Source organism: Mesorhizobium sp. CC13 (assembly GCF_039907765.1).
Lineage (GTDB): Bacteria > Pseudomonadota > Alphaproteobacteria > Rhizobiales > Rhizobiaceae > Aminobacter.
In genome coordinates this window covers 113,663-226,221 of record NZ_JARDJI010000006.1, presented here as the reverse complement: position 1 = coordinate 226,221, position 112,559 = coordinate 113,663, and the positions used below count along the sequence as shown (strand labels likewise).

The 112,559-nt window shown below is 66.1% G+C and carries 107 protein-coding genes and 1 riboswitch (2 of these 108 running past the window's edge); of the genes, 57 read left to right on the top strand and 50 right to left on the bottom strand.

Going from position 1 to position 112,559, the window contains the following annotated elements; translation table 11 throughout:
- The 4 genes from fabA to PV773_RS11640 form a co-directional block, all read left to right on the top strand.
- Positions 1 to 230, top strand: the final stretch of a protein-coding gene (fabA, locus tag PV773_RS11655; protein WP_347966492.1) for a 3-hydroxyacyl-[acyl-carrier-protein] dehydratase FabA. It extends 292 nt beyond the left edge of the window; 230 of the gene's 522 nt are visible here — the last part of the coding sequence; the start codon falls outside the window, past its left edge; it ends in the stop codon at positions 228 to 230.
- A gap of 30 nt (positions 231 to 260) precedes the next feature.
- Positions 261 to 1,484, top strand: coding sequence for a beta-ketoacyl-ACP synthase I (gene fabB, locus PV773_RS11650; RefSeq protein WP_347966491.1), 1,224 nt, complete (start codon positions 261 to 263; stop codon positions 1,482 to 1,484).
- A gap of 10 nt (positions 1,485 to 1,494) precedes the next feature.
- Positions 1,495 to 2,307 (top strand): enoyl-ACP reductase FabI, encoded by an 813-nt coding sequence (fabI, locus tag PV773_RS11645; protein WP_347966490.1) that lies wholly within the window; start codon positions 1,495 to 1,497, stop codon positions 2,305 to 2,307.
- Between the two features lie 95 nt (positions 2,308 to 2,402).
- A complete protein-coding gene (locus tag PV773_RS11640) occupies positions 2,403 to 3,929 on the top strand; it encodes a bifunctional diguanylate cyclase/phosphodiesterase (protein ID WP_347966489.1) in 1,527 nt (508 codons plus the stop codon).
- A gap of 6 nt (positions 3,930 to 3,935) precedes the next feature.
- Here the strand turns inward: PV773_RS11640 and PV773_RS11635 are convergent, their stop codons facing one another.
- The 10 genes from PV773_RS11635 to rimP form a co-directional block, all read right to left on the bottom strand.
- Positions 3,936 to 4,949 (bottom strand): class I SAM-dependent methyltransferase, encoded by a 1,014-nt coding sequence (locus tag PV773_RS11635; RefSeq protein ID WP_347966488.1) that lies wholly within the window; start codon positions 4,947 to 4,949, stop codon positions 3,936 to 3,938.
- Between the two features lie 171 nt (positions 4,950 to 5,120).
- A complete protein-coding gene (gene pnp, locus PV773_RS11630) occupies positions 5,121 to 7,268 on the bottom strand; it encodes a polyribonucleotide nucleotidyltransferase (RefSeq protein WP_347966487.1) in 2,148 nt (715 codons plus the stop codon).
- A gap of 367 nt (positions 7,269 to 7,635) precedes the next feature.
- Complete coding sequence (rpsO, locus tag PV773_RS11625) at positions 7,636 to 8,010, bottom strand: 30S ribosomal protein S15 (protein WP_340037890.1); 375 nt, start codon at positions 8,008 to 8,010, stop codon at positions 7,636 to 7,638.
- A 55-nt stretch (positions 8,011 to 8,065) separates the two neighbouring features.
- Positions 8,066 to 9,160 carry a magnesium/cobalt transporter CorA gene (gene corA / locus PV773_RS11620; RefSeq protein ID WP_347966486.1) on the bottom strand — a complete coding sequence of 365 codons (1,095 nt, stop codon included), beginning with the start codon at positions 9,158 to 9,160 and terminating at the stop codon, positions 8,066 to 8,068.
- 61 nt (positions 9,161 to 9,221) lie between these two features.
- Positions 9,222 to 10,169 (bottom strand): tRNA pseudouridine(55) synthase TruB, encoded by a 948-nt coding sequence (truB, locus tag PV773_RS11615; protein WP_347966485.1) that lies wholly within the window; start codon positions 10,167 to 10,169, stop codon positions 9,222 to 9,224.
- A gap of 1 nt (position 10,170) precedes the next feature.
- On the bottom strand, positions 10,171 to 10,578 hold the full coding sequence (gene rbfA / locus PV773_RS11610; RefSeq protein WP_340037893.1) for a 30S ribosome-binding factor RbfA: 408 nt from the start codon (positions 10,576 to 10,578) through the stop codon (positions 10,171 to 10,173).
- Between the two features lie 114 nt (positions 10,579 to 10,692).
- On the bottom strand, positions 10,693 to 13,320 hold the full coding sequence (gene infB, locus PV773_RS11605) for a translation initiation factor IF-2 (RefSeq protein ID WP_347966484.1): 2,628 nt from the start codon (positions 13,318 to 13,320) through the stop codon (positions 10,693 to 10,695).
- Positions 13,317 to 13,967 carry an RNA-binding protein gene (locus PV773_RS11600; protein ID WP_347966528.1) on the bottom strand — a complete coding sequence of 217 codons (651 nt, stop codon included), beginning with the start codon at positions 13,965 to 13,967 and terminating at the stop codon, positions 13,317 to 13,319. The genes infB and PV773_RS11600 overlap by 4 nt, the downstream gene beginning before the upstream one ends.
- A gap of 32 nt (positions 13,968 to 13,999) precedes the next feature.
- Positions 14,000 to 15,586: a transcription termination factor NusA gene (gene nusA / locus PV773_RS11595; protein WP_347966483.1), complete on the bottom strand. Its 1,587-nt coding sequence runs from the start codon at positions 15,584 to 15,586 to the stop codon at positions 14,000 to 14,002.
- Between the two features lie 51 nt (positions 15,587 to 15,637).
- Entirely contained in the window at positions 15,638 to 16,270 is a 633-nt protein-coding gene (rimP, locus tag PV773_RS11590; RefSeq protein WP_347966482.1) for a ribosome maturation factor RimP, read from the bottom strand.
- A gap of 273 nt (positions 16,271 to 16,543) precedes the next feature.
- Here rimP and PV773_RS11585 point away from each other — a divergent pair, with 273 nt between their 5' ends.
- Positions 16,544 to 16,708, top strand: a complete 165-nt coding sequence (locus PV773_RS11585; protein WP_347966481.1) for a hypothetical protein — start codon at positions 16,544 to 16,546, stop codon at positions 16,706 to 16,708.
- A gap of 242 nt (positions 16,709 to 16,950) precedes the next feature.
- Here the strand turns inward: PV773_RS11585 and PV773_RS11580 are convergent, their stop codons facing one another.
- The 4 genes from PV773_RS11580 to PV773_RS11565 form a co-directional block, all read right to left on the bottom strand.
- Positions 16,951 to 18,507: a tripartite tricarboxylate transporter permease gene (locus PV773_RS11580; RefSeq protein ID WP_347966480.1), complete on the bottom strand. Its 1,557-nt coding sequence runs from the start codon at positions 18,505 to 18,507 to the stop codon at positions 16,951 to 16,953.
- 25 nt (positions 18,508 to 18,532) lie between these two features.
- Entirely contained in the window at positions 18,533 to 19,018 is a 486-nt protein-coding gene (locus PV773_RS11575; protein WP_347966479.1) for a tripartite tricarboxylate transporter TctB family protein, read from the bottom strand.
- Positions 19,015 to 19,959, bottom strand: a complete 945-nt coding sequence (locus tag PV773_RS11570) for a tripartite tricarboxylate transporter substrate-binding protein (RefSeq protein ID WP_347966478.1) — start codon at positions 19,957 to 19,959, stop codon at positions 19,015 to 19,017. Before PV773_RS11570 ends, PV773_RS11575 begins: the two co-directional genes overlap by 4 nt.
- Positions 19,960 to 20,261: 302 nt before the next feature.
- Positions 20,262 to 21,326 (bottom strand): ABC transporter substrate-binding protein, encoded by a 1,065-nt coding sequence (locus PV773_RS11565; protein WP_347966527.1) that lies wholly within the window; start codon positions 21,324 to 21,326, stop codon positions 20,262 to 20,264.
- 117 nt (positions 21,327 to 21,443) lie between these two features.
- On the opposite strand from PV773_RS11565, the gene PV773_RS11560 reads away from it, so the two are divergent.
- The 6 genes from PV773_RS11560 to PV773_RS11535 all read left to right on the top strand — a co-directional run bounded on the left by PV773_RS11560 (position 21,444) and on the right by PV773_RS11535 (position 27,824).
- Positions 21,444 to 22,118, top strand: a complete 675-nt coding sequence (locus tag PV773_RS11560) for a response regulator transcription factor (protein WP_347966477.1) — start codon at positions 21,444 to 21,446, stop codon at positions 22,116 to 22,118.
- Entirely contained in the window at positions 22,118 to 23,506 is a 1,389-nt protein-coding gene (locus tag PV773_RS11555; protein WP_347966476.1) for a sensor histidine kinase N-terminal domain-containing protein, read from the top strand. Before PV773_RS11560 ends, PV773_RS11555 begins: the two co-directional genes overlap by 1 nt.
- A gap of 304 nt (positions 23,507 to 23,810) precedes the next feature.
- On the top strand, positions 23,811 to 25,286 hold the full coding sequence (locus PV773_RS11550; protein WP_347966475.1) for a diguanylate cyclase: 1,476 nt from the start codon (positions 23,811 to 23,813) through the stop codon (positions 25,284 to 25,286).
- A 144-nt stretch (positions 25,287 to 25,430) separates the two neighbouring features.
- On the top strand, positions 25,431 to 26,180 hold the full coding sequence (locus tag PV773_RS11545) for a YebC/PmpR family DNA-binding transcriptional regulator (protein ID WP_347966474.1): 750 nt from the start codon (positions 25,431 to 25,433) through the stop codon (positions 26,178 to 26,180).
- A gap of 159 nt (positions 26,181 to 26,339) precedes the next feature.
- A complete protein-coding gene (locus PV773_RS11540) occupies positions 26,340 to 26,645 on the top strand; it encodes a SelT/SelW/SelH family protein (RefSeq protein ID WP_347966473.1) in 306 nt (101 codons plus the stop codon).
- A gap of 102 nt (positions 26,646 to 26,747) precedes the next feature.
- A complete protein-coding gene (locus PV773_RS11535; protein WP_347966472.1) occupies positions 26,748 to 27,824 on the top strand; it encodes a D-alanine--D-alanine ligase family protein in 1,077 nt (358 codons plus the stop codon).
- A gap of 33 nt (positions 27,825 to 27,857) precedes the next feature.
- On the opposite strand, the gene PV773_RS11530 is transcribed toward PV773_RS11535, so the two are convergent.
- Complete coding sequence (locus PV773_RS11530) at positions 27,858 to 28,346, bottom strand: anthrone oxygenase family protein (RefSeq protein WP_347966471.1); 489 nt, start codon at positions 28,344 to 28,346, stop codon at positions 27,858 to 27,860.
- Positions 28,343 to 29,185: an NAD(P)H-binding protein gene (locus tag PV773_RS11525; protein ID WP_347966470.1), complete on the bottom strand. Its 843-nt coding sequence runs from the start codon at positions 29,183 to 29,185 to the stop codon at positions 28,343 to 28,345. Before PV773_RS11525 ends, PV773_RS11530 begins: the two co-directional genes overlap by 4 nt.
- A 92-nt stretch (positions 29,186 to 29,277) precedes the next feature.
- Between PV773_RS11525 and PV773_RS11520 the strand changes: the two genes are divergently transcribed.
- Positions 29,278 to 29,934 carry a TetR/AcrR family transcriptional regulator gene (locus tag PV773_RS11520; protein WP_347966469.1) on the top strand — a complete coding sequence of 219 codons (657 nt, stop codon included), beginning with the start codon at positions 29,278 to 29,280 and terminating at the stop codon, positions 29,932 to 29,934.
- A 287-nt stretch (positions 29,935 to 30,221) separates the two neighbouring features.
- On the opposite strand, the gene rpmE is transcribed toward PV773_RS11520, so the two are convergent.
- Entirely contained in the window at positions 30,222 to 30,443 is a 222-nt protein-coding gene (gene rpmE / locus PV773_RS11515; RefSeq protein WP_340037911.1) for a 50S ribosomal protein L31, read from the bottom strand.
- Between the two features lie 188 nt (positions 30,444 to 30,631).
- Here rpmE and PV773_RS11510 point away from each other — a divergent pair, with 188 nt between their 5' ends.
- Entirely contained in the window at positions 30,632 to 32,437 is a 1,806-nt protein-coding gene (locus tag PV773_RS11510) for an ABC transporter transmembrane domain-containing protein (RefSeq protein ID WP_347966468.1), read from the top strand.
- A 4-nt stretch (positions 32,438 to 32,441) separates the two neighbouring features.
- Here the strand turns inward: PV773_RS11510 and PV773_RS11505 are convergent, their stop codons facing one another.
- The 3 genes from PV773_RS11505 to PV773_RS11495 all read right to left on the bottom strand — a co-directional run bounded on the left by PV773_RS11505 (position 32,442) and on the right by PV773_RS11495 (position 36,515).
- Positions 32,442 to 33,131: a nitroreductase family protein gene (locus tag PV773_RS11505; protein ID WP_347966467.1), complete on the bottom strand. Its 690-nt coding sequence runs from the start codon at positions 33,129 to 33,131 to the stop codon at positions 32,442 to 32,444.
- 103 nt (positions 33,132 to 33,234) lie between these two features.
- Complete coding sequence (locus PV773_RS11500) at positions 33,235 to 34,890, bottom strand: FAD-binding dehydrogenase (protein WP_347966466.1); 1,656 nt, start codon at positions 34,888 to 34,890, stop codon at positions 33,235 to 33,237.
- A 140-nt stretch (positions 34,891 to 35,030) separates the two neighbouring features.
- Positions 35,031 to 36,515, bottom strand: coding sequence for a carboxypeptidase M32 (locus tag PV773_RS11495; protein WP_347966465.1), 1,485 nt, complete (start codon positions 36,513 to 36,515; stop codon positions 35,031 to 35,033).
- 137 nt (positions 36,516 to 36,652) lie between these two features.
- On the opposite strand from PV773_RS11495, the gene PV773_RS11490 reads away from it, so the two are divergent.
- A complete protein-coding gene (locus tag PV773_RS11490) occupies positions 36,653 to 37,000 on the top strand; it encodes a DUF1304 domain-containing protein (protein WP_347966464.1) in 348 nt (115 codons plus the stop codon).
- A gap of 45 nt (positions 37,001 to 37,045) precedes the next feature.
- Here PV773_RS11490 and PV773_RS11485 read toward each other — a convergent pair whose 3' ends face one another.
- From PV773_RS11485 to PV773_RS11450, 8 genes are all read right to left on the bottom strand, one after another.
- Positions 37,046 to 37,447, bottom strand: coding sequence for a hypothetical protein (locus PV773_RS11485; protein WP_347966463.1), 402 nt, complete (start codon positions 37,445 to 37,447; stop codon positions 37,046 to 37,048).
- 323 nt (positions 37,448 to 37,770) lie between these two features.
- Complete coding sequence (locus PV773_RS11480; protein ID WP_347966462.1) at positions 37,771 to 38,802, bottom strand: peptidoglycan -binding protein; 1,032 nt, start codon at positions 38,800 to 38,802, stop codon at positions 37,771 to 37,773.
- The gene (locus PV773_RS11475) at positions 38,803 to 39,825 is read right to left on the bottom strand and encodes a MotA/TolQ/ExbB proton channel family protein (RefSeq protein WP_340037922.1); all 1,023 of its coding nucleotides are present in this window, start codon (positions 39,823 to 39,825) and stop codon (positions 38,803 to 38,805) included.
- Positions 39,826 to 40,020: 195 nt separating this feature from the next.
- A complete protein-coding gene (locus PV773_RS11470) occupies positions 40,021 to 40,710 on the bottom strand; it encodes a hemolysin III family protein (protein WP_347966461.1) in 690 nt (229 codons plus the stop codon).
- A 76-nt stretch (positions 40,711 to 40,786) separates the two neighbouring features.
- Positions 40,787 to 41,587, bottom strand: coding sequence for an inositol monophosphatase family protein (locus PV773_RS11465; protein ID WP_347966460.1), 801 nt, complete (start codon positions 41,585 to 41,587; stop codon positions 40,787 to 40,789).
- Between the two features lie 33 nt (positions 41,588 to 41,620).
- Entirely contained in the window at positions 41,621 to 42,187 is a 567-nt protein-coding gene (gene efp, locus PV773_RS11460; protein WP_340037925.1) for an elongation factor P, read from the bottom strand.
- A gap of 106 nt (positions 42,188 to 42,293) precedes the next feature.
- On the bottom strand, positions 42,294 to 43,421 hold the full coding sequence (locus PV773_RS11455; protein WP_347966459.1) for a tetratricopeptide repeat protein: 1,128 nt from the start codon (positions 43,419 to 43,421) through the stop codon (positions 42,294 to 42,296).
- Positions 43,421 to 44,071: a thiamine phosphate synthase gene (locus PV773_RS11450; protein ID WP_347966458.1), complete on the bottom strand. Its 651-nt coding sequence runs from the start codon at positions 44,069 to 44,071 to the stop codon at positions 43,421 to 43,423. Before PV773_RS11450 ends, PV773_RS11455 begins: the two co-directional genes overlap by 1 nt.
- Positions 44,072 to 44,246: 175 nt before the next feature.
- On the opposite strand from PV773_RS11450, the gene PV773_RS11445 reads away from it, so the two are divergent.
- Complete coding sequence (locus PV773_RS11445) at positions 44,247 to 45,017, top strand: sulfite exporter TauE/SafE family protein (RefSeq protein ID WP_347966457.1); 771 nt, start codon at positions 44,247 to 44,249, stop codon at positions 45,015 to 45,017.
- 54 nt (positions 45,018 to 45,071) lie between these two features.
- The gene (locus PV773_RS11440; RefSeq protein WP_347966456.1) at positions 45,072 to 46,709 is read left to right on the top strand and encodes an acyl-CoA synthetase; all 1,638 of its coding nucleotides are present in this window, start codon (positions 45,072 to 45,074) and stop codon (positions 46,707 to 46,709) included.
- A 40-nt stretch (positions 46,710 to 46,749) separates the two neighbouring features.
- On the opposite strand, the gene PV773_RS11435 is transcribed toward PV773_RS11440, so the two are convergent.
- Positions 46,750 to 47,301, bottom strand: coding sequence for a DUF2269 family protein (locus tag PV773_RS11435; RefSeq protein ID WP_347966455.1), 552 nt, complete (start codon positions 47,299 to 47,301; stop codon positions 46,750 to 46,752).
- A 456-nt stretch (positions 47,302 to 47,757) separates the two neighbouring features.
- Between PV773_RS11435 and PV773_RS11430 the strand changes: the two genes are divergently transcribed.
- From PV773_RS11430 to PV773_RS11325, 22 genes are all read left to right on the top strand, one after another.
- Positions 47,758 to 48,147 (top strand): hypothetical protein, encoded by a 390-nt coding sequence (locus tag PV773_RS11430; RefSeq protein WP_340037931.1) that lies wholly within the window; start codon positions 47,758 to 47,760, stop codon positions 48,145 to 48,147.
- Between the two features lie 379 nt (positions 48,148 to 48,526).
- Positions 48,527 to 49,060, top strand: a complete 534-nt coding sequence (locus PV773_RS11425; RefSeq protein WP_347966454.1) for a DUF1465 family protein — start codon at positions 48,527 to 48,529, stop codon at positions 49,058 to 49,060.
- Between the two features lie 86 nt (positions 49,061 to 49,146).
- Complete coding sequence (gene ruvC, locus PV773_RS11420; protein ID WP_347966453.1) at positions 49,147 to 49,668, top strand: crossover junction endodeoxyribonuclease RuvC; 522 nt, start codon at positions 49,147 to 49,149, stop codon at positions 49,666 to 49,668.
- Between the two features lie 60 nt (positions 49,669 to 49,728).
- Complete coding sequence (locus PV773_RS11415; protein WP_347966452.1) at positions 49,729 to 49,980, top strand: AbrB/MazE/SpoVT family DNA-binding domain-containing protein; 252 nt, start codon at positions 49,729 to 49,731, stop codon at positions 49,978 to 49,980.
- A 116-nt stretch (positions 49,981 to 50,096) separates the two neighbouring features.
- The gene (locus PV773_RS11410) at positions 50,097 to 50,366 is read left to right on the top strand and encodes an AbrB/MazE/SpoVT family DNA-binding domain-containing protein (protein ID WP_347966451.1); all 270 of its coding nucleotides are present in this window, start codon (positions 50,097 to 50,099) and stop codon (positions 50,364 to 50,366) included.
- A complete protein-coding gene (locus PV773_RS11405) occupies positions 50,347 to 50,760 on the top strand; it encodes a type II toxin-antitoxin system VapC family toxin (protein WP_347966450.1) in 414 nt (137 codons plus the stop codon). Before PV773_RS11410 ends, PV773_RS11405 begins: the two co-directional genes overlap by 20 nt.
- Before the next feature lie 13 nt (positions 50,761 to 50,773).
- Positions 50,774 to 51,394 carry a Holliday junction branch migration protein RuvA gene (gene ruvA, locus PV773_RS11400; protein ID WP_347966449.1) on the top strand — a complete coding sequence of 207 codons (621 nt, stop codon included), beginning with the start codon at positions 50,774 to 50,776 and terminating at the stop codon, positions 51,392 to 51,394.
- A 67-nt stretch (positions 51,395 to 51,461) separates the two neighbouring features.
- Complete coding sequence (locus PV773_RS11395) at positions 51,462 to 51,743, top strand: AbrB/MazE/SpoVT family DNA-binding domain-containing protein (protein ID WP_347966448.1); 282 nt, start codon at positions 51,462 to 51,464, stop codon at positions 51,741 to 51,743.
- The gene (locus PV773_RS11390; RefSeq protein ID WP_347966447.1) at positions 51,740 to 52,144 is read left to right on the top strand and encodes a type II toxin-antitoxin system VapC family toxin; all 405 of its coding nucleotides are present in this window, start codon (positions 51,740 to 51,742) and stop codon (positions 52,142 to 52,144) included. The genes PV773_RS11395 and PV773_RS11390 overlap by 4 nt, the downstream gene beginning before the upstream one ends.
- Complete coding sequence (gene ruvB, locus PV773_RS11385) at positions 52,141 to 53,181, top strand: Holliday junction branch migration DNA helicase RuvB (protein ID WP_347966446.1); 1,041 nt, start codon at positions 52,141 to 52,143, stop codon at positions 53,179 to 53,181. Before PV773_RS11390 ends, ruvB begins: the two co-directional genes overlap by 4 nt.
- 109 nt (positions 53,182 to 53,290) lie before the next feature.
- Complete coding sequence (gene ybgC / locus PV773_RS11380; RefSeq protein WP_347966445.1) at positions 53,291 to 53,764, top strand: tol-pal system-associated acyl-CoA thioesterase; 474 nt, start codon at positions 53,291 to 53,293, stop codon at positions 53,762 to 53,764.
- Between the two features lie 359 nt (positions 53,765 to 54,123).
- Positions 54,124 to 54,837: a protein TolQ gene (gene tolQ, locus PV773_RS11375; RefSeq protein ID WP_347966444.1), complete on the top strand. Its 714-nt coding sequence runs from the start codon at positions 54,124 to 54,126 to the stop codon at positions 54,835 to 54,837.
- Between the two features lie 10 nt (positions 54,838 to 54,847).
- Complete coding sequence (tolR, locus tag PV773_RS11370; RefSeq protein ID WP_340037943.1) at positions 54,848 to 55,291, top strand: protein TolR; 444 nt, start codon at positions 54,848 to 54,850, stop codon at positions 55,289 to 55,291.
- Positions 55,292 to 55,299: 8 nt separating this feature from the next.
- Positions 55,300 to 56,367, top strand: a complete 1,068-nt coding sequence (locus PV773_RS11365) for a hypothetical protein (RefSeq protein ID WP_347966443.1) — start codon at positions 55,300 to 55,302, stop codon at positions 56,365 to 56,367.
- A 77-nt stretch (positions 56,368 to 56,444) separates the two neighbouring features.
- On the top strand, positions 56,445 to 57,722 hold the full coding sequence (tolB, locus tag PV773_RS11360) for a Tol-Pal system beta propeller repeat protein TolB (protein ID WP_347966526.1): 1,278 nt from the start codon (positions 56,445 to 56,447) through the stop codon (positions 57,720 to 57,722).
- A 242-nt stretch (positions 57,723 to 57,964) separates the two neighbouring features.
- A complete protein-coding gene (gene pal / locus PV773_RS11355) occupies positions 57,965 to 58,471 on the top strand; it encodes a peptidoglycan-associated lipoprotein Pal (RefSeq protein ID WP_340037945.1) in 507 nt (168 codons plus the stop codon).
- 161 nt (positions 58,472 to 58,632) lie between these two features.
- Positions 58,633 to 59,697 carry a tol-pal system protein YbgF gene (gene ybgF / locus PV773_RS11350; RefSeq protein WP_347966442.1) on the top strand — a complete coding sequence of 355 codons (1,065 nt, stop codon included), beginning with the start codon at positions 58,633 to 58,635 and terminating at the stop codon, positions 59,695 to 59,697.
- Positions 59,691 to 61,043 carry a tRNA lysidine(34) synthetase TilS gene (gene tilS, locus PV773_RS11345; protein WP_347966441.1) on the top strand — a complete coding sequence of 451 codons (1,353 nt, stop codon included), beginning with the start codon at positions 59,691 to 59,693 and terminating at the stop codon, positions 61,041 to 61,043. The genes ybgF and tilS overlap by 7 nt, the downstream gene beginning before the upstream one ends.
- A gap of 104 nt (positions 61,044 to 61,147) precedes the next feature.
- A complete protein-coding gene (ftsH, locus tag PV773_RS11340) occupies positions 61,148 to 63,082 on the top strand; it encodes an ATP-dependent zinc metalloprotease FtsH (RefSeq protein WP_347966440.1) in 1,935 nt (644 codons plus the stop codon).
- A 1,373-nt stretch (positions 63,083 to 64,455) separates the two neighbouring features.
- The gene (gene glmM, locus PV773_RS11335; protein WP_347966439.1) at positions 64,456 to 65,808 is read left to right on the top strand and encodes a phosphoglucosamine mutase; all 1,353 of its coding nucleotides are present in this window, start codon (positions 64,456 to 64,458) and stop codon (positions 65,806 to 65,808) included.
- A gap of 211 nt (positions 65,809 to 66,019) precedes the next feature.
- A complete protein-coding gene (locus PV773_RS11330) occupies positions 66,020 to 66,799 on the top strand; it encodes an outer membrane protein (RefSeq protein ID WP_347966438.1) in 780 nt (259 codons plus the stop codon).
- Between the two features lie 193 nt (positions 66,800 to 66,992).
- A complete protein-coding gene (locus PV773_RS11325; protein ID WP_347966437.1) occupies positions 66,993 to 67,829 on the top strand; it encodes an outer membrane protein in 837 nt (278 codons plus the stop codon).
- 85 nt (positions 67,830 to 67,914) lie between these two features.
- Here the strand turns inward: PV773_RS11325 and PV773_RS11320 are convergent, their stop codons facing one another.
- The gene (locus PV773_RS11320) at positions 67,915 to 68,571 is read right to left on the bottom strand and encodes an outer membrane protein (RefSeq protein ID WP_347966436.1); all 657 of its coding nucleotides are present in this window, start codon (positions 68,569 to 68,571) and stop codon (positions 67,915 to 67,917) included.
- A 580-nt stretch (positions 68,572 to 69,151) separates the two neighbouring features.
- Between PV773_RS11320 and PV773_RS11315 the strand changes: the two genes are divergently transcribed.
- Together PV773_RS11315 and serA are read left to right on the top strand one after the other, a co-directional pair.
- On the top strand, positions 69,152 to 70,327 hold the full coding sequence (locus tag PV773_RS11315) for a phosphoserine transaminase (protein ID WP_347966435.1): 1,176 nt from the start codon (positions 69,152 to 69,154) through the stop codon (positions 70,325 to 70,327).
- Between the two features lie 170 nt (positions 70,328 to 70,497).
- Positions 70,498 to 72,096: a phosphoglycerate dehydrogenase gene (serA, locus tag PV773_RS11310; protein WP_347966434.1), complete on the top strand. Its 1,599-nt coding sequence runs from the start codon at positions 70,498 to 70,500 to the stop codon at positions 72,094 to 72,096.
- A 79-nt stretch (positions 72,097 to 72,175) separates the two neighbouring features.
- Here the strand turns inward: serA and PV773_RS11305 are convergent, their stop codons facing one another.
- Positions 72,176 to 73,090, bottom strand: a complete 915-nt coding sequence (locus PV773_RS11305) for a DMT family transporter (RefSeq protein WP_347966433.1) — start codon at positions 73,088 to 73,090, stop codon at positions 72,176 to 72,178.
- 197 nt (positions 73,091 to 73,287) lie between these two features.
- Here PV773_RS11305 and PV773_RS11300 point away from each other — a divergent pair, with 197 nt between their 5' ends.
- Together PV773_RS11300 and PV773_RS11295 are read left to right on the top strand one after the other, a co-directional pair.
- Entirely contained in the window at positions 73,288 to 74,586 is a 1,299-nt protein-coding gene (locus PV773_RS11300; protein WP_340037958.1) for an adenylosuccinate synthase, read from the top strand.
- Between the two features lie 74 nt (positions 74,587 to 74,660).
- On the top strand, positions 74,661 to 76,166 hold the full coding sequence (locus PV773_RS11295; RefSeq protein WP_347966432.1) for a hypothetical protein: 1,506 nt from the start codon (positions 74,661 to 74,663) through the stop codon (positions 76,164 to 76,166).
- A gap of 28 nt (positions 76,167 to 76,194) precedes the next feature.
- Here the strand turns inward: PV773_RS11295 and PV773_RS11290 are convergent, their stop codons facing one another.
- The 4 genes from PV773_RS11290 to PV773_RS11275 all read right to left on the bottom strand — a co-directional run bounded on the left by PV773_RS11290 (position 76,195) and on the right by PV773_RS11275 (position 79,343).
- Positions 76,195 to 76,494, bottom strand: a complete 300-nt coding sequence (locus PV773_RS11290) for a CcdB family protein (RefSeq protein WP_347966431.1) — start codon at positions 76,492 to 76,494, stop codon at positions 76,195 to 76,197.
- Positions 76,494 to 76,748, bottom strand: coding sequence for a type II toxin-antitoxin system CcdA family antitoxin (locus PV773_RS11285; RefSeq protein WP_347966430.1), 255 nt, complete (start codon positions 76,746 to 76,748; stop codon positions 76,494 to 76,496). The genes PV773_RS11290 and PV773_RS11285 overlap by 1 nt, the downstream gene beginning before the upstream one ends.
- Before the next feature lie 132 nt (positions 76,749 to 76,880).
- On the bottom strand, positions 76,881 to 78,695 hold the full coding sequence (locus PV773_RS11280) for an ABC-F family ATP-binding cassette domain-containing protein (RefSeq protein WP_347966429.1): 1,815 nt from the start codon (positions 78,693 to 78,695) through the stop codon (positions 76,881 to 76,883).
- Positions 78,696 to 78,698: 3 nt separating this feature from the next.
- On the bottom strand, positions 78,699 to 79,343 hold the full coding sequence (locus tag PV773_RS11275) for a thiamine diphosphokinase (protein WP_347966428.1): 645 nt from the start codon (positions 79,341 to 79,343) through the stop codon (positions 78,699 to 78,701).
- A 97-nt stretch (positions 79,344 to 79,440) separates the two neighbouring features.
- Positions 79,441 to 79,561, top strand: a riboswitch (TPP riboswitch).
- Positions 79,562 to 79,606: 45 nt separating this feature from the next.
- Here PV773_RS11275 and thiB point away from each other — a divergent pair.
- From thiB to PV773_RS11255, 4 genes are all read left to right on the top strand, one after another.
- Positions 79,607 to 80,611 (top strand): thiamine ABC transporter substrate binding subunit, encoded by a 1,005-nt coding sequence (gene thiB, locus PV773_RS11270; protein ID WP_347966427.1) that lies wholly within the window; start codon positions 79,607 to 79,609, stop codon positions 80,609 to 80,611.
- 247 nt (positions 80,612 to 80,858) lie between these two features.
- Positions 80,859 to 82,475 (top strand): thiamine/thiamine pyrophosphate ABC transporter permease, encoded by a 1,617-nt coding sequence (gene thiP, locus PV773_RS11265; RefSeq protein ID WP_347966426.1) that lies wholly within the window; start codon positions 80,859 to 80,861, stop codon positions 82,473 to 82,475.
- A complete protein-coding gene (gene thiQ / locus PV773_RS11260; protein WP_347966425.1) occupies positions 82,472 to 83,197 on the top strand; it encodes a thiamine ABC transporter ATP-binding protein in 726 nt (241 codons plus the stop codon). Before thiP ends, thiQ begins: the two co-directional genes overlap by 4 nt.
- 197 nt (positions 83,198 to 83,394) lie before the next feature.
- On the top strand, positions 83,395 to 84,864 hold the full coding sequence (locus PV773_RS11255) for a M48 family metalloprotease (RefSeq protein WP_347966424.1): 1,470 nt from the start codon (positions 83,395 to 83,397) through the stop codon (positions 84,862 to 84,864).
- Between the two features lie 3 nt (positions 84,865 to 84,867).
- Here the strand turns inward: PV773_RS11255 and PV773_RS11250 are convergent, their stop codons facing one another.
- Complete coding sequence (locus tag PV773_RS11250) at positions 84,868 to 85,737, bottom strand: RNA polymerase factor sigma-32 (protein ID WP_347966423.1); 870 nt, start codon at positions 85,735 to 85,737, stop codon at positions 84,868 to 84,870.
- 251 nt (positions 85,738 to 85,988) lie between these two features.
- Here PV773_RS11250 and PV773_RS11245 point away from each other — a divergent pair, with 251 nt between their 5' ends.
- The 3 genes from PV773_RS11245 to PV773_RS11235 all read left to right on the top strand — a co-directional run bounded on the left by PV773_RS11245 (position 85,989) and on the right by PV773_RS11235 (position 88,324).
- Positions 85,989 to 86,762, top strand: coding sequence for an amino acid ABC transporter substrate-binding protein (locus PV773_RS11245; RefSeq protein WP_347966422.1), 774 nt, complete (start codon positions 85,989 to 85,991; stop codon positions 86,760 to 86,762).
- 117 nt (positions 86,763 to 86,879) lie between these two features.
- Positions 86,880 to 87,560, top strand: coding sequence for an amino acid ABC transporter permease (locus PV773_RS11240; RefSeq protein WP_347966421.1), 681 nt, complete (start codon positions 86,880 to 86,882; stop codon positions 87,558 to 87,560).
- Positions 87,557 to 88,324, top strand: a complete 768-nt coding sequence (locus PV773_RS11235) for an amino acid ABC transporter ATP-binding protein (protein WP_347966420.1) — start codon at positions 87,557 to 87,559, stop codon at positions 88,322 to 88,324. Before PV773_RS11240 ends, PV773_RS11235 begins: the two co-directional genes overlap by 4 nt.
- An 86-nt stretch (positions 88,325 to 88,410) precedes the next feature.
- On the opposite strand, the gene PV773_RS11230 is transcribed toward PV773_RS11235, so the two are convergent.
- The 4 genes from PV773_RS11230 to PV773_RS11215 form a co-directional block, all read right to left on the bottom strand.
- On the bottom strand, positions 88,411 to 88,995 hold the full coding sequence (locus PV773_RS11230; protein WP_347966419.1) for a CarD family transcriptional regulator: 585 nt from the start codon (positions 88,993 to 88,995) through the stop codon (positions 88,411 to 88,413).
- 354 nt (positions 88,996 to 89,349) lie between these two features.
- Entirely contained in the window at positions 89,350 to 89,688 is a 339-nt protein-coding gene (gene fdxA, locus PV773_RS11225) for a ferredoxin FdxA (RefSeq protein ID WP_347966418.1), read from the bottom strand.
- A gap of 137 nt (positions 89,689 to 89,825) precedes the next feature.
- Positions 89,826 to 90,209, bottom strand: coding sequence for an RNA-binding S4 domain-containing protein (locus PV773_RS11220; RefSeq protein ID WP_347966417.1), 384 nt, complete (start codon positions 90,207 to 90,209; stop codon positions 89,826 to 89,828).
- A 5-nt stretch (positions 90,210 to 90,214) separates the two neighbouring features.
- The gene (locus PV773_RS11215) at positions 90,215 to 93,436 is read right to left on the bottom strand and encodes a helicase-related protein (protein WP_347966416.1); all 3,222 of its coding nucleotides are present in this window, start codon (positions 93,434 to 93,436) and stop codon (positions 90,215 to 90,217) included.
- A gap of 744 nt (positions 93,437 to 94,180) precedes the next feature.
- Between PV773_RS11215 and aqpZ the strand changes: the two genes are divergently transcribed.
- Positions 94,181 to 94,870, top strand: a complete 690-nt coding sequence (gene aqpZ / locus PV773_RS11210) for an aquaporin Z (RefSeq protein WP_347966415.1) — start codon at positions 94,181 to 94,183, stop codon at positions 94,868 to 94,870.
- Between the two features lie 135 nt (positions 94,871 to 95,005).
- Here aqpZ and PV773_RS11205 read toward each other — a convergent pair whose 3' ends face one another.
- The 4 genes from PV773_RS11205 to PV773_RS11190 all read right to left on the bottom strand — a co-directional run bounded on the left by PV773_RS11205 (position 95,006) and on the right by PV773_RS11190 (position 99,885).
- A complete protein-coding gene (locus PV773_RS11205; RefSeq protein WP_347966414.1) occupies positions 95,006 to 96,088 on the bottom strand; it encodes a porin in 1,083 nt (360 codons plus the stop codon).
- Positions 96,089 to 96,786: 698 nt separating this feature from the next.
- Complete coding sequence (locus tag PV773_RS11200) at positions 96,787 to 97,521, bottom strand: GntR family transcriptional regulator (protein ID WP_347966413.1); 735 nt, start codon at positions 97,519 to 97,521, stop codon at positions 96,787 to 96,789.
- 360 nt (positions 97,522 to 97,881) lie between these two features.
- Complete coding sequence (locus PV773_RS11195) at positions 97,882 to 98,604, bottom strand: beta-ketoacyl-ACP reductase (protein WP_347966412.1); 723 nt, start codon at positions 98,602 to 98,604, stop codon at positions 97,882 to 97,884.
- Between the two features lie 96 nt (positions 98,605 to 98,700).
- Positions 98,701 to 99,885 carry an acetyl-CoA C-acetyltransferase gene (locus PV773_RS11190; protein WP_347966411.1) on the bottom strand — a complete coding sequence of 395 codons (1,185 nt, stop codon included), beginning with the start codon at positions 99,883 to 99,885 and terminating at the stop codon, positions 98,701 to 98,703.
- Between the two features lie 291 nt (positions 99,886 to 100,176).
- On the opposite strand from PV773_RS11190, the gene phaR reads away from it, so the two are divergent.
- Together phaR and PV773_RS11180 are read left to right on the top strand one after the other, a co-directional pair.
- Entirely contained in the window at positions 100,177 to 100,779 is a 603-nt protein-coding gene (gene phaR, locus PV773_RS11185) for a polyhydroxyalkanoate synthesis repressor PhaR (RefSeq protein WP_347966410.1), read from the top strand.
- A 230-nt stretch (positions 100,780 to 101,009) separates the two neighbouring features.
- Entirely contained in the window at positions 101,010 to 101,438 is a 429-nt protein-coding gene (locus PV773_RS11180; protein ID WP_347966409.1) for a heme-binding protein, read from the top strand.
- Positions 101,439 to 101,488: 50 nt separating this feature from the next.
- Here PV773_RS11180 and PV773_RS11175 read toward each other — a convergent pair whose 3' ends face one another.
- The 3 genes from PV773_RS11175 to mtgA all read right to left on the bottom strand — a co-directional run bounded on the left by PV773_RS11175 (position 101,489) and on the right by mtgA (position 103,108).
- The gene (locus PV773_RS11175; RefSeq protein ID WP_347966408.1) at positions 101,489 to 101,902 is read right to left on the bottom strand and encodes a hypothetical protein; all 414 of its coding nucleotides are present in this window, start codon (positions 101,900 to 101,902) and stop codon (positions 101,489 to 101,491) included.
- 160 nt (positions 101,903 to 102,062) lie between these two features.
- The gene (gene rpmF / locus PV773_RS11170) at positions 102,063 to 102,245 is read right to left on the bottom strand and encodes a 50S ribosomal protein L32 (RefSeq protein ID WP_008834724.1); all 183 of its coding nucleotides are present in this window, start codon (positions 102,243 to 102,245) and stop codon (positions 102,063 to 102,065) included.
- Positions 102,246 to 102,400: 155 nt separating this feature from the next.
- The gene (gene mtgA / locus PV773_RS11165; RefSeq protein ID WP_347966407.1) at positions 102,401 to 103,108 is read right to left on the bottom strand and encodes a monofunctional biosynthetic peptidoglycan transglycosylase; all 708 of its coding nucleotides are present in this window, start codon (positions 103,106 to 103,108) and stop codon (positions 102,401 to 102,403) included.
- Between the two features lie 129 nt (positions 103,109 to 103,237).
- Here mtgA and PV773_RS11160 point away from each other — a divergent pair, with 129 nt between their 5' ends.
- Positions 103,238 to 104,155 (top strand): polyprenyl synthetase family protein, encoded by a 918-nt coding sequence (locus PV773_RS11160; RefSeq protein WP_347966406.1) that lies wholly within the window; start codon positions 103,238 to 103,240, stop codon positions 104,153 to 104,155.
- Positions 104,156 to 104,273: 118 nt separating this feature from the next.
- Positions 104,274 to 106,601 (top strand): response regulator, encoded by a 2,328-nt coding sequence (locus PV773_RS11155; RefSeq protein ID WP_347966405.1) that lies wholly within the window; start codon positions 104,274 to 104,276, stop codon positions 106,599 to 106,601.
- A 42-nt stretch (positions 106,602 to 106,643) separates the two neighbouring features.
- Here the strand turns inward: PV773_RS11155 and PV773_RS11150 are convergent, their stop codons facing one another.
- From PV773_RS11150 to PV773_RS11140, 3 genes are all read right to left on the bottom strand, one after another.
- Positions 106,644 to 107,456 (bottom strand): transglycosylase SLT domain-containing protein, encoded by an 813-nt coding sequence (locus PV773_RS11150; RefSeq protein ID WP_347966525.1) that lies wholly within the window; start codon positions 107,454 to 107,456, stop codon positions 106,644 to 106,646.
- Positions 107,457 to 107,497: 41 nt separating this feature from the next.
- A complete protein-coding gene (gene ispG, locus PV773_RS11145) occupies positions 107,498 to 108,751 on the bottom strand; it encodes a flavodoxin-dependent (E)-4-hydroxy-3-methylbut-2-enyl-diphosphate synthase (RefSeq protein ID WP_347966404.1) in 1,254 nt (417 codons plus the stop codon).
- A 99-nt stretch (positions 108,752 to 108,850) separates the two neighbouring features.
- Positions 108,851 to 109,582 carry a methyltransferase domain-containing protein gene (locus tag PV773_RS11140; protein WP_347966403.1) on the bottom strand — a complete coding sequence of 244 codons (732 nt, stop codon included), beginning with the start codon at positions 109,580 to 109,582 and terminating at the stop codon, positions 108,851 to 108,853.
- A 163-nt stretch (positions 109,583 to 109,745) separates the two neighbouring features.
- Here PV773_RS11140 and PV773_RS11135 point away from each other — a divergent pair, with 163 nt between their 5' ends.
- The 3 genes from PV773_RS11135 to PV773_RS11125 form a co-directional block, all read left to right on the top strand.
- A complete protein-coding gene (locus tag PV773_RS11135) occupies positions 109,746 to 110,528 on the top strand; it encodes a 3-hydroxybutyrate dehydrogenase (protein ID WP_347966402.1) in 783 nt (260 codons plus the stop codon).
- Between the two features lie 28 nt (positions 110,529 to 110,556).
- Positions 110,557 to 111,675 carry a patatin-like phospholipase family protein gene (locus PV773_RS11130; protein WP_347966401.1) on the top strand — a complete coding sequence of 373 codons (1,119 nt, stop codon included), beginning with the start codon at positions 110,557 to 110,559 and terminating at the stop codon, positions 111,673 to 111,675.
- Positions 111,676 to 111,931: 256 nt separating this feature from the next.
- Positions 111,932 to 112,559 carry the 5' portion of an efflux RND transporter periplasmic adaptor subunit gene (locus PV773_RS11125; RefSeq protein ID WP_347966400.1) on the top strand. 503 nt of this gene lie beyond the right edge of the window, so the window shows 628 of its 1,131 coding nt (coding positions 1-628); it begins with the start codon at positions 111,932 to 111,934; its stop codon lies beyond the right edge, outside the window.

The window sequence follows — 112,559 nt, the reverse complement described above, 5'->3', positions numbered from 1 at the left end:
TCGGCGAGCAGGGCAAGGGCATGGCGCTCTCCACCGGCGAGGTGAAGTTCAAGGGCATGGTCACGCCCTCGGTCAAGAAGGTCGAATACGGCATCGACTTCAAGCGCGTCATGCGCGGCCGCCTCGTGCTGGGCATCGCCGATGGCTGGTTGAAGGCCGACGGCGAACCTATCTACAAGGCCATAGACCTCAAGGTCGGGCTCTCGAAGCAGGAAACTGCGGCCGCCTGATTGGCCCCATACACTGGACCGGAGATTTTCATGAGACGTGTCGTCGTAACGGGCCTTGGCATCGTATCGTCCATCGGCAACAACGCCGACGAGGTGACAGCCTCGCTGCGTGACGCCAAGTCCGGCATCAGCTTCTCCGAATCCTTCGCCGAGCACGGCTTCAAGTGCCAGGTCTGGGGTGCGCCCAACCTCGACACGACCGACCTGGTCGACCGTCGTGCCGCGCGCTTCCTGTCGCAGGGCGGCATGTGGAACCATGTCGCGATGAAGCAGGCGATCGCCGACAGCGGCCTCGAGGAGAGCGTCGTTTCCGGCAACCCGCGCACCGGCATCATCATGGGCTCGGGCGGCCCCTCGACCCGCACGATCGTCGAGGCAGCCGAGATCACGCAGAAGAACAACAGCCCCAAGCGCATCGGACCGTTCGCCGTGCCGAAGGCGATGTCCTCGACGGCCTCGGCGACGCTCGCCACCTGGTTCAAGATCCACGGCGTCAACTATTCGATCTCGTCGGCCTGCTCGACCTCGGCGCATTGCATCGGCAACGCCGCCGAGATGATCCAGTGGGGCAAGCAGGACGTCATGTTCGCCGGCGGCCACGAAGACCTCGACTGGACCATGTCGAACCTGTTCGACGCCATGGGCGCGATGTCGTCCAAGTACAACGACCGCGCCTCGGTCGCCTCGCGCGCCTATGACGTCAACCGCGACGGCTTCGTCATCGCCGGCGGCGCCGGCGTGCTGGTGCTCGAAGAGCTCGAACACGCCAAGGCGCGCGGCGCCAAGATCTACTGCGAGCTGGTCGGCTACGGCGCGACCTCCGACGGCTACGACATGGTCGCCCCCTCGGGCGAAGGCGCCATGCGCTGCATGCGCCAGGCGCTGTCGACGGTGAAGGGCCCTGTCGACTACATCAACACCCACGGGACCTCGACGCCGGTGGGCGATTCGAAGGAAATGGGCGCGATCCGCGAGGTGTTCGGCGACAAGATGCCGAACATCACCTCCACCAAGTCGCTGACCGGCCACTCGCTGGGTGCCGCCGGCGTGCAGGAATCGATCTACTCGATCCTGATGATGCAGGGCGGCTTCATCGGCGAAAGCGCCCATATCGACGAGCTGGATCCGGAATTCGAGGGCATGCCGATCGTGCGCAAGCGCATCGACAACGCCAAGATCGACACCGTGCTGTCCAATTCCTTCGGCTTCGGCGGCACCAACGCCACGCTCGTTTTCCAGCGCCTCTCCGCATAGGGACACCAATATGGACGGACTGATGAAGGGCAAGCGCGGGCTCATCATGGGCGTCGCGAATGACCACTCCATTGCCTGGGGCATTGCCCAGAAGCTCGCCGAGCACGGCGCCGAGCTGGCCTTCACCTATCAGGGCGAGGCCTTCGGCCGCCGCGTCAAGCCGCTGGCCGAGAAGGTCGGCGCCGAGATCCTGGTGCCCTGCGACGTCGAGGACAGCGCATCGGTGGCGGCTGCCTTCGAGACGCTGAAGGAAAAGTGGGGCGGCATCGACTTCCTGGTGCACGCCATCGGCTTCTCCGACAAGAACGAGCTCAAGGGCCTCTACGCCGACACCACGCGCGAGAACTTCGTGCGCACCATGGTGATCTCCTGCTTCTCGTTCACCGAGGTCGCCAAGCATGCGGCAGCGCTGATGAACGAGGGCGGCTCGATGATCACGCTGACCTATGCCGGCTCGGTGCGCGTCATGCCCAACTACAACGTCATGGGCGTGGCCAAGGCCGGTCTCGAGGCCAGCGTGCGCTATCTCGCCAACGACTACGGCCCGCGCGGCATCCGCATCAACGGCATCTCCGCCGGCCCGGTGCGCACGCTTGCCGGCGCCGGCATCTCGGATGCGCGCCACATGTTCTCCTACCAGCAGCGCAATTCGCCGCTGCGCCGCACCGTCACCCTCGACGAGGTCGGCGGGTCGGCGCTCTACCTGCTGTCGGACCTGTCTTCGGGCGTGACCGGCGAGATCCACTATGTCGATTCGGGCTACCACATCGTCTCGATGCCGACGCTGGACGAACTCAAGCAGATGGACGGCGGCCGCGACTGAGAAATCGGCCGTTCGCTAAAATTGTAGACATTCGCAGCAAGCGACCTTAACTCGCGAATCGGTAGAAAAACCGCGCAAGTTGGGAAACACTACGCATGCCTGCCGCCAGGAACCCCAGCCGGAGCAAGTTGTTTCGGCTCGTGACGATCGCCAGTTCGGGGCTGGGCGCCTTCGTATTATCGGTATGGGGCATGCGTTACGTGTTCGGCGGCCAGGTTGCCGGCCTGCAGGGCGAGACGGTCGCCGCCATCATCGCCGCGCTATGCGCACTGGCTGCCTCGCTCGCTGCGATGTCGTTCTTCGCCGGCGTCGACGAATCCGCCGACTACGTCTTCAACGAAACCAACTTCGACAAGCTGACCGGGCTGTTCGCCCGCACCGCCATGGTCGGCAAGATCGCCGAGGCCGCCTCGGCCACCGCGCGCACCGGCAGGCCGGTGTTCCTGATCGACGTCGACATCGACCGCTTCAAGCAGATCAACGATGCCATCGGCTATTGCAACGGCGACGCGCTGATTCGCGCCTTCACGGAACGGCTGGCGGCCGCCTTGCCACGCGACGTGGTGGTGGGACGCATCGGCGCCGGCGAGTTCGCCATCCTCTGCCCCGACAGCCAGGTCGACGGATCGCTGGAAGCCACCATCGAGCGGGTCATCGAAGACCTGATGCGGCCCTATCCGCTGCCCTCCCACGTCCAGTCGGTGAACGTCTCGATCGGCGTGGTGGCGATGCCCAAGGATGGCTACGACCCCGTCCAGCTGCTGCGCCGCTCGAACCTCGCGCTGCAGAACGCCCGTGCCAGCGGTATCGGCAGCTGGGCCGTGTTCCAGCCGGACATGGGCAAGGTCGCCGAACAGCGTCAGTGGGTGGAATCGGAGCTGCACGTCGCGCTGGAGCGCGGCGACTTCGACCTGCACTACCAGCCGCAGCTCGACCTCGCGGCGGGCCGCATCGTCGGCTACGAGGCGCTGATCCGCTGGCACCACCCCGAGCGCGGCATGATCCCCCCGTCCGATTTCATCTCCGTCGCCGAGGAGACAGGCATGATCGCGCCGATCGGCGAATGGGTGCTGCGCAAGGCCTGCATCGACTCCCGGCTGTTGCCGGACGACTGCTTCGTGGCCGTCAACATCTCGCCGGTGCAGTTCATGACCCGCGACTTCGTCGGCCTCGTCGCCAAGATCATCACCGACACGGGCATCGAGCCCAGGCGCCTGGAACTCGAGCTGACCGAATCGGCGATGATGCAGGATCGCGACCGGGCGGCGGAAATCCTCAAGCAGCTGACCGCCATGGGCATTTCGGTGGCCGTCGACGATTTCGGCACCGGCTATTCGAACCTCGCCTATCTGATCGACTTCAACTTCCACAAGCTCAAGATCGACCGCGCCTTCGTCAGCCGCATGGAGACGGACACGAATTCGGGCGCCGTGGTGTCGACCATCGTTGGGCTTTCGCGCGCGCTTGGCGTGCGCACCATCGCCGAAGGCGTGGAAACCGAGACCCAGGCGACGCTGCTGCGCGCGGCAGGCTGCCAGGTCGTGCAGGGCTATCTGTTCGGCCGCCCCGCCCCGCTGGTGCTCAACCAGGCGCCGGCTGCCCAGCCGGCGAGCCTGCACTGATCGACGTCAGCGACGCGCCGTCCAGACCCTGAAGCCGTTTTCCACCGCCAGCTCCTGATGCGAGGCAAAAGCCGCCGCCAGCACAGGCTGGTAGGGCAGATGCCGGTTGGCGACCATGAACAGCCGCCCGCCCGGCTTGAGCGCGGCTGATGCCGCGCGGATCATGCGCTGGCCGATCTCGGGATCGGCGTCGCGATCCTGGTGGAAAGGCGGGTTCATCACCACCACGTCATAGCGGCGCTCGACCGGCTCCCTGGCGAGGTCGCGCCAGAAGAAGCCCGGCTCGACCGAGCCGGCGGGAACGTTAGCCCTGGCCGCTTCCAGCGCCTCGTAGTCGGCCTCGAAGAGGTCGAGCGCCTTGAGTTCCTTCGCGCGCGCGAAAACCTCGGCCGCGACATAACCCCAGCCGGCGCAGAAGTCGGCGACGGCACCCTTGATGTCGGCCGGCAGATGCTCGACCAGGAGCCTGGAACCGGTGTCGACGCGGTCGAACGAGAACATGCCGGGCGCGGTGCGGAACCGGCCATCGACCAGGGTTTCGGGATTGTCCGCACGGAGTGCTGCCGCAGCGGCGACTGCTGCCTCGTCACGGCGGAACCAGAACGCCGCGCCGTGATATTTGGGCAGGTGGTCGACGATGTCGACGAGGCCGCCGATCCGCTTGCGCAGGCTGGCGATGCCGTCGTCCTTGCCGCCGGCGACGACGATCAGCCCGCCCTCGCCCGTGCGCTCGATGGCCTCGGCGATGCGCAGCTCGTTGAGGCCGCGATGACGGCCGGCCAGCACCAGAGCCAGTTCGTAGCCCTCGCCCTCGGCACGCTGGGTCACATGATGCCCGGCCGACTGCAGCGACAGGAAGTGGGGGCGGAATCCCTGGACAAGCTCGAGCCCGGCGTCAAAACCGTCCGGCAGCCTGAACCCCGGCTCGGCGCCGAGGAACAGCGCCCGCGACCCCTTTGCCGGCAATGCTACCGCCTCGGCCTCGAAGGGATGGAACAGGGTTTTCAGTGCGTCACGCATTTGAGTTCCTAGGCTTCCTCCTCGATGCGTTGGCTCTCGCCCCTCCCCCAACGGGAGAGGGTGGCCGAGCGAAGCGGAGGTGGGTGACGGCCATATATTGCAGACCTACCCGCAAAGCAAAACGGGCGCGACCTTACGGCCGCGCCCGCCTCATGTCGGCTGTCGAGGCAATCAGGCGGCGGTTTCTTCGCCTTCGGCCTTCTTTTCCTTGGCGATTTCCTTGCCGGTGGCCTGGTCGACGACCTTCATGGACAGGCGGACCTTGCCGCGCTCGTCGAAGCCCATCAGCTTGACCCAGACCTTGTCGCCTTCCTTGACCACATCCGAGGTCTTGGCAACGCGGTCGTTGGCAAGCTGCGAGATGTGGACCAGGCCGTCGCGCGGGCCGAAGAAGTTGACGAAGGCGCCGAAGTCGGCGGTCTTGACGACCGTGCCCTCGTAGATCTCACCGACTTCCGGCTCGGCCACGATGGTGTGGATCCACTTCTTGGCCGCCTCGATCTCCTTGGCGTTCGACGAAGCGATCTTGACCGTGCCGTCGTCCTCGATGTTGATCTTGGCGCCGGTCTTCTCGACGATCTCGCGGATGACCTTGCCGCCCGAGCCGATCACTTCGCGGATCTTGTCGGTCGGGATCTGCATGACCTCGATGCGCGGCGCGAACTCGCCCAGTTCCTTGCGGCCCTCGGAGATGGCATGGGCCATTTCGCCGAGGATGTGGATGCGGCCGTCCTTGGCCTGGTCGAGGGCGATCTTCATGATCTCCTCGGTGATGCCGCTGATCTTGATGTCCATCTGCAGCGAGGTGATGCCGCCGGCGGTGCCGGCCACCTTGAAGTCCATGTCGCCGAGGTGATCCTCGTCGCCCAGGATGTCGGAGAGGACCGCGAAGCGCTCGCCTTCCTTGATCAGGCCCATGGCGATGCCGGCAACCGGCTTCTGCAGCGGAACGCCCGCGTCCATCAGCGCCAGCGAGGTGCCGCAGACGGTGGCCATCGACGACGAGCCGTTCGACTCGGTGATCTCCGAGACGACGCGCAGCGTGTAGGGGAACTGCTCGGCGGCCGGCAGCATCGGGCGGACGGCGCGCCAGGCGAGCTTGCCGTGGCCGATCTCGCGGCGGCCGGGCGAACCCATGCGGCCGGTCTCGCCGACCGAGTAGGGCGGGAAGTTGTAGTGAAGGAGGAACTTCTCCTTGTACATGCCGGTGAGCGCGTCGACGTACTGCTCGTCCTCGCCGGTGCCCAGCGTGGCGACGACCAGCGCCTGGGTCTCGCCGCGGGTGAACAGCGCCGAACCGTGGGTGCGCGGCAGGACGCCGACTTCGGACACGATCGCGCGGACCGTCTTGAGGTCGCGGCCATCGATGCGCGAGCCGGTGTCGAGGATGTTCCAGCGCACGATCTTGGCCTGGAGTTCCTTGAACACGGTGGCGACCTGCTCGGCCGACCACTTCGGAGCCTCTTCGCCCTCGGCGGCGAAGGCAGCCTTCACCTTGGCCTTGGCGGCGTCGACGGCGGCGTAGCGGGCCTGCTTGTCGATGATCTTGTAGGCGGCGCGGAGATCGGCCTCGGCGATGGCCAGCATCTCGGTCTCGAGCTCGGAGTAGCTCGGCGCGGTGAAGTCGCGCGGGTCCTTGGCGGCCACTTCGGCCAGCCTGATGATGGCGTCGATGACCGGCTGGAAGCCGCTGTGGCCGAACATGACGGCGCCGAGCATGATGTCTTCCGGCAGCTCCTGGGCTTCCGACTCGACCATCAGAACGGCTTCGCCGGTGCCGGCGACGACGAGGTCGAGCTTCGATTCCTGCATCTCGTCGATGTGCGGGTTGAGCACGAACTCGCCGTTGATGTAACCGACGCGGGCGCCGCCGATCGGGCCCATGAAGGGCACGCCCGAAAGCGTCAGCGCGGCCGAGGTGGCGACGATCGACAGGATGTCCGGATCGTTCTCGAGGTCGTGCTGGACGACGGTGACGACGATCTGGGTGTCGTTCTTGTAGCCATCGGCGAAGAGCGGGCGGATCGGACGGTCGATGAGGCGGGAGACCAGGGTCTCCTTCTCGCTCGGACGGCCTTCACGCTTGAAGTAGCCACCCGGGATCTTGCCGGCGGCGTAGGTCTTTTCCTGGTAGTTGACGGTCAGCGGGAAGAAATCGAAGCCCGGCTTCGGCTCCTTGGCCGAAACGACCGTGGCAAGCACGATGGTCTCGCCATAGGTGGCGAGAACGGCGGCGTCGGCCTGACGCGCGATCTTGCCGGTCTCGAGGATGAGCGGACGGCCGCCCCATTCGATTTCGACTTTGTGTTGGTTGAACATGTCCTGTCCTTCGTAGCGGGAACGGCGGAAGCCGCCATGCGGCGCGCCTGGTCCCTGTTTGGCGCCAGCCCGGAAGCCTCATGGCTTCGACTGGGGGCTGTGCGCCTGGCTTCGGTTTGGCCAGCCACGGGCAAGACAACAAGAGGCTCGGCGAAGATGCTGGCCGCTCAGAAGCGGCCGACCGAACGTCCTGCAATCCTGCCCCATGACCGTCCATGGGCGGTTCGGGCGCGTCAGCGTGGCGCTCCGGAACCGTTTTCGGTGCGACCCTGCCCCTGTGGCGGGATCGGACCGATGGACCGCCGGATCGGCAGCCCGAATGCACGACCGGCGGGTTCCCTTCGCGGAGAACCCGCCGGTCAATTCATCAGCGGCGGAGACCGAGCTTGTCGATCAGCGTCTGATAACGGGCGTCGTCCTTGCGCTTGAGGTAGTCAAGCAGGCTGCGACGCTGGGAGACGAGCGCCAGAAGACCACGACGGGAGTGGTTGTCCTTCTTGTGGTCCTTGAAGTGCTCGGTCAGGTTCTTGATGCGCTCGGAGAGGATGGCAACCTGGACTTCCGGCGAACCGGTGTCGCCCTTGACGGTCGCGAATTCTGCCATCAGTTCCGACTTGCGCTCGGCAGTGATCGACATCGTGTTTTTCCTTTCGATCTTGAGGAAACGGGTCGCCCACGGCCGGGATGTCGTCCAGCTGGGGCCGGTGAACAAAGCACCCGAAAGCGCAATGTTGCGGCGCATATAGTGGAATTCGGCGGCAAAAGCCAGCTATTTTGCGAGCCGGCTTGCCAGGTGGTCAAATCCACTTGCGCAGGCGGAATATCACCAAGAGCACGATCGCCACCAAGGCCATGAAGCCGAGGGCGGCCGGATAGCCGTAGTAGGACAGCAGCTCCGGCATGTTCCAGGGCGAGGATGCCGGGTCGAAGTTCATCCCCCAGATACCGGCGAGGAAGGTCAGCGGGATGAAGATCGCCGAGACGATGGTCAGCACGCCGATGATCTCGTTGGTGCGCGCCTGCGCCAGCGACAGGTGCATCTCGATGAGGCCGATCATGGTCTCGCGCTGGGATTCGACCGTTTCGGTCAACCGGATCGAATGGTCGAGCGTGTCGTTGAAATAGACCTTGGTCTCCGGCGAGATGAAGGCGGCATCCGAGCGGATCAGCGCGGTCAGCGCGTCGCGCAGCGGCCAGATCGTGCGCTTGAGCAGGTTTGTCGCCCGGCGCAGGCCGTGCAGCTGGCTGATGTGGTGCTTCTGCGGTGCGGCCAGCAATTCGTCCTCGATGGCGTCGAGCTTGTCGCCGGTGGCGTCGACGATCGGGAAGTAGCTGTCGACGACCGCGTCGATCAGCGCGTAGGCGAGGTAGTCGGCCTTGCCGTTGCGCAGCCGGCTCGGGTTGGACGTGCGGATGCGCTGGCGCACGGGCCCGAACGGATCGCCCTCGCGCTCCTGGAAGGTGACGACGAAGTTTTCGCCGAAGAAGAAGGAGATCTGCTCGTAGCGACCAGTCTTCACGTCATCGATCATGCTGAGGATGAAGAAGGCGTAGTCGTCGAAGAAGTCGGCCTTGGGCCGCTGTCCGGTGTTGACCACGTCCTCCAGCGCCAGCGTGTGCAGGCCGAAGATCCGGCCGATCTCCTCGATGAGCCCGATATTGGCGAGGCCGACGCAATCGAGCCAGATCAGCGGCCACTGCTCGCACGCGGCCTCGACGTCGCCGAGGCTGGCCTTGTCGATGAATTCGCAGGCGCCGGGGGAAATGAGCGTGAGATTGAGAGCCGACTGGCGCGCCGACGGATCGGCAATCAGCGTCCCCGGCGAGGCACCGATCGGTACCCGCCTTGCATGTCGGGGTTCGCGCTTCAGGGTCGTATTCGCCTCGGTCATCGCGCTTCGCTCAGGGAATCACCGCCATGATCCAAGCGGAAACCGCGGCCGCAAACAAGCATCAGGCGGTGAACACGCGCTTCGGCTTGAACATGCCCTGCTCGATGGCGCCGATGGCGACCAGCCGGCCGCGCGCGGTGGCACAGGCTTCCTCGGCCTCGACGGGCGCGTCGCGGCCGCGCACGATGACCGGATTGCCGAGCCTGATCTTGTTGGCGGCCTCGTCGGTGACGGCGACCTGCGGCAGGCAGTCGAGCGCGGCCGAGGTGTCGACCACGAACTCGTCGATCGCCTGGAAGTCCCAGCGGCCCTCCTCGCCCTCCGGCTGGCCGGCGGCGCGCGCCGCTTCCAGCTCGGCGATGGTGACGAAGTCTTCGGCCGTGAAGGGCTCGACCTCGGTGCGGCGCAGCTCCGCGATGTGGCCGAAGCAGCCGAGGTCGCGGCCCATGTCGCGCGCCAGCGAGCGCACGTAGGTGCCCTTGCCGCACTCGACCTCGAAGACCGTTCGGTCGGCGCTGTTCTCGACGATGTCGAGGCGGCCGATCTCGATCTCGCGCGCCGGGATGTCGACGGTCTCGCCCTCGCGGGCGAGGTCGTAGGCGCGTTCGCCGGCGATCTTGATGGCGGAGAACTGCGGCGGCGTCTGCATGATGACGCCGGTATATTTCGGCAGCAGCGCGCGGATCTCGGCCTCGCCCGGACGATTGTCGGAGCTCCTGGTCACCGGGCCCTCGAGATCGTCTGTCGAGCGCTCCTCGCCCCAGGCGACGGTGAAGCGATAGATCTTGGCGCCGTCCATGACGTAGGGCACGGTCTTGGTGGCTTCGCCGAGCGCGATCGGCAGCATGCCCGAGGCAAGCGGGTCGAGCGTGCCGGCATGGCCGGCCTTCTCGGCGTTGAACAGCCACTTCACCTTGGACACGGCCTCGGTCGAGCCCATGCCCACCGGTTTGTCCAGCACCAGCCAGCCGGAGACGGGCCGGCCTTTCTTCTTGCCGCGACGCGACATGTCAGTCTTCCTTGTCTTCCTCGCCGTCCAGGTCGCGCGCCACTTCGGGCGAGCGCAGCAGATCGTTGATCTTGGCGAAATTGTCGTAACTGGTGTCCAGCCGGAAACGGAATTCCGGCATGTATTTCATCTGCCGGAGGGCGAATGAAACGCGGCCACGGATGAATTTGGCATGCTTGTTGAGCGCCTCGATGACAGCCGCCGGCTCCTTGGCGCCGAGCGGCGACACGAAGGCGGTGGCGATCTTGAGGTCGGGCGACATGCGCACCTCGGAGATCGAGATGACGGTCGTCTCGATCAGCGGATCGAGAATTTCGCCGCGCTGCAGCATCTCGGACAGCGCATGGCGCACCTGCTCGCCGACGCGAAGCTGGCGCTGGGAGGGGCCTGAGTTCGTAAAACGGGACATGGTCCTGCAAATCCATATGTCGCAGGAGGCGGAATGGGACCGCGCGTCCTGCTGCACGAAAACGGACGGCGGCCGAACGGCCACCGTCCAAACGGTTAGACTAATGCCAGAGGCTTACAGCCTCCGGGTCACCATCTCGACGCGGAAGCACTCGATGATGTCGCCCTGGCGGATGTCTTCGTAGTTCTGGAAGGCCATGCCGCACTCCTGGCCGACCGGCACTTCGGAGACTTCGTCCTTGAAGCGCTTGAGCGTCTTGAGCGTGCCTTCGTGGATGACCACGTTGTCGCGGATGAGGCGGACGCCCGCACCGCGTTCGACCTTGCCTTCGGTGACGCGGCAACCCGCGACCTTGCCGACCTTGGTGATGTGGAACACCTCGAGGATCTCGGCATTGCCGATGAAGGTCTCGCGGCGCTCCGGCGACAGCAGGCCGGACATCGCATCCTTGATGTCATCCACGAGGCTGTAGATGATGTTGTAGTAGCGGATCTCGACACCTGCCTGCTCGGCAGCGTGGCGCGCCTGCGCATTGGCGCGGACGTTGAAGCCGATGATCGCAGCACCCGAGGTCTCGGCGAGCGTGACGTCGCTTTCGGTGACCGCACCAGCGCCGGCATGGACGATGCGGGCACGCACCTCGTCGGTGCCGAGCTTGTCGAGCGCGGTGACGATCGCTTCGACCGAACCCTGCACATCGCCCTTGATGATCAGCGGGAACTCCTTGAGGCCCGAGGACTGCAGCTGCGACATCATCTGCTCGAGCGAGCCGCGCTGGGTGGCGTGCTTGGCGACGGCCTTGTCGCGCGCCAGGCGCTGGCGGTACTCGGTGATCTCGCGGGCGCGCGCCTCGTTGTTGACCACCGCGAAGCGGTCGCCGGCCTGCGGCGTGCCCTGCAGGCCGAGGATCTCGACCGGCATGGACGGCGGGGACTCTTCGACATGCTCGCCGCGGTCGTTGACCAGGGCGCGGACGCGGCCCCACTGATTGCCGGCGACGAGGATGTCGCCCGGCAGGAGCGTACCGGTCTGGACCAGCACGGTCGCGACAGGACCGCGGCCCTTGTCGAGCTTGGCCTCGATGACCACGCCTTCGGCCGTACGGTCGGGGTTGGACTTGAGGTCGAGCACTTCGGCCTGCAGCAGGATGGCCTCGAGCAGCTTGTCGAGACCCTTGCCGGTCTTGGCCGACACCTCGACGTCGAGCGTTTCACCGCCCATCGATTCCACGAAGACCTCGTGGCGCAGCAGGTCGGTGCGGACCTTCTGGGCATCGGCCGACGGCTTGTCCATCTTGTTGATGGCCACGATGATCGGCACACCGGCCGCCTTGGCATGGCTGATCGACTCGATGGTCTGCGGCATGACGGCGTCGTCGGCCGCGACCACCAGGATGGCGATGTCGGTCGACTGGGCGCCGCGGGCGCGCATCGCGGTGAACGCGGCGTGGCCGGGCGTGTCGATGAAGGTGATCTTCTGACCGTTCTTCTCGACCTGGTAGGCGCCGATGTGCTGGGTGATGCCGCCGGCTTCGCCGGACACGACATTGGCGTTGCGGATGGCGTCGAGCAGCGAGGTCTTGCCGTGGTCGACATGGCCCATGATGGTGACCACGGGCGGACGCGACACCAGGTCCTCGGTGCGGTCGGCGATGTCGAACAGGCCTTCCTCGATGTCGGACTCGGCGACGCGGCGGACCGTGTGGCCGAATTCGCCGGCAACCAGCTCGGCCGTATCGGCGTCGATGACGTCGCCCGGCTTCATCATCTGGCCCTGCTTCATGAAGAACTTCACGACATCCACGGCGCGCTCGGACATACGCTGAGCCAGTTCCTGGATGGTGATGGTCTCGGGAAGGATGACCTCGCGCACGATCTTCTCGCGCGGCTCCTGATGCATCGCCCGCTTGAACTTCTCCTGGCGGCGGCGCATCGCAGCCAGCGAACGCGCGCGCGCATCGCCGTCTTCCGACGAAAGCGCGGTGTTCAGCGTCAGCTTGCCGCGACGACGGTCGTCGTCGGTCTTGGTCTTGGCCGGACGGGCAACCTCGGGGGTCGCGATGCGACGGACGGGCGTTGCAGCGCCGGCACCGGCGCCTGCCCCTGCCCCACCGCCATTTCCACCGCCGGTGCGGCCGCGCGGCCGGGCAACCTCTTCCTCTTCGTCGGCGACCTTGGCCTGGACGGCCGCGGGCGCACGACGGCGAGCCTCTTCCTCGGCGCGCCGGCGGGATTCGGCTTCGGTCTTCAGACGGGCCTCTTCCTCGGCCTGGCGACGGGCCGACTCATCGCGCTCCTTGCGGCGACGCTCGTCCTCCTCGGCGCGGCGGCGCGCATCTTCCGCGGCGCGGGCGCGTTCTTCCTGTTCGCGGACGACCGAACCTTCAAGCGCGCGACGGCGAGCTTCCATCTCGCCACGCGACAGCTCGTTCAGCACCATGCCGGAGCGTTCCGGCTGGGGACGCGGCGTCTCGCGCACCACCGGCGCGACATTGACGGGCACCGCCGGCTGGGGCTTCGGCGCGACGATCGTCGGCGCGGGAGCCGGTGCCGGCACAGGCTCGTGCCTGTCGCCAGGCATGGAGAATTTGCGCTTCTTGGTCTCGACGACGACCGCCTTGGTGCGGCCGTGGGAGAAATTCTGGCGCACGGTTCCCTGCTCCGCGCCCGGGCGCTTCAGCGTCAAGGTCTTCTTCGGAGTGACGCTCAACGTCTTGTCATCGCCCGATTTGGTGTCGCTCATTCCATATCCTCTGCGGCATCATCTTCGTCGGCAATCGCCGCAATCATTGCCAGATCATCCGGGGATCCGCCCCGATATCGGTCAAGCGCAACCATGCGCTTTGCGACCGTCTTGCCCGCGTCTCCCGCGAGAACGGCAGCATGTATCACATTTGTTGCCCCCAATGCCAAACCCAATTCCGCTTCGGAAAAAAGTTTGTAGGCGGGCGTGGCAGGGCCGCCGAGATGGACGGTCGCCTTGCGGGCCTGGGTGATCTTGCGGACGCCATCCTCGGCGCCCTCGTAGGCGTGGAGCACCAGAAGCGCCTTTCCGGCGCGTACGACAGTGTCGACCTTGGCGGCGCCGAGCGCAACGAGCCCCGCCTTGCGGGCGAGCCCGAGCGCGCCGAGCGCCGATTTTGCAAGCAGTGCGTCCACCATGGCGCCCAGGTCGGCCGGAACGACGACCGGCTTCTTGAAGGCGCGGGCGAACATGCCCTTGGCCGCCGCCTTGTCGACATGTAGGCGGTCGGCCGTCACCCAGCAACCGCGGCCGGGCAACTTTCTCTTCAGGTCGGGAAAAACAGTCGAATCGGGACCGACGACGAAACGGATCAGATCATCCGTTTCGCCGCTCTGGCGCGTGACGATGCAGGTGCGATCGTTCATCTCGTCCAAAGCTATCTCCGGCCCGACCCACGTCACTCACCGGCGACGTCGGTGGCTTCCTCAGCCACTTCGTCTTCGGAAATCCAGCCAACCATGCGGCGGGCGGCGACGACCATCTGCTCGGCGTCCGCACGCGACACGCCGTAGTCGGCCAGAACGCCCGGATAGAACTTGGTCTCGCCGTCCTTGCGCTCCTTCCAGCCGACGAGATCGTCGGCGGCGTAGCCGGCGAAGTCCTCGATGCTCTTGACGCCGTCCTCGCCGAGCGCCACCAGCATCGCGGTGGTGATGCCGGGGATCTGGCGCAGCTCGTCTTCGACGCCGAGCTTCTTGCGCTTCTCGTCGTGCTCGGCCTCGATCTTCTCGAGATATTCGCGGGCGCGCTGCTGGATCTCGCTGGCGGTGTCCTCGTCGAAGCCGTCGATCGAGGAGATCTCGTCGGCGTCGACATAGGCCACTTCCTCGACGCTGGTGAAGCCTTCCGAGGCGAGCACCTGGCCGACCATCTCGTCGACGTCGAGGGCTTCCATGAACAGCGTCGAACGCTCGACGAATTCCTTCTGGCGGCGCTCGGACTCTTCCTGCTCGGTGAGGATGTCGATGTCCCAGCCGGTCAGCTGCGAGGCGAGGCGCACGTTCTGGCCGCGGCGGCCGATGGCGAGCGACAGCTGGTCGTCCGGCACCACGACCTCGATGCGCTCGGCGTCCTCGTCGAGAACGACCTTGGCGACCTCGGCCGGCTGCAGGGCGTTGACGATGAAGGAGGCGGCCGAAGGCGACCACGGGATGATGTCGATCTTTTCGCCCTGGAGCTCGCCGACGACGGCCTGGACGCGCGAGCCGCGCATACCGACGCAGGCGCCGACCGGATCGATCGAGCTGTCACGCGAAATGACGGCGATCTTGGCGCGCGACCCCGGATCGCGGGCCACCGACTTGATCTCGATGATGCCGTCATAGATTTCCGGCACTTCCATGGTGAACAGCTTCGCCATGAACTGCGGATGGGTACGCGACAGGAAGATCTGCGGGCCGCGCTGCTCGCGGCGCACGTCGTAGACGTAGGCGCGGACGCGGTCGCCGTACTTGTAGTTCTCGCGGGGGATCAGCTCGTCGCGGCGGATGATCGCCTCGCCGCGGCCGAGATCGACGATGACGTTGCCGTATTCGACGCGCTTGACCGTGCCGTTGACGATCTCGCCGATGCGGTCCTTGTATTCGTCGTACTGGCGGTCACGCTCGGCCTCGCGCACCTTCTGGACGATGACCTGCTTGGCCGACTGCGCGGCGATGCGGCCGAAATCCATCGGCGGCAGCTGCTCCGCGATGAAGTCGCCGAGCTGCGCGTCGGGATTGCGTTCGCGCGCCGAGGTCAGCGCGATCTGGGTCGCGTAGTCCTCGACCTTCTCGACCACTTCCATCAGGCGCTGCAGCTTCATCTCGCCCGTATTCGGGTTGATGTCGGCGCGGATGTTGGTTTCCTGGCCATAGCGCGAGCGTGCCGCCTTCTGGATCGCGTCGGCCATGGCGGCGATGACGATCGACTTGTCGATCGACTTCTCGCGGGCGACCGCATCGGCGATCTGCAGCAGTTCGAGCCTGTTGGCGCTTACAACCATTGTCTTTCTCCCCGAGCTTCAGGCCGGACCCGGTCCGGCTGCACGGCTCTGTCAGTCTTCCGTTTCGGTTTCTTCGTCTTCACCGGCGTCGTCGGCCTCGCCGTGGCGCTTCTTCGCTTCCTTGCGGGCCCTGTTGTCCTTGCTCAGGGCATCGCGGATCAGGTCGTCGGTCAGGATCAACCGCGCTTCGGCGATCGCCTCGAAAGGCACGCGCACGGTCGGCTCCTCGCCATAGGCGGCCTGGTCGCGCTGGATCAGGATGCCCTCTTCGTCGGCCTCGGCGATCTTGCCGCGGAAGCGCTTGCGGTCGGTGACCAGGACCGAGGTCTCCATCTTCACGAGATGGCCGATCCAGTTGGCGAAATCCGACTTGCGCACCAGCGGCCTGTCGATGCCCGGCGACGACACTTCGAGATGATACGCCTTTTCGATCGGATCATCGACATCGAGGGCGGGCGAGACGGCACGGCTCACCTCCTCGCAATCCTCGACCGTCATGGTCCCGTCTTCGCGCTCGGCCATGATCTGCAGCGTCAGGCCGTTCTGGCCCGACAGCCGCACGCGGACGAGGCGGAAGCCGATCGCCCGAAGGACGGGCTGAACGATCAGCGCGATGCGGGCGTCGATGCCGGTCTCGCGGATGATGCGGTCGTCGCCTGCCTGTTCGACTGCGTTTTCGGTCATTGGTTCTCCAAGCGGCCGGCAGGTAACAAAAAAGAGCGGGACCGGGTGGACCCACTCTTCGTCATACCGACCAAGAATTTGACGCTGATATAACCGAAGGCGCCTCGCCTTTCAAGTGCTGCGGTCCCGCAGCGTCCACCGGCGCCTGTTTAGCCGACCATTGCAGCAAACGCATGGCAAACATGCGACGCCACCTCTACCGCTTCCCTTTGCGTCACCTATATTTGTTGCGTTGCACAAGAGATGATGATGCAGCGCGAAAGGAAGACGAAGATGAACGCTCGCAAGCCCCTTGGACGCATTGGCAATCTGGTTCGCACCCTCGGCAGCGCCGTCGCCGCGGCTGCCGCCGTCGAGCGCGGCCACCGTCCGGCCAACCAGGATCTGGTCATGCTGGGCATCGACCCCCGGCATTTCGACCGCATCCGCCACTACTGATTTTTTTGGCTTCAGGGTAGAGAGCGCCCACGGGATCGGGCCCGTCCCCGCGGACGGGCTGCGGATCAGCCGTGCTGCGATGTCCTTGCACCGCAAGGGTGCGGCGTTGCAGGAGGCGCTCCGGAGCGGTGGTCCTGGCGGATTCACCGCTCTGTCGCCCTGGACATCAGCCCGCAAGGCAAGGAAAAAGCCGAAGCTCGGTCACCCGGGCGTCGGCTTTTTTCGTTTCCGGACCTTGCTTCTCAGTCCTCGCTGGCGCCGAGCTGGGCGAGCACCTTGCCCTTGCCGCGTGCCCGCAGGTAGAGCGGCAGAAGCACTGCTGTGGCCGCGAGCAGCAACAGCACGACCGCGATCGGCGAGCCGACGAGGATCGTCGGGTCGCCCTGGCTGATGGCCAGCGCGCGGCGCAGCTGCTGCTCGGCCATCGGCCCGAGGATCAGGCCCACCACCACGGGCGCGATCGGATAGTGGAAGCGGCGCAGGCCGTAGCCGAGCAGACCGAAGGCCAGAAGCATGCCGAGCTCGAACGACATGGGCCAGGTGAACAGGCCGGCGACGTTGAGCTGGTAGACGGCCGAGTTGGCGCCGATGGTGCCGAGCGTCGCAAACAGCAGGATGCCGGCATAGAGCCACGGCGTCGGGATGGTCAGAAGTCGGACCCACAGGCCGATCAGCGGCAGGTTCAGCACCAAGAGCATCAGGTTGGCGACCAGCAGCGAGGCGATCAGGCCCCAGACGAGCTGCGGGTTGGTGGCAAACAGCAGCGGACCGGGCTGCAGGCCGAACTGCTGGAAGCCGGCGAGCATGATCGCCGCCGTCGCCGTGGTCGGCAGGCCGAGCGTCAGTAGCGGCACCAGCGTGCCGGCGGCCGACGCATTGTTGGCGGCTTCCGGACCGGCGACGCCCTCGATGGCGCCGTTGCCGAACTCTTCCGGCTTCTCGGCCAGCTGCTTTTCCATCGAGTAGGACAGGAACGTGCCGATCTCGGCGCCGCCCGCCGGCATCGCGCCGATGGGGAAGCCGACGGCGGTGCCGCGCAGCCAGGGCTTCCACGAGCGCCGCCAATCCTCGCGGGTCATCCACACCGAGCCCTTGATCGCCTGGATGGTGGAATCGCCGCCCTTGCTGGCCGCGACGCTGAGCGCCTCGCCGACCGCGAACAGCGCGACCGCCAGCGTCGTCACCTCGATGCCGTCGAGCAGGTCGGGGATGCCGAAGGAAAGCCGCGCCTGGCCGGTCTGCAGGTCGATGCCGACCAGGCCGAGGGCAAGGCCGATGAACAGCGCGGTGAGGCCGCGCAGGCTCGAATCGCCGAAGGCGGCCGACACGGTCATGAAGGCCAGGATCATCAGCGCGAAATATTCGGCCGGGCCGAAGGACAGCGCCATCTTGACCACGGTGGGCGCGATGAAGGCGAGGCCTATGGTGGCGATGAGGCCGGCGACGAAGGAGCCGATGGCAGCCGTAGCCAACGCCGGGCCGCCGCGTCCGGCGCGCGCCATCTTGTTGCCTTCGAGCGCCGTGACGATCGAGGCGCTTTCGCCCGGCGTGTTGAGCAGGATCGACGTGGTCGAGCCGCCATACATGCCGCCGTAATAGATGCCGGCGAACATGATCAGCGATCCGGCCGGATCGAGCTTGTAGGTGACAGGCAGCAGCAGGGCCACGGTCAGCGCCGGGCCGATGCCGGGCAGGACGCCGACGGCGGTGCCGAGGGTCACGCCGATGAGTGCGTAAAGCAGGTTGATGGGTTCAAGCGCCGTCAAAAGACCCTGCGCCAGCAGACCGAACGTATCCATATCTAGCCGCTCCTAAAGATGCCGCTCAGAACAGGCGTTCGAGCGGGCCGGCTGGCAGCGAGAGCTGCAGTCCCTTGGCGAAAATGACCCAGACGACGAAGGCGAGGACGATGCCGAGGGGAATGGTCTTCCACAGCGGACCGCGCCCGAATGCCCGCGCGGTGGCGGCGAAGAGCAGGCCCGTGGCAATGGAGAAGCCGGCCACCTTGAGCAGCAGCATCTGCGCGGCGAGGCCGCCGACGATCCACAGGATCGGGCTGATCTCCTGATGCTCGCGCTCGGGAAAGTCGCCGCGGAACGCTTCGATCGCCGTCCAGATCGACAGGCCGAAGAATGCGACGGCGATCACGTAGGGAAAGGTCGCCGGGCCGACGCGCGCATAGGCGCCACCGGCACTGTGGCTGGCCGTGTTCCAGGCGATGACGACGGAAGCCGCCATCAGCAGGGCGGCGATGACAAGCGCCGCCCGGTCCGGGCGGCGCTTTTCTTGTTGCTGGGTGTCCCGGCTCATTTCACCAGGCCGATGTCTTTCAGGATCGCGGCGGTCGCCTCGGTGTCCTTCTTCAGCTGAGCTGAGAAGTCGTCACCGGCGAGGTAGGTGTTGGCCCAGCCCTTGTCGGCGAGGATCTTCTTCCACGAGGCCGAAGTGACCATCTTCTCGACGTCGGCGAGCACGGCTGCCTTCTGGTCGGCAGAGATGCCGGGAGCGGCGGCGACCATGCGCCAGTTCTGGATCGAGACGTCGACGCCGCCGTCCTTGAACGTCGGGGCATCGACGCCTTCGACCTTCTTGTCGGCCGAGATGCCGAGGATGCGCAGCTGGCCCGCCTTGATCTGCTCGGCGAATTCGCCGTAGCCGGAGATGCCGACGGTCACCTGGCCGCCGAGGATGGCGGCGAGCGCCTCGCCACCGCCGGAATAGGCGATGTAGTTGACCTTGGTCGGATCGACGCCGACGGCCTTGGCGACGAGGCCGGCCGTGATGTGGTCGGTGCCGCCGGCCGAACCGCCGCCCCAGGACACCGAGCCCGGATCGGCCTTCAGCTTGGCGACGAGGCCAGCCATGTCCTTGATGTCGGAGCTGGCGGGCACGACGATCGCTTCATATTCGCCGGTCAGGCGGGCGATCGGGGTGACCTGCTCGAGGGTGACCGGCGAGGCGTTGGTCAGGATCGCGCCGACCATGACGTAGCCGCCGACGATGAGCTGGTTGGGGTCGCCGTTGGCCTGGTTGACGAACTGGGCCAGGCCGATGGTGCCGCCAGCGCCGGGAACGTTGCTGACCTGGACGCTGCTGGAGATCTTCTCGTCCTGGAGCGCGGTCTGCATCGAGCGCGCGGTCTGGTCCCAGCCGCCGCCCGGGGCTGCCGGAGCCATGATCTTGTACTCGGCCGCGGCGGCCGGCAGGGCGAATGCGCCTGCGATGATGGATGCCAATACGAACTGCTTCACTGCCGTTCCTCCCTTGCTGCCCGCATGCGCGAGGCAAATGCCTTTTCAGTTTCGCGGCCCGTTCGCGAAGCGGCGACCCGGATCTGACGGCAGGAACTGGCGGGCTGGTTGGCCGGCCGTGGTGCAGCGTTTCCGGCCCCTCTTTCGGCGCATTCGACGCCGCCGGGTAGCCTTTGCGGAAACCTGTTCGAAGTCCTCCCGAACTTTCCGGGCCTCGCCGCCTCCCAACGGACGGGCCAAAACTTCCCTAGCGCAGCAACCTGACATCAGACTGACACCGATGCAACAGGTTGGGTACATCGTCAGGGGCTGCGCAGCGCCTCGTTCCAGCGCTGGATGACGCGCGAGCGCTTGACCTGGTCCAGATAGACCATGAGGCCGGGACTGACCGGCACCGGCCGCAACTGCCCGCCGAGAACCTGCTGCATGCGGTTGGCGGTGTTGTCGCCGGACACGTCGGGGTTGACGGCGGCGATGTGCAATTGCGCCGCCATCACCGTCTGGCCCTCGGCCGACATGAAATATTCGAGATAGCGGCGGCCGAGGTCGGGCGAGCGCGCCGCCTTGGGCACCAGGCCGATGCGCGACATCACCACCGTATAATCCTTGGGCAGCACGATGCCGACATTGGGATCGCGCGCCGCCCAGTCGGCGGCGTAGGAGCCGAGGATGTTGTAGCCGAGCACGAAGCGGCCGTCGGCGATGCGCTCGAGGATCGCGCCGCTGGTCGAATAGAGCTTCACGCCGGCCGCACCCATGGTGCGGATGACCGACCAGATGTCGGGATACTGCTCCTGGTCGCGGGCCATGAACATGAAGCCGACGCCCGAGCGCTCGATGTCGTAGGTGGCGATGCGGCCGTAGACCTTGTCGCCCTGGGCCTTGAGGAAATCGACGAACTGGCCGCGCGTCGCCGGCGGCGGCGCGTCGGCGAAGCTCGGCTTGTGATAGACGAACACCGCCGGCTCGAAGGTCAGCGCATAGGCGGTGTCGCGCCAGTTGGCCCAGCGCGGCCAGCGGCCCGAGAGCGGCAGCCGGCTTTCCTGGGCATAGCCGTCATTGGCGAGCTTGACCTGCAGGTCCATGGCCGACGAGAAGGCGATGTCGGCAGAGCCCTCGCCGGCATCGGTCTCGGCGACCACGCGATCGTAGATCTCGGTGGTGAGCAGGTCCTCGTAGCGCACGGCGACGTCGGGATTGGCCTTCTGGAAGCCGTCGATCATCGGCTTGGCGAGCGGCGCGTCCAGCGACGAATAGACCACCAGCGTGCGGGCGTCCGCCACGGCGTTGAGCGCCGGAAACACGGTGACCTCCGCGCGTGCGGGGGCTGCAAGGCTGATGAAAGCGAAGAGAAGGGCCAGGCGCATGACGGCGAGACCATGCAACAGCCCGGCCTTGGACACAACGGCGAAGCGCGCTACGCAGCTCTGGACCTTTGCCCAGCGAATAGGCATCGTTCGGGCGGCAACGGCAGGGAGATTTCGGTGCGCATTCTGGTGGTCGAGGACAACGCCACGCTGGCCGGCGGGCTTGCCGCCGTGCTCAAAGGCAGCGGTTACGCCGTCGACGTCGTCGGCGACGGCACTTCGGCGGTCGCGGTGCTCGCCGCCGAGCGCTTCGATCTCGTCATCCTCGACCTCAATCTGCCCGAGATGGACGGGCTCGAAGTGCTGCGCACCATGCGCGGGCGCCAGCACGATGCGGCGGTGCTGATCCTGTCGGCGCGCCACTCGCTCGACGAGCGGGTGAAAGGCCTCGACCTCGGCGCCGACGATTACATGGTCAAGCCCTTCGACGTCGGCGAGCTCGAGGCCAGGGTGCGCACGCTGCTGCGCCGCCGCGCCGGGCTCAAGGCCTCCACCGTCACCTTCGGCGAGGTGCTGCTCGACCTCAACACCCGCAGCTTCTCCTCGCACGGGGCGGCGATCGACATTCCGGCGCGCGAACTCGCACTGCTCGAGACGCTGTTCATGCGCGCCGGCAAGGTGGTGGCCAAGCAGGCGATCATCGAATCGCTCGCCGGTTTCGACGAGGACCTCAGCGCCAACGCCATCGAGCAATATGTCAGCCGCCTGCGCAAACGGCTCGCGCCCTATGGGCTGACCGTGCGCACGGCGCGCGGCATCGGCTACTATCTCGAAAAGCTGCCCAGTCCCTGATGCCACGGACGAAAACCTATTCGCTGCGACGCCGGCTGCTCTTGTGGCTGCTCGTGCCGCTGGTCGCCATCGGCCTGATCGCGCTGGCCGACACCTACAACGAGGCCGTCGACACGGCGAACGCCGTCTCCGACCGGGTGCTGGCCGGCTCGGCGCTGGCGATTGCCGAGCGGGTGGTGGTGGCGGAGAACGGCGCGCTCGAAGTCGACATCCCCTATGTCGCGCTCGAAATGCTGACTTCCGCCGCGCAGGACCGGGTGTTCTACCGCGTCGACGGCCCCGACGGCTTCATCACCGGCTACCAGAACTTGCCGGTGATCGAGGGCCTCGGCCAGGAGGAAAGCGGCTATTCGGACGCGACCTTCCGCGGCGAGCCGATCAGGCTGACCTCGCTCTACCGCGCCGCCTCCACGGGCGCCACCTCGATCCCCTTCGTCGTCACCGTCGCCGAAACGACCATCGCCAGGACCCAGCTGGCGCAGACCATCCTCCTACGCTCGGCGCTCAGGCTGGCGATCCTGATCGGCAGTGCGGCGGCCATCGTCTGGTTTGCCGTCACCTTCTCGCTGCGCCCGCTCTACCGGCTGCGCGACGCGATTGCCGAGCGCAATCCCGACGACCTGCACCCGATCGAGCAGTCGGTGCCCAAGGAGGTGCGGGGGCTGGTGGACACGGTCAACTCCTTCATGGGCAGGCTGGGTTCCGCGCTCGGGGCCATGCGCCACTTCACCGGTAATGCCAGCCACCAGCTGCGCACGCCGCTGACCATCATCCGCACCCAGCTTGCGCTGTCGTCGCGCGCGCATTCGCTGGAGGAGGCCCGCCGCGCCGCCCGCATCGGCGACGAGGCGGTGGCGCATGCCGAACGCGTCATCGCCCAGCTGCTTCTGCTCGCCAAGGTCGACCAGGCGGCATCCGAGCAGCTGAAGAGCCTGGGCGCGGTGGACCTGACCGAACTCGCCCGGACGCTCACCGCCGACCGCATCACCCATGCCCATGCCGCGGGCATCGACCTCGGCTTCGAGGGCGAGGAAGCTCTCTTCATGCGCGGCGAGCCGATGCTGCTCGGCGAGATGATCCGCAACCTTGTCGAGAACGCCCTCGCCTATGCCGGCTCGGGCGCCGAGGCGACGGTGAAGGTGCTGCGCGAGGGCGACAACGTCATGCTCGAAGTCGAGGACACCGGGCCGGGCATCCCGGCATCGGAACTCGAGACCGTGCGCCAGCGCTTCGCCCGCGGCCGCGCCGGCGACAAGCCAGGCGCCGGCCTCGGCCTGCCGATCGTCGAGGAGATCGCGGCGCTGTTCGGCGGCAGGCTGGAGCTGTCTGCGGGTGCGGAAGGCCGGGGCCTGCGGGTGCGGATAAGGTTCCCCGAAGCTTCCGCCTAGACGCGCCGCGGGTGGATCGAGGCTGGCAGGCGGCTCGGCGGCTCGGCGCGATTGCAACCATGTCCTGGAAGCTCTTCGCCCCGGATCTCTGCCCGAGACCGCCCTCGCAGCCGAGGCAATTGGCGCTACGGCATCCCTAGCGTCATTCCGCCGCAATCGCGAGACAACCACAGGGCGAATTCGATGTTGCTTATTAAGCCTAAGTGAACTGTTTGCGACGATGGTCGGGATGAAGGGGCGTTTTGATGCGAACGGAAGGAATATGCTCGCTGCCAGTAAACGCCACCACCCAGCAGATATCAGCATGGCGCAAAGGTCACTGGTCGCCCTGACCGTCGGGACGGCGGTCCTCGCCGCATCGCTTTTCGGGATATTTACCCGCCCGGTCGGTTTCCTGGCCGCCATATGGCCGGCGAACGCCATTCTCCTGGGCCTGATGGTGCGCAACCCCGCCTGTGCCACGGCTTCCGGATGGCTGGCGGCCTTCGCCGGCTACATCGCCGCCGACTTCCTCACCGGCAGCGACCTGCGCACAAACCTCTGGCTGTCCTCCGCCAACATGGCGGGCGCCATGGCCGGCTATGGACTGTTCAGCCTGATGTCCGAAGACATCCGCAGGCTGCGGCGCTCGATCTCGGTGCTCTATCTGTTCGCCGTGTGTTGCGCGGCGGCGATGGCGGCGGCGCTCGCCAGCGCCGCCGGCGCAGCGCTGCTGTTCGGCCGCGACATCACCGACGGGATGGCGTTCTGGTTCGTCAGCGAACTGGTCAACAACCTTGTCGTCCTGCCCGTCATCCTGACCTTTCCGGGCGCTGGCACGCTGATGCGCCAATGGCGGAAGCCGCTGGCGGCCAACCTGGCCACCCTGCTGCACGCCGCCCCCGCTGCGGCTCTTGCCGCCTCGGTCGGCGTGGGCCTTGTCGTGGGCGGTCCGGGCGCACTCGCCTTCCCCATCCCGGCCCTGCTGTGGTGCGCCCTGACCTACAGCCTGTTCACCACGACCACGCTGACCATGTTGATGTCGGCCTGGCTGCTGATCTCGCTCCCGGCGCAGCTGATCCCCTTGTCCAAGCTGCCGAACCCGCTTCGACTGCTCGACTCGATCCGGCTGGGCGTGGCGCTCATGGCGCTCGGCCCGCTGACCGTGGCGAGCACGAACGCGGCGCGCAAGGAACTGATAGACCGGCTGTTCAAGGCCGCGAATTTCGATTCCCTCACCGGGGCGCTGTCGCGCGGTGCGTTCATGGAACGGGCGAAATCCCGCCTCGCGGAGCTGTCGCGCAGCTCCCAGGGCGTCGCCTTGCTGACGATCGATCTCGACTATTTCAAGCGCATCAACGACCGCTTCGGGCATGCCGCGGGCGACAGCGTGCTGACCGAGTTCGTCCGCCTGGTTTCCCCCGAGCTCCGGAGGGCCGATCTGTTCGGCCGGACCGGCGGCGAGGAATTCGCGGTTCTGTTGCCCAAGGCCGACCTGATCGAGGCGACCGGCATGGCCGAGCGCATTCGCCTCACGGTGGAGCGGGCGGAACTGATGCTGCCGTCGGGCCAGCAACTGCGCATGACCGTCAGCATCGGGGTGGCGGCCTGCGCCGCCGTCGAGGTCAGGGGGCTCGACGAGCTTCTGCTGATCGCCGACAGGGCGCTCTATGAGGCCAAGGCGGCCGGCCGCAACATGGTGCGCGTCGGCGGGTGCGGCCCGGACGGAGGCAGGGAAGGCCCGGCCTCGGATGCCGCCGAGGACCATGACGACCGGCCTGTCCGGAAGCGCGCGCAATGACGCCTTGGGCGACGCACGGTCATCGGCGCGGCGTGGCCCCGTTTTCGCAAGGCCTCGAAAGCCCGGAAGTCTGGACGTATTGAGCCGATTTATCTATAACGCCGGCCATTCCAACACTCGCCGAAGCGACAGAACAGGGGTCCCATGGCCGGCCATTCACAATTCAAGAACATCATGCACCGCAAGGGCCGCCAGGACGCGGTGCGCTCGAAGATGTTCTCCAAGCTCGCGCGCGAAATCACCGTGGCAGCCAAGCAGGGTCTGCCCGACCCGGCGATGAACCCGCGCCTGCGGCTGGCGGTGCAGAACGCCAAGGCTGAATCGATGCCCAAGGACAACATCCAGCGGGCGATCAACAAGGCCACGGGCGGCGATGCCGAGAACTACGAGGAAGTGCGCTACGAGGGCTACGGCCCGGGCGGCGTCGCCGTCATCGTCGAGGTGCTGACCGACAACCGCAACCGCTCGGCCTCGAACGTGCGCGCCGCCTTCACCAAGGCCGGCGGGGCGCTGGGCGAAACCGGCTCGGTGTCGTTCATGTGGGACCGCGTCGGCGAGATCGTCTTCCCGGCGACCGCAGGCAGCGCCGACAAGGTGATGGACGCGGCCATCGAGGCCGGCGCCGACGACGTGCAGTCGGACGAGGACGGCCACACCATCATCTGCGCCTTCGAAAGCCTCGGCGACGTGTCCAAGGCGCTCGAAGGCTCGCTCGGCGAGGCCCAGTCGCAGAAAGTGATCTGGAAGCCGCAGAACAACATTCCGGTCGACGAGGACCGCGCCCAGTCGCTGATGAAGCTGGTCGCCACGCTGGAAGACGACGACGACGTGCAGAACGTCTACGCCAACTTCGAAGTCGACGACGAGACGCTGGCCAAGCTCAGCGCGGCGTAACGTCGAATGCCTCTTCGCGGCGGATCTACGGTCCGCCGCGAATTCGCCCGTCTTTTCGGCCGGGCCAGATATCAGCAAGCCACCGCAGCTCCGCGGCGATCAAGGTTCGCAGGAGCGCGCAGCAAGCCAGAGAACAACCCTTCGGTCTCGGAGCTGCTCATGACCAACGACACCCGTCCCCAGATCCGCATCACCTACTGCACCCAGTGCATGTGGCTGCTTCGTGCCGGCTGGATGGCGCAGGAGCTTTTGTCGACCTTCGGGCAGGAGCTCGGCGAGGTGACGCTGGTGCCGGGCACCGGCGGGGTGTTCACGATCACCTGCAACGAGACCCTGATCTGGGACCGCAAGCGCGACAGCGGCTTTCCCGACGCGGCCCAGCTCAAGCAGCTGGTACGCGACGTGATCGATCCCGCGCGGGACCTCGGCCATTCCGACCGCAAGGGCCACAAGGGCGAGGCGTGACCGCCGCCGCACGCTCGAAGCGTCGCGCCACAGATAAGCTGGAATCGCCGGCCACTCGGTAGGCTCCTCATTGAAGGCGGTTCGGCGTTGGCGGGAGAAAGCATGACCACGAGACCACGCATCGCAGTGCTGTTCGGCGGGCGCTCCGCCGAGCACGACGTTTCCATCATGTCGGCCGGCAACGTGGTCAAGGCGATCGACCAGGCCCGGTACGAGGTGGTGCCGATCGGCATTTCCCGCGACGGGCGTTGGCTCATCGCGGAACTCGACCAGGAGGGCGCCCTGCCGCCTGCCGTGCCGGAAAGCGGCACGGAGGTGGCGCTGGTGCCGGGCGGCAAGGGGCGGCTGGTCGCCCTGCCCGAGGGCCAGGCGCCGTTCGAGCTGGCGAAGATCGACGTGCTGTTTCCGGTGCTGCATGGTCCGTTCGGCGAGGACGGCGCGGTGCAGGGTCTCGCCGAGGTGGCCGACATTGCCTATGTCGGCTGCGGCGTACTGGGATCGGCCAATGCAATGGACAAGGACACGGCCAAGCGGCTGATGAGGGAGGCCGGACTGCCGGTGGCTCGCGGGATCACGGTGCACGCCGGCGACAAGCCGAGCTTCGCTGCGGTCAAGGCCGCGCTCGGCCTGCCCGTTTTCGTCAAGCCGGCGCGGCAGGGCTCGTCGGTCGGGGTCAGCAAGGCCGAGACTCCGGAGCAGCTGGAGAAGGCGCTGGCCGAGGCCTTCAGGCACGACCGCAAGGTGCTGATCGAGGAGTTCGTCGCCGGCCGCGAGGTCGAGTTCGCCGTGCTCGAGGCACCCGACGGCGCGATCTCCGTCTCCGTGCCGGGCGAGATCGTGCCGGCCGCGAGCCACGGCTTCTACACCTACGAAGCCAAGTACATCGACGCCGACGGCGCCGCGCTGCGCATTCCCGCCGAGCTGCCCGACGGCGCCACCGCCAAGCTGCAGCAGATTGCCCGCGGCGCCTTCCTGGCGCTGGGCTGCGAAAGCATGGCGCGTGTCGACTTCTTCGTGAAACCAGACGGCTCGGCGCTGGTCAACGAGGTCAACACCATCCCCGGCTTCACCAACATCAGCATGTATCCGAAGACGATGGCGGCCTCGGGCGTTTCCTATCCCGACCTCGTCGGCCGGCTGATCGAACATGCGGTGGCGCGCTGGCAGCGCCAGAACTGAGACGAAAAGGCCGGGGCGACCCGGCCTTTTTCTTTAGAGCGCGCGGGCGAAGGCCATGACGAAGGCGCCGAGCGAGACGACGCAGGCGACAGTGCGCACATGGTTCCACGGCAGCCAGTCGCGCAGGTAGGCGGCCCAGAGCGCTGCCCCCTCGGTGCTCGCCGGATCGACCGCTGCAAGCTGGTCGTTGAGCGGCACGTTGAAGACGACCGTCACCAGGAAAGCGCCGACCAGATAGGCCACGGCACCCGCAAGCAGCCAGGTCGCGCCCGCCTCCGACCATCCGAGCAGCGCCCTGGCGCCCAGCACCAGCGAGAGCAACACCATGCCCATGAACACCGCCATGAAGGCGGGATTGATGATGGTCAGGTTGATCTGCTGCATGGCGGCGATGCCCTGCGCCGCGGGCAGCCTGGCGAAGGACGCCATGATCGTGTTCGAGAAAATGAAGAACAGCCCTGCGGCGAGGCCGCTGCCGATGACGGCGACGAAGGTGAGCGCGGAAAACAGCGTAGCGATCATTCTGCGCCTCCCCAGGCGCCCGACGCGGCGACCGCTGCGGCATAGTCACGAAAATCCCGCGCCGGACGCCCGAGCGCTCGCTCGACACCATCGGCGACATGGGCGTTGCGGCCGTCGAGCACCTCGGTGAACAGCATCATCAGCAACCCGACGAGATCCGCCGGCAGACCCGCGGCGCCCAGCCCCGCCTCGAATTCGGCAGCGGTGATCTCTGTGAAGCGGACGTCCCGGCCGCTGGCCTTGGCGATCTCGGCCACGGCGTCGCGGAAGCTGAGCAGGCGCGGGCCCGTCATCTCGTAGAGCTGGCCTATGTGGCGGTCGTCGGTGAAGGCGGCAACGGCGGCATCGGCGATGTCGTCGGCATCGACGAAAGGCTCGCCGACATCTCCGACCGGCAAGGCAACTTCCCCTGAAAGTACCGCATCCACAATGAAGGCCTCGCTGAAATTCTGCATGAACCAGCTGCAGCGCAGGACCGTCCAGTCGGCGCCGGAGGCGATGACGGCCTGCTCGGCGCGCTGGGCCTCGGGCTCGCCGCGCCCGGAGAGCAGCACAAGCCGCCTGGCGCCCATGCCGACAGCAAGGCGGGCGAAGTCGCCGACGATGTCGGCAGCGCCGGGAGCGGCGAGATCGGGATGAAAAGCGATGTAGACGGCGCGTGCGCCCTGGAAGGCTGCCGCCCAGCTCGAGCGGTCGGTCCAGTCGAAGGCGGGCGACGCGGAGCGCGAGCCGATGCGGACCGGCAGGCCCCGGGCGGCGAGGCGTTCGGCGATGCGGCCGCCGGTCTTTCCGGTACCGCCGAGGATGAGGAAAGGAGCATTGGCAAGTTCAGACTGCATCTTGGCCTCCATAACGTGAGCAATCCTCACATTTGCAAATGTGATAAACCCTCATATTATATCCGTCAAGCGGAATCGCGGCGGGCTGGACCATGGACAAGACCGAAGAGAGCAGTGCCTTGCGCCGGGCGCCGAGCCAGAAGCGCAGCCAGGAGCGGGTCGAGCGCATGCTGCAGGCCGCCACCGCCCTGATCGAGGAGGCCGGCAGCGACGCCATGCGCATGGGCGAGGTGGCCGAGCGCGCCGGCGTTTCGATCGGCTCGCTGTACCAGTATTTTCCGGACAAGGGCGCCATCGTGCGCACGCTGGCCGAGCGCTACAACGCCGAGGGTCGCGCCTGCATCGCCGACGGGCTTTCGGGCGTGCCCGACATGGATGGCCTGCTTGAGGCCTTCGGCGGTTTGATCGACACCTATTACGGCATCTTCCTCGCCGAGCCGGTGATGCGCGACATCTGGTCGGGCACGCAGGCCGACAAGGCGCTGCGCGACATCGACCTGCGCGACAGCCGCGCCAACGGGACGCTGCTGGCGGAGGCCTGGCAGCGGGTGGCACCAGGCGCGAGCAACGACGACATTGCGCGCAAGGCTTTCCTGATCATGTCGCTGGGCGAAGCCACCATGCGGCTGGCGATCTCGGTCGAACGGGCCGAGGGCGATGCGCTGGTGGCCGACTACAAGGCGATGGCGCTGAGGGAGATCGAGGCGCTGGGCGGCGACATCCCCCTCCCCCTTGTGGGGAGGGGCTAGGGGTGGGGGTATTCTCCCCTTCCCGGCCCGAGACTACCCCCACCCTTTATCCCTCCCCACAAGGGGGAGGGAGGACGTCCGCGCCGCGTGTTCCCAATTCGCCGTCGTCGCAGCTGCACTTTCAAAGGCAGAGCTGGCGCAACGCCGACGCCCCCCTCTCCCCGCCCGCGGGGAGAGGGTAAGGGTGAGGGGCAGCGCGCCACTCGCCGAAGACACGCATCCAACCGCCAGCAACAAAAAACCCGCCACGTGGGCGGGTTCCTTGTATTCGGCGAAGCAGGGTCGGCTTAGATGCCGAGGCCTTCGTAGCGCTTCTTGAACTTCGACAGACGGCCGCCGCGGTCGAGCAGCGTCTGCTGGCCGCCGGTCCAGGCCGGGTGCGTGGTCGGGTCGATATCGAGGTTCATCGTATCGCCTTCCTTGCCCCAGGTGGAGCGGGTAAAATACTCGGTGCCATTGGTCATGACGACCTTGATGGTGTGGTAGTCGGGATGGATATCGGCCTTCATCGCTCTGTTCCTGCTGTCGCGGCGCGGCTTGCGCAGGTGTCCTGCGGCGATGCGCCTCTTCCTAAACTTCGAAGCCGCAGCTAGATAGGCCACGGCTTCAGAAACGGTCGGCGTGCCTATACATCAGCCGATTTCGAATCACAAGGCCGCGCAGCCGGCAAATGGGCCGCGGCCCGAAGGGAAAATTCATGGCGGATACGACCGAGGGCGCGAACCAGGAGCGCAGGCGTTCGCTGCGTCCGCTGAGCCGGCTGTCCCCCTATCTCGGCCGCTACCCCAAGCTGGTCGTCGGCGCGACCATCTCGCTGATCCTTGCCGCCGTGACCACGCTGACCCTGCCGATCGCTGTCCGCCGCATGATCGACCACGGCTTCTCGTCGTCCGATTCCAGCTTCATCGCCAGGTATTTCGGCATGCTGGTGGCGATCGCCGCCCTGCTCGCGCTCGCCTCGGCCTGCCGCTACTATTTCGTCATCACGCTCGGCGAACGGGTCGTCTCCGACCTGCGCCGTGATGTCTTCGCCCATGTGACCAGACTGTCCCCGGCCTTCTTCGACACGGCCATGTCGGGCGAGATCGTCTCGCGCCTGACCGCGGACACGACGCAGATCAAGTCGGCGGTCGGCGCCACAGCCTCCGTCGCCCTGCGCAACGTCATCCTCGGGCTGGGCGCGCTTGCCATGATGGTGGTGACCAGCCCGAAGCTATCGGGCCTGGTGATCGCCGCCATTCCGCTGATCGTCCTGCCGCTCGTCGCCTTCGGCCGTTCGGTCAGGCGCAAGTCGCGCACCGCGCAGGACACGCTTGCCAATGCCACAGCCTTTGCCAGCGAGCAGATCGGCGCCATCCGCACGCTGCAGGCCTTCACCAACGAGAAGCTGGTGACCGGCCGCTTCGCCGCCGCGGTGGAGACCGCCTTCCAGGCTGCCCGCGCCTCGGTGCTGGCACGCGCGATCCTGACCTTCTTCGCCATCTTCACCATCTTCGCCTCGGTGGTGGCGGTGCTGTGGTTCGGCTCGCGCGACGTGCTCGAAGGCACGCTGTCGCCCGGCACGCTCGGCCAGTTCCTGCTCTACTCGGTGTTCGCCGCCGGTGCGCTCGGCGCGCTGTCGGAAGTGTGGGGCGAACTAAGTGCTGCCGCGGGCGCCGCCGAACGCATCACCGAAATCCTGGCGGAGAAGTCGACGGTCGCCGCACCTGCCTCGCCGGCGAGGCTGCCTGCCACGAGCACCGGCGCCATCGAATTCCGCGACGTGACCTTCTCCTATCCGGTGCGTCCGGACCGCGCCGCGGTGCACGGCCTGAGCTTTACGATCAGGCCGGGCGAGACGGTCGCCATCGTCGGCCCGTCAGGCGCCGGCAAGAGCACGGTGTTTTCGCTACTTTTGCGCTTCTACGATCCGGAAAGCGGTGCGGTGCTGATCGACGGCGTCGATCTCCAGAACGCCGATCCCGAGGCAGTGCGTGCACGCATGGCCATCGTGCCACAGGACGTTACGATCTTCGCATGCTCGGCCGCCGACAATATCGGCTTCGGCCGCCCCGGCGCGACGCAGAAGGAGATCGAGGCGGCGGCGAGCGCGGCACTCGCCGACGAGTTCATCGAGAAGCTGCAGGACGGTTATGACACGCAGGTCGGCGAGCGCGGCGTCACCCTGTCCGGCGGCCAGCGCCAGCGCATCGCGATCGCCCGCGCCATCCTGCGCGACGCGCCGATCCTTTTGCTCGACGAGGCGACCTCGGCGCTCGACGCGCAGAGCGAGCAACAGGTGCAGATCGCGCTCGAACACCTGATGCAGGGCCGCACGACCATCGTCATCGCCCATCGGCTGGCGACCGTGCTCAAGGCCGACCGCATCCTGGTGATGGATGGCGGCCGGGTGGTCGAGGAAGGCACGCACCAGAGCCTCGTCGCCAAGGGCGGCGTCTATGCGCGCCTCGCCAAACTGCAGTTCGACGCCGGCGCCAGCGCCCTGCAGGGCGCGGCGGAGTAGCCCGTCAGAGGAACGTCGCGATCTCCGACAGCGGCCGCTTTTCCATGGCGTGCGCCGGGATGGTGGCGCCGTCCTTGGGGTAGCCGACGACCATCAGGATATAGGGCTTGTCGTGCGGGTCGCGGCCGCAGATCTCGTTGAGGAAGCTCATCGGGTTGGGCGTATGCGTGAGCGTGGCAAGTCCCGCCCGGTGGAGTGCTGCGATCAGGAAGCCGGTGGCGATGCTGACCGATTCCGGCACGTAGTAGTTCTTGCGGGAAACGCCGTCGGCCGAGCGGCTCTTGCGCTCGCCGAAGATGCAGATGAGCCACGGCGCTTCCTCGAGGAAAGGCTTCGAGGCATCGGTACCGAGCGGCGCCAGCGCCTTCAGCCACTCCTCGCCCGCCCGGCCCTCGTAGAAGGCGCGCTCCTCGACCTCGGCTGCCTCGCGGATCTGCCGCTTGATATCGGCATCGCCGATGACGGCGAAATGCCAGGGCTGGTGGTTGGCGCCGTTGGGCGCGGTGCCGGCGGCCAGGATGCAGGTCTCGATGATGTCGCGCGGCACCGGCCGGGTGGAGAATTCGCGCACCGTGTGGCGGGTGCGGATCTCGTCATAGAATGCCTGGGCCCCGGCCCGCATGTCCTCGACCGGCTTTTCCACGTAGTCGGGCAAGGGCACGGCGCGGTAGGCGTGGGCGGACTGTATGGTCATCGAAATCGCTCGTATGTGAAAGTCAGAGAGGTCAGAAAATCCCAAAGCGGCGGACGCGGTCAATGGGCAAGTCCGCACCGGGAATTCGGCCAGCGTCCGGATGTCAGTCCCGCGCCACCCGCCTCCCGGCATTCCTGCCCGAGAAGATGCAGCCGCCGAGGAACGTACCCTCGAGCGCGTTATAGCCGTGGTAGCCGCCGCCGCCGAAGCCGGCGACCTCGCCCGCCGCATAGAGGCCGGGGACCGGCTCGCCGGCCGCGTCCAGTACCTGGCCGTCGAGATTGGTGTGCAGGCCGCCCAGCGTCTTGCGCGTCAGCACGTTGAGGCGGACGGCGATCAGCGGGCCGTTGGCGGGGTCGAGTATCTTGTGCGGCCTGGCCGTGCGCACCAGCCGGTCGCCGAGATACTTCCGTGCCCCATGGATGGCGGTGACCTGGGCGTCCTTCGAGAAGGGATTGTCGATCTCGCGGTCGCGGGCGGCGATCTGGGCGTACAGGCGGTCATGGTCGATGAGGTCGCTGCCGACAAGGGCGTTCATGCCGGCGACCAGTTCCGGCAGGCTGTCGCGGACGACGAAATCCTCGCCGTATTGCTTGAAGGTCTCGACCGAAGGCGGCGCGCCCTTGGCGCGGCGGCTCTTCAGCACCTCGATCCAGCGCTTCGAGGTCAGGTCCGGGTTCTGTTCGGAGCCGGACAGCGCGAACTCCTTCTTGATGATCTTCTGGGTCAGCACGAACCAGGAGTAGTCGTGGCCGGTCGAAAGGATGCGCCGGAGCGTGCCGAGGGTATCGAAACCGGGCAGGAAGGGTGCCTCGAGCCGCTCGCCGAGCGCGTCGAACCACATCGACGACGGACCTGGCAGGATGCGGATACCGTGGTTCGGCCAGATCGGGCTCCAGTTGGTCAGCCCCTCCGTATAGTGCCACATGCGGTCGCGGTTGATGACGGTGCCGCCCGCAGCTTCCGTGATCGCGATCATGCGGCCGTCGACGTGATGCGGCACGCCGGCGACCATCTTCCCAGGCGGCGGGCCGAGACGATCGACCGGCCAGGCCTTGCGGACGAGGTCGTGGTTGCCGCCGATGCCGCCGGAGGTGACGATGACGGCGCCCGCTTGAACCTCGAAATCGCCGGTCACGGCGCGGCTCGACCGCTGGCCGCGCTCGACGGTCGATGGCTCCAGGATCTCGCCGGCGACGCCCGTCACGGCGCCGTTTATCTTGACGAGCCGGCTCGCCTGGTGGCGGAACCTGAGCGCGATGCGGCCTGCCGCCTCGTGATCCCGCACCCGGCGCAGGAAGGGCTCGATCACGCCGGAGCCGGTGCCCCAGGTGACATGGAAGCGCGGCACGGAATTGCCGTGGCCATGAGCGAGCGCGCCGCCGCGCTCGGCCCAGCCGACGACCGGGAACCAGCGCATGCCCTGCGCATGGAGCCAGGGCCGCATCTCGCCGGCGGCGAAATCGATGAAGGCTTCCGCGACCTTGCGCGGCCAGAAATCCTCGGGCCGGTCGAACTGCGCCGAGCCCAGCCAGTCCTGCAGGGCAAGTTCGCGGCTGTCCCGGATTCGCATGCGCCTCTGCTCGGGGCTATCGATGAAGAACAGGCCGCCGAGCGACCAGAAGGCCTGGCCGCCGAGCGAATTCGCGCCCTCCTGTTCGAGGATGACGACACGCCTGCCCCTGTCGGCGAGTTCGGCCGCGGCGACGAGCCCGGCGATCCCGCCGCCCACGACGATCGCATCCGCCTGTTCCGCCACCTGCCCCTCCCAAGGTCTCGTGGTTTGGACGCGAGTTTCGGGGAATGGGCCACAAGTTCAAGCGGAAAGTAGGAGCATCGAGGTGCCGCAGCGGAAAGACGCCGTGCTTGCGGCGCCTTTCCGAAATCTTGTCGGATTGCTCAACGTCCGTAGCGCTTCTTGAGATGTGCGGTGAAGTAAGCCGCGTTCAGCTTTTCGCCGGTGGCGCGTTCGAGCAATTCCGGCGTCGACCAGCGCGAACCTTGCGACCAGATGTTCTTCCCGCGCCATTCGTTGATCGTCTCGAAATGGCCCCTGGCGATCTCGTCGTTGACGGCCGGATGTTGCCTGACGATCGTGGCCCACTGCTGCGCCGCCATCATCGCGCCCAGCGTATAGGAAGGGAAATAGCCGAAGGCGCCTCCCGGCCAGTGCACGTCCTGCATCGGACCATCGGCCGGGTTGTCGATGGTGGACAGGCCGAGATAGTCGCGCATCTTGGCGTCCCACGCCTCGGGCAGGTGCGGGACCGCCAGGCGGCCGGCGACCAGCTCCTGCTCCAGCTCGTAGCGCAGGATGACGTGCAGCGGATAGGTCACCTCGTCGGCGTCGACGCGGATCAGTCCGCGTTCGACCTGGTGCACATGCGGCAGGATCTCCTCGAGCGACCAGCATTCGCCGAGGTGTCGTTCGACCAGCGGCAGTGCCCAGCGCCAGAAGGCCGGGTTGCGGCCGAGCTGCTTTTCGACGAACAGGCTCTGGCTCTCGTGCACCGCCATGCCGCGCGCCTTGCCAAGCGGCCAGTGCGACCAGGCCTGGGGCAGGTTCTGTTCATAGAGCGCGTGCCCGGTCTCGTGCAGCACGCCCATCAGGGCGGACAGGAAATCGCCGGTCTTGTAGCGCGTGGTGATGCGCACGTCTGTCGGCACGCCGCCGCAGAAGGGGTGGTGCGACACCGACAGGCTGCCACGGGTGAGGTCGAAGCCGATGGCCGCCATCAGCGCCAGCCCGAGTTCTCGCTGGCGCTCGACGGCATAGACGCCGGACAGCGGACGCACCGGGTTGCAGGCGCGCCGCTCTTCCTGCACCGAAAGCGCCTCGGGAACGAAGTCCTTGAGGAACGCCTTCAGGTCGGCGAAGACCGGCGTGATGTCGGCCGTCCGGTTGCCCGGGTCATATTGTTCCATCAGCGCGTCGTAGGGATCGAGCCCCAGCGCGTCCGAGCGCAACGCAGCCTCCTCGCGCACCAGCGTAACCACGCCCTCCAGCGCCGGTTCGAAGCCGGCCCAGTCGTTCTTTGCCCTGAGGTCGCGCCACAGTTGCTCCGAGCGCAGCCGCGCCGCGGTGAAGCGCTCGACGAATTCGGACGGAAGGCAGGTCATGTTGGTGTACTGGCGGCGGAACTCGGCGAGCGCTGCCGCCTGCTCCGCGTTCAGGACCTCCTTCTCCGCCGCGACGATCCAGTCGGCGATCTCGGGCGCGGTGGCCTGGCGGTGGTGCATGCCGGCCAGCGCCGACATCGCCTCCGCACGCTTGGCGCCGCCGCCGACCGCCATATGGGTCGCCTCGTCGGCCCCGAGGATGGCGAGCGCGTGTTCCAAGGCTTCTAGCTTGCGGCCGAGTTCGTCGAGCTTGGCAAAGGACATGGCGACTCCTGTGTTGGGGAAAGGGCCGAAAGGATACCAAACGCGGCCGCGCCGCAAGCCCGTTCGGCTGGTCCAGGCTTGTCCGGCATGCGCCCGGTGTGGTGAGGTGGGAGAACGGCGCAAGAAGGCGGGGAAGAATGCTGGCTAAGGCACTGGTCGGGCTTGTGGCCCTCATCCATCTCTACATCGTCTATCTGGAAATGGTGCTGTGGGACACGCCGCGCGGCCACAAGGCCTTCGGCCTCCAGCCCGACTTCGCCAAGGCGTCGCGCGTGCTGGCCGCCAACCAGGGCCTCTATAACGGCTTTCTCGTGGCCGGACTGCTGTGGGGGCTGGGAGAAGCGGGCCGGGCAGTCCAGGTCTTCTTCCTCGTCTGCGTCGCCATCGCCGGGCTGTTCGGCGCGGCGACCGTGAGCCGCAAGATCCTGCTCATCCAGACGCTGCCGGCGGCAGCAGCGCTGCTGGCGCTCTGGCTGGGCTGGTAGGCGCCCCCGGATCGCTCCGGGGAGCGCCGTTGCACCAGGTAGGCGTCAGCCCCGCATGGCGTCGCGGCCGACCTGATCGTCCAGGCCGGTGATCCGGGCCATGAGCTGACGGTATTCGCCGCCGGGGATCATACCGCTAGCGGCATCGGCGACCGCCGCCTTGCGGACCGCCGCGACCTGCGCTTCGAGCGAGCGCGCCTCGGCCGGCGTGATCAGCTTCGCCTTGCGGTCGGAGACGATGCGGGCGTTGGCATCGCGCAGGTCGTTGAGCACCGCGCTCAGCTGGCCGCCCGGCACATAGGTGGAGATCGATGCGGCGTCGGTACCGTGGTCGTCACGCTCGACGGAGCGGAAATGCCCTTCGTGCGGAGAGGCCGCATAGGCCGCAGCCAGCGGCGTCGAGATGAGCAGAGCGGCGAGGGCAGTCCTGAAGGTCAAAGAGCGCATGGTAGCGTCTCCCGAAGATTGTCGGGGAGCCGATGCTCCCCGGACCGAGCAGCCCGTCCGGTTCCGTCGCGTCGCGGTGGGAGGCCATCGCCGGCGGTTCCCGGACTGCCGGAGGAGTCTAGGTCCGCGCCCCAAGCCAGGCCTAATTAAGAAAAGATAATGTTTGCGCGCCCGCAGCAGCCGCAATCGGCTCCCGGCTGCCGCAACTCCGCCCCAATTGGGGCATCCCGGCAGCGCACGAAATCTTGATCCGGAGCGGCGGGCACCGTGACGAATGACCGCCGCTCACGCTGCTTCTTGGCCGCATTCGTGCGACGCCAGACCTAGCGCTCGGTGAGCTTGAGCTCGATGCGGCGGTTCTTGGAGCGCGCCTCGGGCGTGTCGGCGGCGTCGAGCGGCTGGAATTCGCCGAAGCCGGCTGCCACCAGACGATTGGCGGGCACCCCGTTCTCGATCAGGAACTTGACCACCGAAGTCGAGCGCGCCGACGAAAGCTCCCAGTTGTCGCGGTATCGCCCGGTGCCCGAGAGCGGGATGTTGTCGGTGTGGCCATCGACGCGCAGCACCCAGCTGATCTCCGGCGGGATTTCCTTCTGCAGCTCGATGATCGCCTCGGCGAGCTTCTTCATCTCGACCTTGCCGGCGTCGTTGATCTGCTCCGAGCCGGTCGGGAACAAGACCTCCGACTGGAAGACGAAACGGTCGCCGACGATGCGGATGTTCTCGCGGTCGGAGAGGATCTCGCGCAGCCGGCCGAAGAAGTCGGAGCGATAGCGGTTCAGCTCCTGCACGCGCTGGGCCAGCGCCACGTTGAGACGGCGGCCGAGGTCGGCGATCTTGGTGTTGGATTCCTTGTCGCGCGCCTCGGAGGCGTCCAGCGCCTCCTCGAGCGCCGCGATCTGCTTGCGCAGCGCCGAAATCTGCTGGTTGAGCAGTTCGACCTGGCTGAGCGCCCGCTGGCTGATCTGGCGCTCGCTGTCGAGCTGGCCGGAAAGCTCGCCGATGCGCACGTTGGCCGCGTCGCCGGCACCCGCGCCTTGCGCCAGGAGCTGCTCGAGCCGGCTCTTTTCGGCTTCGGCGGAGGACAGGGACGCCTGCAGGTTGGCCAGCGCATCCTCGGTGTCCTGCGAATTCGATTTCTCCAGCGCCAGGAGCTGGGTCAGTTCGTTGATCTGGGAATTCAGCCGGTTGAGCACCTCGTCCTTGCCGGAAATCTCGCGGCTGAGCAGGAATTGCGCCAGCACGAAGACCGAAAGCAGGAACATGATGGCGAGCAGCAGCGTCGACAGCGCGTCGACGAAGCCCGGCCAATAGTCGATACGGCGGTCGCCACGCCGCCCGCGCGCCAGCGCCACTTAGTGGACTCCCTCTTTCTTGAGGGCGTCGGCGATCTTTTCGAGCGTGGTGCGCATCGCCTTCTGTTCGTCGGACTGGGCTTCGACCCAGTCGCGCATGATCTGCTGCTCGCTGCGCATGTTCTTGACCAGGCCGGAGATGCCGTCGGCGAGGTTGGCCATGGCGGCGGCGACGCGCGGATTGGAACCGCCCTGCTCCTGCAGGTGGCGCAGACGCTCCGAGAGCACGCGGATCTCGTCGGAGGACGAGCCGTTCTTGGCATCGGCGACGACGATGTCGGAGGAGAGGTCGGTGACGGTCGACAGCCAGTTCTCGAGCTCGGTGTAGAAGCGCGTCTGGGCGCGGCCGGCCTGGAGATCGAGGAAGCCCAGCACGAGCGAGCCGGACAGGCCGAAGAGCGACGACGAGAACGCCGTGCCCATGCCCTGCAGCGGTGCGGCGAGGCCCGCCTTGAGCGCCTCGAGCACCGCGGCGGCGTCGCCGGAGCCCGGATCGAGCGCCTGGATGGTGTCGCCGATCGAACCGATGGTCTGCAACAGGCCCCAGAAGGTACCGAGCAGGCCGAGGAAGACGAGCAGGCCGACGAGGTAGCGCGAGACGTCGCGCGTCTCGTCGAGGCGGGTGGCGATCGAATCGAGCATCGTCCGCATCGAACTGGCCGAAAACGCCATCGACGAGGAGCGGCTGAGCATCGCCTTCATCGGTGCCAGCAGCACCGGCTCGGTGACCTCGGAGCCTGCGCGGAAGGAATTGACCCAGCGCACTTCGCGGAACAGTCGCCCGACCTGCACGAAGGCCAGTCCGATGCCGACGACGAGCACGCCGATGATCAGGCCGTTGAGGCCGGGGTTGGTGACGAAGGCGTTCGAGATCTGGCGCGTCAGGATCGCCGCGATGAAGGCGACGATCGCCAGGAAGATGATCATCGTCAGCAGGAACACCTGCGGACTGGACAGGCGGTGCGGATCGTAGCTGAGGACGTCCGAGCCTCTGCCCGACCCGAGTGATTTCAACAATGCCATCGGCGCCCCGGTTTCCAATTCCCCGCGGTCAGGGCGCCACGCCTCGATCGGAGGCGGCAGGGGCGCTCTGGAACCAAGTGTTTGCGCATCGCGCGCCCAAGCCGACCCCGGCATCGGACCGATGCATCAATGGACCAAGACTGTAAGCGGAAATGTGACGAAAATGAAAGACGCTTGCGCGCAGCCGACGCGCGATCAGAGCCGCGCCACCACCATAAGGTCGATCATCGCCGCGACATGCAGACCTGCCCCGGTGATGACGAAGCCGTGCCACACCGCGCTCTGGAAGCGCAAGCCGTGGCGGGCATAGAACATCACCCCGCAGGAATAGACGACGCCCCCGGCCAGCAGCAGCCAGAGCGTGGCCGGCGGCAGGGCGGCGCCGAGCGGCCGGGCCACGACGATGCCGCTCCAGCCGAGCGCGAGATAGAAGACGAGCGCGAGCCGGTCGAACCGCCCGGGCAGGAAAAGCTTGACCCATATGCCGACGACGGCCGCGACCCAGACGACGCCGGCCATCCATGCGGCGGTGACGCGATCGGGCAACTGCGCCAGGAACGGCGTGTAAGTGGCCGCGATCAGAAGGAAGATGCCGGCGTGATCGAAGCGGCGCAAAACCCATTTCGCCGGCGAGACCGGCCAGAGATTGTAGGCGAGCGACACCGACAGGGACGTGAGCAGCGCGACGACGAAGAACACGGCCGCGATGTATTCGCCGAAAGCCGCGTGGAAGGCCGATACGGAAAGCAGCATCGAACCGGCGGCGATGGCCAGCACGATGCCGACCACATGCACCACGCCGTCGGCGATGAGTTCGGCGCGCGATAGGGCGAAGCGCCCGGTGACGGGCACGGAAGCCTCGGCCGTGCGGAAATTGTCCGTCATCGCTCGCCCCTGCACCTGAGCCCACTATGGCGGGGCGCAGGCGGGGTAGGCAAGGTAGCCAAAAGGGCAAAGACGGTCAGCGCGGGGTGACCGGCTTCCTCAGCGTCTTGAGCAGGGCCTTTTGGATCAGCTCGTTGCCGACGACGATCGAACCGCCCTCGAGCATGTCCTGGCCGCCCTTTCCGTCGGAGACGAAACCGCCGGCCTCGCGCACCAGCAGGATGCCGGCAGCCACGTCCCAGGGCGACAGCGCCGTCTCCCAGAAGCCGTCCATGCGGCCGGCGGCGACATAGGCGAGGTCGAGCGCGGCCGAGCCGAGGCGGCGGACACCCGCAACCTCGGCCATGACGTTGCGCAGTTCGAGCAGGAAGTTGCCGTGGTGACCGCGGCCGAGATGCGGCACGCCGCAGCCGATGACCGCGTCCGTGAGCTTGGTGCGCCCCGATACGCGCAGGCGACGGTCGTTGAGGAACGCACCACCGCCGCGCTCGGCGGTGTAGAGCTCGTCCATCGCCGGATTGTAGACCACCGCGGCGACGATCTGGCCCTGCCGTTCCAGCGCGATCGAGATCGAGAACACCGGGATGCCGTGCAGGAAGTTGGTGGTGCCGTCGAGCGGATCGACGATCCAGCGGTGCTGGCTGTCCTCGCCTTCGACGGCGCCGCGCTCTTCCATCAGGAAGCCGTAGCCGGGACGGGCCTTGGCGAGCTCGGTGAAGATGATGTCCTCGGCCTTGCGGTCGGCCTGGGAGACGTAGTCGCCCGGACCCTTCAGCGAGACCTGCAGGTTCTGCACCTCGCCGAAGTCGCGCGCCAGCGACCGGCCGGCCTTCATTGCGGCCTGCACCATGACATTGATGATCGCCGAACGCGCCATTCTCTAGACCCTCGGGACTTCAGGTTGACGAGATCAGTCCGCGCGGCGGACGTAGGTGATCTCATTGGTGTCGACGATGATGCGCTCGCCCGACGAGATGAAGGGCGGCACCAGGACGCGGACACCGTTTTCGAGCACGGCCGGCTTGTAGGACGAGGCGGCCGTCTGGCCCTTCACGACCGGGTCGGCTTCGGTGATGGTCAGCGTCACCTGGTCGGGCAGCGCGATGCCGATCGGACGCTCTTCGTAGAGTTCGACGGTCACCATCATGCCATCCTGCAGGAAGGCGGCGCGGTCACCGACGAAATCCTTGAGCAGCTCGAGCTGCTCGTAGCTCTCGGTATCCATGAACACAAGCGCATCGCCCTGCTCGTAGAGGAAGGAGAAGTCCTTCTGTTCGAGGCGGACGCGCTCGACGGTCTCGGCCGAACGGAAGCGTTCGTTGAGCTTGGTGCCGTTGATGAGATTCTTGAGTTCGACCTGGTTGTAGGCGCCGCCCTTGCCGGGCTTCACCGCGTTGGTCTTGACCGCCACCCACAGGCCGCCGTCATGCTCGATGACGTTGCCGGGACGGATTTCGTTGCCGTTGATCTTGGCCATGATTTGATTCCGGAAGAGAGCATTGCGCCGCCGAAGGGGCGCCATCGGCGCTCCCAAGACCACAAAATGCCCTTCTAGGCAAGAGAAGTCGCGCTTTTGGCGACAATCAGCGGATGCGGTTGGCCCGTTCCAGCGCCTGCTTCATCTCATCGTCGGTGAGGCCGCGCAGAAAATCGTCCATTTCGGGATCGGTCAGGCCGGCGCGCCGAGCCACTATGTACCAGGCGCCCGCCAGGATCGGATCCGGCTCGACGCCGATGCCGCCCATGTAGAACTTGGCGAGGCGGTTGCGGGCGGCAACGTTGCCGCTGTCGGCCGCGAGCTTCATCCAGCCGAAGGCCGATTTCAGGTCGCGGTCGCCGCCGCGCCCGTCGACCATCCAGAGCGACAGGTCGAATTGCGCGGTGTCGTAGTTCTGACGTGCGGCCTGGACGAGCAGCAGCCGCGCCCGGCGGTCGTCGCGCAGCTTGCCGCCGACGCCGTTGGCGTAGACCTGCGCCATCGCATATTGCGCATCGGCAAGTCCGGTCTCGGCGGACCGCTCGTAGTAGGGAACGGCCTTGACGAGGCCCTTCTCGCCGGCCTCGCGCTGCACCAGCATCTGGGCATAGTTGAACTGCGCGAAACGGTTTCCGGCCTCGGCCGCCGCCTGCATCAGCGCGGTCGCCGCCTTCTCGTCGCGGGTGACGTACTTCCCGTCGAGCAGCAATAGCGCATATTGGAACTGCGCCTCGGGCACGCCCTGCTCGGCGGCGCGCTGGTACCATCTGGCAGCCTCGGTATCGTTGCGCGGCATGCCCAGGCCACGGGAGAGTATCTCGGCGATCAGCGTCTGCGCCGCCGCGTCGCCTGCCTCGGCCCGCGGCAGGCCCAGATTGTAGGCGGTCTTGTAGAGGCCGCGCTGGAACGCGCCATACGGTTCGTCGGTGGCCTTGCCGCCGAAGCGGTTGGGATCGATGCCGTCGGGCGTCTTTGCCGCCGGATTGGCTCCGAGATCGGATGGAGACGCGGGAGCTGCCCCAGGCTGCCCGGCCGGGGTCGTCTTTGTCGCGGGTGCCGCTCCCTCCGCCGGGGCGGGCCCGAAACGGCTCGGGTCGATCGTCTCGGCAGGCTTGCCGAGCGCCGGCACGGCGCCGGCATCCGCAGGGTCGAGCAGCCCGCCCTCCACCGCGGCCGCGGGCTGGAGCCCGAAGCCCAGACACAGCATTGCAACGAGAAGGCCCGGACGCCGCATCACCGTTCCTCGAAGCTCGGGGCCGTCTCGTCGAGCATCGCATTGGCGCGGGCCACCGCGTCGCGCGGATCGACGCCATCGCCGAACACCGCCGCCGACAGGGCGACGAACTCGGCACCGGTCGCGGCGACGGCCTCAACGGAGGCGATGTCGGAACCGCCCATGACGATGCACGGGATCTCGATCATCTCGGCCCACCACTCGCCCAGCGACAGGTTGCGCGGATGCGGTTCGGGCTTGTTGTCGTAGCCGAAGCGGCCGAAGAACATGTAGTCGGGGCGCTCTTCGCCGAGCTCGAGCGCGTCGTCGCGCGTCTTGGCACCGCCGGTGCCGACCATGAGGCGGTCCTGGTGGCGCTCGATGGCATCGGCCAGCTCTTCCCTGCGGCCCTCGACGTGAATGCCGTCGGCGTGGATCCGTCCGGCGATGCGGGTATCCCCGGCAACAACGACTGCAACGCCGGCGTCGCGCGCCGTGGCAGCGACCTTCTCGGCGAAGCCCTGGAACGAAGCCTCGTCGACACCTTCGGCCGTCAGGATCAGCGAGGCGACGTCGCCGCCGCCGAGAGCCGCCTCAACCGCGAGCGGCGGCACGGACGGCGGCACAATCAGCACGATACGGCAGCGACTGGGCGGCGTGTCTGTGTTCATCTTCCTCGATCCGAATGGCTATCGCCTATGCAGGGCGAACATGTTTGCATTGGGGCATAGAACAAAGTGCCGCCGTTGAACAGGACGCACGGCCCGGCCCAAGCATATGAAAAGACAGGCGCGGCCCTCGCCAACCGGCGGCAATGCCGCTATGGGGCGATGACAGGGGCTCTCCATGACCGCGCTTCTCCTCGATCCATGGTTCTACGCGGCCGCCGTACCGGCGGTGATTCTCGTCGGCCTGTCGAAGGGCGGCTTCGGCGGCGCGGTCGGCTTCGTCGGCGTGCCGCTAATGGCGCTGGCGATGTCGCCGGTGCAGGCGGCGGCGATCCTGTTGCCCATCCTCATCCTCATGGACATCGTCTCGCTGTGGACATGGCGCGGCGTCTTCGACCGCACGATCCTGCGGCAGATGCTGCCCGGCTCGGTTCTCGGCATCGGCATCGGCTGGCTGACCGCCTCGATGGTGACGGTGGACATGGTCCGCTTCATCGTCGGCGCCATCGCCATCGCCTTCGTGGCGCGCTGGGCCTATGCGAGCCTTCGGCACGGCGCCGACCACAAGTCCCAGCCGAACGGGACGGCCGGCGCCTTCTGGGGCTCGGTCGCCGGCTTCACCAGCTTCGTCGCCCATGTCGGCGGCCCGCCCTTCCAGGTCTACACCCTGCCGCTCAAGCTCGACCCGAAGCTCCTCACGGGCACCAGCGTGATCTTCTTCGCGGTGACCAACGCCATCAAGCTGATCCCCTATTTCGCGCTCGGCCAGTTCGACGCCGCCAACCTCACCGCCTCGCTTGCGCTGATGCCCCTGGCGCCGCTCGCCACACTGGCCGGCGCCTGGCTGGTGCGCCGCATGAAGCCGGAGATATTCTACCCCTTCACCTACGCCACGGTCGCTCTCGTCGCGGTGAAGCTGCTTTACGACGGGGTACGCGACTTTATGTGAGGATGACCCCGCCGGGGCGGTGAAATAGGCTCGGGACGACAAGGGAGGAACGCCATGGGCAAGTACGAGGACAACCTCGACAAGAACCCCGCCAATCACCAGCCGCTGACGCCGCTGAGTTTCCTGGAGCGGGCGGCCAAGACCTTTCCCGACCATGTCGCGGTGATCCACGGCAGCCTGCGCCTTACCTATCGCGAACTGTGGCAGCGGTCGCTGAAGCTGGCCTCGGCGCTTGCCGCCAAGGGCATCGGCAAGGGCGACACGGTGACGGTGATGCTCTCCAACACCCCGCCGATGCTCGAAGCGCATTTCGGCGTGCCGATGACCAGGGCGGTGCTGCACTCGCTCAACACGCGGCTTGATGCGGCGATCATCGCCTTCCAGCTCGACCACGCCGAGACCAAGCTCCTGATCGTCGACCGCGAGTTCTCGGGCGTGATGCAGGAGGCACTGGCGCTCGCCAAGGTGAAACCGCTGGTGATCGACTACGACGACCCCGAGTATCCCGAGGACGCCCCCTACCCCAAGGGCGGGCGCATCGGCAGCCTCGACTACGAGGCCTTCGTCGCCTCGGGCAGCGAAACCTTCGCCTGGTCGATGCCCGACGACGAGTGGGACGCGATCTCGCTCAACTATACCTCGGGCACCACCGGCAATCCCAAGGGCGTGGTCTACCATCACCGGGGTGCTGCCCTGATGGCCTACACCAACACCATCCACGCCGGCATGGGCAAGCACTGCGTCTATCTCTGGACGCTGCCGATGTTCCACTGCAACGGCTGGTGCTTCCCGTGGACGCTTGCCGTGCAGGCGGGCACCCATGTCTGCCTGCGCTGGGTGCGCGCCAGGCAGATGTACGACGCCATCGCCGACCACGGCGTCACCCATCTCTGCGGCGCACCCATCGTCATGTCGCTGCTGATCAACGCCAGGGACGAGGACAAGCGCGAGTTCCCGCAGACGGTGACCTTCAACACGGCGGCCGCCCCGCCGCCCGAGGCGGTGCTTTCGGGCATGGCCGACGCGGGCTTCGCCGTCACCCACCTCTATGGTCTCACAGAAACCTATGGTCCCGCCGTGGTCAACGAATGGCATGGGGAATGGGACGGCCTCGACAAGGGTGCGCGCACCGCCAGGAAGGCGCGGCAGGGCGTGCGCTATGCCGCGCTCGAGGACCTGACGGTGATGAACCCGGAGACGATGGAAAAGACGGCCGCCGACGGCGAGACCATCGGCGAGGTCATGTTCCGCGGCAACATCGTTATGAAGGGTTACCTCAAGAACGGACAGGCCACCGACGAGGCCTTCGCCGGCGGCTGGTTCCATTCGGGCGACCTCGGCGTGATGCATCCGGACGGCTACATCCAGCTCAAGGATCGCTCCAAGGACATCATCATCTCGGGCGGCGAGAACATCTCGTCCATCGAGGTCGAGGACGCGCTCTACAAGCACCCGGCGGTCGCATCCTGCGGCGTGGTCGCCCGATCAGACGACAAATGGGGCGAGGTGCCGGTGGCTTATGTCGAACTGAAGCCCGGCAAGGCGGCGACCGAGGCCGAGATCATCGAGCATTGCCGCTCGCTGCTCGCCCGCTTCAAGGTGCCGAAGGCTGTGATCTTCGCCGAGATCCCGAAAACCTCGACCGGCAAGATCCAGAAATTCCGCCTGCGCGACATGGCCAGGCAGCAATGACGACGGATGCGGCGCCCCCCGGAGGCCGCCGCATCTCGTCTCAGGCGGCCGCCGCGGCAGCCGGGCGCAAGCCGTCGAAGGCCGCCCACAGGCCGAGGCCGAACACCGCGGCCATGGCCATCAGGACAGGCACGTCGGATGCCGTCGGCTTGAGCACCATGTCGGCGACGATGACCAGCATCACCGCGTAGTCGAAACGCGCCACCTTGAGGATGCGGCGGCCGTTGTCCAGCACGGCTGGCGTGACGCCGTCGCGGGCGATGAGCGCGGCCATGCGGTCGGCCGTCGGCTTGAACACCAGCGTGCCGATCAGGAAGGTGGCCGCATAGCCGGCGAGGCCGATGATGATCCAGAGGTCGGCGAAACCGACCCAGAACCAGCACATGACGAGCCCGAGCAACAGCGTGACCAGCGAGGCCGGCATGAACAGCCTGTTGCCGAGTTCGCCGACCGAACGCATGACCTGCAGCATGCCGTGGGTGTCGCCGGCACGGTCGGCGCGCACCGCAAGCAGCATGAGCACAAAGCCGCCGCCGACCCAGACGGTGGCCGCCATGACATGCAGGAACTTCACCACTGAATAGAAATCCATCGTTCCGAACCTTTCCATCCGGTTGGCCGAAGAGGCGGGCCGCCACTTCAGGCACCGCTGATTTTCGGCGGCGGCAAATAGCACCGGGGCTGTTTCGGCAGTGTGTCGGCGGAAGGCCGTCCTTGTTTCCGGGCCGTATTCGGGCCGCGCGCGGGCGCGGAAATCCGTGGAATTCCACTCTTGCAGCCCCATTCCCGGTGCAGAGCTGGGGCAAAGGCCGGCCGGGTCATGCTATGCTTGGCCGCGCCGCCCAATCCGCGGTGCGGCTTCAGCGGGCCGTGGGGGAGGAAACGGCCACCTCGCCAACCAGTGTAACCATCGGAAGCAAGCCGCAGGATCGCGCGGCATGCGGCGGAAACATCGCCGGTGCAAATGCGCCGGTACCGACCGCTTGCCGCGGTCTGCCCATTCAACAACCCATTCCCTGCGGGGGGAAAAGGCAATCGGAGCAAAGGTATGCAAGGGGTCGCACGGAATTTCTTCACGCTAGCCGTCATCTACGCGTTGGCCGGCATGGCGCTGGGGCTGTACATGTCGATCAGCCAGGATCACACCCAGATGCCGGTGCACGCCCACACCATGGTGGCGGGCTGGCTGATGTCGTCGGTCTTCGCCTTCTTCTACCACCTGTTTCCGGCAGCCCGCGACAAGGCGCTGGCGACGGTGCATTTCTGGCTGACGGCCGTGAGCGGCATCGGCCTGCTCGTCGGCCTGTTCTTCCTGCTCGGCGGCAACCCGGCGATCGAACCGGTCGTCGCGGCTTCGTCGATGGGCTTCTACGCGGCGATGTTCCTGTTCGTGTTCATCGCGCTGCCGACCGTCTGGAAATCGCAGCCGGCAAACTAGGGTATCGTGCCGGACATTGTGCCGTGCCGGGACAGTTGGGGACAATCGGGCGTCAGCCTTAAGGCTCCATTAAGCATTCCAGTGTTTTACTGTGGGCATCCAGTCATCTGGATTCTTACCGAGTGGTTGGAGCCACTTTGTTTGACGCCTCCCTGTTAAACTCCTGAGAGCCGCGCATTTCCGCGGCTCTTTTTTTTCGCGCCGCGAGGCGCGGAGGAGTTGCCAGCCAACCGCGGCGTTAACCCTTTGTTAAACATGCGCTTGCGTTCAGCCGAGCGGAAGCGCATTTTCAACGGGCTTGGCGTATTAGGAGCAGGCGCGCGCAGAATCCGTCGCAGGAGACGGGCGGGTCGCGAGCCAGGGATGCAGGGTACCAGTAATGAACGAGCCTTCGAGGGAAAGCGCGAACACCATCAAGCTCGCCGAGCGGCGGGTTTTTTCGCCCTCCTTCAAGCCCCTCTACAACGAGGGCATGGGGCTCGTGGAGCGGGCTGCCGAGTACCTCGACGGCGCCGGCCGGGTCGAGGCGAAGAAACTGTCGCGACTTGCCGCGACCCTCTATGCCGCCGAATCGATGCGGCTGACGACACGGCTGATGCAGATCGCCTCCTGGCTGCTGCTGCAGCGGGCGGCCAATTCCGGCGAGATGACCCGCGACCAGGTCGCCTCGGAAAAATCCAAGGTCAGGCTGGACACCGCCTCCGCTCACGACGATGCAGCCGGCTGGAACGAACTGCCCGCCGATTTCGTCGACCTCGTGCGCCGTTCGCTGCGGCTGCAGGCTCTGGTCCGGCGCATGGACGAGGAGATCTACGGGACCGGCGCCACCGTGGTGCCGGTTCAGGCGATGCGCCGCAGCAATCCGGTCTCCGACCAGATCAACCTGCTCAACACTGCCTTCGCCCGCAACTGACGCGGTTCCCCGGCGCTTGACGGGGATTGTTTCCGGTTTGTTCACATTTGTCTGGCGTCTTGCCTCCGTGGCGATAGAGTTCGCGGATGAGAGAGACGATTCGCATCATTGGTATCGACCCGGGGCTTCGGCGCACCGGTTGGGGCATCATCGAAGCGCTCGGCAATTCGCTGCGCTTCGTTGCCGCCGGCACGGTGCGCTCCGACGACAAGGCGGCGCTCGCCAGCCGGCTGTGCCAGTTGCATGACGGCCTCGCCGACGTGATCCATCGCGAGATGCCGCATGAGGCCGCGGTCGAGGCGACCTTCGTCAACAAGGACGCGACCGCCACGCTGAAGCTCGGCCAGGCTCGCGGCATCGCCATGCTGGTTCCGGCCCGCGCCGGGCTGGCGGTCGCCGAATATTCGCCCAATGCCGTCAAGAAGGCGGTGATCGGCGTCGGCCACGGCGACAAGAAGCAGATCGCCATGATGGTCAAGGTGCTGCTGCCCAAGGCCGGCTTCGACACCGCCGACGCCGCCGACGCGCTGGCGATCGCCATCTGCCACGCGCATCATCGCCAGAGCCCGGCCTACAGGCTGGCCGAACTGGCAGCTGCCCAGGCTTGATGTTCTTGACTTGTTCTCATCGCTGAATCATTTCTTGCCGGCAAGAAGAGGAATGATTCCATGCGCGTGACCAGCAAGGGCCAGGTGACGATTCCGCGCGACCTGCGCGAGACCTTCGGCATCGTGGCGAATACCGAAGTGATCTTCGGCATCGAGGGCGGCAAGATCACCATCGTTCCCAAGGATGAGATCGGCCGGCTTGCCGAGCGCGACCGGTTCGACCGCTTCCTGGCGATACTGGACCGGCTGGAAGGAACCGTCGAACCGGGGATCGGCGCGGACGAACCGTCTGCATTGGCCCGGGAGAGGTAGCGCCGTACCATGGGACGGGTCCGCTGCCGGCGCCAGCTGGCAGGCCGTCCCGTCGCGGCGCCATGTTCTTGACTTGTTCTCATGCGGCCGGTAAGTAATACCTACGAGGTATTACTATGCGCGTGACCACAAAAGGCCAGGTGACCATCCCCAAGGAGATCCGCGACCGGCTCGGCATCGAGCCCGGCTCGGAGGTGGATTTTGTCGTGTCCGACGGTGTGGTCACGCTGGTAGCGATCGAGGACGACGAGGCGCGGCAGCGCCGGGCAAAGGCCATCAGTGCCTGGGCGGACAAGGTGGCCGGGACGATCGATCTCGGCGGCGTGACGACCGACGAATATATGGAGTGGCTGAGGGGGCCGCGCGATGACCTCGGTCCTCGTTGATTCCAACATCTTCCTGGACATGTTCCAAGGCGGCCCGGCAAGCGGCTGGTCGCGCAGCAACCTCGTGAGGGAGGGAAGCGTCGCCGCCCTTGTCGTCAATCCGGTCATCTGGTCGGAAATCTCGGTACGATTTCCGACGGAAGCGGATCTGGCGGAATCGCTGGCAGGCCTCGCGATCCACAAGGCGCAGATTCCCTATGAGGCCGCTTTCGCTGCAGGCAAGGCCCATCTCGCATATCGCCAGAATTGCGGAAGCCGCGACCGCACCCTGCCCGATTTCCTGATCGGGGCGCATGCGCAGGTGGCCGGGCACCGGCTGTTGACCCGCGACGCCACGCGCTATCGCGGCTATTTCCCCGACCTCGACATCATCGCACCTGACACCCATCCATGACGGGACGCACCAAATGATCGGCAAGTTGAAGGGCACGGTCGACGAGATCGGCGAGGACTACTGCGTGCTCGACGTGCATGGCGTGGGCTACGTCGCCTATTGCTCGGCGCGCACGTTGGCCTCGCTGTCGGGGCCCGGCGAGGCTGCCGTACTCCACATCGAGACCTATGTGCGCGAGGACATGATCCGGCTCTACGGCTTCCAGTCGGAGCTGGAGCGGGAGTGGTTCCGCCTGCTGCAGAACAACGTCCAGGGCGTCGGAGCCAAGGTGGCGCTCGCCGTGCTGTCGACGCTGGCCCCGGCCGACCTCGCCAACGCGATCGCGCTGCGCGACATCGCCATGGTGAGCCGTGCCCCGGGCGTCGGCAAGAAGGTCGCCGAGCGCATCGTCACAGAGCTCAAGAACAAGGCGCCGGCCTATGCCGGCGCCGCCTCGGGCACCATCGGCCTCAAGCAGGAACTCGGCGAAGGCGTGGCCCCCGCCCCAGTCGCCGACGCCGTGTCGGCGCTGGTCAACCTCGGCTATTCGCGCGACATCGCCGCCAATGCGGTCGCCGCCGCGATGAAGACCGCCGGCGAAGGCGCCGATTCGTCCAAGCTGATCCGCTTCGGCCTGAAGGAGCTGGCGCGGTGATTGGTTGTCGATTTCCTCCGTCCTTACTATATTTGAAATGTAAGTATTCTCGCGAGGAGTAAGACCAATGGGCGGCGTAGCCACCTTGACCTCGAAGGGCCAGTTGACGATCCCGAAGGAGGTTCGCGACGCCCTGACGCTGAAGCCGGGCGACACCATCGCCTGGACGGTCATCGACAATCATCTGGTCGGCACGCCGCGCAACCTGACCTTCGCAGATCTGGCCGGCTTCCTCGGCGAGCCGCCCGGCGGGCCGGCAACGCTGGAGGAGATCGACGCCGCGGTGCGTGAAGCCGTCGGCAGGCACGCGCTCGGCAAGCAGGCGATCACCGACGAGGACGCCGCGTGACCCAGGTCGGCCTCGACACCAACATCCTGCTGCGCATGGTGCTGAACGACGACCCGCACCAGCGGGCGAAGGCGCTCGCCTTCGGCAACGGCTTGAGCGAAGACGATCCCGGTTTCGTCAGCTTGATCGTGCTGGTCGAGTTCAGTTGGGCCCTGATGTCACGCTACAGGCAGTCGAAGGAGCAGACACTTGCGGCGATACACCGGCTGCTCAAGATCAAGACCCTGGCCTTCGAGGATTTCGATGCGATCGTCCGTGCACTGGAGCGTGCCAACGCGCCGCAGGTGGACTTTACCGATGCGCTCATCGCCGAACACAATCTGCAGCTCGGCTGCTCCCGAACCGTCACCTTCGACCATATAGCGGCCAAATCGATTCCCGCCATGGAACTGCTTACGTGAACACGCCCACCCGCCTCATCTCTCCCGACAAGCGCGGCGAGGACGCCGATGCCAGCCTGCGTCCGCAGACTTTGGACGACTTTGTCGGCCAGGCTGCGGCGCGCGCCAACCTCAAGATCTTCATCGAGGCGGCCAAGCAGCGCGGCGAGGCGCTCGACCACGTGCTGTTCGTCGGCCCGCCCGGCCTGGGCAAGACGACGCTCGCCCAGATCATGGCGCGCGAGCTCGGCGTCAACTTCCGCTCCACCTCGGGCCCGGTCATCGCCAAGGCCGGCGATCTCGCAGCACTGCTGACCAATCTCGAGGAACGCGACGTGCTGTTCATCGACGAGATCCACCGGCTGAACCCCGCCGTCGAGGAAATCCTCTACCCGGCGATGGAGGACTACCAGCTCGACCTGATCATCGGCGAAGGCCCGGCGGCGCGGTCGGTGAAGATCGACCTCGCCAAGTTCACGCTGGTCGCCGCCACCACGCGGCTCGGCCTGCTCACCAATCCGCTGCGCGACCGCTTCGGCATCCCGACGCGGCTCAATTTCTATACGGTCGAGGAACTCGAGCTGATCGTGCGCCGCGGCGCCCGCATCCTCGGCATGCCGCTCGCCGACGACGGCGCCATCGAGATCGCCCGCCGCGCCCGCGGCACGCCGCGCATCGCCGGCCGCCTCTTGCGCCGCGTCCGCGACTTTGCCGCCGTGGCCGGTTCCGGTCCGGTCGACCGCCGCATCGCCGACGAGGCGCTGTCGCGGCTCGAGGTCGATTCGCTCGGCCTCGACCAGCTCGACCGGCGCTACCTGACGATGATCGCGATGAATTTCGGCGGCGGCCCGGTCGGCATCGAGACCATCGCCGCGGGCCTCTCCGAGCCGCGCGACGCCATTGAGGACATCATCGAGCCCTACCTGATCCAGCAAGGCTTCATCCAGCGCACGCCGCGCGGGCGCATGCTGACCGCCAATGCCTGGAAGCATCTCGGGCTCGACATGCCGCGCGACCTGGCCGTCCAGCAGATCAACCTGTTCCAGGAAGAGGACTGACGGAAGAAGGCGGTGCCGCGGCGATGGCGGCGGAGCCCTTGATCGGCGCGCCCATGCCTGTCATCGGTCGCAAGCGGACGGCGTCCGCGAACCGGAAGAAGGACCACCGATGCCCAATCATGCTGAACAGGACGTGCTTGCCGCCGGGATTTCCGGGGCGCTGACGCCCTTCGGTCATCGGCTGATGGCTCGGGTCTATTATGCCGACACCGACTTTTCCGGCGTCGTCTACCATGCGCGCTATCTCGAATTCTTCGAACGCGGCCGCTCGGATTTCCTGCGACTCGCCGGCGTGCACCACACCGAACTGCATGACGGCAAGCACGGCGAGAAGATCGTCTGGGTGGTGCGCCGCATGGAGATCGACTTCCGCAGCCCGGCCAGGATCGACGACATCCTCACCGTGGACACCAGCACCGAGGACATCTCGGGCGCGCGCATCACCATGGCCCAAAAGCTCAAGCGCGGCGACGAAGTGCTGGTCGAGGCGCGCGTCGAGGCCGCGATCGTCGGCGAGAATGGCCGCCCGAGGCGCTTTCCGAAGGAATGGGTTGCCGCCTTCATGCCGCAGGGCGAACGCTGAAGACGTTCCCAAGCAATTCCGGCCGCCAACCCGCAAGTTGCCGCAGAGTCATGCCGCAGCGCGGCATATACTAACCCATCCTTAACCATAACGGTCCATTAAGGGCCAAGTGAAAGTCGTAAGGATTTCGATGCGGCCTTCCTTTCACCAAATTTCGCTCCGAAAAGGCCGCGAAAGGCGCATTTGGGGCACTTCCGGAAGCTTCGCGCGAACGGACCAAATGGGATGATGCGCATGGGCTAGCCATGAGCCTGTTTTGAACCTGGGACCGCGATGTCGACGCCACCTCGGCGTAGCCGCGTCCAGAGCTCAAGGCAGGTCGAGTAGCCAGGCCCGGAAATCTTAAGGACTGTTTCAAGATGGAAAATCTACCTCTCGCCCAGACCGGCGCAGAATTGTCGATTTGGGCGTTGTTCTGGCAGGCCGGCTGGGTCGTCAAGCTGGTGATGCTTGGCCTGCTCGGCGCGTCGGTCTGGACCTGGGCCATCGTCATCGACAAGGTGGTCTCCTACAACCGCATGCGCGCGGCGCTGAACCGCTTCGAGCAGATCTTCTGGTCGGGCCAGTCGCTCGAGGAGCTTTACCGCAACCTGTCGGACCGCAAGACCACGGGCATGAGCGCGATCTTCGTCGCCGCCATGCGCGAGTGGAAGAAGAGCTTCGAGAAGGGCGCGAAGTCGCCGCTCGGCCTGCAGACCCGCATCGACAAGGCGATGGACCTGGCGCTGACGCGCGAGATGGAGCGGCTCGAAGGCCGCCTCGGCTTCCTCGCCACCATCGGTTCGGCCGCGCCCTTCATCGGCCTGTTCGGCACCGTCGTCGGCATCATGACCTCGTTCCAGGCGATCGCCGGCTCGAAATCCACCAACCTGGCCGTCGTCGCCCCCGGCATCGCCGAGGCGCTCCTGGCAACGGCCATCGGCCTGCTCGCCGCCATTCCCGCGGTCATCGCCTACAACAAGCTGTCATCCGATGCCGGCAAGATCGCCGCGCGCATGGAGGGCTTCGCCGACGAGTTCTCCGCCATACTGTCGCGCCAAATCGATGAAAAAGTCGCGCAGCGGGCGGCCTGAGGAGTAGATCATGGGAATGTCAGTTGGCGCAGGTGGCGGCGGACGCGGGCGGCGGGGACGCCGCCACACGCTGGTGTCCGAGATCAACGTCACCCCACTGGTCGACGTCATGCTGGTGCTGCTCATCATCTTCATGGTGGCCGCGCCCATGATGACCGTGGGCGTGCCGATCGACCTGCCGGAAACGCAGGCCAAGGCACTCAATTCCGATACCCAGCCGATCACCGTCTCGGTCAACCAGGGCGGCCAGATCTACCTGCAGGAAACCGAGCTCGCGATCGAGGAGGTCGTGCCGAAACTCGAGGCCATCGCCAAGACCGGCTATGAGGAGCGCATCTATGTGCGCGGCGACAAGACCGCCGACTACGGCACCGTGATGCAGGTGATGGCGCGCATTTCCGCCGCCGGCTTCCGCAACATCGGCCTCGTCACGCTGCAGGAACAGGACCAGTAGTCCGAAAAATGAAGACCGGCCTCGCGACATCTGTGGTCCTGCATGCAGCGGTGCTGGGCTTCGGCCTGTTCTCGCTGTCGGCGCCCTCGGCTCTGGAGGTCGCCGACGTCGAGGCGCTGCCGGTCGACATCGTGCCGGTGGAATCGATCACCCAGATCCAGAAGGGCGACAAGAAGGCGCCGGCAAACGAGAAGCCGGCCCCGACCCCGACCAAGCGGCCCGACATCGTGGCCGATGCGCAGAACGTCGGCGACAACCAGATCGACAGCGACAAGCCGCCGACGCCCGAACCGACCAAGAAGCAGGTGGAGACGACCGGCGCGCCGCCGCCCTCGCCCAAGCCGGAGCCCAAGCCTGCTCCCGTGGAGAAGCCGAAGCCCGAGCCGGTGAAGCAGGCCGAGCAGAAGCCGGCGCCCGTGCCGGCGACCGAAGTGACGCCCGAGCCGCAGCCCAAGCAGGAAGTGAAGCCGGACCCGGTGGCCGAGACGATCGTCTCCGACCAGGCCGAGGCGGAAGCCGTGAAGCTGCCTGAAAATGCGCCGGCGCCGGAGGCGAAGCCCAAGCCGCCCCAGGCGCAGACGGCCAAGACGCCCGACCGCAAGCAGGAAGACAAGCAGACCCAGCAGGCCGCGGCCAAGCCGAAGTCCGAGGAAAAGCAGTTCGACGCCGACGAGGTCGCAGCACTGCTCAACAAAGAGAAGCCGTCGGGTGGCGGCGCCAAGCGTTCGACCGAGCAGGCGTCGCTGGGCGGCAAGAAGGATACCGGCGGCTCGAAGCTGAGCCAGAGCGAGATGGACGCATTGCGCGGAGCGATCCAGCGCTGCTGGAACGTGCCGGCGGGCGCAGCCGACGCCCAGAACCTGCGCGTGTCGATCCAGTTCAAGCTGAGCCAGAGCGGCGAGATCGAAGGCCGTCCGGAAATCATCTCCGGCGGCGGCTCTGCCGGCATCGAACGCGCCGCCGCAGAATCCGCGCGCCGCGCGGTGCTGCAATGCGCGCCCTACAACCTGCCCGCCGACAAATACGAAGCCTGGGCGGATGTCATCGTCAATTTCGATCCAAGCGAAATGTTCTGAGCGCCGCCCGCTCATCCGGAACTGAAGAGGCCTGTCCAATGAAGCAATTCATCAAAGCGATCCTTCTGATCGGCGCCATGGCGAGCGGCATGACCGCATTCACAACCCTGCCCGCACGCGCGCTGGTCGAGATCGACGTCAACAAGGGCAATATCGAGCCGCTGCCGATCGCGATCACCGACTTCCTGTCGGCCGATGCGCTCGGCGCCGAGATTGCCAGCATCGTCGCTGCCGACCTGCAGCGCTCGGGCCTGTTCGCGCCGATCGACAAGGGTGCTTTCATCGAGAAGATCTCCAATCCGGACGTCGCGCCGCGCTTCGAGGACTGGAAGGTGATCAACGCCCAGGCGCTGGTGACGGGCCGCGTCAGCCAGGAGGCCGACGGCAGGCTGCGGGCCGAGTTCCGGCTGTGGGACACCTTTGCCGGACAGCAGCTGGCCGGCGAGCAGTTCTTCGCCAACAAGGCCAATTCGCGCCGCATCGCCCACATCATCGCCGACGCGATCTATGAGCGGCTGACCGGCGAGAAGGGCTACTTCGACACCCGCGTCGTGTTCATCGACGAATCCGGCTCCAAGCAGCAGCGCAAGAAGCGCCTGGCGATCATGGACCAGGACGGCGCCAATGTGCGCTACCTGTCCGACGGCCGCGCGATTGCGATGACGCCGCGCTTCTCGCCGACGCGCCAGGAAATCACCTACATGTCCTACGAGAGCGGCCAGCCGCAGGTCTACCTGCTGCAGATCGAGACCGGCCAGCGCGAACTCGTCGGCAACTTCCCCGGCATGACGTTTGCCCCGCGCTTCTCGCCCGACGGCCAGCGCGTGATCATGAGCTTGATGCGTGAAGACGGCAACTCGAACATCTTCTCGATGGACCTGCGCAGCCGCACCACCACGCGCCTCACCAACTCCAGCGCCATCGACACCTCGCCGTCCTATGCGCCCGACGGGTCCAAGGTCGTCTTCACCTCCGACCGCGGCGGCCAGCCGCAGATCTACGTCATGGGTGCCGACGGTTCGGGCCAGACGCGAATCTCCTTCGGCGGCGGCAGCTACTCGACGCCGGTGTGGTCGCCGCGCGGCGACCTGATCGCCTTCACCAAGCAGTCCGGCGGCCAGTTCCAGATCGGCGTGATGAAGACCGACGGTTCGGGCGAGCGCATCCTGTCGACCGGCTTCCAGCAGGAAGGCCCGACCTGGGCACCAAACGGCCGCGTGCTGATGTTCTTCCGCGACGCTCCCGGCGGCGGCGGTCCGAGGCTCTTCTCGATCGACCTGACCGGCCGCAACGAGCAGGCGATCCCAACCCAGGGCTTCGCGTCCGACCCGGCCTGGTCGCCCCTGCTCGACTGAGACCGTTAACCCTAGCGCTGGAGCGCGACCAATCGAAACAGGGGCATCATTTGAGCAATGATGCCGCCTTTCTGCCGTATTTCGGCCTAGGCTGCGCGGCGAAATTGCTACGACGATGTCGCGGCGCGGGGACGCATAAGCTGGCGGCAACGAATTATTAACCATGCTTCTTGAATGGCCATTAACTGCAACGTGGTTACTGGACGTTCAACGAAATCACTCGAATGCGAAGGAGAGGCGGCATGCGCCGTATCGCGAAGTTTGCAACTAACCCCGTCGTCGTGGCCCTCGTCGCCACCATGGCAATCGCCGGCTGCGCCTCGAAGAAGAGCCCCAACAGTGCCGCCGACCTCGGCCTCGGCGGCGCCGGTGCGGCCACGCCCGGCTCGAGCCAGGACTTCACCGTCAACGTCGGCGACCGCATCTTCTTCGACACCGACTCCTCGTCGATCCGCGCCGACGCGCAGGGCATCCTCGCCCGCCAGGCACAGTGGCTGAATCAGTACCGCCAGTACGCGATCGTCGTGGAAGGCCATGCCGACGAACGCGGCACCCGCGAGTACAACCTCGCACTCGGCGCCCGCCGCGCCGCCGCGACCCGCGACTACCTCGCCTCGCAGGGCGTCGCCGCCAACCGCATCAAGACCATCTCCTACGGCAAGGAACGTCCGGTCGCCGTCTGCGACGACATCTCCTGCTGGTCGCAGAACCGCCGCGCCGTCACCACGCTTTCGGGCGCCGGCAGCTGATAGCGGCAAGACTGCAACACCTGAAGCTTGAAGGGCGGCCTGCGGGCCGCCTTTTGTTTTGCCCGGCTGCCGAAACAAAATTTGGCCGAAGTCTCGCGTCCTGATAAATGATGCGGGCGCTTCGGCGCGAAGCAATCATTCGGTTCCACGGCGAGAGGCTAATGCATTTTCGATCGATCCTGAGCGGCACACTTGCCCTCCTTCTCTTAACCGGGGCCGCGGCGCATGCGCGCGACGGCATCGGCATCGACCTTCCCAAGATCGGCCTGCCGGGCGTGTTCGGCAGCAAGAGCCAGAGCGACGAAGGCACGGTGCAGCTCGCCCAGGCGGGCGATCCGCGCGTCACCGCCCTCGAGGAGCAGATCCGCAAGCTCAACGGCTCGCTCGAGGAACTGAACTTCCAGATCCTGCAGATGCAGGAACAGATGCGGAAGATGCAGGAAGACAACGAGTTCCGCTTCCAGGAGCTCGAGGGCAGCGGCGGGCAGCAGAAGAAGTCCGACGCCTCCGGCAATTCCAACACCTCCATCGTCGAGGCGCCCGCGGCGCCTCGACCCAGCCAGTCGCAGCAAGCGGCCGGCACGGCGTCGCCCGCGGCGGGCGACGACCAGGGCGGCGGGGAGGTGATCGTGGAACAGGGCACGGGCGAGCCCGGCCAGGCCGCCCCAGGTACCGGCGCGCCGCCGCGGACCTTCGGCACAATCACCGTCGACGCCGACGGCAACGTCGTTTCCGGCTCCGCCAACGAGCACGTCGAGACCGCGCCCGCGCCAGCGGTGCAGCCCGCAGCACCGGCCCCCGAAAGCTCCACCGGCACGGATGTCGCCGCCCTGCCCGCGACCGACGATCCGGACGAGCTCTACCGCAATTCCTACCAGTTCGTGCTGTCGGGCGACTACAGCACGGCCGAGCAGGGATTCCGCGACCACATCTCCCGCTTCCCGGCCGACCCCAAGACCGCTGACGCGCGCTTCTGGCTCGGCGAGGCCCAGCTCGGCCAGAAGAAGTACCGCGACGCGGCCGAGACCTTCCTCAGCGCCAGCAAGGAATATCCGAAGTCCAAGAAGGCGCCCGAGATGATGCTCAAGCTCGGCATCTCGCTGGTCGGGCTCAAGCAGCGCGACGTCGCCTGCGCCACCTTCAACGAGATCGGCAAGCGCTACCCGAACGCCTCCGGCGCCATCAAGGAACGTGTCAAGCAGGAACGGGCTCTCGCCGCGTGCTGACGCCGGTGATCGACGCCGACCTTCTCCGAAACTTCTCCGAGTTCGACTTCGCCGCGCAGCGCACGGTCGTCGCAGCGGTCTCCGGCGGCAGCGATTCCACTGCCCTTCTCATCCTTCTCAAATCGCATCTGGACCTGCACGCGCCGTCGGCTCGGCTGCTTGCCGTCACCGTGGACCATGGGCTGCGCCCCGGCTCGGGCGCCGAAGCCGATCAGGTCGCCCAATTCTGCGCCGCCCGCTGCATCGACCACCGCAACATGCGCTGGACCGGCGACAAGCCCGCGACCGGGGTGCCGGCCGCGGCGCGCGATGCGCGCTACGATCTCCTGGCGCAGGCGGCACGCGAAGCCGGCGCGAGCGTCGTCGTCACTGGCCACACCGCCGACGACCAGGCCGAGACGGTGCTGATGCGCGCGGCGCGCGGCGCCGGCCGCGGCAGCGCCGGCATGGCGGCCGCGACCTTGTTCGACGACGAGGTCTGGATCCTGCGCCCGCTTCTCGGCGTTCGGCGCGAGCGGCTGCGCGAGGCGCTGCGGGCGCAAGGCGTCGGCTGGCTGGACGACCCGACCAATGTCAACGAAAGCTACGAGCGCCCGCGCCTGCGCAGCGCCCTCAGGGACGGCGACGGCCGCATCGAAGCGGCGCTTGCCGAAGCGCGACAGGCCGGGGCGGCGCGCGCCGATCTCGGCCGGCGGGCGGCGCAGTTGATCGACTGCCATGCGAGCCGGGCCGCGCCCGGGCTGATCCGCCTCGATCCCGCCTTCCCGACCGCCGCCGACAAGGAGGCTGCCGTCTACGCCCTGCGCATCCTGGCCGCCGTCGCCGGCGGCACGCCGCAGCTGCCGGACGAGCGGCGGGCCGTCGGCCTGCTTGAGCGGCTGACGGAGGCCGGCCGGCCGCAAGAGCCCCGCCGCGCCACATTGTCGCGCGCGCTGATCGACGCCCGCCGAACGGGCATCTTCCTGCTGCGCGAGGCGCGCGGCCTGCCCGCCCCGGCACCGCAGCGCGGTGGCACGTGGGACGGCCGCTACCGCATCGCCGCCCGGCCCGATCTCGACCAACATACGCTGGCGCCGCTCGGCAGCGCGGCTGCAAAACGCGCCGGCGAAGCGGGCGACGCACCCGAAAGCCTTGCAAGGTCTGCACTCGCGGCCGAGCCTGCCCTGTGGCGCGGCGAAGAGCTGTTGGGCAGGGTCGCCGCACCCGACGCCTTGCCGCTGGCTGCACCCTGGTCGCGCTTCTTGCCGGGCTTCGATCTCGAGGCCGCCGGCGCGGTCGCAAAATTGCTCGGCGCGGCCGCGATCCCGGCCCCGCCATGCCGCGGCCATAATGGCGTTGGAGCTTAACCGAGACTTAGGGACGCGCTTGGCAATGTGGCAGCCCGTCCCTATGTTAGGGGCAAGCTTACTCTCACCAAGTGCGTTCACCCTGGACGCCGACGGGACATTCGATGAATCCGAATTATCGCAACTTCGCGCTGTGGGCGATCATAGCCGTTCTGCTGATCGCCCTGTTCAATCTGTTCCAGACCCCGCAGACCCGCGGCGCGTCGAGCGAAGTGGCCTATTCGCAGTTCCTGCAGGAGCTTTCGTCGGGCCGGATCAAGACGGTGACGATCGCCGGCGACCGCATCAGCGGCACCTATGTCGACAATTCGACCGGCTTCCAGACCTACTCGCCGGGCGACCCCACGCTGGTGTCGCGGCTCGAGGAGAAGAACGTCACCATCAACGCCCGTCCCGAGAACGACGGCTCCGGTTCGATCTTCAGCGTGCTGCTCTCGTGGCTGCCGATGATCCTCATCCTCGGCGTGTGGATCTTCTTCATGCGCCAGATGCAGTCGGGCTCCGGCCGCGCCATGGGCTTCGGCAAGTCCAAGGCGAAGCTGCTGACCGAGGCGCATGGCCGCGTCACCTTCCAGGACGTCGCCGGCGTCGACGAGGCCAAGGAAGACCTTGAAGAGATCGTCGAGTTCCTGCGCGACCCGCAGAAGTTCCAGCGCCTCGGCGGCAAGATCCCGCGCGGCGTGCTGCTCGTCGGCCCTCCCGGCACCGGCAAGACGCTGCTCGCCCGCGCCATCGCCGGCGAAGCCAACGTGCCGTTCTTCACCATCTCCGGCTCGGACTTCGTCGAGATGTTCGTCGGCGTCGGCGCCAGCCGCGTCCGCGACATGTTCGACCAGGCCAAGAAGAACGCGCCCTGCATCATCTTCATCGACGAAATCGACGCGGTCGGCCGCCATCGCGGCGCCGGCCTGGGCGGCGGCAACGACGAGCGCGAGCAGACGCTGAACCAGCTGCTGGTCGAGATGGACGGCTTCGAGGCCAACGAGTCGATCATCCTGATCGCGGCGACCAACCGCCCCGACGTGCTCGACCCCGCGCTCTTGCGTCCGGGCCGCTTCGACCGCCAGGTCGTGGTGCCGAACCCCGACATCGTCGGCCGCGAGAAGATCCTCAAGGTGCACGTCCGCAACGTGCCGCTGGCGCCCAACGTCGACCTCAAGACGGTGGCGCGCGGCACTCCGGGCTTCTCGGGCGCCGACCTGATGAACCTCGTCAACGAGGCAGCGCTGATGGCCGCCCGCCGCAACAAGCGGCTGGTCACCATGGCCGAGTTCGAGGACGCCAAGGACAAGATCATGATGGGCGCCGAGCGCCGCTCCTCGGCCATGACCCAGGCCGAGAAGGAGCTGACCGCCTATCACGAGGCCGGCCACGCCATCCTGGCCCTCAACGTGCCGGCGGCCGACCCGCTGCACAAGGCGACCATCATCCCACGCGGCCGCGCGCTCGGCATGGTCATGCAGCTGCCCGAGGGCGACCGCTATTCGATGAGCTACAAGTACATGGTCTCGCGCCTCGCCATCATGATGGGCGGCCGCGTCGCCGAGGAAATCAAGTTCGGCAAGGAGAACATCACCTCGGGCGCCTCCTCCGACATCGAGCAGGCGACCAAGCTGGCGCGCGCCATGGTCACGCGCTGGGGCTTCTCCGACAAGCTCGGCCAGGTCGCCTATGGCGAGAACCAGGAAGAGGTGTTCCTCGGCCACTCGGTGGCGCGCACCCAGAACGTCTCCGAGGAGACCGCGCAGATCATCGACGCCGAAGTGCGCCGCCTGATCGACGACGCCTATACGAGCGCCCGTTCCATCCTGACCAAGAAGAAGAAGGACTGGATCGCGCTCGCCGAGGGCCTGCTCGAATACGAGACGCTGTCGGGCGAGGAGATCAAGCAGCTTATCGCCGGCAACAAGCCCTCGCGCGATCTCGGCGACGACACGCCGACCTCGCGCGGCTCGGCCGTGCCGAAGGCCGGCTCGACCCGCGGCAAGAAGAAGGGCGAAGAGCCCGAAGGCGGCATGGAACCCCAGCCGTCGAACTGACCGGGGTCAGGACTATTGGTGGAATGCAAAACGCCGCGGGGGAACTCCGCGGCGTTTTTCATTGGACAGTACGCCCAGTCAGCGGACGATTGCATGGATGATCGAAGTGTCACGATAACCGTCGGTCCAGATTTCCAGCGTAGTCGATTTCGAAGGCACTTCGAGTTCGGCGATCCTCCGGCGAGGCACAAGTTCGATCGCAATTCGCTTGCTCGGAGTTACTAGCCGTACAGCGACAAGAAACTTGAGGCCCTCTGGCGCTGCGTTATCTGTTGTCAGGACTATTTCGGTCTCGCCATCGCTATCAGGCAGGCATCCGACCGCAATGCAACTGTCAGTTTTCCAATAGGCTCCGATACCGTCTACGTGCGGGGATACGGAGTGCTTCGCATCCAGGATGAAAACGAGCGAGTTGAGTACAGGTACGCAGCGGCGAACTTCCTCCATAGCTTCCTCGTGAGATTGTTGGTTATCCAAGCCCCTTGTCTAAGACTACACGTGAGGCAATGCGGAAAAAGGCTCTGGCGCGCTGGCGTCATAGCACTAGGCAACTGATGATCCGGAACAAAATGACCCGATCGAGTTCCAGGCTGCTTCGTACCGCAAGTGTGGCATCCCGTTGCACGGCCGATCCTGTTTATTTCGGCCCTTTCCTCTCGAGTGAAGCTTCGGGCGCTATTGCGCGCCGTGATGGAACCACCAGCAAATGGCCCTACCCCAATTCCATATCCTCGCAACTGGTCGAGCCGAGCTTGCGCTTCGCGCATCGTCGCCAAGTTTGAAGAAATGTTCCCTTCGATGGTCTCATAGGCCTGAGGGCTCGGCCGCCATCTGGGATCGATACGACCTACTTGCTGAAGCGCGGTCTGCATTTGGGCATGGCTGATCTCGAGCCTCGTCAATTGCCCGGGAGAGGCGTTAGACCAACGTGCACCAACACGAGCCCTACCTGCACTACTGGCCCGACTGGAGACTCTGGCTACAGCGCCGCCTCCATCAGTCCACTGCCCGCCATCTGGGTTGCCCCGGGGAACACGCGGTTGATCAGGCCGGTATCCCGCCTTCAGCCGCAGATGCAGTGCAAGAAGCGTTGTCTCAGCCCGAAGAATTGTGATGCCGCGCGCCAATTTGCCTACGTCTTTGTCGGATATCTCAAGCACTAGCATCCAATCTCCCCAAGCCCGCCAACACACCCATACATTGCAGGAAATAATTCCTACAGTCAATCCGCAGTCTCGCTCTACGGAATACCCAGCCCCAAAAACCCCAACGCTTTTCTAAGGTTTTATGACATAAAATCACCAAAAGTGATGTTTTTCCGGGTGGCAACTGTGGCAAAGCAAAAACGGGTGGACACCACGGGGACAGGCAAGATGGCAGGACGCTATTTCGGCACCGACGGCATTCGCGGGCGGGCCAACAAATTTCCAATGACGGCGGAAGTCGCCATGAAGGTCGGCATGGCCGCCGGGCTTTCGTTCCAGCGCGGCAGCCATCGCCACCGCGTCGTCGTCGGCAAGGACACGCGCCTTTCCGGCTACATGATCGAGAACGCGCTGGTCTCCGGCCTCTGCGCCGCCGGCATGGACGTGTTCCTGCTCGGCCCGATCCCGACGCCCGCGGTCGCCATGCTGGTGCGCTCGCTGCGCGCCGACATCGGGGTGATGATCTCGGCGTCGCACAACCCCTACCACGACAACGGCATAAAACTGTTCGGCCCCGACAGCTACAAGCTCTCCGACGAGATCGAGCAGCGCATCGAGGCGATGCTCGACGATGACGTGACGGCGCTGCTCGCCGATTCCGACGGGCTCGGCCGCGCCAAGCGGGTCGACGGCGTGCATGACCGCTACATCGAATTCGCCAAGCGCACCCTGCCCCGCTCCATGTCGCTCGCCGGACTGCGCATCGTCGTCGACTGCGCCAACGGCGCCGCCTACAAGGTGGCGCCCGCCGTGCTGTGGGAACTCGGCGCCGAGGTGATCGCCATCAATGTCGAGCCCAACGGCTTCAACATCAACCATGAGTGCGGCTCGACCCATCCGGCCGGGCTGCAGAAGAAGGTGCACGAGGTGCGCGCCGACATCGGCATCGCGCTCGACGGCGACGCCGACCGCGTGGTCATCGTCGACGAGAACGGCACCATCGTCGACGGCGACCAGATCATGGCGCTGATCGCCCAGTCGTGGCAGCAGAGCGGCCGCCTCGCCGGCGGCGGCCTGGTGGCGACCGTCATGTCCAACCTCGGGCTCGAACGCTTCCTCGGCGGCATGAACCTCGAACTGCACCGCACCAAGGTGGGCGACCGCTACGTGGTCGAGCACATGCGCGCGCACGGCCTGAACATCGGCGGCGAGCAGTCCGGCCATATCGTGCTGTCCGACTTCTCCACCACCGGCGACGGCCTGGTGGCGGCACTCCAGGTGCTGGCCTGCATCAAGCGCTCGGGCAAGCCGATGAGCGAGCTCAGCCGCACCTTCGAGCCGGTGCCGCAACTGCTCAAGAACGTGCGCTTCTCGGGCGGCAAGCCGCTGGAGGAAGCCCCGGTGATGGCTGCCATCGAGGAGGCGCGCAACCGGCTCGGCACGTCGGGCCGGCTCGTCATCCGCCCCTCGGGCACCGAGCCGCTGATCCGCGTCATGGCCGAAGGCGACGACCCGCAGCTGGTCGAAACCGTCGTCAACGACATCGTCGGCGTCATTGCCGAGAGCCGTTCGGCCGCCTGACCGAACCAATTCTTGCCGCATCAAGAAAGCCCGCCGCGAGCGGGCTTTTTTGTGCGCGCCGGGCTGCGCTCGACTTGCGCCGGCAAAGTTGCCGCCAAGCATTCGTGGTTAACCGACAGGGTTAAGCCGGCCTTAACCTATACCAAGCATTATCCACGCCGGTTAGTCATGGTCGGGCACGTAGCGGGTCCGTAAGTATAGGGTATTCATCATGCACAACTTTGGAACAAAGGCATTTGTCGCCGCGCTGCTGCTCGGCGTCGCGGCCCCGGCATTCGCGGCAGACCCGGTCGAGCCCGTCATCGAGGTCGAGCAGCCGTCCTATGGCGGCTGGTACCTGCGCGGCAACATCGGCATGAGCAACCAGTTCCTCGACAGGCTGGAATCGGAGGCTTTTCAGAATCCCGGCATCATCGACCACACCTGGCTGGACAAGGGAGACTTCTCGTCCGCCCCGATCATGGGCGTGGGCATCGGCTACAAGTTCAACGACTACCTGCGCGGCGACATCGGCGTCGAATATCGCGGCGCGGCTGACTTCAATGCGCTCGACCGGGTGACGTGGACCGGCGCGCCACCCACCACCTACACCAACGACTACAGCGGCAAGAAGTCGGAATGGCTGTTCCTGGCCAACGCCTACGCGGACCTGGGTACCTTCAGCGGCATCACGCCCTATGTCGGCGCCGGCATCGGCGCCTCGCGCAACACCATCTCGAACTTCCGCGACGTCAATGAAATCAACGGCGGCGGCGGCTACGCCAACACGACGTCGAAGTGGAACTTCGCCTGGGCCCTGCACGCCGGCATCGGCATCCAGGCCACCGAACGCATGACCATCGACCTGGGCTACAGCTACGTCAACCTCGGCGACGCGCGTACCGGCACCCTCTACAACTTCGATCCGGCGGAGCCCCCGCTTCCCGGCATCACGTTCAAGGACATCGCCTCGCACGATCTCAAGCTCGGCGTCCGTTACTCGCTGAACTAGGCTGGCAAGACATCCACCGAAGCCCTTCCAACCGCCCGGCCCACGCGCCGGGCGGTTTCGTTTTTAAGTCGGAGCGATGGGGCTGCTAACCAATCGTTATCCTTAACTGCGACTTAACCACTATGGTTAACAATGCTCCCGACGGCGGCTGGATTCTCGGGCAAAACCGGCGCCATTTCGGGAGAATGCACCCATGACGCTCAAATATCGCGCGGCACTGGCGCTTGCGGCGATGACGCTCTGGCCGTTGGCTGCGACCGCCGCCGACTACGATCCGCCGATCGTCGTCGAAGAGGCGCCCGAATACGTCCCGGTCGAAGTCGGCTCCGGCTGGTACCTGCGCGGTGACATCGGCTATGCCCTTTCGACCAGCGCCGGCTCGGCCAGCTACCGCACCTTCACCGCGCCGTCGACCTATGGCAGCGCATCCTTCGACAGCGAAGACCTGGACGGCGAGTTCACCTTTGGCGGCGGCGTCGGCTATCGCTTCACCGACTACTTCCGCGGCGACGTGACGGTCGACGGCTTCCGCGCCGACTTCTCCGGCACGACGTCGAGCACCACGCCCTGCGGCGGCCCGGTGGGCACCACCTGCCGCAGCGAGGACAGCGCCGAAATGTCGGCCATCAGCATCATGGCCAATGCCTATGCCGATCTCGGCACCTATGTCGGCTTCACGCCCTATGTCGGCGCCGGCGCCGGCTACTCCTATGTCAGCTGGTCCGATCTCGGCAGCACCAACTACTGCGTGGACGGCGGGGTCGCGTGCCCCGTCGCGCCGCCGACGACCGACACGCGCGGCGGCGCCAAGGACTGGCGCTTCACCTACGCGCTCATGGCCGGTGTCGCCTACGACTTGTCGCAGAACCTGAAGGTCGACCTGGGCTACAAGTACCGCCGCATCGACGGCGGCGACATGTTCGGCTGGAACGCCACCGATTCCGCGGCAGGCGCCAGGGGCATCCAGGGCAAGGACGGCGGCCTCGACCAGCACGAGATCAAGGTCGGCCTGCGCTACGAGATCTGGTGACCGGCGCGAACCGCGACTGTCTGCAAACACGAAAAGACCCCGGCGATCCGCCGGGGTCTTTTCGTTTCTGCGCCGTGACCGTGGATCAGAACTTGTAGGCCGCGCCGAACGAGATCGCGTGCATCTTGAGATCGGCTTCGACGTTGACGGGACCGACATCGAAGTCGTCGCTGCCGAAATCATAGTAACGGTATTCGCCACGCAGCGTGATGTTGTCGGTCACGGCATATTCGGCGCCGCCACCAATCGTCCAGCCCGTATAATTCAGATCGTAGCTCTCGCCCAGCACGTCGGCGGAGGCGCTGGCGAAGGCGACGCCGGCCGTGCCGAAGACAAGCGCCCTGTCGAAGGCGAAGCCGGCGCGGCCGCGAATCGAGCCGAACCAGTCGAGCTCGGTATCCGCCTCGATCGGGCCGACCAAGGCCGTCTCGTCGATCCACGCCTTGTTGATGTCGGCCTCGATGCCGCCAACGAAGCTGCCGGACTGGAAGTTATAGCCGGCATACAGGCCGGCGAAACCGCCATTGGCATCAAACGAATCCGACAACCCAGGGCCGATGTCCACGCTCACGTCGACATCCGTCCAGCCGTAACCGCCCTGGAGGCCGACATAGCCGCCGCTCCAGACGAAGGCCGGCGTCAGTTCCGCGACCGGCGCCGCCTCCGGTTCTACCACCGCATCGGCGGCATATGCCGTACCTGCAAGCAGCGTCAAGACCGACGCCAAGATTATCTTAATCATATCCCGCTCCATTACTTCCATTGCTTGACAGATAGCACGAACGGGGGCGGCATCAGCCTCAAATACAACCTTGCATCGCATAATTGCGGTCAATGTTGCAATCCTGTCACAACTTATACAGGAATATGTCGAGCGCCCTATCAGCATACGTAGATGAAAAGGAAGTTCGTATCTGGTACATTGGAGAATTCAAAGAATTTGGACGAGACAAATGCGGCTGACGATTCGGACGCGATGGGATGCCGCCCCGCCCGGGCTTGGCGCTGTCGCCTACCGGCCGCCCACAACAAGAGCCCCGGCATCAACCGGGGCCAAGGCGCGGCGAGGCGTCCCAGCCCGGAAGCGCGTTCCCCACAGCTGTTGCGATGGCGACGCGGACGGCAGTGGCCTCCAGTGCCACGCAAGTTTGCCGCTTGGCGGCGGCGGTACGCGGGGAATGCCGTTTCGACATGCGGCACGCAGGCGCAAACGTCACCTTGCGTCACATTGGCTATTGCGATTCCGGGCCGGTTTCTGTATCGCCGTCCGTGGGCCACCCCTCCCCAACGAGGGGCCAACTATCTGGAAGGATAGAACCACGATGACGATCGTCGCCAAGCCCGGACTCCGTCCGGCAAACCCCAATTTCTCCTCAGGTCCCTGCGCAAAACGTCCCGGCTGGTCGCTCCAGGCCCTCGCCGACGCGCCTTTGGGCCGCTCGCACCGCGCCAAGATCGGCAAGACCAAGCTCGAGCAGGCGATCGAGCTGACGCGCGAAGTGCTCAAGGTTCCCGCCGACTACCGCATCGGCATCGTTCCGGCCTCCGACACGGGCGCCGTCGAAATGGCGATGTGGTCGCTGCTCGGCGAGCGCGGCGTCGACATGGTCGCCTGGGAAAGCTTCGGCGCCGGCTGGATCACCGACGTGGTCAAGCAGCTCAAGCTCGCCGACACGCGCAAGTTCGAAGCCGCCTATGGCGAGCTGCCGGACCTTTCCAAGGTCGATTTCGACCGCGACGTGGTCTTCACCTGGAACGGCACGACGTCTGGCGTGCGCGTCGTCAACGGCGACTTCATCCCCGCCGATCGCAAGGGCCTGACCATCTGCGACGCCACATCGGCAGCCTTCGCCCAGCGGCTCGACTTTGCCAAGCTCGACGTGGTCACCTTCTCCTGGCAGAAGGTGCTGGGCGGCGAAGGCGCGCACGGCATGCTGATCCTGAGCCCCCGCGCCGCCGAACGTCTCGAGACCTACAAGCCGGCCTGGCCGCTGCCCAAGATCTTCCGCCTGACCTCGAACGGCAAGCTGATCGAGGGCATCTTCAAGGGCGAGACCATCAATACCCCGTCGATGCTCTGCGTCGAGGACTATCTCGATGCGCTGAAGTGGGCCAAGGTCCTCGGCGGGCTCGACGCTCTGGTCGCCCGGGCCGACGCCAATTTCGCCGTCATCGATCGCTTCGTCGCAAACTCGGGCTGGCTCGGCCACCTCGCGGTCGTGCCGGAAACGCGCTCGAACACCTCCGTCTGCCTGTCGATCGTCGACCCGGACGTGGCGGCACTCGACAAGGATGGCCAGGCGGCTTTCGCCAAGGCAATGGTCTCGGCGCTGGAGAAGGAAGGCGTCGCCTTCGACATCGGCGCCTATCGCGATGCGCCCCCCGGCCTGCGCATCTGGACGGGCGCCACCGTCGAGACCTCCGATCTCGAAGCCCTGATGCCGTGGCTCGACTGGGCCTTCGCCAACCAGAAAGCCGCGCTCAAGGCAGCCGCCTGACGCCCTTTACCCTCCCCCTTGTGGGGAGGGTCGATCCGCAAAGCGGATCGGGGTGGGGGTGCCTCGTCAGTCGCACTCCCATCCTGTTTCAGCCCAGTTACCCCACCCGGTCGCTTCGCGACCGACCTCCCCACAAGGGGGAGGCAGGCCAATCGCAAAGGGATAAACCCATGCCCCGCGTTCTCGTTTCCGACAAACTCTCCACCACCGCCGTCCAGATCTTCAAGGACCGCGGCATCGAAGTCGACTACCTGCCGGACCTCGGCAAGGACAAGGAAAAGCTGCTCGAAGTCATCGGCCAGTATGACGGCCTCGCCATCCGCTCGGCCACCAAGGTGACCGAGAAGCTGATCTCGGCTGCGACCAATCTCAAGGTCGTCGGCCGCGCCGGCATCGGCGTCGACAATGTCGACATCCCCGCTGCCTCGCGCCGCGGCATCATCGTCATGAATACGCCGTTCGGCAATTCGATCACCACCGCCGAGCACGCGATTGCGCTGATGTTCGCCGTTGCCCGCCAGATCCCCGAGGCCAACGCCTCGACGCATGCCGGCAAGTGGGAAAAGAACCGCTTCATGGGCGTCGAGATCACCGGCAAGACGCTCGGCCTGATCGGCTGCGGCAACATCGGCTCGATCGTCGCCACCCGCGCCGTCGGCCTGAAGATGCATGTCGTCGCCTTCGACCCGTTCCTCTCCGAGCATCGCGCCGAGGAACTGGGCGTCGAGAAGGTCGAGCTCGACGAGTTGTTCCACCGCGCCGACTTCATCACGCTGCACACCCCGCTGACCGACAAGACGCGCAACATCATCGACGCCGAGGCGATCGCCAAGATGAAGAACGGCGTGCGCATCATCAACTGCGCCCGCGGCGGCCTGGTGGTCGAGAAGGACCTGATCGCCGCGTTGAAGAGCGGCAAGGTGGCGGGCGCCGGCGTCGACGTGTTCGAGGTCGAGCCGGCCGACCAGAACGAGCTGTTCAACATGGAGAACGTGGTCTGCACGCCGCATCTCGGCGCTTCGACCTCGGAGGCGCAGGAGAACGTGGCCCTCCAGGTGGCCGAACAGATGTCGGACTACCTGACCAAGGGTGCGGTCACCAACGCCATCAACATGCCCTCGATCACCGCCGAGGAAGCCCCGAGGCTCAAGCCCTTCGTAAAGCTCGCCGAAGTGCTCGGCGCCTTTGTCGGCCAGGTGACGGAAGACCCCATCACCGAGGTCGAGATCCTGTTCGACGGCTCCACCGCGCAGATGAACACCAAGGCGCTGATCAGCGCGGCCCTCGCCGGCCTGATCCGGCCGCAGGTCGCCGACGTCAACATGGTGTCGGCGCCGATCATGGTGAAGGAGCGCGGCATCATCGTCGCCGAGGTCAAGCGCGACAAGTCGGGCGTATTCGACGGCTACATCAAGCTGACGGTCAAGACCGAGCACATGACCCGCTCGATCGCCGGCACCTGCTTCTCCGACGGCAAGCCGCGCTTCATCCAGATCAAGGGCATCAACCTCGACGCCGAGGTCGGCCAGCACATGCTCTACACCACCAACGCGGACGCCCCCGGCATCATCGGCCTGCTCGGCACGGTCTGCGGCGAGAACGGCGTCAACATCGCCAACTTCTCGCTCGGCCGCGACCGGCCGGGCGGCGACGCGATCGCGCTGCTCTACCTCGACGCGCCCTTCCCCGAGGACGTGCTGGCCAAGGTGCGCGCGCACAAGTCGATCGACTCGGCCAGGCGCCTGCAGTTCGACGTCAACGGCTTCTGAACGGCCCGAGAGATTGCCTCCCAAGGCTGAAGAGGGCGCGGCATGGTCCGCGCCTTTTTCTTTGGCCTCGCGCGGCGGCTCAACCCGGATTGGCGTTCGGCGGTTCCAGGGCCATCTTGCGGCCACTGTGCTCGGCGATCCAGATGCCGCCGAGCACCAGCGCGAAGGCGATCGCGTGGTAGAGCTGGAAGTCCTCGCCGATGATGAGGACCGAAAGGATGGTGCCGAAGATCGGCACCATGTTGATGAACAGCCCGGCACGGTTGGCGCCGATCAGCTCGACGCCGCGGATGTAGAAGATCTGCGCGATGGTCGAGGGGAACAGCACGATGTAGCCGGTGAGCAGCCAGCCCGTCGCATCCGGCAGGATCAGCCGGCCGGCATTCATCTCCCACAGCGCGAACGGGATCGACATGACGAAGGCCGATCCGGTCAGGACGATCATCAGGCTCTGCCAGTGGATTTCCGGCTTGAAGCGCAGGGCGACCGTGTAGGCACTGTAGACCAGCACCGCGATCAGCATGAGCGTGTCGCCGAAATTGACGTCGAGCATGAGCAGCGTCGTAAGATCGCCGTGGCTGGCGGTGAGCGCGATGCCGGTCAGCGACAGCACGAAGCCAAAGACCTGGGCGATCGTGACCTTGATGCGGAAGAGCAGGAAGTTGGCGGCGAAGATGAACATCGGTATGCCTGCCTGCTCGATGCTGGTGTTGATCGCCGTGGTGAAGTTGAGGGCAGAGTAGAGCGCGGCGTTGAAGACCGTGAAGCCGAGCGCCCCGAGCAAGGTGAGCAGCGGCAGGTTGCCGCGCACGGCCGGCCAGTCGAGCCTGAGCCGCCGCCAGCCGATCGCACCCAGGATGACGGCGGCGATGCCCCAGCGCAGCGCCGTCAGCAGCATCGGCGACACATGCCCGACGGCCAGCTTGCCGGCGACGGAGTTGCCGCCCCAGAACAGGGCGGTCAACAGCAACAGGACATAGGCATTTCGATGCATTCGGTCGCGCCTTCGGCGGCAGGGAGCGGGCTCTCCGGCGTAAGTGCGCCGGAGGGCCAAGTAAATGCGTCCAAAGCAGCATTTTGTTATGCCTCGGAGGGCAAAAGAAGGGTCGCGCATCCAATTGCTTGGCGCTATAGAGGCCTGTCATTTTGAACTGTTCGCGGCTTCACCCGCGAAACCGGAAGGAAAGAACCATGGCCAATGTGGTGGTCGTCGGCTCGCAATGGGGCGACGAAGGCAAGGGCAAGATCGTGGACTGGCTGTCGGAGCGCGCCGACGTGGTCGTCCGTTTCCAGGGCGGACACAACGCCGGCCACACGCTGGTGGTCGACGGCAAGGTCTACAAGCTGTCGCTGCTGCCTTCCGGCGTCGTGCGTGAAGGCAAGCTGTCGATCATCGGCAACGGCGTGGTCTTCGATCCGCACGCCTTCGTGGCCGAGCTGGAAAAGATCCGCGCCCAGGGCGTCGAGATCGGCCCGGATCGCCTGAAAATAGCCGAAAACACCGCGCTTATCCTGTCGCTGCATCGCGAGCTGGATGGTTTCCGCGAGGACGCCGCCTCCAATTCGGGCACGAAGATTGGCACGACACGCCGCGGCATCGGCCCCGCCTATGAAGACAAGGTGGGACGCCGTGCCGTGCGGGTGATGGACTTGGCGGATTTGGACACCCTGCCCCTCAAGGTCGACCGGCTGTTGACGCACCACAATGCGATGCGTCGCGGCCTCGGCCATCCCGAGGTGACCCACGAAGCCATCATGGCGGAGCTGACCTCGGTCGCCGACAAGGTGCTGCCCTATATGGACCGCGTCTGGAAGGTGCTGGACGACAAGCGCCGCGCCGGCGAGCGCATCCTGTTCGAGGGCGCGCAGGGCACGCTGCTCGACATCGACCACGGCACCTATCCGTTCGTCACCTCGTCCAACACGGTCGCCGGCCAGGCGGCAGCCGGCTCGGGCATGGGGCCGGGATCGATCCACTATGTGCTCGGCATCACCAAGGCCTACACCACCCGCGTCGGCGAGGGCCCGTTCCCGACCGAGCAGCAGAACGAGATCGGCGAATTCCTCGGCACGCGCGGCCATGAGTTCGGCGTGGTGACAGGGCGCAAGCGCCGCTGCGGCTGGTTCGACGCGGTGCTGGTGCGCCAGGCGGTCGCGGTCAACGGCATCAAGGGCATCGCGCTGACCAAGCTGGACGTGCTCGACGGCCTCGACGAGATCAAGGTCTGCACCGGCTACAAGCTCGACGGCGAACTGATCGACTACCTGCCGGCCAGCCAGGGCGCGCAGGCGCGCGTCGAGCCGGTGTACGAGACGCTCGAAGGCTGGAAGGGCACGACGGCGGGCGCACGCAGCTGGAACGACTTGCCGGCGCAGGCGGTGAAGTATGTCCGCCACATCGAGGAGCTGATCGGTGCTCCGGTGGCGCTGCTTTCGACCAGCCCCGAACGGGACGACACCATACTTGTGACCGATCCGTTTGAAGACTAGTTATTGACACCCCGGCGGGCCGCAATGTCAGGCGGAGACGCGGCCCGAGGATGAACAGATAGGTCGACGAGAGCATGGCAGACTTCGTAGCGGTTCTGAAGAAGACGCTGGACGGCATGGGCGAGACGACGCCGGCCATGCGTGCGCGGGTGTACGACAAGGCCCGCGCGACGATTTCGGCCAAGCTTGCCGCCATCAACCCGCCGCCGCCGCAAAGCGTCGCCGACCGCCAGAAGAAGACGCTGGAGGACGCCATCGCGACCGTGGAGGCGGAGTACGGCCCGAAGCCGACCTACGACGACCCGCTGGCCGAACTCGAGAACGTCTTCTCCTCCATCGACCGCAACAGGAACAAGCCGCTTCATGCCCAGCCGGCCGCCATGGCCGAACCGGCGGCGCCGGCTCCCGCGCCCGCTCCCGTGGCGCCGCCGCGCCCTGCGGCTTCGGTCGCGCCGCAGCCGCGGCCAAGCGCCCCGCCGCCGGAATTCCTGGCCGACGACGACCAGTATGACGAGACGCCGGAAGCCGCTCGCGACGATGACTTCGATGCGCCGGAGAGCGATGCCGATCCGTTCCAGAAATACAGGCAGAAGCCGCGCCGCCGCATCGGCGGCGGCCTGATCGCGGCCGTGCTGGCCGTCGCGGTGGTCGGCGGCGGCGGTTACGCCCTGTGGTCGAACCGCGACGCGCTGATCGGTTCCGGCAGCGACAAGCCTGCTGCACCCGCGCCGGCCGCGAACGAGGCGACGGCACCGGCTGCCACCGGTGGCGAGCAGACCGCCGAACCGTCGGCTGAAGACGGGCAGGTCAAGCTTACGCAGCGGCTGACATCCGACGGCAAGGAAGTCGACCCCGGTCCCGCCGGCGGCGGCAGCAGCATCGGCGAAGGCACCTCCGTCGCCGCGCTGACCCAGGCGCCGTCCACGGAACCCGAGCCAACACCCGGACCGACGCCGGCGACTCCCGCGCCAGCCGAAGCGGCCGGTGCCAACCCGGCGCCCGCGGCGACCGAGAACGCCCAGGTTGCAGTGGGCCAGAAGGCGATCTTCTACGAGGAACGCACCAACGTGGCCCAGGGGTCGGCAGAGCCCGGCTCGGTGGTCTGGTCGGTGGTGCAGGAATCGCCCGGCGGCGACCTGCCGCCGGAGCCCGCGATCCGCGCCGAGGCGACGATCCCCGGCAAGGACATCCAGCTGCGCATGACCATCCGCCGCAACGCCGACAAGACGCTGCCGGCGAGCCATATACTCGAAATGATCTTCCTCACGCCGGACGGCTTCGAGGGCGGCGGCATCGAGAACATCCTGCGCGTGGCGCTGAAGAGCTCCGAGCAGGATGCGGGAAGCCCGCTCCTGGGCATTCCGGCCAAGATCGCCGACGGCTTCTTCCTCGTCGCGCTCAACGACACCAAGGCCGAGATGGACACCAACCTGAACCTGCTGCGCCGCCGCAGCTGGATCGACGTGCCGGTGGTCTACAAGTCCGGCCGCCGCGCCCTCTTCACCATGGAAAAGGGCATTCCGGGCGACAAGGCGTTCGAGGAAGCCATGAAGGCCTGGGAGGCCAAGGCGGCAGGCTAAGGCTGCCTGAAGTGACGTGGTGCCCGCGTCAGAAGCCTTGGAACAGCATGTCCAGGGCGTCAATAATCTGGTCGTGGCGCTCGCCTAGATTGGCGCGCGGTTCTCCCAATTCGGAAACCGCGACAGCACCGATGAGGTGCGTAGCCATGATCAGCTTTCGGCCATCGATATCGAATACCGGATTGAGCGTCCTGACCGGCGGCGGAGCGTCTTCCGCAGGCAGCAGCGGCACCACCACCCGTGATTTCAGGTGGTCGAGCAGGTCCGACTGCACGTCGAGCAGATAACTGCCACCATACGGACCAGCGAACAGGTCGTATCTGGCCATCAGTACCGGTATTTGGCCAGAGGCAACCCGTTCTGGTCGACATAGTCGTTCCAAGCATCCAACGTAGCTTGGTTCTCGATCTTCCACCGCCGCGACTTTTCCTCGGAGACGGCCTTCGCCAGGGCCTCCTCGGCGAGTTGCGACATGTTGATGCCGAGCGCCTTGGCCTCTTCGACCAGGGCGGCATCGATGGTCACGTTGGTCGGCTTGCGGACGGGTTTAGGAGCTTTCTGCAACAGGGCAGCACCGATCATGCGCATAACATATGCGCACCGATCAAGTGCTGCAATCCGGCCGCAGCAATTCCAGCAAGGTGCGAGGCGGTTTTCGCCCGGAATTGCGTCGGGTTGGGGCGCTCTTGCGCTTCGAAGAAAAGCGGAAACGCTTCAGCCTTCGAGCTCCTCGCGCAGCATCTCCAGCTCGAGCCATTCCTCCTCCAGCGCGGCCAGCGACACGCGTTCCTTGTCGAGGGCGGCGATGGTTTTCTGGAAGCCGTTCGGGTCGCGTTCGTAGAAGGCCGGATCGGCGATCTGGTTCTCCAGCCGCGAGATCGATGCCGTCACCGCGTCGATCTTCTTGGGCAAATTGTCGAGCGCGAACTTCTGCTTGAAGGAAAGCTTCCTGGCCGCTGCCTTGGGGGCGTCCGCCGCCGGCCGGGAGCCGCCCGACGGCTCGGCATTCGGCTTGCGCGCCTTGCGGTCCTCGAGCCTAGCCACGCCGCGCTGCGCCAGCATGTCGGAATAGCCGCCGGCATATTCGACCCATTTGCCGTCGCCGTCTGGCGCGATGATGCTGGTGACCGTGCGGTCGAGGAAATCGCGGTCGTGGCTGACCAGGATGACGGTGCCGGCGAAACCCGCGACCAGTTCCTGCAGCAGTTCCAGCGTCTCCATGTCGAGGTCGTTGGTCGGTTCGTCGAGCACCAAAAGATTGGCCGGACGCGCCAGGACGCGTGCCAGGATCAGCCGGGCGCGCTCGCCGCCGGAAAGCTCGCGCACCGGCGTGCGCGCCTGCTCGGGCTTGAACAGGAAGTCCTTCATGTAGGAGACGACGTGGCGCTGCTCGCCGTTGATGACGAGGTTCTCGCCGCGCCCGTCGGTGAGGTAGCTCGTGAGCGTCTCGTTCGGGTCGACCGCCTCGCGCTTCTGGTCGAGGGTCGCGATCTCGAGGTTGACGCCGAGCCGGACGTTGCCGACATCGGGCTCCATCTCCCCGGTCAGCATCCTGAGCAGAGTCGTCTTGCCGGCGCCGTTCGGCCCTACGAGACCGACGCGGTCGCCGCGCTGGATGCGGGTCGAGAACCCCTTGACGACGTTCAGCTCGCCGAAGCTCTTCTCGATGTTCTTGGCTTCGATGACCAGCTTGCCGGATTCGGCGGCGTCACTCGCCACCATGGTCGCCACGCCTTCGGCGCCGCGATGGCTGCGGAAGCGCTGCCGCATCGACTGCAATTCGCCGAGCCGGCGCATGTTGCGCTTGCGCCGGGCGGTCACCCCGTAGCGCAGCCAGTGCTCCTCGCGCACGATCTGGCGGCCGAGCTTGTGCTGCTCGCGCTCCTCCTCCTCGAGGATCTGGTCGCGCCATTCCTCGAAATGGGCGAAGCCGCGGTCGAGCCGGCGCGTCTGGCCGCGATCGAGCCAGACCGTGTTGCGGCTGACGCGTTCGAGGAAGCGGCGGTCGTGCGAGATCAGGATCAGCGCCGAAGAGGTGCGGATGAGTTCTTCCTCCAGCCATTCGATGACCGAGAGGTCGAGATGGTTGGTCGGCTCGTCGAGCAGCACGATGTCCGGCTCCGGCGCCATGACGCGGGCGAGTGCTGCGCGGCGCGCCTCGCCGCCGGAAAGGTCGCCGGGGCGCTCCTCGCCGGTGAGCCCGAGATGATCGAGCAGGTAGGTGGCGCGATGCGGATCGTCGGCCGGTCCCAAGCCCGCCTCGACATAGGCGCGCACGCTGGCAAAACCGTCCATGTCGGGCGCCTGCGGCAGGTAGCGGATGGTCGCCGAAGGCTGGCGGAACACCTCGCCGTCGGTCGGCTCGACCAGGCCGGCGGCGATCTTGAGCAGCGTCGACTTGCCCGAACCGTTGCGGCCGACGAGCGCGATCTTGTCGCCGGCCGAGGCGGAGAGCGCCGCCCCGTCGAGCAGCGGCACGCCGCCGAAGGTCAGGCGGATGCCGTCGAGATTGAGGAGCGGTGGCGCCATTTTTCAGAATTCCGAGGCGGGAAAGGGATGTGCGAGAAGCAAGGCGCGGCCGTCGGCCAGCGATATGCTGAGCCGCCCGCGAACTTCGTTCGACAAGGTCAGCGAGGAACCGAACGGCACCTCGACCTTGTCGAGCGGCCATTTGGCGCCCTCTTCGGAGAGGCCGGAGAGCGCGGAGAAGGCGAGCACGGAAAACAACGTGCCCGCGTCATAGTCGAAGTCGGCAGCACCAGGGAGCAAAGGCACACCCTCCTGGCGGCCGCTGGTGAGCAGCACCTCGGTACCGGCTTCCGCAAGCCTGAGCGCCAGCGCCAGATGCAGGAAGGCATGGTCGGCGCGCGGGCCGCCAAAGGCGCCGGCGAGAACCAGCGAGGTGGCGCCACGATCAAGAGCCGCGGCGATGGCCAACTCGCCGTCGGTCTTGTCCTTGTCGGCGGGAAAGGTCTCGCGCGGCAGGCCGGCCAGGCGGGCATCGAGATCGGCCGGCACGGAATCGAAGTCGCCCAGCCAGAGTTCCGGGACCAGGTCGAGCATGGCCGCGTGGCGGATGCCGGAATCGGCCGCGATCACGCGGCTGCCCGCGACCTGGCTGTCGAGGCGCGGCGTGCGGAATATCTCGCCGCCGAGGAGGATGGTGAACCGGCTCATGCCGTGGCCATTACCAGCCCGGCAGCCGAAACGGAAGGCCGCCGCGCGTGCCTGAAACTTGCGCTTGCACCGCCCCTTCGCCGGCTCTATTTCTTGGATCGCTCTAACGGGGTGCCTGTCGCGCGCAAGCGGGCCGGCTGAGAGGCTGGGAGAATTCCGGCCAACCCGCCGAACCTGATCCGGTTTGTACCGGCGGAGGGATTAGATGCTTCGGACGCCCCGGCGCTTCAAATTCCCTTTCAACCCTAATGAAGGAGGCGCCGATGCGCTCGCTGATCCTGTCGCTGACATCCGCCCTGGCGCTTGCCGCCGCTGCCTTCCCGGCTTCGGCCGAAGGCAAGCTCACCATCTACACCTATGAGAGCTTCACCTCAGAATGGGGCCCCGGCCCGCAGGTGAAGAAGGCTTTCGAGGCCGAATGCGCCTGCGCGGTCGATTTCGTCTCGGTGGCCGACGGCGTGGCGCTGCTCAACCGCGTCAAGCTCGAGGGGGCCTCGACCAAGGCCGACATCGTGCTCGGCCTCGACACCAACCTGACCGCCGAGGCCAAGGCGACCGGCCTGTTCGTGCCGCACGCCGCGGCGGGCAACGACATCAAGGTCCCCGGCGACTGGAAGGACGACACCTTCGTGCCCTACGACTACGGCTACTTCGCCGTCGTCTATGATACCGAGAAGCTGAAGACCCCGCCCAAGAGCCTGAAGGACCTGGTCGAGGGCAACCCCGAGGAGAAGATCGCCATCCAGGATCCGCGCACCTCGACGCCGGGCCTCGGCCTGCTGCTCTGGGTCAAGTCGGTCTATGGCGACAAGGCGCCCGAGGCCTGGGCCAAGCTCAAGGGCCGCGTGCTGACCGTCACCCCGGGCTGGAGCGAGGCCTATGGCCTGTTCACCAAGGGCGAGGCGCCGATGGTGCTGTCCTACACGACCTCGCCCGCCTACCACATCGTCGCCGAGAACACCGAGCGCTACCAGGCCGCATCCTTCGAGGAAGGCCACTATCTCCAGATCGAGGTCGCCGGCATAACCACCACGGGCGCCAAGAACCCGCTGTCGGAGAAGTTCATGGCCTTCATGACCGGCCCGGGCTTCCAGGACGTGGTGCCTGAGACCAACTGGATGCTGCCGGCCGGCAAGACCGACAAGCCGCTCAACCCCGCCTTCGACAAGCTGGTGAAGCCGTCCAAGACGCTGCTCTTCAGCGCCGACGAGGTCGCCGCCAACCGCAAGGCCTGGGTCGACGAGTGGCTCGGCGTGATGAGCAGGTAAGCTCGTAAGGCTGGAACGTGGCCGCGCTTCAACACCCCCCTCTGGCCTGCCGGCCATCTCCCCCACAAGGGGGGAGATTGGCTGTGGCATGGCCTGCGCCAATCTTTGGCGCTGCTGGAAGCAGAGGGAGGCTGAAGCAGCTGATCTCCCCCCTTGTGGGGGAGATGGCCGGCAGGCCAGAGGGGGGCGCGACAGGGCGCAATGTTAGTCGGCCTTACAGTCCGCACCCTGCAAAGTCCGGCCCATCATGCAGATAAGCCATCGCGACCCCCGCATCGCCGCAGGCATCCTCGCGCTGGCGGCCATCGGCCTGCTGATCGGCGGTGCCTTCGCAGGCCTCGGCGTCGAAGCCTGGCGCAACCCCGAAGGCGCCTATGCAGCCTTCGATTCCTATCTCTTTCGTATCGCCCGCTTCACGCTGTGGCAGGCACTGCTGTCGATGCTGCTTTCGGTCGGCCCGGCGATCCTTGTCGCCCGCGCGCTTGCACGACATCCGGAGTTTCCCGGCCGCGGGCTGATCCTGCGCCTGTTCGGCGTGCCGCTGGCGTTGCCGGCGATCGTCGCGGCCCTCGGCATTCTGACGCTCTATGGCCGCGCCGGCTATTTCGCCGCCCCCCTCGGTGCGCTGGGCGGAGGCACCTGGCCGGGCATCTACGGGCTTTCCGGCATCCTCGTCGCGCATGTCTTCTTCAACCTGCCTCTCGCGACGCGGCTGCTGCTCGAATCGTTGCAGACCGTTCCCGCCGACCAATTGCGGCTGGCGAGCCAGCTCGGCATGGGCGCGCGCGCGAGCTTTCGGCTGATCGAATGGCCGGCGATGCGCACGGCCCTGCCCGGCACCGCCGGGCTGGTGTTCATGCTCTGCATCACCTCCTTCACCATCGTACTCACGCTCGGCGGCGGCCCCGCCGCAACCACCCTCGAGGTCGCGATCTACCAGGCGCTGCGCTTCGACTTCGACCCCGCGCGGGCGGTGGCGCTGACGCTGCTGCAGATCGTGCTGACGGCGGCGGCGGTGGCCCTGCTGACGAAGCTCGGGGCCAACACGACGGGCGACGCCAACCTCTCGGTGGCGCGGCGCAGCTATATCGACGCCCGTATCGGCGAGAGGATCATGAACGCCGCCGTCATCCTCGCTGCACTGGTTTTCGTCGGCGGGCCGATGCTGGCCACCGTCGCATCCGGGCTGGAAGCCGACCTCGGCCGCCTTGCCACCGAAGCCTCTGTCCAAGGTGCCGCGCTGACGAGCCTCGTTTTCGCCTCGCTTTCGGCGGCGCTGGCCTGCGCGCTTTCCCTCGCCCTCGTCATGGCGCGGCACGCGCTTGCCGCCGCCCGAGCGGGCAACAAGCGACCGTTGCTCGAGAAGATGACCGATACCGGCGCCGGCCTCGTTCTGGTGGTGCCGCCGGTCGTCGTCGGCGCCGGATGGTTCGTGCTGGTGCGGCAGGGCGTCGACGTCTTCGCGCTCGCGCCGGTCATGGTCGTGACCGTCAATGCGGTGATGGCGATGCCGTTCGCCGTGCGTGCCATCCGCCCGGCTCACGATGCCGCCGCCGAGCGCCACGAAAGGCTGCGCGCGCAACTGGGCATCGCCGGCTGGAGCCGCCTGCGCCTGATCGACTGGCCGGTGCTGCGGCGGCCGCTCGCCACCGCCTTCGCCTTCGCCGCAGCACTTTCGCTGGGCGACCTCGGCGTGATCGCGCTGTTCGGCAGCGACGCGGTGCAGACCCTGCCCTATCTTCTGCTCGCCCGCATGGGCAGCTACCGCACGGCCGACGCTGCCGGGCTGGCGCTGATGCTCGGGCTGCTGTGCCTGGCACTGATGATGCTCGCCGACCGGCTCGGCAAGGAGACTTCGCGATGACGGCAAGGGGCGAAGCGGTGCGGCTCGACCGGGTGCTGTTCAGCTATGCGGAAACCATGGTGCGTTTCGACGTGGACTTCGCTCCCGGCGAGATCACCGCGATCATGGGACCGAGCGGCGCCGGCAAGTCGACGCTGCTCAATCTGGTGGCCGGCTTCGAGGAGCCGCGAGAAGGACGGGTGCTGATCGGCGGAGCAGACGTGACCGCAGCGCCGCCTTCCGGGCGCCCGGTCTCGATGGTGTTCCAGGAGAACAACCTCTTCGCCCATCTCGACGTCGCCAGCAATGTCGGGCTGGGGCGCTCTCCCGCCCTCAAACTCACGGCTTCAGACCGCGAAGACGTGCAGGAGGCGCTGACGCGCGTCGGCCTCGCCGGCATGACGAATCGGCTGCCGCGGGAACTGTCCGGCGGCGAACGCCAGCGTGTCGCGCTGGCCCGCGTCCTTGTGCGCGACCGGCCGGTTCTGCTCCTGGATGAACCGTTCGCCTCGCTTGGACCAGCGCTGCGCGACGAGATGCTGGACCTGCTCGCGGGCGTGCATGCAGAACGGCCGATGACCGTGCTTTTTGTGACACACCAACCCGAAGACGCGCGAAAACTGGCCAAAAACATGGTTTTCGTCGAAGCAGGCATGGTCGCGGCGAGCGGCAAAGCCGTTGATTTCTTCAACAATTCTGGACCGGAGGCGTTCCGTCGCTATATCGGTGCCGAACGTGACTGAGCCGATCACGGGAATTTGCCCGGAAGCGGACATAATTTACGGTCAAATCGCCACAATGACCAAGCGTGCCTTATTGTCTCGGCATAGTGAGTATGGCTAGGTCCACGCGATACCGTCGGGTAATGCTTCGCCGCTGCCCAGACCACCGAAAGGAAGCTGCCCTGCCTATCCGCCGCCACGGCCTCACCGAGAAGCCCATGTCACGCCGCTCGCGACTTGCCCTCGCGGTCGCGCTGACGGCGCTCGTCGCCGGGTGCCAGGTGCTCAATCCGGCCGACGTCCGCGAGTCAGGCTTCCAGCCTTCGAACAACCCCGTGACGGTCGACAACGTCTCGCGCAACGACAAGTTCGCCGAGATCGCCAAGGCCCAGCATCCGCGCATCCTCGCCACCTATGGCGGCGAGTATTCCGATCCGAAGCTGGAGCGCATGGTGGCCAAGGTGGTCGGCAGCCTGACCACGGCTTCGGCCAACCCGAACCAGACCTACCGCATCACCATCCTCAACTCGCCCAACGTCAACGCCTTCGCGCTGCCGGGCGGCTATCTCTACGTGACCCGCGGCCTGCTGGCGCTCGCCAACGATTCGGCCGAGCTCGCCGCCGTGATCTCGCACGAGATGGGCCACGTCACCGCCAATCACGGCGTCCAGCGGCAGCAGAAGGAAGCCGAGGAAGTGCTGGCGACGAAGGTCGTGACGGACGTGCTCGGCGAAAGCCCGACGGCCAAGGCGGCACTCATCCGCGGCAAGCTCCGGCTCGCCCAGTTCTCGCGCAACCAGGAACTGGAGGCCGACGGCATCGGCATCAAGACGAGCGGGCAGGCCGGCTACGATCCGTTCGCCGCAGGCCGCTTCCTGCAGTCGATGGCGTCCTACAGCGACTTCCGCTCCGTCAGCGGCGCCACCGACGCCAGCCTCGACTTCCTTGCCAGCCACCCCAATGCGCCGCAGCGCATCGATCTCGCCCAGCGCCACGCGCGCCAGTTCGGGGCGCCGGGCATCGGCCGGCGCGACCGCGACTCCTTTCTGGCCGGCATCGACGGACTGCTGTTCGGCGATACGCCGGAAGAAGGCTATGTGCGCGGCACCAACTTCCTCCATCCCAAGCTCGGCATATCCTTTGCGGTGCCGCAGGGCTTCATCATCGACAACACGGCCGCCGCCGTCACCGCGACCGGTCCGGGCAACATCGCCATCCGGTTCGACGGCGTGAGCATCAACAACAACATGTCGCTGCCGGACTACATCCGCAGCGGCTGGGTGGCGGGCCTCGATCCGGCAAGCGTGCAGGCTCAGACCATCAACGGCAACGAAGCGGCCTTTGCGCGCGCCAGCGCCGAGGGCTGGCAGTTCGACATCGTCGTCATCCGGGCCGAGACCCAGGTCTATCGCCTGCTGACGGCAGCACCGACGGCAAGCAACCAGCTCGACAGCATCGCACGCACGGTAAGCTCCAGCTTCCATGTGATGACCGCCGCGGAGAAGGCTGCGCTCAAGCCGCTGCGCATCCGCGTCGTCACGGTTCAGCCGGGCCAGACCATGGGTTCGCTTGCTGCGAGCATGGTCGGCGTCGATCGCAAGCTCGACCTGTTCCGCGTGCTCAACGCCCTTGGCCCGGGCGCCACCGTTTCGGCCGGCGACAAGGTCAAGATCGTCACGGACAGGTAGGCTTCAGGCGCCGACGAAATCGACGTTCTGCTTGACCAGCGCCGATTTCAGCTTCTCCAGCGCGCGCGTCTCGATCTGCCGGACGCGCTCCTTCGATATGCCGAGCGTGGTCCCAAGTTGCTCGAGCGTGGCCCCCTCCTCGCTCAGCCGGCGCTCTTCGATGATCTGAAGCTCGCGCGCGTTGAGCACGCCGAGCGCATCGCGCAGCCAGCCGGAACGCCGCTCGATGTCGATTGCCTCGCAGACCAGTTCGTCCGGCAGCGGCTCGTCCGAAACCAGCAGGTCCATGCGCTCCCCGGCGTCCATTTCGTCGTTGAGCGGGGCATTGAGGGAGGCATCGGGCACCGACAGGCGCATGTCCATAGTGGCGACGTCGGCCTCCGATACGCCGAGGGCAACCGAGATCTCGTGATAGGCCGAAGTGCCGCCGAGCAGCCCACCGCCCTGGGCGAGCCGCGCGCGCATCCTGCGGAGATTGAAGAATAGGGACTTCTGGGCCGAACTCGTGCCGCCCCTGACGATCGACCAGTTGCGGAGGATGTAATCCTGCATCGACGCCCTGATCCACCAGGTAGCATAGGTGGAGAAGCGCACGTCGCGCTCCGGCTCGAAACGCGCCGCAGCTTCCAGCAGGCCGACATGCCCCTCCTGGATCAGATCGCTGAGCGGCAGGCCGTAGCGGCGAAACTTGACGGCCATGGCGATGACGAGGCGCATGTGAGCGGTGGTGATGCGGTTCAAGGCATCCTGGTCGTGCTGTTCTCTCCAGCGGAACGCCAGATCGCGTTCCTCCACGCGATCCAGATAAGGCGCGCGCGATGCCGCCTTCAGCATCATCTGTTCGCCGGCGAGGCCTGCCCTGTCCATAGCCATGCCCTGCTCTTTCGGATCGCGCTGCAAAGGCGCGGAGCGCAACCCGGTCCGCCCCGCAGAGCCATAAACGCGACATCGGGGCCAATGTTCCACGGTCGCGGCGATGCGCCGGGATTGCAGGAATTCCATTCTAAGAGATAAGTATAATTGAAATTTCATTCCTTATGCCGTTTCCTGGCTTCTGACAGATTGCGCCTCATCACAACACGCCCGACAAACAAGGCCGGGCAAGAAAATCGGGATCACAGAAAATGAAGTCGCTGAAATCGCTGGCCCTCGCAGCAACGCTACAGCTCGCAGCCGTCCTCGCCGGCCACGCCGGCGAGAACCTCGACCAGATCAAGGCCGCAGGCGTATTCAAGATCGGCACCGAGGGCACCTATGCGCCCTTCACCTACCACGACGCCTCGGGCGCGCTGGTCGGCTTCGACGTCGAGATCGGCAAGGAGATCGCCAAGCGCCTCGGCGTGAAAGCCGAATTCCTCGAGGGCAAGTGGGACGGCCTGATCGCCGGCCTCGACGCCAACCGCTACGACGCCGTCATCAACCAGGTCGGCATCACCGAGGCACGCCAGGCCAAGTACGACTTCTCCGAGCCCTACATCGCGTCCAAGGCGGTGCTGATCGTCCGCGGCGACAATGCCGAGATCAAGGGCTTCGCCGACCTCAAGGGCAAGAAGTCGGCCCAGTCGCTGACCAGCAACTTCGGCAAGATCGCGGAATCGAACGGCGCCGAGCTCGTCGGCACCGATGGCTTCGACCAGTCGATCCAGCTGGTGCTGAACGGCCGCGCCGACGCCACCATCAACGACAGCCTGTCCTTCTACGACTTCAAGAAGCAGAAGCCCGACGCCGACGTGAAGATCGTGGCCGAGGAAGCGAAGGCCGACTTCTCCGGCGTGATCGTGCGCAAGGGCGACCCCGAGCTGGTCGCGGCCATCAACAAGGCGCTCGCCGACCTCAAGGCCGACGGCACCTACAAGCAGATCTCCGAGACCTATTTCGGCACGGACGTCTCGCAGTAGGCATCCCCCAGGGGCGGGGCAGCCGAACGGCGTCCGCCCCGCCTTCCATTTTCTGCATGTACTCGCCCGGAAAATCTGCGATTTTCCGGGCTCGTCGTTATGGAAAGAGCCTTCGCCTTGCCCCACTGGCTTCAATTGATGCTGGACTCGCTCGGCCCGCTTCTGTGGGCCGCCCTGGTCTTCACCGCACCCCTTACGCTGCTTTCCTTCGTTCTCGGCCTGGCGGTCGGCCTGGGGGCAGCGCTCCTGCGCCTGTTCGGCCCAGCCCCGCTGACGGCCATCGTCCGCTTCTACGTCTGGATCATCCGCGGCACGCCGCTCCTTGTGCAGCTGTTCCTGATCTTCTACGGCCTGCCCAGCGTCGGTATCGTGCTCGACGCCTTTCCGGCGGCCCTGATCGGCTTCACCCTCAACATCGGCGCCTATTCGTCCGAGATCATCCGCGCCGTCATCACCTCCGTGCCGAAGGGCCAGTGGGAGGCGGCCTATTCGATCGGCATGACCTGGACGCAGGCGATGCGGCGCACCATCCTGCCGCAGGCCGCGCGCGTGGCCGTGCCGCCGCTCTCCAACACCTTCATCTCGCTGGTCAAGGACACCTCGCTTGCCGCCGCCATCACGGTGCCCGAGATGTTTCAGGCGGCCCAGCGCATCGTCGCCACCACCTACGAGCCGCTGATCCTCTATGTCGAGGCGGCACTGCTCTACCTTGCCATGAGTTCGGTGCTTTCGACCCTGCAGGTCCGGCTCGAGAAGCGGCTCAACCGCTACGGCGGCTTCCTGGAGGCGCGCTCATGATCGGCCTTTCGAACATCGTCAAGCGCTTCGGCGACAACACGGTCATCAACGACGTGTCGGTCGACATCCGCGAAGGCAGCGTGACCGCGCTCGTCGGGCCCTCGGGCGGCGGCAAGAGCACGCTCTTGCGCTGCATCAACCTTCTGGAAATCCCGACGTCGGGCACGGTTCGCGTCGGCGACGACGCCATAGAATTCAAGCCGGGCACGCGCGCCTCGACCAAGACCATCCAGACGCTGCGCCGGCAGACCGGCATGGTGTTCCAGAACTTCCAGCTGTTTCCGCATCGCACTGCGATCGAGAACGTCATGGAAGGCCTGGTGACGGTGCTGAAATGGCCGGAGGCCAAGGCCCGCGAACGCGCCGCGGCATTGCTCGAAAAGGTCGGCATGGCCCACAAGGCCGATGCCTGGCCGGCGACCTTGTCGGGCGGCCAGCAGCAGCGCGTGGCCATCGCCCGGGCGCTCGCCCCCTCGCCGAAGGTGCTGCTCTGCGACGAGCCGACCTCCGCGCTGGATCCGGAACTCGCCCAGGAAGTCGTCGACGTGCTCGGCCAGCTCGCCAGCGAAGGCACGACCATGGTGATGGCGACGCACGACCTGCGCCTGGCCTCCAAGATCGCGCAGAAGGTGGTGTTTCTCGAGGCCGGCTCGATCGTCGAGGAAGGCCCGGCCGGCGAAGTGTTCGGCAATCCCAGGCACCAGCGCACCCGGCGCTTCATCGCCTCGATCACCCACCAGCACGGAGATGGCGGCGAGGGCTGAGTACCTTCATTGGGACGGCCGCTTCAGCGGCAACAAAAAAACCCGGCCGAGGCCGGGTTTTTCATGATCTGGGATTGTGCGGCCGATCAGGCGGCTTCTTCCTGTTCGGCGTCGGCTTCCTCGTTGTCGGCCTTGGCGCCGCGCTTCGGACCCTTGTTGAGGTTGGTCTCGATGAGACGGACGGCCTCGGTCTCCGACATGCGGTTCACGGCCGCGATCTCGCGCGCCATGCGGTCGAGCGCGGCTTCATAGAGCTGGCGCTCGGAATAGGACTGCTCCGGCTGGTTGTCGGCACGGTAGAGGTCGCGCACGACTTCCGAGATGGAGATGAGGTCGCCGGAATTGATCTTCGCGTCATATTCCTGAGCGCGGCGCGACCACATGGTGCGCTTGACGCGGGCGCGGCCCTGCACGACCTTCAGCGCGCGGTCGACATAGTCGGTCTCGGAGAGCTTGCGCATGCCGATGGAGGTCGCCTTGGCGACCGGCACCTTGAGGCGCATCTTGTCCTTCTGGAAGTCGATCACGAACAGCTCGAGCTTGTGTCCCGCCACTTCCTGCTCGTCGATGGAGACGATCTGGCCGACGCCGTGCGCCGGATAGACGATGAACTCACCGGTCTTGAAACCGTGACGTGCTGCGGATTTCTTCTGCGGGATGGAAGTTGCCATACGCCCTGAACTCCTTCTTGTGGCGCCGGCCCGCCGAGGCCGGCTTTAAGGGGCGGTCGCCAAGCGCGACCTTGTGCCGCACGCAAAATCGACCCCCAATCCGAGAGATTGAACCGGGCACTCGCAAATGCGACTGCCGGCCCAGATTTCTCTGGCCCGGATTGAGGTTGTCACCTTTCAGTGAATTAGGCTTCGCGCCATAGATCGACGTTGTGTCACCGGCATGTTGCCGTACCTCTAACACAAAAAGTCGGAAGAATCAAGATTTTGCTGCATGCGCGAAGAGACTGCCGCGTCAAGAGCCGAGCTCGGCACGGAAACTTCACGCTGTGGCCGAGGGCTTCGGCGCAGCCTTCAGTTGCCCTCGCCCGGCTCCGCCGAGAAGTACTTCTCGAACTTGCCTTCGATGCCGTCGAACTCCTTGGCCTCCGGCAATTCGGGCTTCTTGACCGTCAGGTTCGGCCACTTGCTGGCATATTCGGTGTTGACCTGGAGCCACTTCTCCAGGCCCGGCTCGGTGTCCGGCTTGATGGCGTCGGCCGGGCATTCGGGCTCGCAGACGCCGCAGTCGATGCATTCGTCGGGATGGATGACGAGCATGTTCTCGCCTTCGTAGAAACAGTCGACCGGACAGACCTCGACGCAGTCGGTGTACTTGCACTTGATGCAATTGTCGGTGACGACGTAGGTCATGCGGTAGGCTCCGGGACTTCCCGTACGGGCGAACTTTGTCGGTGAGGTAACCCCTTTGCCGGGCTGTTGCAAGGGCGGCCATTCCGCGCAGACGGCCCCTGGCGGAACGGCTTTCTCATCTTTGCGCTCCAGCCGCCTCAGTCGCCGCGCAGGCGATCGGTGGCCCTGCGTTCCCGCTTGGTCGGGCGGCCGCTGCCGGCATCGCGCAGGGGCGGGCGCGCGTCGGGCGGCGCCTGGTCCTTGGGCGTAGGCTCGGGCGAGAGATCCTCATAGAGCAGCCGCGCCTCCTCGGCCGGACCGCGGCGAACGCCGGCCGACAGCACCTTGTAGACCAGGATGCGGCGGTCGAGCGCGATCGTCAGCACGTCGCCTGTCTTGACGATGTCGGATGCCTGGTCGAGCTTGCGGCCGTTGAGGCGGACCCCGCCGGTCTGCACCAGCTTGGCCGCCAGCGAGCGCGACTTGACCGCACGCGAGAAGAACAGCCACTTGTCGATGCGCTGTCTTCCCTCGCCGGCCAAGGTTGCTACTTCTTGAGCTGGTCGCGCAGCGCCGCGAGCTTGGCGAAGGGCGAGTCGGGATCGATCCGCGCCGGACGCTCCTCGCGTGGCTTCTGCTGGAATGCGGGCTTGCCCTTGAAGCCGCCGCGATCGCCGTGCTTTTCGCCACCCGGACGATCGCCGCGGCCGCGGTGCTCGGGACGTCCGCCCTCGCCCTGCGGCTTGCCGCCGGGCTTGCGATCAAAGCGCGGGCGACCGCCATCGCGGCCCTCGCCACCTTCACGCGGGCCACTACGATTGGCCTCGCCGCTGTGCGCCGCCTGGCCGTTGCGCTGGTCGCGCTGGCCGCCGCGCGGACGGTTGTCCTGGCGATGGTTGCGCGGACGGTGCTCGAAACGTGCCTGGCGCCACAGCAGGATGGGCTTGGGCTCCTCCACCGCTTCCGATGCTTCCGCCGCAACGGTTTCGACCGGTGTCGCCTCGGCAGCAGGCGCATCGACCGGGGCTGCCTCGGGCTCGGCTGCAGCCTCGATCGCCGCGACCGGCTCGGCCGTCACCTCGGCAACCGGCTCGGCAGCGACTTCCACCTGCCCGGCAGCGGCTTCCGGCGCATGTCCGGCGTCCGGCGCCTGCGCGGCATCGGCAGCTTCGGCAAATGCCTCCGTCGACACCTCTACCGCCTCACCGGCAGCGGCTTCCGCGGCGGCTGCCGCCTTGGCTGCCATGGCCTGGGCTGCCGCCTCGCGCGCGGCGGCATCGATCGTCTCGAGCTTGTCCTTGACCTCGGCGGCCGGCTTGGGTTCGGCGCGATAGCCGAGGCCCTTCAGAATCTCTTCCATGTCGTCGCCCGTGGCGCCGAGAATCGACATCATCTGCGGCGTCACGATGAACGAGCTGCCGTCATAGGCTCCGTCGGGGCGGGCGCCGGCGCCCTGCCGCCAGGCCAGCGCCGGGCGGATGAGGTCGGCGAGGCGCTCGAGGATGTCGACGCGCACCGCGCGGCGGCCGAGGTTGCGGAAGCCGGCAAGCCGGTAGAACGCCTTGTCGAAGGCCTGGTCGATGACGACCGAGGTGCGCCCGGCGGCCAGCGCGTGGACCACGTCGCCGAAGCCCGGCTTGTCCTTGCCCTCGTTCTTGAGCGCCCAGAGCAGCGTGACGAGCCCCGCGGGCGCCGGCTTGATCAGCGCCGGCACGAAGACATGGTAGGCGCCGAAGCGCACGCCGAGACGGCGCAGCGCGGCGCGGCCTTCCTGGTCGAGCGACTTCACGTCCTCGGCGATGTCGCGGCGGTTGATGAGGCCGAAATTCTCGACGAGCCTGAAGGCGATGCCGCGGCCGATGCCGGACAGCTGCTCGGCCGACTTGAGGTCGACCAGCGGCTTGAGCAGCAGCTCGACCTGGAAATTGACGAAGCGCTCGGCGCGCGCCGCGACCTTGTCGCGCGCAGGACCGGTCAGCTGCTCGTCGGCGAGCAGCACGACGCGCGGCTTGAGCGGGTCCTCGCCCTCGACCAGCGTGCCGATCGGCGCGCCGATCCAGCGCAGGACGCCATCCGACCCCAGCGCGATGTCGCCATTGGGCGACGCGGCAAAGCGCTCGGCCCGCGTCTCGAATTCCGTCGCCAGCGCCTTCTGCGCCGCCGTGCGCACTGCCTTGGCGTCTTCGCCGCCGGCGCTCTGGTCGGCGGTGAAACGGAACCCTTGCAGTTCGCCGACGTGATGACCTTCGACGAGGACGGTTCCGGACAGGCTGATTTCGGCTTCAAGCATGGTGTTTTCTCTAAGGCGGCGCATGAGGACGGAAGTCCTGCGGTCTACAAAGCGTTTCGTCAACCGTTCATGCAGCGCATCCGACAATCTGTCCTCGATGTCGCGCGTTTTTTCCTGCCAGTGTGCCGGATCGGCAAGCCAGCCGGGGCGGTTGGAGACGAAAGTCCAGGTGCGGATCTGGGCGATCCGGTGCGAAAGCGTGTCGATGTCGCCCTCGGTGGAGTCGGCGCGACGGACCTGCTCGGCCATGTAGGCCTCGTCGACGTGACCGCGCCGGACGAGATCGTCGTACATGGAGGCGATGAGGTCGGCATGCTGCGCTGGGGCTATCTTGCGGTAGTCGGGCAACGCGCAGGCTTCCCAAAGAAGCGCGACGCGCTCGCGGTTGGTGGCGAGCGAACGAATGGCAGGGTCGCGCGACAAGTGCTCGAGCGCCTGCGCATCCACCGCAGGCAGGGCGCGCGTAAGCCCCTCGACCGGCGCGGCGGTGTCGATCGACCGCTTGAGCGCGTCGAGGCTCGAGAAATCGAAGGTGGCGGTGCGCCACTGCAGCACCTTCACCGGCTCGAAGTCATGTCCCTCGATCTTCTCGACCAGTTCCTCGTCGAGCGGGTCGACCTGGCCGGTCACGCCGAACGTGCCGTCGCGCAAATGGCGGCCGGCGCGGCCGGCAATCTGGCCGAGTTCGGCGGCGGTGAGCTGGCGGTACTGGTAGCCGTCGAACTTTCGGTTCTGGGCGAAGGCGACGTGGTCTACGTCGAGGTTGAGCCCCATGCCGATCGCATCGGTGGCGATCAGGTAGTCGACGTCGCCGGACTGGAAAAGCGCCACCTGGGCATTGCGCGTGCGCGGGCTCAGCGCGCCGAGCACGACCGCGGCGCCGCCCTGCTGGCGCCGGATCAGCTCGGCGATGCCGTAGACCTCGTCGGCCGAGAAGGCGACGATGGCCGAGCGGCGCGGCAGGCGGGTCAGCTTCTTCGAGCCGGCATAGGCAAGGTGCGACAGGCGCGGCCGGGTGACCACCGACACGCCCTTCAGCAGCTTCTGCAGGATGCCCTGCATGGTCCCCGCACCGAGCAGCAGCGTCTCCTGCCTGCCGCGCAGATGCAGGATGCGGTCGGTGAAGATGTGGCCGCGCTCGAGGTCGCCGGCGAGCTGCACCTCGTCGATGGCGACGAAGGCCGCGTCGGTCTGGCGCGGCATCGCCTCGACCGTGCAGACGGAGTATCGCGCGCCGGCCGGCTGGATCTTCTCCTCGCCGGTGATCAGCGCCACCTTGTGGGCACCGACCTTCTCGCAGATGCGGCCATAGACCTCGCGGGCGAGCAGGCGCAGCGGCAGCCCGATTACCCCGCTTTCATGCGAGATCATCCGCTCGATGGCGAGATGGGTCTTGCCGGTATTGGTCGGCCCGAGAACCGCGGTGACGTCGCGGCCTGACAGGATCAGCGGATCGTTCTGCCTGGAATGCACATTCATTTCTAGGAACCGCCCTCGGCGCCAGGGTCGGCCTGGCGTTGCGGCGCCAGCGGCGCCGAGTGGACACATAGGGATTCGCGCGCCAAAGCGAAAGCGGAATGTTCCGATTTAACAGTTGGAACGAGTCTGGAACGAATCAGCGACGAATCACTGACTCCAGATGATTCAGGTTTTGTTCACCCCAACATATTGAAACGAGCAAGACAAGCCACACCACATGCAGATTCTCTAAAGTGAACATTTCGCACCTCGCCGCCAGACTCGTTAACTTTTGCCGGCCGGTCGCGGCAGCGGAGCGCGCCCGCTGAATCAAAATAATGAAATTATTGACCTTTCCTACCTTGGCGTTAACGCCGGCCGGGCCCGCAACCGCCATTTCGTTAAGATTTGAACCAAATGCGGAACGAACTGGCGACGAATCGCTGACCGGGGAAGTTTCCCGGTTCGTTCTCCACTAGATATTGTGGGTGCAGCCACATATCCACCGATTATGCACAGACCATGCACAAGCTTGCCCACAATGCCGCACAAGGCTCGTTAACCTCTGCGTGCCAATCCGGCACAACCGTGGTCCAGCGAAAATATCTGTGATTGCATGACCTTACTGGAACCTCACCCGTTGCGCGACTGGTCAGGCCATGTCTCCATGCCGGCGTTGAGTCTGTGCGGCGGGGGTTGCCAGACGGGCCCCTCCGGAAAATGCGGCGCACCGCGCAGGCGCGCGACACTGGAGGGAATGACATCATGTCCAAACGTCTGCTCGCCGAGTTCCTCGGCACATTCTGGCTTGTCTTCGGCGGCTGCGGCAGCGCAGTCCTTGCGGCTGCGTTCCCCGACCTCGGCATCGGGTTTCTCGGCGTAGCGTTTGCATTCGGCCTGACCGTACTCACCATGGCCTATGCCGTGGGCGGCATTTCGGGGGGCCACTTCAATCCGGCCGTGTCGGTCGGCCTCCTGGTCGGCGGCCGTTTCGACGCCAAGGACCTGATCCCCTATGTGGTCGCCCAGGTGCTCGGCGCGATCCTGGCCTCGGCGGCGCTCTACCTAATCGTCAGCGGCAAGGCCGACTTCGCCGGCATCGGCGGCTTCGCCACCAACGGCTATGGCGATGCCTCACCCGGCAAATACGGCCTGTCCTCGGCGCTGGTCATCGAGGTCGTGCTGACCTTCATGTTCCTGATGATCATCCTCGGCTCGACCCATGGCCGCGTACCCAAGGGTTTTGCGCCGATCGCCATCGGCCTGGCTTTGACCCTGATCCACCTGATCTCGATCCCGGTCACCAACACCTCGGTCAACCCGGCCCGCTCGACCGGACCGGCGCTGTTCGTAGGCGGCGTCGCCCTCCAGCAACTCTGGCTGTTCTGGGTGGCGCCGATCGTCGGGGCGATCCTTGCCGGCATCACCCACAAGGCGCTGTTCGAAACGGAATGAGCGATCGCAGGCGGGATCGGCCCGACGCCGCGCGCCACGGACCTGTTGCCGGGCGCTGCCGCAGTGTCGGCATCCGCCAATGAAAAAGGCCCGCAGTCTCGCGACTGCGGGCCTCTTTTTGTTCGCCAGCTTCGATTAGAACGCTGCGTCGAGACGCAGGAAGCCGCTGAACACGCCGTCGCCGTTGTTGAGGGCCTCGAAGGTGTCGCCGTCATTGTAGTTGATGGCGAGCTTGGCATCGAGGTTCTCGACGATGTTGTAGTCGACGACCGCACCGATGGCCCAATCGTTGGCCTTGCCGCCGTCGGCGGCAGTCCACGAATGCGCATTGCCGAAGTACTGACCGCCGAAGCCGAGGGCCAGCTTCTGGTTGACCTGGTACTTCAGGTAAGCGGCAACGGACCATTCGTAGCCGAAGTAGGGCGTGCCCTCGATCTCGGGCAGGATGCCCGGAAGGCCGCTGACGCTCCAGTAGGTCGGGCCGGATTCGTAGAATGCGAGCATCTCGACCGAGAGTGCATCGGTCGCCTTGATGGTGGCCATACCCTTGAGAGCGAATTCTTCGAAGGCATTGTCATAGCCGGCGAACAGGGCGACCGAGCCCCAGCCCTGGGCGACCGACACTTTACCGACGACCAGCGGGACGTAGTCGTAGTTTTCCGACTCTTCTTCCAGGCTGAGCGAGACGGCAACGCCGTTGCCGGCATCGTAGGTGTAGCGGATCTGGTTGATGCGCTCGCCGCCGCCGTTGTCAAATTCACCCGACAGGTCGCCGTCGAACAGCGTGTCGGTGTGACCGACGAGCAGGCCGCCGAGTTCGAAGTAGGCGTGACGCAGCGAGGTGCCGCTTTCGTCCGGGTTGTGGAAGACGCCGTTTTCGTCGAAACCGCCGCCGCCGGCGCGGGCTTCGAACTCGATGTAGCGACGGAACGTGCCGTACTCGGTTTCCGAACGGGCGTCGAACTGCAGACGAGCCTTGGCTACCTTGTTCCAGCCGTCATCGAGATCGGTGAAGCCGATCTCATAGCGAACGAGGCCGCCGACCTTCAGGCAGGTCTCGGTGCCGGGGATGTAGAAGAAGCCGGCGCCGTAGACGTCGCAGACGCGGACATATTCCGCGGGCTCCGGATCAGCGACGACGACGGCGTCCGCTGCACGAGCGCCGGAGACGGCGACCAGGGCCGCAGCGGAGCCGAGAAGAAGGCTCTTAATGTTCATTTCAATTCCTCATGTGATGCGCGGCCATCAGGCCGTTTAGATTTTCGCCACCAGCAATCTGATGTCGGAAAAAAATACATCGAGATGTATCAATTTCTGAATCGCAGATGCCCCATGAAGAGATGTCGATCAATCGGGAAATAGCATCCAGGTTGTCCGCATCGAGCCGCTTGATTGAGGCGCGTGCCAAAAATGTCACAATTTTGAGTCGTTCAACCAGTTCTGCGCGACAGTCACGGATACGGCGTTCTAACAATATGTTTTGGCATAACTTTTTTGTGAGATGACTTGGCGGGGCAAAAATGTTCCTGCTCTGGCCGACCGCTTTTTGGTCTGACCTCCAGTCATGTACCCCTCAATGTAAATTGGTTTCCCTGCCAATATGCGTTGAGGGTTGCATGAATCCTTCCGCAATCACGGAGCCTCCCGCATGGGCCAACTCTCGCATCTGGCTCAATGAGACTGCATCAAGAGCCAGGGATCATGACAAGGTGCGGATTGCGGCGGCAGCGTGCGACCGCGACCGCGACGAACCAGGCGCACCGCGTCGAACGTCGCGAGCCGCGACGACCGCTCCGAGACTATCTGAGAACACTCACGAGGCATCACGCGTCGAGGCCTGCCGCGCGCAGGGAACGGTGACACCGGATGCCGGTTGTTCGTGCTTGCGGTGGATTGGCCGGATGACCAGGCTGAGTTCAGCCTCGGCCGAGAATGGCCTTGAGGTCGACACTGCCGGTGGCCGCGGCAAAACGCATCGACTTGCGCGCCCGCTCGATGGCGGCATTGACGGTCAGCAGGGCTGCTTCCTTCCGGCCGTCGAAGATCATCTGATTGAGGGCAGCCGTATACTGCACGGTCGAGATGTTGCCCGTTACCCCCTGGTAGGCGGACAGCGCCAGCGCAAGCCGCGATGCGGCGCGCTCGAGTTGCGTTGCCAGCACCAGATTGCCGTAGATCAGGGCGAGCAGTATGGCATGCTCCATATGCAGGCGCCGGATGGTATGAAGCTCCGCTGCTTCCGTTTCGGCCTGGACATGCAACGCCAGTTTCCCGCGCTGCTCGACGGTGATGATCTGGGGCTGGTCGGCCAGCTTGCCGACGATGTAGGCGCAGATCGAGCCCACGGCTTCGCACAGCTCAAGGGCATCGCGGGGCGATGGCAGGGCAACATAGGCGCCACGGTTCAGCGGAAGCGAAACGGCACCCTCCTGCTCCATGATGACCAGGACCTTGCGAATGACGGTGCGGCTGACGCCGTAGATATCGCTCATGGCGACTTCTTCGAGCTTGTCGCCCGGCCGCAGCGATTGGTTGATCACCGCATTCCACAAGTCGTTGTAGATGGTGGCTTCCACACCAACCAAGGGAACCGCGACCAGAGCCAATGCATCCTGATCGCTGATGGCCGGGGATAGGTAGCGGGCAGGCATGCAGGCTCCTTTGGACAGCTAAGGATGGAACCTAGCCAGCAGCGGCACGAGGGCCAAGCCTTTCCACACGTTGCCGGGCATCCGTCGTGCACCATTGCGAATGGCACCGCCTCACCACGACCGTACACGTGCCCGACTTGCACTTCACGGGCCGCACGGCTTCTCCGCCTGCCCCTCCCTGTGAAGCCCCTTGCCGCCTGGAACTCCCCCCAAAGCGTCACTTGAATCGAATATCGTCCAGGTCCACCAGCTATAGCGCAGAACTTGCAGCAAGCTTAAAATTTTGTTCGACACCTGCTGCGATGTGAAACGGCGCCTCACGGCGCCGTTTCACTTTTTTCGGGAGCACTGACCGGGCAATCAGACGAAATACTGTCCGCCGTTGGCGGTCAGCGTCGCGCCGGTGACGAAGCCCGACTCGTCGGAGGCCAGGAACACCACGCAGCGCGCAATCTCCTCGGGCTCGCCGAGGCGGCCGACCGGGATCTGGGCGATGATCGATTCGCGCACCTTCTCCGGAACGGCCATCACCATTTCGGTGGCGATGTAGCCGGGGCAGATGACATTGGCGGTGATGCCGGCGCGCGCGCCTTCCTGCGCCAGCGCCTTGGTGAAGCCGATGTCGCCCGCCTTCGAGGCAGAATAGTTGGCCTGGCCGGCCTGGCCCTTCTGGCCGTTGATCGAGGAGATGGTGATGACGCGGCCGAACTTGCGGTCGCGCATGCCGCTCCACAGCGGATGGGTCATGTTGAACACGCCGTGCAGGTTGGTGTCGATCACCTCGCGCCACTGCTCGCGCGTCATCTTGTGGAACATCGAGTCGCGCGTGATGCCGGCATTGTTGACCAGCACCGAGACCGGGCCGAGATCGGCCTCCACCTGCCTGATGCCGGCCTCGCACGCGTCGTAGTCGGCAACCGACCACTTGTAGACCGGAATACCCGTCTCCGCCTTGAACTTCTGCGCGGCCTCGTCGTTGCCGGCATAGTTGGCAGCGACCGAGTAGCCCGCGTTTTTCAGCGCGATCGAAATCGCGGCACCTATGCCGCGCGATCCGCCGGTGACGAGTGCGACCTTACCCATGCGTTTCCCCTTTCTGCTGCTTGGATGACTTGCCCTTGTGACGGGCACTTGAAGACGAAGAGGGCGGCACTTTGGCCGCCCTCTCGCATCTCTGATTTACATCGCCTCGACACACATCGCGACGCCCATGCCGCCGCCTATGCAGAGGGTCGCGAGACCCTTCCGCGCGCTGCGGCGGCGCATCTCGTAGACCAGCGTGTTGAAGATGCGGGCGCCCGAGGCGCCGACCGGGTGGCCGATGGCGATGGCGCCGCCGTTGACGTTCACGATCGACGGATCCCAGCCCATGTCCTTGTTGACCGCGCAGGCCTGCGCCGCGAAGGCCTCGTTGGCCTCGACCAGGTCGAGGTCGGCGACCGACCAGCCGGCCTTTTCCAGCGCCCTGCGCGAGGCCGGGATCGGGCCCGTGCCCATGATCTGCGGGTCGACGCCGGCGGTCGCCCAAGAGACGATACGGACCAGCGGCGTGATGCCGCGACGGGCCGCCTCGGCTTCGGTCATCAGCACGACGGCGGCAGCACCGTCATTGATGCCCGAGGCGTTGCCGGCGGTGACGGTGCCCTCCTTGTCGAAGGCCGGCCGTAGCTTGGCCACCGAATCGAGCGTGGCGCCATGGCGGATATATTCGTCCTGGTCGACGATGGTGTCGCCCTTCTTGCCCTTGATGGTGACGGGCACGATCTCGTCCTTGAACTTGCCGGCGACCTGGGCGGCTTCGGCCTTGTTCTGCGAAGCGACGGCGAACCTGTCCTGCTCTTCGCGGGTCAGCTGCCACTGGCGGGCGACGTTCTCGGCCGTGTTGCCCATGTGATAGCCGTAGAAGGCGTCGGTCAGGCCGTCCTTGATCATCGTGTCGATCATCTTGAAGTCGCCCATCTTCACGCCGCCGCGCAGATGCTGGCAGTGCGGCGCCATCGACATCGATTCCTGGCCGCCGGCGACGATGACCTTGGCGTCGCCCATGGCGATCTGCTGCATGCCGATGGCGATGGTGCGCAGGCCCGAACCGCAAAGCTGGTTGAGGCCCCAGGCGGTGGCTTCCTGCGGGATGCCGGCGGCCATGGCCGCCTGGCGGGCCGGGTTCTGGCCGGCACCTGCCGTCAGGATCTGGCCGAGGATCACCTCGTCGACCTCTTTGGGATCGACGCCGGCGCGCGCCAGCGCTTCCTTGACGGCGATCGCACCGAGTTCGTGGGCCGGCATATTGGCGAAGGCGCCATTGAACGAGCCGACCGCGGTGCGGGCCGCGCTGGCGACGACGATGGAGGACGAGGCGGACATGGTTCTCTCCAGACTTCGTGAATCGAATAGGTGGGCTAGGAAGACACTGCTCTCCCGACTTTTCTTGCCCGTTCCAGGACCCGAGTCAAACCGGAAAAAGCGGCGCGGGGCGGATGCTGCGCTTGCGGTGCAGCAATGCTGCGCAGCAATTTTTGCCGGCATCGGCGCCGCTCGCGTTCTTGCACTGCACAAAGCGCTTGGAATTGCCGACGCTTTGCGCTTATCCTGACGCTCAGGCGAAATGTTACCGGCTGCTTACATGGCATTCCGGTCTTCCGGGGGAGGATGCTGATGCCTGCCAAAGACGAGCCGGTGATTATCAAGAAATACGCCAACCGGCGGCTCTACAATACCGGCACGAGCACTTACGTGACGCTCGAAGACTTGGCCGACATGGTCAAGAAGGGCGAGGAATTCACCGTGCAGGACGCCAAGACCGGCGAGGACATAACCCACCCGGTGCTCACCCAGATCATCTTCGAGCTGGAGAACAAGGATGGGCAGAACATGCTGCCGATTCCGTTCCTGAGGCAGCTGATTTCCTTCTATGGCGACCAGATGCAGATGGTCGTGCCGAGCTTTCTCGAGCAGTCGATGATCGCCTTCGCCAAGGAGCAGGAACGCTTCCGCGAGCAGATGAAGCAGACGTTCGGCAAGGCGCCCATGGACATGATGAAGGCGCCGCCCGTGATGAAGGCGCTGGAAGAGCAGACACGCCGCAACATGGAGCTGTTCCAGAACGCGATGCGCATGTTCACGCCCTTCCCGACCCCGCCGGCCGGCGGCGCTGCCGCCGAACCCGCGAAGAAAGAAGCGCCGGAGAAATCGGACGAGCTGAAAGAGCTCAAGGAGCAGATCGCCGCGATGCAGCGGAAGATCGATTCGATGGGATGATCAGCCGGTCCGCCCTTTGGGCGGCTCGCATTGTCCTGCCAGCCAAGGATGCAAGGCCGGGGTGCTGCCGGAGGCGACGGGGCCCGTCGGGCATACGTCGAAGCCCGGTTGGTCCCGGTTCACCAGCCCCCGCCCCACCCTTTTAGGCGAGAGATATTCAACCTGACGCAGGGTTTTCCTGGGGCCGCCGAGCGTGTTTGCTGGGGCGGGCAAATCAGGAGGACCCCGCCATGACCGAACTGACGCTGGCCAAGGCCAACGCCATCATCGCCACCGCACTCGAACTGGGCGCCCAGAAGAGCTTCAAGCCGCTGGGCGTCGCCGTTCTCGACGCCGGCGGCCACCTGCTCGCCTTCCAGCGGCAGGATGGCTCGCCGTTCATCCGCGCCGAAGTCGCATCCGGCAAGGCCTATGGCGCCTTGGCAGTCGGCTCGAGTTCGCGCGCACTCGGCGTTGCGGCAGTCGAGCGCCCGCATTTCTTCCAGGGTCTGTCGGCGGTATCCGGGGGCAAGATCGTCCCGGTGCCGGGCGGCGTGCTGATCCGCGACCGTGACGGCAATGTGCTCGGCGCCGTCGGCATCTCGGGCGACACGTCGGACAACGACGAGCTCGCCGCCATGGCCGGCATCGAGGCCGCCGGCTTCATCGCCAAAGTTTAGAGTCAAAAGAGCTGAAGCGTCCTTTGTGCGTTCTACCAACGCACGGCGCTTCAGTCGCGGCCGAAAGTAACGTCCCGGCTGGCCGAGCGGAGCGAGACCGAGAAGCCGGCCAGGACGTCGAGCAGCGAAATCACCATCAGCACGAAGAAGACCGAGTGCGCGGCTCCACGCACCAGCAGGAACTCGACCAGGAAGGCGACGAAGACGAAAGTCGACAGCAGATGGTCGACCACCGACGCATTCGACGTGCGCGTCGCCTTGACGATTTCCACGAAGAAGAGAAGCAGCGCGATCACGATCAGCAGGTCTCCGAGCGTCAACCCGAAGACGCCGCCCGACATCATGCCCAGCGACAATATCTCCGTCGCCCAGGGATCGCCGGCGGGCCCTGTGCCGAACAGCCCGGCGAGCCCGGCATTGAACAGGATGAACGGAATGATCAGGAGGGGGATGCCAGCGAGCATTGCTGCAAGGTCTCCGCGTTGCGCCGGCATCCTGTAGAATCCCGGTTCGCCCCGAGGTCAAGCGCTTTCGTCGCCCCCACGCATGCAATCGGCACGCATAAAGAAAGGACCGGCGCGAGCCGGTCCTTTCGCAAGTGCGCTCGACGCGGATAAGCTGGTCTCAGCTTTCCTTCGGCGTCAGAACCTGGCGGCCGCGATACATGCCGGTCTTCAGGTCGATGTGGTGCGGACGGCGCATTTCGCCCGAGTTCTTGTCCTCGACATAAGTCGGGGCCTTCAGGGCGTCGGCCGAGCGGCGCATGCCGCGCTTGGACGGGGAGGTTTTTCGTTTCGGAACAGCCATGGATACACTCCACTAATCGGTCAAGTGACCCTGTCCGCCCTCGTGAAAGGGCCGCATCCAAGGCCGGAATATGAGAAAGTCGGCGAGCCTATACACGGCGGAAGGCAGCTTGACCAGCCCGAACCGACTCTTTTTTCAGCCGGCGCAGATGCGTCCTAGTCCAGGCACTGCACATAGGCGCCGGCGCGGGCGGCGCGGCGCTCGATGACCGAAGCGAGCCGCCTGAGCCCTCCCCCCGGCCTGGCCGGGTTGCGTGCCGCAGGGTTGGGCAGCGTCACGGCGAGCAGGGCGGCCTGGCGGCGGGTAAGCTCTTTCGCAGAGCGGCCGAAATAGTACTGCGACGCGGCCTCGATCCCGTAGATGTTGGGACCCCACTCGGCAATGTTGAGATAGATTTCCATGATCCGGCGTTTCGGCATCAGCGCGTCGAAGTAGATCGCCAGCGGCAGTTCGACCACCTTCCGCAGGAACGAGCGGCCGTTCCACAGATAGAGGTTCTTCACGGTCTGCATGGGGATCGTCGAGGCGCCGCGGGTCGCCTCACCTTCGAGCGCGTCGCTGATGACGCCCCTGAGTTCGCCGAGGTCCACTCCGCGATGCGCGCAAAACTGGCCGTCCTCCGACATGATCACCGAATGGGCCAGCACCGGGGCGATATCGTCGATCGGCACCCATTGCCGATCGTATCCCTGCAGGGTGACGAGATCCCTGATCATCAGCGTCGAGATGGGCCGCACGAAGGGCGGCAGATAGAGGACCGTCAGGACGACGGGCAGCGCCGCCATCACGGCAGTCGCCAATGCGCCCAGCCGCACAAGGCGACGCAGGCCTCCACGCGCGAAGAACCCGCGTCGTGCTCCCATCTCCAGTCCTTCGGTTTCCGGCTCTGTGATCGGTTCCGCCAATCCGCCCGCCCCTGCCTGTCAGCCCTTTCGGCATAAAGGCGCTTGGCTTCTTGCGCAACGCCAGACTGTCCGCTACCGCTCGCCGCCATGACGATAGACGCCGATCTCATGTTCGAAACTGCGCTTCGCGAGCGCGCCGACGCCGTGGAAGGGATGCTGCGCCGGATTCTGGGCGAACGCATCCTGCCTGGCGAGATCGCCCGTCCCGAGCACCTGATGGCGGCGATGCGCCACGGCGCACTCAACGGCGGCAAGCGGCTGCGCCCGTTCCTGGTGCTCGAAAGCGCCGCACTCTTCGATGCCGACGGCGAGGCGGCGATGCGCGTCGCCACCGCGCTCGAATGCGTGCACTGCTACTCGCTGATCCATGACGACCTGCCGGCCATGGACGACGACGACGTCCGCCGCGGCCAGCCGACCGTCCACAAGGCCTTCGACGAGGCGACCGCGATCCTCGCCGGCGACGGCCTCCTGACCTATGCCTTCGACATCGTCGCCGACGAGGCGACGCCGCTTCCGCCGGAGCGCCGCGCAGCGCTGGTGCTGGCGCTGGCCCGCGCCGCCGGCCCGGGCGGCATGGTGGGCGGCCAGGCGCTTGATCTCGACGCCGAGCGCAACAAGCCCGACGAGGCAGGCATCATCCGCCTGCAGGCGATGAAGACCGGCGCCTTGATCCGCTTCGCCTGCGAGGCCGGCGCGGTGATTGCCGGCGCCCCGGCCGGCGAGCGCGAACGCCTGGCGGAGTTCGGCTCGGCAGTCGGCCTCGCCTTCCAGCTGGCCGACGACCTGCTCGACCTCACGGCCGACGCCGGCACGATGGGAAAGGCGACCAACAAGGACGCCGCCGCCGGCAAGGCGACGCTGGTTGCACTGCACGGCGCCGACTGGGCGCGCGCCCAGCTGGCGGGGCTGGTGACGCAGGCGCACGCCCTGCTCGAACCGTTCGGCGAGCGCGCCGCGATGCTCAAGGCCGCCGCAAGCTTCGTCGCCGCCCGCAACAGCTGAACCCCTTCTATCCGTCTGGACTATCTGCGCGGGCGCGCCGCGCGGGTCAGAAACTCTTAATGTTAATATCGTTTATTCCGGCCCATAAAAAAATGTGCGTATGTGTCAGGGGTCGCGCATGCCGGAACTATTCATCCGCTCCGTACGGATCAGATATCTTACTGGCCTTCTGATCTTCGCCCTCACATCCGCCGCCGTCATGTACGCCTTCAGCCAGGGCAATGCCTTCCGCCGCGAGGTCGACACCATCGCCGCGGACCTGCTGGCCTTTTCGCGCGAACTGCGCAATGCCACGAACTTTGCCGAGACGACCACGACTGCCTGGCGCGCCGACACGCGCGACTCGCTGGCGAGTGCCGCACGCAACCATGCGGCGCGGCTGAATTCCGGCATCGAGTCGCTGACCGGCGCGATCCAGAGGGTCCGCCCCAGCCTGTCGAAAGGATCCCTGGCCGAGCTCGACAGCGCATCTGTCAACGGTGACCTGTTCTGGTCGGCGCGCGACATGGTGCGCAATCTGGGCGCGCTGGCCGCCGCCCAGAGTTCGGACGAATGGAGCTATCGCGAGATCCGCAACCAGAACGACCTTTTCGCCCAACCCACGCTGGTGCGGGCGCGCGGTGCGATGGAGGCGGAACGCCGCATGGCCGAAACCCGCAGCGACAAGCTGCTGATGACGGCGAGCGCCCTGATGATCCTGGTGATCGGTGGCGTGGCCGTCTGGGTTTTCCGGCCGATGGAACACGCCATTCGCCGCGCCTTTGCCGAAAGCGGCGCGTCACTGGCCAAGGCCGAAGCCGCAGACCGCGCCAAGTCGGAATTCCTCGCCAACATGAGCCACGAGATCCGCACCCCGATGAACGGCGTGCTCGGCATGGCCGAGCTTCTGGCCCGGACGGAGCTGACGCCGCGCCAGAGGACCTTCACCGACGTCATCGTCAAGTCGGGCAACGCGCTTCTGACCATCATCAACGACGTGCTCGACTTCTCGAAGATCAATGCCGGACAGCTGACGCTCGACGTCGCCCCGTTCCATATCGGCGAGGCGGTCGAGGACGTGGCCACGCTGATGTCGGCGCGCGTCGCCGAGAAGAACCTGGAACTGATCGTCCGCATCGACCCGCAGCTGCCGACCCATGTCGTCGGCGACGCCGGCCGCTTCCGCCAGATCGTCACCAACATGGTGGGAAACGCAGTCAAGTTCACCGAGCGCGGCCATGTCCTGGTCGACGTCTCGGGCGAGCTGGTGACCGACATGGTCGTGCTCAAGGTCCGCGTCGAGGATACCGGCATCGGCATCCCCGCCGACAAGCTGCAAAGCGTGTTCGAGAAGTTCGCCCAGGTCGACGGCAGCTCGACCCGGCGCCATGAAGGCACCGGCCTGGGTCTTGCGATCGCGGCCCGCCTGGTGGACCTGATGGGCGGCCATATCGGCGTCGAGAGCGAACTCGGCAAGGGATCGGCGTTCTGGTTCACCGCCGTGCTGCCCGCCCATGCGGCGCAGGACGACGGCGACGGCGTGCCGGTCGACGTCACCGGCGCACGCGTGCTGGTGATCGACGACAATCCGGTCAACCGCGAGATCCTGCTCGAGCAATTGCGGAGCTGGAGCTTCGACTGCGCGGCCGCCGAAAGCGGCGCCATGGGGCTGGCCTTCCTCGATCGCGCGGCGCAACTCGGCGCCAGCGTCGACTGCGTCATCCTCGACTACCAGATGCCGGGCATGAACGGCGCCGACGTGGCCAAGGCGATCGCCTCCGACAGTCGCACCTCGTCGATCCCGGTCGTGCTGCTGACCTCGGTCGACCAGGTCGACTTCAGCCGCATGGTGCTCGACTTCGGCATCGCCGCCCACCTCACCAAGCCGGCGCGCTCGGCCGTGCTGCTCGGCACCGTCATCGCCGCCGTCCAGAAGGCGCGCGCGCGGACGGGCCGGACCCTGTTCCGGCGCGAACCCGCCAGGCAGGAACCGCAGCCGGCCTTCACCGTCATCCGCGGCCCCGTGCAGACGCCGCTCGCCGCGCCCGCGGCCGCCCCGCTGCAGGGCGGCACGCTCGACGTGCTGGTGGCCGAGGACAACGAGGTCAACCAACTGGTCTTCGGCCAGATCCTTTCCGGGCTCGGCCTCAGTCACCGCATCGCCGGCAACGGCCGCACGGCGGTCGAGATGTACCGTACCTTCAGGCCGAAACTGATCCTGATGGACGTTTCGATGCCCGAGATGAACGGCTACGAGGCGACACGCGCTATCCGCACCGAGGAAGCAGCCGGCGGCACACGCACGCCGATCATCGGCGTCACCGCCCATGCGCTCAAGGGCGACAGGGAGAAATGCCTCGATGCCGGCATGGACGACTACCTGCCCAAGCCCGTGTCTCCGGACAAGCTGGGCGCGAAGATCGGCACCTGGCTGAGCGAGAGTGCCGAGCTCGTCCGGTCGGCTTGACTGGCCTCGGACCGGTACTTGGCATCGGTGGCATGAGCAGGCTCAGCGGTTCCTCACGACGATGCAGGAACCGCCGGCGCCGCGCAGCTCCCGGCAGATGTCGCCCGCCTCGCCGCGATCGTCGGCACCGATGCGCACCGCATAGACCCCGCGCCGGCCCATCGGCGTGCGGACGCGGCTGACCACGGGGTCGTAACCGGCCAGCGCCGGGAACCGCCCCTTGAGCCGCTGCCACTGCTTGATGGCCGCGGCGCGGCGGAAATTGCCGGCGACCTGGATGCTCCAGGGCTTCACATGCACGCTGGCCATGGCGACCGTCGCGGCCATGATGACGGGCAGGTTGCGGCAGGCATCCAGGAAAGGCGCCTTCGGATCGAGCGGCCGGTTGGTGCCGGCATGGGCCCGGTCGGAGAAACTGTCGGCGGGCTCACCCATGATGTCGAGCACGTAGTCCTCGGTCTCGAGCGGCAGGAAGCCGCCGGAGGAGAGCCAGCGCGCGACGCGGTTCTCGCCGGCATTGTAGGCTGCCGCAGCCAGGCCGAGATTGCCGAAGCCGGCCTTGAGCTCGCCGAGATAGCGGGCCGACGCGGGGATGGCCTGCTCGATGTGGAAGGGGTCGGCCAGACCGCGCATGGCCGCGGTGCCGGGCATGAACTGGGCGATGCCCTCGGCGCCCGCCGGGCTGACCGCACCGGCATCGAAGCGGCTCTCCTTCCAGATCAGCCGGGCGAAGAACTCGCTCGGCAGGTCGTGGCGCCGGGCGTGGGTGTCTATCAGGTCGCAGACGCGGGCGACATGATCCTGCCTGCGCGAACGCGGTGGATCGGCAAGTGCGGGCGCGGCGAGCGCCAGCATGACGAGCCAAGCCAGCCCTGCCCCGGCCAGGCGCCGCATTGCTATTCGGCTGCGGCCCTGCCGCCGCGCCCGAACCGCTGGTCGATGTAGTCGGCGACCATCTTCTCGAAGTCGGCGGCGATCGACGGGCCGCGCAGGGTGGCCGCCTTCTTGCCGTCGATGAAGACCGGCGCGGACGGCGTTTCGCCGGTGCCGGGCAGCGAGATGCCGATGTCGGCATGCTTGGATTCGCCGGGGCCGTTGACGATGCAACCCATGACCGCGACCTTGAGCTCCTCGACGCCCGGATATTTCTCGCGCCACACCGGCATGTTCTTGCGCAGGTCCTCCTGGATGGTCTGGGCCAGTTCCTGGAACACGGTCGACGTCGTCCGCCCGCAGCCGGGGCAGGCCGCCACGATCGGCACGAACTGGCGGAAGCCCATGGTCTGGAGCAGTTCCTGCGCCACCTGCACCTCGCGGGTGCGGTCGCCGTTGGGCTCCGGCGTCAGCGAGATGCGGATGGTGTCGCCGATGCCCTGCTGCAGGAGGATGCCCATCGCCGCCGAGGAGGCAACGATGCCCTTGGAGCCCATGCCTGCCTCGGTGAGGCCGAGATGCAGCGCATGGTCGGAGCGGGTGGCCAGCATGGTGTAGACCGCGATCAGGTCCTGCACCTGGCTGACCTTGGCCGACAGGATGATCTTGTCGCGCGAAAGCCCGATCTCTTCGGCGAGATCGGCCGAGAGCAGCGCCGACTGCACGATCGCCTCGCGCATCACCTGGTTGGCGGTGAGCGGCGAGCCGTTCTCCTGGTTCTGGTCCATCAGCCGGGTGAGCAGCTCCTGGTCGAGCGAGCCCCAGTTGACGCCGATGCGCACCGGCTTGTCGTGGCGGATCGCCATCTCGACGATGTCGGCGAACTGCTTGTCCTTCTTGTCCTTGAAGCCGACATTGCCGGGATTGATGCGGTATTTGGCCAGCGCTTCGGCACAGGCCGGATGATCGGCGAGAAGCTTGTGGCCGATATAGTGGAAATCGCCGACGAGCGGCACGTTGATGCCGACCCGCGCCAGGCGGTCGCGGATGTGCGGCACGACCGCCGCGCTCTCGTCGCGGTCGACGGTGATGCGCACGATCTCCGATCCAGCGCGGTGCAGCGCCGCCACCTGGGCGACCGTCTTGTCGATGTCGGCGGTGTCGGTGTTGGTCATCGACTGCACCACGACGGGTGCGGAGCCGCCGACGCTCACGCCGCCGACATCGACGGCAACCGACTTGCGACGGGGAAAGGGGGAAGAAAAGTAGCCGGACATGGACGGCCTTTTATCTCGAGACATTCGCGACTGAGGTGGCGCGCGCGGTGCGCGATGTCAATATCGCAGCTGGTCGCGCCCGCCAAGTGACAAGCAACGCTAGCCGGCGACAATGATGAGTTCGGGGCTGGTCCGCAGCACGGGCGACCGGTCCCAGTCGCCGTACCACTCCACCCTGGCGAAGCCCGCTTCGGCGAGCAGCGCCGCCAGTTGGTCCCGCTCGACGAACCGCAGGACGCTCGGAGCCACGACCTCGTCGCCGCCGCCGAAGTCGAAATGGGTTTCGTAGCGGACGATCTGGCCATCGACGGCGGTCACCTCATAGTGGGCCTCGACCCGGCCGATGCCGGCCACCTCGACGGCCGAGGCGGTTTCGGCAGGCGTCCACCCTTCCCAGTCGCGGAAGGCCGGATTGCGGGTCTCGAAGACCAGGCGGCCGTTGGGCGCAAGATGCCGGTGCAGGTTGCGAAGCGCGACGGCAATCGCCTCGTCGGTCAGGAAAACCTGGAAGACGTGCCCGGTCATGAAGACGAGGTCGAAGCGTGTCGGGACGTCCAGGCTCACCGCGTCGCTTTCGATCCAGTCCACCGCGTCACCGCCGGCACGGCTGCGGGCGACGGCCATCATGCCGGCGGCCGGGTCGGCCCCGGTGACCTCGTGGCCGCGCCGCGCAAGTTCGACAGCGAGCGCGCCGGTGCCGCAGCCCATGTCGAGAATGACCTTCGGTTTGCTTCCCGCCATGTCGAGATAGAAGGCCGTATCCGCGCCGGCGGGATTGAGCGCATCGTAGACGGCGGCAAGACGGGGGTCGGAATAGCTGATGTCCGGCATGGCCGCGATGGGTGGCCAAGGCCCAGCACGATGTCAATTGGCCGGTGAATTTCGGACACCCCCACAAGGATTTTCACGAAAGCGTGCTCTTGCGGTGCTTTTATTGCGCCGCACAGGACGTATATGTTGCAGTGCAACATCAAGCGACCCGGAAGGAATTCCAATGAGCACGCGCAAGACCGCCATCGTCACCGGCTCGACCTCGGGCATCGGCCTCGCCATCGCCGAGGCATTTGCGAGGCAAGGCATGAACGTGGTCATCAACTCCTTCTCCGACACGCCCGCCGACCACGCGCTCGCCGAAAAGCTCTCCAGGGAGCAAAAGGCCGAAGTCGTCTATGTCCAGGCCGACATGTCGAAGGCCGCGGAATGCCGCGCCCTGGTCGCCAAGGCAGAGAAGGAATTCGGATCGGTCGACATCCTGGTCAACAACGCCGGCATCCAGCACGTCGCGCCGGTCGAGGAGTTCCCGATCGACAAGTGGGATGCGATCATTGCCATCAACCTGACCTCGGCCTTCCACACCATCGCCGCGGCCATCCCGCTGATGAAGAAGAGCGGCGGCGGCCGCATCATCAACGTCGCATCGGCCCACGGCCTCGTCGCCTCGCCCTACAAGTCCGCCTATGTCTCGGCCAAGCACGGCATCATGGGCCTGACCAAGACCGTGGCGCTGGAAGTTGCGCGCGAGAGCATCACCTGCAACGCGATCTGCCCGGGCTACGTGCTGACCCCGCTGGTAGAGGCGCAGATTCCCGACCAGATGAAGGCGCACGACATGGACCGCGACACCGTCGTTCGCGAGGTCATGCTGGACCGCCAGCCGACCAAGGAATTCGTGACGGTCGAGCAGGTCGCGGCCACTGCGGTCTTCCTCGCCTCGCCGGCAGCGGCACAGATCAACGGCACGAACATCTCGGTCGACGGCGGCTGGACCGCGCAATAGTCGATCGAGCAAAAGACTGGACGGACGCATGAACGGCAACGGCAAGGCGGAGGAAACCAAGCCGATCAATATCGCGCTGCAGGGCGGAGGCTCGCACGGGGCCTTCTCCTGGGGCGTGCTCGATCGGCTGCTCGAGGACGGCAGGCTCGACATCAGGGCCGTGTCGGGCACCAGCGCGGGCGCGATGAACGCGGTCGCCCTTGCCGACGGCTGGGTACGCGGCGGCCGCGATGGCGCCCGGCGGAAGCTCGAGGATTTCTGGCGGGCAGTCGCACGCAAGGGCCGCTTCAGTCCGGTGCAGCGCTCGCCCTGGGACGTACTGTGGGGCAACTGGTCGATCGAGAACACGCCCGGCTACATCTGGTTCGACACCATGTCGCGGGTGTTCTCGCCCTATCTCGCCAATCCGATGAATCTCAACCCGCTGCGCGACGTCGTGGCCGAGGAGATCGACTTCGGCAACGTCCGCGCCTGCACGGCGATCGACCTGTTCATCTCGGCGACCAATGTGGAGACGGGGCAGTTGCGCGTCTTCAGCGACGGCGAGATCGATCTCGACACGGTGATGGCCTCGGCCTGCCTGCCGCAGATATTCCAGGCGGTCGAGATCAAGGGCGTGCCCTATTGGGACGGTGGCTATGGCGGCAATCCGGCGATCTATCCCTTCTTCAAGGCCAACGACACCGAAGACGTGCTGCTCGTCCAGATCAACCCGGTGGTGCGCGAGCAAACGCCTAAGACCGCCAACGAGATCCAGAACCGCATCGACGAGATCACCTTCAATGCCGGCCTGCTGCGCGAATTCCGGGCGATCGCCTTCGTCAAGGAACTGATCGCCGTCGGACGCCTGCCGCATGGCGAATTCCGCGACATCCGCATGCATCGCATCGATGCCGACGAGGCCTTCAAGGATCTTTCCGCCTCTTCGAAGATAAACGCCGAATGGGCATTCCTCGAATACTTGCGCGATCTCGGCCGAGACGCGGCGAGCGACTGGCTCGAAGACAACTTTGATTCGGTGGGCAAGACGGCTACGCTCGATCTGTCGGGCGAGCTCGACGACGGCTACAAGCCGATGCGCGGCCCGACGATGGGGCGGCGGGTGCGCGAATTTTTGGCAACGAGGCCCAGGCCGGCGGCGGCCTGACAGCACAACCAGGCCGCGAAACCGCCGTTTCGCGCCAATCCGGCGACCATGTGCTGACAACTCCTGCCAGTTTTGTCAGCATGATCTTTCCATTACTTTTTCTGACTATTTTGCGTTGCACATTTGATGTAGAAGACGGCGCTTCCGTCACTCTGCCCCCGTGACGGATTGAACGCGGTGTGGTGCGCCCCCATATCGGGTCGACGTGCCAGGCAAGATGGCGGTGAGCCGCAGCCGTCCCTAACGGATAGCGACAATGTCGAAGATTAGGTTCCACAAGCTTGCAGCCTTGGTCGTGCTCGTCGGCTTCGCAGCCTGGATGGGCACTGGCAAATTCTCCTCGGTGGGCAGCGCACAGACAGCGCCCGAACAGAAGCCGGCCCAGGCCGAGCAGCCCAAGGCTCCGCCGCGCCAGGTTGCGGTGATTGCGCCGCCACGCATCAACCACGCCCGCGCCATCCGCCTGTCGGGGCAGACCGAAGCCGACAAGCGCGCCACACTCGCCACCCGCGCCGCCGGCATCATTGCAGAACTGCCCGTCAAGCAGGGCGACCACATCAAGCAGGGCGACCTCATCCTGATGCTGGACGCGGAAGAGAAGGCTGCGGCCGTCGACACGGCGAAGGCCGTGCTCGACCAGCGCAAGGCCGAATGGGAAGCAGCGCAGAAGCTGACCAAGACCGGCTCGGTGGCCAAGCTGCAGGCGGACAGCGCCTGGTCGAACTACCAGACCGCGCTTTCCCAGCAGCAGGCGGCCGAAGCCGAACTCGCGCGCAACCAGGTCAAGGCGCCGTTCGACGGCGTCGTCGACCGCGTCAAGGTCGAGCTCGGCAGCTCGGTGATGCAGGGCGCCGAAATCGCCACCATCCTCAGCCTCGATCCGA

Coding starts and splice junctions, on each gene's coding strand:
- PV773_RS11505 (WP_347966467.1), bottom strand. CDS start 33,131: ATGACCATACAGTCCGCCCACGCCTACCGCGCCGTGCCCTTGCCCGAC.
- PV773_RS11365 (WP_347966443.1), top strand. CDS start 55,300: ATGAAGACCGGCCTCGCGACATCTGTGGTCCTGCATGCAGCGGTGCTG.
- ruvA (WP_347966449.1), top strand. CDS start 50,774: ATGATCGGCAAGTTGAAGGGCACGGTCGACGAGATCGGCGAGGACTAC.
- thiB (WP_347966427.1), top strand. CDS start 79,607: ATGCGCTCGCTGATCCTGTCGCTGACATCCGCCCTGGCGCTTGCCGCC.
- PV773_RS11640 (WP_347966489.1), top strand. CDS start 2,403: ATGCCTGCCGCCAGGAACCCCAGCCGGAGCAAGTTGTTTCGGCTCGTG.
- PV773_RS11450 (WP_347966458.1), bottom strand. CDS start 44,071: ATGAACACAGACACGCCGCCCAGTCGCTGCCGTATCGTGCTGATTGTG.
- PV773_RS11140 (WP_347966403.1), bottom strand. CDS start 109,582: ATGCCGGACATCAGCTATTCCGACCCCCGTCTTGCCGCCGTCTACGAT.
- PV773_RS11325 (WP_347966437.1), top strand. CDS start 66,993: ATGACGCTCAAATATCGCGCGGCACTGGCGCTTGCGGCGATGACGCTC.
- PV773_RS11470 (WP_347966461.1), bottom strand. CDS start 40,710: ATGACGGACAATTTCCGCACGGCCGAGGCTTCCGTGCCCGTCACCGGG.
- PV773_RS11160 (WP_347966406.1), top strand. CDS start 103,238: ATGACGATAGACGCCGATCTCATGTTCGAAACTGCGCTTCGCGAGCGC.
- PV773_RS11330 (WP_347966438.1), top strand. CDS start 66,020: ATGCACAACTTTGGAACAAAGGCATTTGTCGCCGCGCTGCTGCTCGGC.
- ftsH (WP_347966440.1), top strand. CDS start 61,148: ATGAATCCGAATTATCGCAACTTCGCGCTGTGGGCGATCATAGCCGTT.
- phaR (WP_347966410.1), top strand. CDS start 100,177: ATGCCTGCCAAAGACGAGCCGGTGATTATCAAGAAATACGCCAACCGG.
- PV773_RS11250 (WP_347966423.1), bottom strand. CDS start 85,737: ATGGCTATGGACAGGGCAGGCCTCGCCGGCGAACAGATGATGCTGAAG.
- PV773_RS11580 (WP_347966480.1), bottom strand. CDS start 18,507: ATGGATACGTTCGGTCTGCTGGCGCAGGGTCTTTTGACGGCGCTTGAA.
- PV773_RS11275 (WP_347966428.1), bottom strand. CDS start 79,343: ATGAGCCGGTTCACCATCCTCCTCGGCGGCGAGATATTCCGCACGCCG.
- fdxA (WP_347966418.1), bottom strand. CDS start 89,688: ATGACCTACGTCGTCACCGACAATTGCATCAAGTGCAAGTACACCGAC.
- PV773_RS11300 (WP_340037958.1), top strand. CDS start 73,288: ATGGCCAATGTGGTGGTCGTCGGCTCGCAATGGGGCGACGAAGGCAAG.
- PV773_RS11475 (WP_340037922.1), bottom strand. CDS start 39,825: ATGGCATTGTTGAAATCACTCGGGTCGGGCAGAGGCTCGGACGTCCTC.
- PV773_RS11425 (WP_347966454.1), top strand. CDS start 48,527: ATGAACGAGCCTTCGAGGGAAAGCGCGAACACCATCAAGCTCGCCGAG.
- PV773_RS11290 (WP_347966431.1), bottom strand. CDS start 76,494: ATGGCCAGATACGACCTGTTCGCTGGTCCGTATGGTGGCAGTTATCTG.
- PV773_RS11635 (WP_347966488.1), bottom strand. CDS start 4,949: ATGCGTGACGCACTGAAAACCCTGTTCCATCCCTTCGAGGCCGAGGCG.
- PV773_RS11305 (WP_347966433.1), bottom strand. CDS start 73,090: ATGCATCGAAATGCCTATGTCCTGTTGCTGTTGACCGCCCTGTTCTGG.
- infB (WP_347966484.1), bottom strand. CDS start 13,320: ATGAGCGACACCAAATCGGGCGATGACAAGACGTTGAGCGTCACTCCG.
- serA (WP_347966434.1), top strand. CDS start 70,498: ATGCCCCGCGTTCTCGTTTCCGACAAACTCTCCACCACCGCCGTCCAG.
- ruvC (WP_347966453.1), top strand. CDS start 49,147: ATGAGAGAGACGATTCGCATCATTGGTATCGACCCGGGGCTTCGGCGC.
- PV773_RS11175 (WP_347966408.1), bottom strand. CDS start 101,902: ATGCTCGCTGGCATCCCCCTCCTGATCATTCCGTTCATCCTGTTCAAT.
- PV773_RS11280 (WP_347966429.1), bottom strand. CDS start 78,695: ATGGCGCCACCGCTCCTCAATCTCGACGGCATCCGCCTGACCTTCGGC.
- PV773_RS11575 (WP_347966479.1), bottom strand. CDS start 19,018: ATGAGCCGGGACACCCAGCAACAAGAAAAGCGCCGCCCGGACCGGGCG.
- rbfA (WP_340037893.1), bottom strand. CDS start 10,578: ATGTCCCGTTTTACGAACTCAGGCCCCTCCCAGCGCCAGCTTCGCGTC.
- ybgC (WP_347966445.1), top strand. CDS start 53,291: ATGCCCAATCATGCTGAACAGGACGTGCTTGCCGCCGGGATTTCCGGG.
- PV773_RS11555 (WP_347966476.1), top strand. CDS start 22,118: ATGCCACGGACGAAAACCTATTCGCTGCGACGCCGGCTGCTCTTGTGG.
- PV773_RS11445 (WP_347966457.1), top strand. CDS start 44,247: ATGACCGCGCTTCTCCTCGATCCATGGTTCTACGCGGCCGCCGTACCG.
- PV773_RS11235 (WP_347966420.1), top strand. CDS start 87,557: ATGATCGGCCTTTCGAACATCGTCAAGCGCTTCGGCGACAACACGGTC.
- PV773_RS11530 (WP_347966471.1), bottom strand. CDS start 28,346: ATGATCGCTACGCTGTTTTCCGCGCTCACCTTCGTCGCCGTCATCGGC.
- PV773_RS11230 (WP_347966419.1), bottom strand. CDS start 88,995: ATGGCAACTTCCATCCCGCAGAAGAAATCCGCAGCACGTCACGGTTTC.
- PV773_RS11200 (WP_347966413.1), bottom strand. CDS start 97,521: ATGCCTGCCCGCTACCTATCCCCGGCCATCAGCGATCAGGATGCATTG.
- PV773_RS11565 (WP_347966527.1), bottom strand. CDS start 21,326: ATGCGCCTGGCCCTTCTCTTCGCTTTCATCAGCCTTGCAGCCCCCGCA.
- fabB (WP_347966491.1), top strand. CDS start 261: ATGAGACGTGTCGTCGTAACGGGCCTTGGCATCGTATCGTCCATCGGC.
- PV773_RS11415 (WP_347966452.1), top strand. CDS start 49,729: ATGCGCGTGACCAGCAAGGGCCAGGTGACGATTCCGCGCGACCTGCGC.
- PV773_RS11190 (WP_347966411.1), bottom strand. CDS start 99,885: ATGTCCGCCTCGTCCTCCATCGTCGTCGCCAGCGCGGCCCGCACCGCG.
- PV773_RS11600 (WP_347966528.1), bottom strand. CDS start 13,967: ATGAACGATCGCACCTGCATCGTCACGCGCCAGAGCGGCGAAACGGAT.
- PV773_RS11440 (WP_347966456.1), top strand. CDS start 45,072: ATGGGCAAGTACGAGGACAACCTCGACAAGAACCCCGCCAATCACCAG.
- PV773_RS11395 (WP_347966448.1), top strand. CDS start 51,462: ATGGGCGGCGTAGCCACCTTGACCTCGAAGGGCCAGTTGACGATCCCG.
- PV773_RS11195 (WP_347966412.1), bottom strand. CDS start 98,604: ATGGGTAAGGTCGCACTCGTCACCGGCGGATCGCGCGGCATAGGTGCC.
- PV773_RS11255 (WP_347966424.1), top strand. CDS start 83,395: ATGTCACGCCGCTCGCGACTTGCCCTCGCGGTCGCGCTGACGGCGCTC.
- tolQ (WP_347966444.1), top strand. CDS start 54,124: ATGGAAAATCTACCTCTCGCCCAGACCGGCGCAGAATTGTCGATTTGG.
- aqpZ (WP_347966415.1), top strand. CDS start 94,181: ATGTCCAAACGTCTGCTCGCCGAGTTCCTCGGCACATTCTGGCTTGTC.
- efp (WP_340037925.1), bottom strand. CDS start 42,187: ATGGCCAAGATCAACGGCAACGAAATCCGTCCCGGCAACGTCATCGAG.
- rimP (WP_347966482.1), bottom strand. CDS start 16,270: ATGACCGAAAACGCAGTCGAACAGGCAGGCGACGACCGCATCATCCGC.
- PV773_RS11465 (WP_347966460.1), bottom strand. CDS start 41,587: ATGGCGCGTTCGGCGATCATCAATGTCATGGTGCAGGCCGCAATGAAG.
- nusA (WP_347966483.1), bottom strand. CDS start 15,586: ATGGTTGTAAGCGCCAACAGGCTCGAACTGCTGCAGATCGCCGATGCG.
- PV773_RS11295 (WP_347966432.1), top strand. CDS start 74,661: ATGGCAGACTTCGTAGCGGTTCTGAAGAAGACGCTGGACGGCATGGGC.
- PV773_RS11405 (WP_347966450.1), top strand. CDS start 50,347: ATGACCTCGGTCCTCGTTGATTCCAACATCTTCCTGGACATGTTCCAA.
- thiP (WP_347966426.1), top strand. CDS start 80,859: ATGCAGATAAGCCATCGCGACCCCCGCATCGCCGCAGGCATCCTCGCG.
- rpmE (WP_340037911.1), bottom strand. CDS start 30,443: ATGAAGGCCGATATCCATCCCGACTACCACACCATCAAGGTCGTCATG.
- PV773_RS11525 (WP_347966470.1), bottom strand. CDS start 29,185: ATGCAGTCTGAACTTGCCAATGCTCCTTTCCTCATCCTCGGCGGTACC.
- tolB (WP_347966526.1), top strand. CDS start 56,445: ATGGCGAGCGGCATGACCGCATTCACAACCCTGCCCGCACGCGCGCTG.
- glmM (WP_347966439.1), top strand. CDS start 64,456: ATGGCAGGACGCTATTTCGGCACCGACGGCATTCGCGGGCGGGCCAAC.
- PV773_RS11585 (WP_347966481.1), top strand. CDS start 16,544: ATGAACGCTCGCAAGCCCCTTGGACGCATTGGCAATCTGGTTCGCACC.
- thiQ (WP_347966425.1), top strand. CDS start 82,472: ATGACGGCAAGGGGCGAAGCGGTGCGGCTCGACCGGGTGCTGTTCAGC.
- ispG (WP_347966404.1), bottom strand. CDS start 108,751: ATGTCCGGCTACTTTTCTTCCCCCTTTCCCCGTCGCAAGTCGGTTGCC.
- PV773_RS11285 (WP_347966430.1), bottom strand. CDS start 76,748: ATGATCGGTGCTGCCCTGTTGCAGAAAGCTCCTAAACCCGTCCGCAAG.
- PV773_RS11180 (WP_347966409.1), top strand. CDS start 101,010: ATGACCGAACTGACGCTGGCCAAGGCCAACGCCATCATCGCCACCGCA.
- PV773_RS11150 (WP_347966525.1), bottom strand. CDS start 107,456: ATGCTGGCGCTCGCCGCGCCCGCACTTGCCGATCCACCGCGTTCGCGC.
- PV773_RS11315 (WP_347966435.1), top strand. CDS start 69,152: ATGACGATCGTCGCCAAGCCCGGACTCCGTCCGGCAAACCCCAATTTC.
- PV773_RS11490 (WP_347966464.1), top strand. CDS start 36,653: ATGCTGGCTAAGGCACTGGTCGGGCTTGTGGCCCTCATCCATCTCTAC.
- PV773_RS11495 (WP_347966465.1), bottom strand. CDS start 36,515: ATGTCCTTTGCCAAGCTCGACGAACTCGGCCGCAAGCTAGAAGCCTTG.
- truB (WP_347966485.1), bottom strand. CDS start 10,169: ATGTCGCGTCGCGGCAAGAAGAAAGGCCGGCCCGTCTCCGGCTGGCTG.
- PV773_RS11245 (WP_347966422.1), top strand. CDS start 85,989: ATGAAGTCGCTGAAATCGCTGGCCCTCGCAGCAACGCTACAGCTCGCA.
- rpsO (WP_340037890.1), bottom strand. CDS start 8,010: ATGCGCCGCAACATTGCGCTTTCGGGTGCTTTGTTCACCGGCCCCAGC.
- PV773_RS11545 (WP_347966474.1), top strand. CDS start 25,431: ATGGCCGGCCATTCACAATTCAAGAACATCATGCACCGCAAGGGCCGC.
- PV773_RS11205 (WP_347966414.1), bottom strand. CDS start 96,088: ATGAACATTAAGAGCCTTCTTCTCGGCTCCGCTGCGGCCCTGGTCGCC.
- PV773_RS11485 (WP_347966463.1), bottom strand. CDS start 37,447: ATGCGCTCTTTGACCTTCAGGACTGCCCTCGCCGCTCTGCTCATCTCG.
- PV773_RS11540 (WP_347966473.1), top strand. CDS start 26,340: ATGACCAACGACACCCGTCCCCAGATCCGCATCACCTACTGCACCCAG.
- PV773_RS11455 (WP_347966459.1), bottom strand. CDS start 43,421: ATGCGGCGTCCGGGCCTTCTCGTTGCAATGCTGTGTCTGGGCTTCGGG.
- PV773_RS11520 (WP_347966469.1), top strand. CDS start 29,278: ATGGACAAGACCGAAGAGAGCAGTGCCTTGCGCCGGGCGCCGAGCCAG.
- PV773_RS11215 (WP_347966416.1), bottom strand. CDS start 93,436: ATGAATGTGCATTCCAGGCAGAACGATCCGCTGATCCTGTCAGGCCGC.
- fabI (WP_347966490.1), top strand. CDS start 1,495: ATGGACGGACTGATGAAGGGCAAGCGCGGGCTCATCATGGGCGTCGCG.
- PV773_RS11410 (WP_347966451.1), top strand. CDS start 50,097: ATGCGCGTGACCACAAAAGGCCAGGTGACCATCCCCAAGGAGATCCGC.
- PV773_RS11550 (WP_347966475.1), top strand. CDS start 23,811: ATGGCGCAAAGGTCACTGGTCGCCCTGACCGTCGGGACGGCGGTCCTC.
- pal (WP_340037945.1), top strand. CDS start 57,965: ATGCGCCGTATCGCGAAGTTTGCAACTAACCCCGTCGTCGTGGCCCTC.
- corA (WP_347966486.1), bottom strand. CDS start 9,160: ATGACCGAGGCGAATACGACCCTGAAGCGCGAACCCCGACATGCAAGG.
- mtgA (WP_347966407.1), bottom strand. CDS start 103,108: ATGGGAGCACGACGCGGGTTCTTCGCGCGTGGAGGCCTGCGTCGCCTT.
- PV773_RS11510 (WP_347966468.1), top strand. CDS start 30,632: ATGGCGGATACGACCGAGGGCGCGAACCAGGAGCGCAGGCGTTCGCTG.
- PV773_RS11430 (WP_340037931.1), top strand. CDS start 47,758: ATGCAAGGGGTCGCACGGAATTTCTTCACGCTAGCCGTCATCTACGCG.
- PV773_RS11130 (WP_347966401.1), top strand. CDS start 110,557: ATGAACGGCAACGGCAAGGCGGAGGAAACCAAGCCGATCAATATCGCG.
- PV773_RS11435 (WP_347966455.1), bottom strand. CDS start 47,301: ATGGATTTCTATTCAGTGGTGAAGTTCCTGCATGTCATGGCGGCCACC.
- tolR (WP_340037943.1), top strand. CDS start 54,848: ATGGGAATGTCAGTTGGCGCAGGTGGCGGCGGACGCGGGCGGCGGGGA.
- rpmF (WP_008834724.1), bottom strand. CDS start 102,245: ATGGCTGTTCCGAAACGAAAAACCTCCCCGTCCAAGCGCGGCATGCGC.
- PV773_RS11155 (WP_347966405.1), top strand. CDS start 104,274: ATGCCGGAACTATTCATCCGCTCCGTACGGATCAGATATCTTACTGGC.
- PV773_RS11135 (WP_347966402.1), top strand. CDS start 109,746: ATGAGCACGCGCAAGACCGCCATCGTCACCGGCTCGACCTCGGGCATC.
- PV773_RS11535 (WP_347966472.1), top strand. CDS start 26,748: ATGACCACGAGACCACGCATCGCAGTGCTGTTCGGCGGGCGCTCCGCC.
- pnp (WP_347966487.1), bottom strand. CDS start 7,268: ATGTTCAACCAACACAAAGTCGAAATCGAATGGGGCGGCCGTCCGCTC.
- PV773_RS11320 (WP_347966436.1), bottom strand. CDS start 68,571: ATGATTAAGATAATCTTGGCGTCGGTCTTGACGCTGCTTGCAGGTACG.
- ybgF (WP_347966442.1), top strand. CDS start 58,633: ATGCATTTTCGATCGATCCTGAGCGGCACACTTGCCCTCCTTCTCTTA.